Here is a 110,476-nt window from a genome sequence, read left to right as displayed (position 1 = left end):
AATATTAGTTATGCCGTGCAGTTGATTGGTAATGAGGAAGATCGCAGCAGAACAGCACATGAGGTATATGCATGATCCGCCTGTTATGTTCAATAGTTATGATCGTACTGACGTTTTCTGCCAGTGCGGATATTAGCGGTAGGGTTGTGCGCGTGCTGGACGGGGATACCGTTGAAATTCTTGAAACAGGGAACAGACTGACCCGCGTTCGTCTGGCCGGCATCGATGCGCCCGAAAAGAGCCAGCCTTTTGGCCAGCGCTCCCGTCAGGCACTTTCATCGATGGTGGCGCAGCGCACCGTAACCGTCACGGGAGGAGATACGGACCGTTATGGACGGCTGTTGGGTACGGTGTGGTTTGACGCTAAGGACGTGAATGCCGAACAGATCCGTAAGGGACTGGCCTGGGCGTACCGGTATCACGGAAAACCCATCAAACCTGACTACGCTGCCCTCGAAGACGAAGCCAGACGCCAGGCAACTGGACTCTGGTCAGCCCCCGAACAGACAGAACCCTGGCGTTGGCGGAAGCAGCATCAGAGATAAAGTTATCTCAATGATGCCCCTGATTCCGCACGTTGCCGACAGCAGGGGAAACCGATTACTTATGCCAGTGTCACTGCGCATCCTTCTCCTTTCTTTTCCTGTTATACATAGCAACACTCAGATATATATTGACGGCAATAAAAAGTATTTAAGTTAAACATACTAAAACTAATGGACATATCAGAAAACAACCTATAAATTTATATATGCGTAGCAGAAACAAGTCTAATTAAATATATATCATTAAAAATCTCCTCAGGAGTTCTAAAATGAATAAAAAGAGTGACAGAATCTTTCCTAAACCAATTTTTTTGACAGTCCTGTATATAATAACGTTTTCCTTTTCTTACGCATGCTTATCTGAAATTCAACTAATTGGGTCAAATAATATTTCGCAAATTGATGCGGTGTGGCCATTAAACTGGATTACAGATCCGAACCAACGCATCTATGGTGCAGCTTTTTTAGGAGTGCTAATCTGCTGGGTTATCAATATAGTTTTCAACAAAGTAATTTTTACAAAGTATAACAATTCGAATAAAAAATCCATCTGAAGCCCATAACTATTCAGCAATGGCGGACGCTTGTTCGCCTCCTGAGCTATGCCACAAGTCGTATTACCTCAAAACCCTATCCCAGACGTTCCCTCGTTCGACGCATAGCGCTGTCAGCACATTGCTAAGGCATTTGGTCGGAAATCACCAAGCAAAAGACGGACCATAACGCGAATTAAACCCAGCAAAACTCGATCCTGCAGCAGATGACAAAGTTTTTTTCGCCGCTGTCGCTGTTATAGTGCTTACTGTTCCCTTTCAACAACGTCATTCTTCTCCCGATATTTATTTAGCCAGCTGTTTGATTCATACTCGATACAGTTAATAATACCCACTGCATCGGCATCGGCATCGGCATCGGCATCGGCATCGAATATTACTGTAGTTGTCTCGTAAAAATACCTACCCATAAATATCACATTGAATATTTCCGCTCCAAACAGCTATTTCTTTGTTGTCATGTTGACGAGGTCTTTTATACACAGGATGTGGAACGCTAAAATTTATGTTCCACGGAAATTTCGGCAGTTCCAGTAGCTACTGTTATAAAGATAGAATCTTTATGCCGCCTGGCGGCATAAAGGCGCCAGCAGATGTTAGCCATGGCACTGAAAGTGAGTGGCGCCGTCGCCCGGCGTAGCCGGTTACAGTTCTGATAGGTTCCACCAATCCATCCCTTCCCCCTGTTAAGCCATAACCCGCTAACAGACAGCACAGGAAGCTATGTGCGTCGTCGGAGTGGTCACGACAAGGCTTAGCCGCAGTCGGGGCGTATCTCCGCGTTAGCGGGCCGTAAGGACCGCTTACGGGCGTGTTACCTGGGAGTTGTCGGCAGAATGAATTAAAGCGACTCAGAATCTAGTTACAACATCCATCATTAAAAGCGATGTCTTCCGGCCCTTTGGGCCGGGTGGCGGCGCTTTTCAGTGGTGAGTTTGTGTGCGGAGTTGAAGATCTGGAAAGTCAGTTATCAGATGTTGGCAGTTTATAAAGTTCTGAACCCTGCCCGCCATCTTTGGCGGGAGCTACTTCCAGGCGCAAAGCGCCTGAACCGTACCGGCGCGGACAACGTCCGCTGCAAGGGCGGGCGTTATACACATGTCCACAGGACAGGTGCTGAATAGGTTTTATTTTTAAAAGTAAGTAATAACTGAAGTTTAAAAGAAAGGAGATCGGGGGTTTAAAAGGATCATCGTGGTTTGTAAAAAAACCATTTAGTGGTTTGAACGATATCCTACCAGTGGATTGAAGCAATACCCTCTTGTAGTTTGTGTGGATAAGTAGAAGAAGAACGAAAAGCGGCGAAACATTGCGCGATCGGTCACAGAAATGCGTGACCAACAACGGGCGGATTTTGTTTAAGTTTATTAACCTCGAGGTCTACAGAACGAGTTTGTCATTCAGAGACCTGAAACATGGACTGGAACAGGTGAAAACGGCAATACAAGCGGTAAAGCAGGCAGGAGTAAACCGGCGCCAGGGCACCAGGTCATATCGATTGTGTATTAGCAGGCGTTAAGTTGTGACGAGCAAGGCATCACCGAGTCGAGCATAATGGCCACGCGAGAGCTTCATTCGCTCCGTGACACGACGTTCTATCTCCGCGCGCACCGAATCAAGACTACCGAAGAAGCGGCCCTTCCTGATTTCTTTCTGGATCTGCAGACGAACCAGTTGCTCAATCTCTTTACGCGTTCGGGGAGCATCTTTACGCGCCCTGTGCCGTTTCATGCCGTGTTCATAACGTGACTTATGATACTGTCGGAAGCGTTCACGCACGTATGACCAGGCTGCACTGATAAGTTCATCAGCACCGGCGCGAGGTAGCCCTTTCTTCTCACGCTGCTTGTTCTCCCACTCGATACGGCTGCGACGGGCTGCAGCAACTGCTTCCTCAGACACCCCCAGAACCTGCCACATCAGCGGCGTGAAAGTTATGTCTGTGGGGATATTGCAGCCGATTTCTTTGTCGTATTCGGTGTTATAGGTAATGAGATTGAGCTGAGCGAGAAACTTCAGTGCCCCCGTCAGGCGGGTGATCGACAGACGTTTTTTTTCCGTGGCCAGCCCGCAGCGAATGCTCATGGTAGTAAGCGATGAACCAACGCGATTAGCCAGGGGATTAAAATAATGGCACATTGCCTGAACAGCTGCTTCCAGAGCCCGTATGCGTAACACTGGCGGGCGCTTTTTGCGCTCACCACGGGCGATCAGCATAGCAACCAGAGCCTGAAACTCTGCACGCTGAGTGAAGCCAACAGCTTTCTCGCGAATTTTTTCGCAGAATGGTAGGGTTTTCTTTCCCTTTTCAGGAATGAACTCTGGATTCGGATTTTTTACCTGACGGTAAAGTGTAGTGGCTTCAGAAATCTGCTTACTCACTACTTCCTGCGCTTATGTTGCACAGAAGGAGTAAGCACGGAATCTCTTGTCTTTTTTCGCGCACGGGTTATACTCCCATACAGAAGCAACAACTTCTGCATGATTTGTTAAGGACCCCGTTAATCTCGCGATGCCGCCAAGTATCTAAGATTATCGGGGTTTTTGCTTTTCTGGGCTTAGCTAACTAACCTGCCAGAACCTGTCACCTTCTTAGGCGTGACAACCTAATAAATTCATTTATAACAATAAGTTCACCGACTTTATCACCACAACAATGCAGGATCAATTTTTAGGATCTCTCCAGCTCCTAGATTAAGCTTCACTTCTTGAACGATGCGCTTCTGCGTCTCGTTTTAAGCTCTCGAAAAGCTCTAGTGGTACAAGATAAAACGCCGGCGCGCTACGATTCAGAATAGCAATAGCATCACCCTCTGCTGACTCGACAGTCCCTAACGGATCCCTTTTGAACTCCGTGATACCAGCGACTTTCGTGCAATGTATCGGATGTGCCATAACTCCTCCTGGTTTACAGATAGCACCTACGAATTATTGTATCGTAGCATACAATCAGACACTTAAAAGCATCATTAACTAATATTATGATCGCTGATCAAACTCAGTTAAGTGTAGTTTTACATGATATAGTACATCCGCACACAGAATATACCTCTAAAATTCAAATAGATACGGCCATTAGCGGATGATGTCTAAAATCATTTCTTCAAAAAAAAATTCCAACTTGCTCCTCAGGTTTTAAACCTGATTTCCAACAGCAGAGAACCTATGACGATCAAGAATGGTAGTCTGCAGTATGTAGCAGTTAACCAAGCCTTTCTTAGGTTATTAAAACTCCCTAATGATTATCCTATTGTAGGTAAAACATTAGACCAACTTCCTACATCCTTAGCTTACCTTTCACAGCGAATACACAATCAGGAAGAACTCGTTATGGAGCATGAAGACCAATTCTCTTCTATCGTTACGCATCCAATAGGTGAGAGCAACTCTATACATGCTTTGTGCTTCGAGTCCCGGCCCTATTATGACGATGAAGGAATCTGTTCAGGTACTATGCTTCAGGTAAGACCTGTTGATATTTTTGGACCAGATAGCTTGCTATCGGGAGACGTCCCCAAATCGTTGGTTTATAGGGTACCGTCCGAGATATTTACTAATGCTGAATGGGAGATCATTTTTTTAATATCTCTTAAATACAGCAGGAAAATTATGTCTCGGATATTAGGGACTTCTTTAAAAGCGGTAGAGCATAGAATCAGCAGATGCCTGCAGAAAACCGGGACCGCATCAGGGAGCGAGCTATTAGAAGTTTGCAAGAAGAATAACTGGGATGCCTACATACCCCCTCGATTTTTAAAGCCGAGATTTAGATTATTCAGAGCTGATCCTGATGCGTATCTAGTTGACTCATCACTAAGCAAACAGTAGTCTTCAAAAGTCATAGTAAATCCTGTGACCGGGCGTGAGAACCCGTATCTACACGTGCACATTGACACGCATCGCGTGTTTTTTTGTGTACTGAACCAGCACATCTGTGTAATGGCGGTTCAGGTAGGGCAACCGTAAGGTTGGCCGGTACCGTGTAGGCCGGTTTCTCACCCCTGCCTGGGCTGCCACCAGAGCGTGAGAACTCCGTGGCAGCCGATATCATATCTACACGGGAGCTTCATCTACAATGCGCAAGAACTTATCAAAGAATCCTCAATCCCCCCTAGCAAATATACTTGGCTTTCAATGGCTTGTAGCTGGTGTATTCTCTAAACAGAATGTCCTAACCCATACCACATATCACAACACGTTCAATGGGGTTTCTCCCCATTAAGGGAGATGCATTTTACGCGTAAATTTATTACGTACTGATTTGCCAGGGGACTTCACAATGATTAATGAGAACACTATTAACGCCCTGCATAGCGTTTTTCCGGAACTTTCCAGAAAGCAGTTAGAAATTGTGACTCTGTATGCCCACGGAAATACATATGAATCCATTGCTGACATTTGCAATATCTCTGTTGAGACGGTCCGATCACATCTTAAGCGAAGCACTAAAGCTCTGAACTTAAAAAGCAATGATGCAATGCGTGCTGTAATATTGTCACGCTCATACTTTTTTATGATTTCATTAATGATCACAAATTAATCAAAAAATGCACCCCTCAAGGGTGCATTTTTAAGACTTGGACTATTTACACTTTACTTTGATTTACCGAGATAGAATCATAAGCGCAGACCATTAAGTATTGCCGCCAATTTTACTTGAGGGTCTACCCTACAAGAGCACCCTGAACTATGAGACCCCCAATAACAGCTGACAAACTTAAGTGCTTGTTAGTAAGACTGTTAAGTCATCATGGTTGAGTATGTTCGACCCCGTTGAACATTGAATTATCCCGTCATGGATCAATTCTGCGCGAAGCGTTCAAAAATGAATATTGAGACTGTATGTAACCAACAATGGTATCTTGCTCTCTATATTACGGGGGGCAAAAATCGCGAGAAATTATTCGACTGGCTACACGACAGGAGAATTACCCCCTGGACGCCATTATCCTTAACGAAAATACGGCGTGCTGATGCACCGCATGTTTTCAGAAAAAGGGTATCTGCAGTTTTTCCTGGATATTTTTTCCTAAAAGCCAATTTTGATGTTCAAAAGATAGATACTATTAGGGCGCACTCAGCGTTCTGCGATTTTGTGAAGTTCGGTAGCCAAATCACCCCGGTGAACACAAGGGTGGTTGAAGCATTAATGAAAAAATACCCCGATCCTACCCATCACCCTGCTGCAAGGGATGAACTGGAAGTTGCATCAAATATCTGGCTTACAAAAAGTCAGTACAAACGACTGACACAGCTAGAACAAATGGAGCACCCCATATCCAGGACAGCGATGTTGTTCGATATGATCACCCATGCTGATGCATGGGGGTTTTGAAATGTACTTTACCGTAGCCTCTTAAACTGGCCTTAACCAGTTATCACTCCATCCCTTTTAATTCCCCCGTCTACGGGGGCTTTTTTTGCACCGTTTTCCGGCAATGACGTCTGGGCTGGTCCTGCCCGATGAACACCCTCTGTTCCTTTAACCAGCCTGCACTCAGGCTTCCTTCACTCTGGCGGAATGAAGGTACAGACGTCATTGCCAGAAACCGGAACCTAAGAGAGACAAACCATGCAATCCACCCAGGAACAGGTCAGCCATCTCTTGTGGTGCATTCTCGTTGCCTTACGTACGGCAGTCGAAAACCATCACATAACCTCAGAGCGTGGCAAACGTAGATTCATCACTGAATGGTTAAGCGGAGCAAGAAGAATACCGACATTCAAAGGAATGGGAAGCGAGTTTATGACTATCCGGCAGTTACTCGAAACCGAAAAAAACCGCTCCATTGATGCCGTTCTGACTACGCTCTGGACCAACTCTGTATCAACCGGAAACTGCGATCTTTTTCGGTTCCGGGCAGTACTTAATTCACTTCTAGGACTTGGCTGGAAACACTGCCTCTGCCCCTGGCCTGAACAAGTTGTCACCGAAATAATGGAGCGCCAGCGCACTCGGAAGAATCACATCCTGCAACTCACTCGTATGGAAGAAGCATTTACCGCAACAGGCTCAATGATTTCACCTATTACATTTCAACTCCTGCTGAAACAAAACGAGGACGAAGAAGTTGAAAAGTCTTTCTATCTCGATCGTTTCTCTGTTGTTCGAGGCCGGGACACCTCGTTGTCTAAAGCTACTTTACGCACTCTCTATATCGGACATAGTACCCTGCCGGAATCCGCCTGGGGCGCATGGGGAGATCGCGAAAATGTCGGCAGCGGTAATCTCTGGCGGCCAGACCTTCACTGACCGATAACAAAAGGAACAAACCATGAAGTTTCGACCATTCACCCGGGACGTCAGCGTGCATAAAATTGCCCTGCCCCTGTTAATACCGTCACTGTTAAGCAGCTGCACGGGATTTCAAAACCGTAACGTCGCACCAGACACCCCTGCACTCGTGTTTGTAGACGGTCAGATCAGCGACAGCGCTGATATAATCAAACAAACACAACGGCGGATAGCGCCCCCGGTCGCTACACCTGTTCCCGTACGACAGCCGGCAACTGCAGCGCAGGTATCGAAGACCTCGCCTTTGCCTCAACCAACAATGCTGTCTTCCTCCACAAGTAAATCCAGCGCACCTGGTTCAGTCACGAATCCATCACTGCCAGCACTTACATTTATTGGCACACCAGGTCCCGTTGCAGTTCTGTCATTATCCCCGGCGCGCAACCTCACACTCGAACAGTGGGTCAAACGTATCATTCCCACAGGTTGGGCACTGAACTACGAGAATGCACTGCGCCCTGTCCTGAATACCCGTATCGTCTCGGTATACACCAATGACCAGTGGACCAGAGTGCTCAACCGTTTGCTGGAAGAGCAATCAATCCAGGCGCAGGTGGACTGGAATCGTCATGCCATCACACTGCAGCGAAGGGGTCAATCCGCTCAGTTGACAACCTCTGCGTCGTTCACTGAAAACCGAACAACTCCTGCCCAAGCAGCTGGCATACCGAGAAATCCATTCAGCGGCCCGGATTCAGCCCAACCAGTAGCGCAGACAACTGTTAAATCTCCGGCCCCTGTAACGACAAAACCGGCACCGGTAGCGGTGAAACCACAGCCAGTCACAGGACAACCTATCGCACCTGTGATTCAGGGCAAAACCTGGACGGCACCGGCTGGTACAACTCTGCGAGAAATGCTGATGAAATGGGCACAGGACACACGCTGTGAATCTGGCGCTTCACCACACTGGACGGTTATATGGCCTGTCGCCGTGACGGATTATCGGCTTGATGCTCCGCTGACATTCCGCGGTTCATTTGAAACCATGCTCGGCCAAATGTTCGACCTTTACCGTACCGCACAGAAACCGCTTTATGCAGAAGCTTCCCGCATGCAGTGCGTGGTATCAGTCACAGATACTCCGGCAGGTCGATGATGGGCTGGGTCATACTGGCCATCGGCATGATATTTTTCCTTATCGCCGGTGATATAGATTCCCAACGCAATCAGAACAGTCGGACAGCTATACAAACACAGAGCGGCCAGTTTTATGCTTCCCAGTTCCTGACCATCGCTAATCGTGTTAATGACTGGCGTTACAAGACAGGTCAGAAGGACGGCTCCATCCCAACCGATCAACTGGGTCTTCCCTTCACCCCCGACAGCCGAATCCAGTACCGGTTACTTCAGAGCAGATTGTGGATCTGGATGCCGGAACAACCTGGGCTCGTTGATGCGTTACGGGCACAGAGTCGCGGTTCGGCACTTATCGGCACCATGAGAAGTGGTCAGCTAATCTGGCTTTCCGGTCTTGCCACCGGACTCACGGCACCACAGGGCGTTTCTGAAGGCGCCGTGGTTTACCTCAACTAATCCGGATTTTCCCCATGAAGAAAACCCTTTTGCGGCGCCTGCTGATGGCGTCCTGCTTTGCCATGCTCGCAGGCTGTACCTTCTCTGAAATCAATAAAATGCAGACGAAGGCTCAATCTGATGCCACGGTAGCCCGCGCGCAGGCGCAGCTGCCACGAACCCAACACCAACAACCACTGACCTGGACGGACCGGCAGTGGATTAACCCCAGCCCCATTCCTGTCGCCGTACGGGAAAGAAACCGCCAGGCTCCGTCCTGCAACATAACCCAGGCAAAAAAGAACATTACGCTGCAGGAACTGGCACAACGCATCACAGCTTTGTGCGGCACACCGGTGATCTTTACTCCTGATGCCATTGATATCAGCCAAAGTAGTGTCAGCACCGGCGTCACACGCCAGATGAGTGGCTCACTCCCGCCCCCCGATGACAATGGGAGGACACCACTGGCAAGCCTGGGTGGCGTAACCTCTCCGGCAACAAGCGGAACCAGCCAGCCACTGAATCTTACCGGATTGATGTGGCAGGGCGATCTGGGCGGGCTTCTGGATCTGATGGCCAGCCGTAGCGGTCTCTACTGGCGAATGGATAATGGCACCATCGTGTTTTACCTGATGGAAACCCGGACCTATTCGTTGGCCATGCTGAATACCAAAACGTCCAGCACGTCGAGCGTCAGTTCAGGAACGACCAGCAGTATGGGGGCCACCAGTGGCACTGATAACTCCGCATCCGGGGAATCCACCACCTCCCAGAGCACAACTACCGGTCAGGAATACGATCTGTATGCTGATCTGCGCAAAGCTGTTGAGTCCATGCTGACGCCAAATAAAGGCCGCTACTGGCTGTCCTCGTCCAGCTCATCACTGATTGTGACGGATACACCTTCAGTACAGGCTGCCGTGGCCCGTTACGTGAACGAGCAGAATCTCATCATGAACCGGCAGGTAGCGCTGAATGTTGAAGTACTGAGCGTCGGTAATTCACGAAATGAAGATTTCCGGATTGACTGGAACCTGGTCTACAAGTCACTTCATTCAGCTGGCGCAACGCTTAATAACGCTACCGGGGATCTCTCTGGCGGTATATCTGCCGGCGCGTCCATTCTTGATACCGCTACCGGTAATGCCGCGAAGTTTGCTGGCTCCAGCCTGCTGCTAAAAGCATTGTCTGAACAGGGTGATGTCAGCGTCGTCACCTCTCAGTCCAGCACCGTGACAAACCTGACGCCCGTGCCTATCCAGATGGCAGATCAGACGGTTTATGTGGCACAGTCGGCTACAACAACAACCACTGATGTTGGCGCCACCACAACTCTGACACCGGGGATGATCACTACAGGGTTCAACATGACCCTGCTGCCGTTAATTCAGGAAACAGGTAATGTTCAGCTGCAGGTGAACTTCAATCTGTCTGATCCACCTACTATTCGTAACTTCACGTCAAAAGACGGCAACTCCTATATAGAGATGCCATATACCAAACTGCGCTCCCTGAGCCAGAAGGCAAACCTCCGGGCCGGGCAGTCGCTGATCCTCACCGGCTTTGATCAGAACAATACCTCCGTCAATAAGTCCGGTACCTTCACGCCAGGGAACCCGCTCCTGGGCGGAGGTCAGTCAGGTAAAAACGAGCGAACCACTTTGGTCATAGTGATCACGCCAACGTTCCCGCAGAACTCTGGAGGCTGAAATGAATGATGAGGCTTACCTGTTTACAATTCGGGATGGAAAATCCCGCAGCCGTTACTGGCTGGCGGGAATGGACTGGGCACCAAAGGAAAGGCAGAAATTCCGGCTACAGTCATTTCACCTGAGAAAAGCACAGCCAGCCAGTACTGCAGGCATCGGTGTTAATACTTCCAGTGAACGAATAAATGGACGGGACAGGCAGCAACAGGTAGTTGGGGGCGGCCGATTGCCAGCCCGTCATCGCCGGCATCAGCTTTACTCACTGGCGCTCGCTTTTTGTGCCAGCACACGAAACGGATATGGTATTTACCGACTGAATAGTACTGATTTCGTGTTTCTGGCCAGCATCAATGGATTGCCTGCCGTCACCGCCGATAAAACGGGGGGCACAGACAAAATGCAAACGCTGCTGACACTGTTCCTGAGCATGAATGAACCGCCGTCAGAAGGATGGGAATGTCTGGCCACAGTGGACACCCCGCTTGAAGCAAACAGTCTCTTTACCGGACTATCTGCGCGTAGACGACAGCAATGCCGTGTACATGTTGATGGACTGCAAAGACAACGCTGGTTTTTGGCCTGCACGATATTGCTAATAGGTACAGGTGCCATTACCTGGTGGCAGGCTGCCACGCCACCAGAGGAGCCGACACTCACCGCCGAGGAAATCCAGGCCAGGGCGCGTGCGATGTTTGCCACCCAGGTAAAACCTCAATCCCTGCCTCACCCCTGGGCACATGAAGTTACGGCTACGGATCTTCTCAATGATTGTCAGAGACAGACCGATCCGGCGAAGTATGTTCTGGAAAGCTGGAAGCTGACATCCGGAACCTGTTCACCTGATGGGATAACACTTCTGTACCAGATTATGCCGGGCGGTACAGTAGAGGGATTCCTGGCCCGCGCCCGGGAAGTTTTCGGTGTCACACCTGTATTCAATCTGAAAGAGGGGGGGCGGGAAGCCAGGGTTACACTGGCCCCCCCTGACAGCCCACTCAAAGATGAAGCCGTGCCGAACAGCTCAGCGCAGTTCATCCGTATCCTCTCCTGGTTCCAGCGACAACAGGTCATGCTCAACATCACTGATGTAGCAGCACCTCCAGCCCTGCCTGGGGCAAACGGAGAGCCGCCTCCCGTGCAGGACTGGCAGGAATACGTGTTTAGTTTCTCCGCCCCTCTCCCCTCCATCATGTTATTCGACGGTCTGGATGAAACCGGTATCCGACTAACCCGAATCTCTTTCGAGCTGAATGGCAGTGCGTTCAGCTATACCACTGAAGGTAAAATTTATGCGTCAGCACAGTAACTTTCTGCGACAAGCGACATTCTGGCTCCTGCTGCCAGTATTGAGTCCATTACCCGTTCAGGCCTCTCAGTCAACTAACCAGCAGGTATCACAACCAGCCGAAGTGACAAAAGGACAGCTTGAGCAACTGCATATCCGAAACATCATCCTCCAGGCAGAAGTTCAGGGGGCGCAACTTCAGCGCCAGCTGGAGGAAAACCAAGCCGGTGCCGGTACCATCGCCCCCTCCCTTCCCGGAGCTATCGCCGGCGATACTTCACTGCCCGGCCAACCTGCACGCACAGTTCCCTCAAATAATCGCCCTGTCGTGCTGGAAATCAACGGTCGCGACCAAAAACTCCGCGCCACACTACAACTACCATCAGGACAGTCATTGGTTGTATCGCCGGGGAGCCGTATTCCTGGTCTGGAGAGCACAGTCAGGAGTATTACGCTTGCCGGTGTCACACTCAGCGATGGCACACTGCTTGCCTTCGGAGACTAACCATGAACGGTATTACTGCAGAATCTCTCCTGCTGTTTGATGACGGAGAAAAGAAAGAAATCCTTATCGACACCAACCAGCGAGGCGACCCTGGTGTACAAGCCGCGCTGATGGATTTAATGAACAAGCATCCAGGGATCAAACATCGTTTTGTCACTCTCTCGGACTTACGTGAAGCGAAAAAAAAACAGGCTGCTCAACCTCAGGCCAGCGATAAGGCTGGTTTGACGCTGGCAGATCTGGGTGGCGACAGCAGCCACAGCGAGCAACGGATCCTGAACTATTTCTCAGTGGCCAGAAAGCTCGGATCCTCAGATATTCACTTCCTGATTTCAGACTCGCTCTTCCAGGTCAAAATGCGGGTTCACGGCTATTTACATGTGGTGGATGAACGTCAGAGAGAGGAAGGAATGTCCCTCTGTGCCACCTGTATTCTCTCTATGTCGGATGTGTCAGAAACCAGTTTCTACCCACACCGTGAGCAGGATGCACGACTCTCTCCAGCCATGATGCGGAAAATAGGCCTGTTTGGTGCCCGCTACAGCCACCGTCCAACTGGCGATGGTCTGATTGCGGTAATGCGCCTTATCCCGGATGACGGCAATAACGTACCTGACTTTCTACAACTGGGGTATTTGCCCGAACAAATCAAGCTACTGATACGCATGATTGACCGCCCTGAAGGGAAAATCATTCTCTCGGGACCTACCGGTTCAGGTAAGTCCACTACGCTGCGTACCGCCTGTCGGGTATACCTCGATACCAACCCCGGGCAACACCTTCTGACCATTGAAGATCCGCTTGAGGGACAGGTCGTGGGTGCCGTTCAGACCCCGATCATCTGCGACAAATCTGATGAAGAAGCAGTACATATCGCCTGGGGAAAAGCCATCTCGTCAGCTTTGCGACTGGACCCTGACTCAATCATGATGCAGGAAATGCGCGACCTTATCTCGATGCTGGCCACCATTTATGCCGCCCAGACCGGACACCTGGTGATGACTACACTGCACACAAACTCTGCACTCGGTATCCCGGAACGCATGGTTACGCTCGGCATTAACGAAAATCTGCTGTGTGATGCCCAGTTATTGATTGGACTTATCAGCCAGCGCCTGGTACCCACGCTATGTCCTGAATGTCGTATATCCTGGCAGGATAAGGTCGCCAGCCTGACTGTCGAGGAAAAGGACTGGCTGGAGAAATACTGCAACATTGAAGGTATCTGTTCGACCGATAAGCTCTATTTCCACAACCCAGAGGGATGTGAAGCATGTACACAAGTGGTGGAGATAAACGGTCAGGTTCGCGGTAAAGTCGGTCAGGGGATCAGGGGGCGTACCGTCATTGCCGAGGTTATCGAGACCAATAACCGTCTTTTTAAGCTGCTGAAAACAGACGGAAAAGTCGCGGCGCGCCAATACTGGATAAATCACATGCAGGGGATCAGCCGTGTCCGGCACGTCCTGCATAAAATCAACGAAGGACTGGTCGACCCGCTGATGGCCAACCGTATCATTCCGCTCGATGAAGATGAACGTCTGGAGGTGGATGATGCGTGAAATGCACGTCCTGAAACGACTCCGATATACCCTGGTTCGCAAGACGTTCAGCGGTCGATACCGTGTTCAGTTCTATGATGCCCTGCGATTTCTGATTGAAAACCAGCAACAACTTAAGCCTTCACTGGAGAAAATGCGCAATGCATGGACAAACTTCGGCCAGAACTGGCATCCCTACGTTGAGCTGACGGATGACTGTGTTGATGCCTTAAGGGAAAACAGCGGGGAAAAAACGCTGGAGCGTACGCTCTCCCGATGGCTACCGGCCGCAGAAGCGTCCGTCATAAGCGCAGGCATACGCAGCGAGTCACTACCACGCGCGCTAAGATACGCCTGTGCTCTGACCAGCGCCGGTAAGCGTATTCGTGCTGCAGTATGGCAGATGGCCATCTATCCGATCGGCTTTGCCATCATGATGGCCAGCACCATTTATGTGCTGAATACTGAGTTACTTCCCACGTTGACAGAAATCAGCCCGCCAGAGAACTGGACCGGTGCACTCGGTTTTCTTTATGGTATCTCGCTGTATTTCAGTGAATATGGCGTAATAACTGCCATCGCTACTATCGCATCAACTATCTGGACTATCTGGTCACTCCCCCGCTGGCACCGCCCCGACAAACTTCGCCGTGCATTCGACGGTCTGATGCCATGGTCGGTTTATAAGGATATTCAGGGTGCAACTTTCCTGTTGAACATCGGTGCACTACTGCAGTCCGGCGTCAAAACTAAAGACGCGCTGGAGATTCTGCAGGAAACGGCATCCCCCTGGCTTGCTGTGCGTATCGAAGCAATTACCGAACACGTTCGTGAAGGTAAACATTTCGGACTGGCCCTGAAAGATTGCGGTTATGACTTTCCGTCGCAGGAAGCTGCCAACTTTCTCTCCCTTCTACAGGGGGACGGCGATGATGAAATCATAATTAACTACGGCCAGCGCTGGCTTGAACAAACTCTGGAGCGAGTAGCAAAACGTGCAGTCGTTATCCGCGGTCTCATGTTCCTGGCAATGATCCTGATGCTTTTGCTTCTGGTCCTTGTCGTTATGGATATCAATGCCCTTAACAGCTCGTCGGGCGCTTTTTAAACGAGGAAAAATCATGCAATTTAATTCTGAATCAACTTCTCAGACATACAAACCGGTTAAGACAGTGTTGCACCATCGAGGCTGGGGGTTTCTGGAACAGGGGAGTATTGCCCTGATCGTCCTGGTCGTCATCGGCCTTGTGCTGGCGGGATACTTCGCCCTCAAAAATAACGTCAACGTGGGTAAGGAATCATCGAATATTCAATCTCTCATCACCAGTACACAAAACCTGCTGAAAGGGGGAGATGGTTACACATTCACTTCCGGAGCCAAAATGATGGGCGCGCTTATCCAGATGAAAGTCCAGCCTAAAAGTATGACTGTACGGGGTACAGCCTCTTCCGGGACTGCCACACTTTACAATGGATGGGGTGGTGCAGTGACACTGTCACCTGTAACTGTATCTGGATTCTCAAACGGATTCTCATTGACCTACGAAATGGTTCCTCAGGATGCCTGCGTCTCGCTTGCCACACAGCTCAGCCGGGCCAAAATTGCTGATGCCATTACCGTCAACTCCACGGCACACAGTGATGGAATCGTGACAACCGAAGAAGCCAGCGCACAATGCACAGCTGACAATGGGAGTACCGGTACTAACAAGCTGATCTTCACGCTCAACAGCTAAGGAGACGATATGCGGAGGGAACGCATTCTCTCCTGCAACCTGGCAATGACTCTGCTCATTTTATCCTTTTCCCCAGGTCCATTGATGGCCAGTTCGAACTCCCCTCCTGATACGTATGATGCCTGCTTTAATAGTGCCGGTGCCCGATACCAGATAGAGCCACTGCTGCTTAAGGCAATGGCCAAAGGGGAGTCCTGGCTCCGTCCATGGGTCACAAACACTAACAGGGATAAAAAGGGTAATCCGGTCAGCACGGACTATGGGTTGATGCAGATAAATTCAACCCATGTGCCAAAGCTCATCCGAATGGGCATCATCCAGAGTGCAGAAGACCTGCTGAAACGACCCTGTCTGAATATTCAGATCGGAGCGTGGATACTGGCCCGCCACTTTCAGGTATGTGGTGTGACATGGAATTGCCTCGGGTCTTACAACGCCGGATTTCGTAAAGACAGGCACGAAACTCGCGAACAGTATGCCAACCGTATCTGGGGGTTCTATCTGGAACTGAAAGGACTTCGAGTCTGCCGGCAGGAGAAAGGAAAGCGAATATGCGAACCATCATAGTCACCAGCCTGGCAACAGCATGGAGCCTGCCGCTACTGCTGGGTTTTGCGCTCATTGGCAGAGGCCTGATGTGGAGAGTACTCGACTTTCTGGAAGATACCACTGCTCATGGTAAGGAGAGGAACTCGCTTTTAACTGGTGGGATTTGGCTTTTCGCCACGTTCAGTATGATCGCCGCCCTGTCACCGGCTCCAATTGCCGATCGGGCTGCAGCCATCATGATGATGGGCTTCCTGCTTCAGTCCGGTATCACCGACGCAGTCAGTGGATATTTGCCACGTACTTTCACAGCACGTCTGTTACTTGGAGGACTTATTTGGGGAGTAACAAAAGACGTTTCGATTGCAGGTGTATATACGCAATTGGTGGAAATCGCTGTGGTGGGTGGCCTGATGACGTTGCTGAGTGTCCTGATAAACCGGGGCGATCAGCGTCTTGGTCGGGGAGATTTATGGCTGATAACAGGTCTGACGGCCTGGATGGGGGGGAAAGATGCAGCACTGGCCACTCTGCTTGGTACTGCAGCCTTTATGCTCTGGCTGCTAACCTGGCATTTGTCCGGAAAAAAAGAGGGGCCGCTTGGCCCCTGGCTGTGTCTTAGCGGGAGTCTCTTCCAGCTATCCAATCTGTATCAACCCGTATGGATATCAATCTTATGAAAAAGCACGATCGTGGCTGGGCGAATCTTGATGTTGCTCTGGCGCTCATAGTTGTGATGGCAATGACCGTCTTTGGACTCACTAAATATAAAGACTGGCAGCAGGAGAAAAACTGGCAGGTTGAAGCATCCCATATCAGTACATACGCAGCTGCTGCACGGGGATACGTCGGTCGTAACTACGCCACTCTGTTAAGCGCAACCAGTACCACCGCGCCGACAGTGATAACTACGGCCATGCTTAAAAACACGGGTTTCCTGCCGTCCGGTTTCACCGAAACAAACAGTCAGGGCCAGCGTTTGAACACTTATCTGGTCAGGAATGGGCAAAACACGGAGTTACTACAGGGCATGGTAGTATCCAGCGGTGGCAGTGTATACCCGGACAAGGCATTGAGGCTGATATCAAGGGATATTAAAACCGGTTTCGGGGGCTACATTGATGATGGTAAAACCGCCACAGGTGCCCTGCGTACCTGGAAAATCCTGCTGAGCAGTTACGGTGCCACCTCTGGTAATGGACATATTGCAGTACTCCTCTCAACAGATGAGCTGTCTGGCGCGCAGGAGGACAATGACAGGCTGTACCGTTTTCAGGTAAATGGCCGCCCCGATCTGAATAAAATGCACACTGCTATCGACATGGGTGGTAACAACCTGAACAGTGTCGGCACTATTAATGGTCAGACTGGGACATTTAGCGGAAACGTCAGTGGGTCAAACGGTATTTTTACCAGTAATGTCAGCGGTGCAAACGGTAGTTTCACCCAAAACATTACAGCCGGAGCACAGGTAAAAGGAGCAACGGTCCGTGCCGACAGCGACATTAGTGCCGGACGCAATATTACGGCAACTAACGAGGTTTCTGGGGCCACAGTCAAGGCAACAGGCAACTTGTCAGCAGGTGGGGTTTTGCAGTTGGATCGGATCAACGTTGCAGGCATCGCTTGTTACCCGAATGGGCAGATAAGCCGCGATGCCAATGGCGGCGTACTTTCCTGTCAATCCGGCGTGTGGGCAAAACCCTCTTACAGAATCCCATGCAGGGATACACGAACAGGCCAGCCGATTAGAAATGCCAATATTAAGGCCACTGGTTCTGGGCGTGGCGACCCACTTGCTGATGATATCTATGTGTCATGTGATAGTGAGGGATTTATGTCCGTGATAATGGGTATAGGGTATTGATTTTATAGCGCATATAACTACTTTTTGGCTGTTTACATTACTGGAAACGAAACACGCTGAACGTGCCGTAATCGCAACCGTAGCTCATCATTCCATTCGATGCGATTGTGAACGTAGAGCCATTCGGAACGTCAAAAACAATGCTACCACTTTTACCCCACTGTGAGTTTCCGTCTACCGAATTTGCGACGGTGTAGCCGCCAACTGTGGCTGTCAGTGAAAACGTATTTGCACAGTTATCTGAGTTACCAAAGTTGATTTTTTGGGGGGGAGGATTGCCTCCCCAAGCATAGATTTTAAACTGCTTTCCTGTTGTGTTGCTGCTACTAAAAACACCTTTAAACGCTCCGAGAGAGGTGTAAATGCCATCAGATGGAGAGGGGGAACGCCACACACCGGATTGACAGTTAGCTGAAAGGACAGCAATACGCATCAACGTGTTCTTCATCAACACCATCACCAATGCCATACATCCGGGTTCCGGCCATGACATAATTGGCTGGGCATTGAACAGGTTTATAGTAAATCCAGCCGCCGCTGCGTCCACCAATAAAGTGATCATTTGCAACTGGAGACTGATACCAGTTGCACCCGGTATTTGATATTTTACCTGCTCCACTCCACACACCGGATTGACAGTTTGACATTCACTGTGAAGTCAGTACAGTTCACGGTTTCTTTACATTTATGAGAATTTTCTTGTGGCTAAAAAACGGACAATTAAACTGGCTGATGCACTAGATAGATATGTCGATACTGTGTCAACAGAAAAAAAAGGATGGCAACAAGAAAGTTATCGCAGAAATGTTATAAAGAAATATTTCATTTCAGATAAATTTATGCATGAAATTACTGCGATAGATATTGCTGAATATCGTGACATGCGACTGTCAATGATTAATGAACGAACAGGGTTAAATATTAGTGGTAATACAGTGAGGTTGGAATTAGCGCTATTATCCGCATTGTTTAATTTAGCTATCGCGGAATGGGGAACCTGTTCTTTTAATCCAGTGAAATTGGTAAGAAAACCAAAATGTAACCCAGGGAGAGATAGACGAATACATGCTCATGAGGAGCGAAAAATTAGAAAGTATCTGAAAGAAAGAAATAATGAGCTTTATGTAATTTTCTTATTCGCAATAGAAACAGCAATGAGACAGGGAGAGATATTGTCATTAAGCTGGGAGAACATAAATCTACAAGCAGGGGTGGCGCATTTGCCTAAAACAAAAAATGGTACTTCACGCGATGTTCCTTTAAGTTTGAAAGCTAGGCAGCTACTTACACAAATGTCTATCAAACCATCAGGTAGGGTTTTTACATATACGTCCTCTGGTTTAAAGAGTGCTTGGAGGCATTGTTTAGAATCTTTAAAAATAGAGAACTTGCATTTCCATGATTTACGACATGAAGCAATAAGCAGATTCTTTGAGTTAGGTACGTTAAATGTTATGGAAGTTGCTTCTATATCAGGCCACAAATCTCTGACAATGCTGAAAAGATACACCCATTTACGTGCGTATCAGCTAGTCAAGAAACTTGATGCAAAGAAAAAGACAATCAGCAAGATAGCATCTTACTTTGTGCCTTATCCTGCCATTCATCACGAAAGCAATGATGGACAGCATTATGTTGAATTAATTGATTTTTCAGAAATAAAAGTTGAGAGAAATAGCTTAGATGAAGCAATTTCTGACGCTAGCGTTTTACTACTAAAACAGCTAGCGCTTGCTGCTCAAAATGGAAAAAGAATACCAGTTCCAGGTGAATTTAGTGCAATAACAAAAGACATGGTAATAATAAATCCGCTACAGTAAATTATGCTGTACCGCGAATGTTAACAAGAACGAAATGTGTATGAATGGCACTAGAGGAATGTTTATAACTTTTGATACAAATGAAAAAAAAGTAGTCAAAATAATTATAAGTGCTGATAACGTCAAGGATGTTAACGGGGTTAGCCATAACGACAAGGTGGCTATTATATAAAGATCACCTGCGGCAATAGCGGTTGTATTATTTTTTTTAAATGATATTAAATTAATGATGAAGAGAGGCGATAAAGCAATAATGCAGGAGATAATGATAACAGAATGTTCGTTGCTGGTTCCCATAAATGAAAGCGCAACGGTAACGAATATTAATAAATCAGGAATCCAGTTCCGTATAATATCGATTATAGATGCAATTGATATTATAATCATAGTTAGCAAGAAAATATACTCGTTGTTTATTAGATAAGCTATATATGTAGTAGTTACCATATAAATAATTATTAGCCATAGTGGTAAAACTCTTCTAGTAACACCATTCTCAATGGATTTTGCTGTTTCTAAAACATCAACCTCAACGGCATTAATAACTTTTGCAGATGTGAAATTTAAAATGATTGCCATGAAGCAAGAAATCATGAGCCATATAATGATCATAAAATAAACACCACTGAATTGTCGGGTATAAAGTTAGGTTTTGCTTTCGTCCCATAAGTGGTGAAAATACTACCCGATTTGGCTAAGCCAAAGGAGATAGAGTCACCAGTAGAATCTTTGAGCAATTCCATAAAGCCAGGTTTGTTAGCCATAAAAACATAAGTCGCTCCAGCTTGCGCATAGACAGTTATGTTTGTGTTCTTTGGTAGCCAATTTGGGAGCGTAATCATCTGTGTGATGTTGCCACTTGCACCCGGATTACTGTTTAGATAAGTTTGCGTTGAATCTACATAATTTAAATAGGAGGTAACTTGCTGCTGAATCAGTGATTCATCGTATGATTTTTTTTCCTTATCTGATACTGCGCCAAAAATAAAATAAGAGACAATGAGCATTATCACGAAACCTAAATAGCTTGCATTCATTTTCGTACCTTCAATATTGCAATTATGATTAATGGATAATATTATATAAATGATTTTAAATCAAAGGTACATGTTATGTTTTATTTTCGAGTGAGTGCATTGTTACCTATTTTCTATTTATCTGTTTTTTTGTTTTCAACTCAAGTTCATGCTTTTTGTTTCAAAGAGGCTGGAGAACGATATGGCGTAGATCCGCTACTGTTGATTGCCATAGCTCAAACAGAGAGCGGTCTAGTTCCTACCGCTACTAATATCAATAAAAAAGGAACACCAAAAGAAAGTATCGACATAGGACTTATGCAGATCAATAGCATCTGGTTTGGTCAGCTTTCAAACGAATGGGGTATTACTCGGAAAGATCTGCTTAATAACCCCTGTCAAAATGTTTATGTTGGAGCATATATATTGGCTCTTAATATAAAGAAAAATGGAGTTAACTGGAAATCAATTGGTGCATATAATGCGGGCTTTTCGGACAAGACAGAAGCAGCAAGAATTAAATATGCCAAAAAGGTGTATAATTTCTACATTCAACTATTATCTAAAAATAGAGATATTGTAATTGCAAATGCCTCAAGGGGAGTGTTAGTCAAATGAAATGCAAAATTGTAATGTGCGTAACCTTTTTTATGCTTATCGGGTGTAATTCAGAAGATGTTAAATCCGTAAGCTACTACAAAGAGCATAAAAATGAACGTATTGATAAGCTGAAATCATGTAATAAAGAAACACGTCCGACAGAAGAATGTAAGAATGCAGCGGAAGCTCAGCATCAGGTTTATTTCCAAAAATAGATTTTTTTGCATGCAAAAAAGGACATAAAATGAAAGCATATCTCAGTACATTGATAGCAGCGTCCTCCCTGTTCATTGGGGCAAACAGCTATGCTACGGTTGTGGACGGTGTTGATGTTGGGGACGTTCTAACGGGAGACACAAAGCTAGCGTGTGAAGCGACACTATGCTTAGCTGGATCAACTCGACCAGGTGAATGTGTGCCATCGCTTACCAAATATTTCAATATAACTAAGAAAAAATGGAAAGATACGTTAAAGGCAAGACGAAACTTTTTAAAGTTATGCCCTGCGTCAGATGAACAGGGAATGCCTGAACTTACAGATGCCATTGTCGGGGGGGCGGGGCGCTGTGAAGCCGATACGTTGAACAGGGAGCTATTGGAACAAAAAACATTTATGGTTTGTAGATCTGGACGAAATGATCTTGATGGTTGCCAGGCTATAACAAAATATCGCATATCTCCAAACATGCCTTCATACTGCAAAGTATATTTTGGCAATGAATACACTGACTTTAATATTAAGTATTCGGGTGTTTCGGAATGGCAAACAAAAAATGAATTTAGCAAGAATCCTAAAGGTCAGTGGGTGACTCAATGATGACTATATCAATGCTTTTAAATTTGAATGAACTAAAAAAGATTGCCAAAATGCATGGTTGTATTGATGTTCTTCTCTCAATAAAAGAAAAGCTAGAATTGATAATTGAACAAAAGAGAGAGGAGGAGTCAGTTAGTATAAAGAAGATGGCTGAGAAACAGAAAAGAATTAAAATGTACAGAGAATTACTACAGCAAGATGGTATTTCTCCTAGTGAGCTTTTACCAAATAAGCCGATATTAAAGACCACTCAAATTATGAAGCCAAAGAAAGGAACTTATATTTATTATGATGGTGATAAGCAAAAGTTTTGGAGTGGAAGAGGTCGTATGCCCGGTAAAATTAAGCGAGCAATCGAATGTGGGAAGTCGTTGGATAGTTTCATTTATTTAGGGGGTGAAATTGATAGGTAAATTTTTGCATGCGAAATTATTTCTTGTAATTTATTTTTCTCTATCCCTCGATGTTTATGCAAAAACCATTCATGTAAGTTATGTTATTGATGGTGACACAATCGTTTATAAAGAGAAACAAGATTATAAAAAAGTTAGATTATCTTGCATTGATGCTCCTGAAATAAAACAGCCCTATGGACTAGAGTCAAAGTTAGCATTAAAAGAATTAATTGGTGGTAAAAATGTTGAAATAGCAGTATCTAATATAGATAAATATGGTAGAGAGATAGCTAATATTACGTACCAGAATCAAGATATAAATCTTAGGATGGTATCAAGCGGTAACGCATGGGTATATGAAGCATTTTGTCGAGATCAACCGTTCTATGCGGCTCAGATGTATTCTAAATTACATAAGATTGGATTGTGGGCAACTATTAATCAGGTTGCTCCGTGGGTATTCAGAAGGGAACAGCATGGTATTAATAAATAGTAGACACCAATTTTATAGGACTAAGTTAGGTTTTTCTCTAAATGTTGATGATATGAGTTGTGGGGTGGTGTTTGTAATTAACTCAGATCAGGATCTAATATGTTCGCTGGATGGGGGGGATTCAATCACATTGCATTTTGAAGATGTTGAGTCATGGCCTATAATTTACAGGAATTATACCCCGAAATTTTTTAAGCTCATTGGTTTAAATTCAAATAAATTATGGAATCCTGAAATTATCAATCGCATATGGGATATGCTTTCTTTAGGCCGTAATGTTTTGTTGATCTTACAGGAGAGTAACTGTCAAGCCGTATTACGGCGTATGAATATTCTTTTTGAAATGTCAAAGCTAAGAAACTCATACTTCAACAGAGCAGGCTCTTTGCCGCCTGCACCGCAGAATCATTAAGACTAAAAAATAAATTTTTTACACTTAATGATTGAATTAAAAATGAGGTATTTGGGATTGCAGTTTCAGTGTTTAGCATTTATTCTCATATGGCTGTAGGGATTGTAGGAATGGTTAACGGGGTGGCCGTTCCTGCATGCTCTACAGTTTTTTTTTGTCAAAATTTAGCCATGCTAATCATGCCTATTTATCCGGGGAAATTACTAAATTAGTTGTTGCGAAATAGGCGAAAATCGCCTATTCTGTTTTTGCGGGGGCGACAGAAAGCCACTCGTTCTGAGAAGGCTAAGCCCTCAAAGGAACGTAATGAATATTTCTGATGTTGCAACCATAAAGACTAACTTCCCGGATGCAGATTTCTGGATTGTTCGTCGAGGCTCTTTAAATTCCGTGGGTGAACCGTCCTACTCTTTCAACAAAGAGAGTATAGGTGTGAAGGTAACTAGGAGCGATCTGGTGCTTCCTAGATACCTTTATTATTGCTTCCTTCATCTTCATATGTCTGGAGTCTGGAAGCCGTTAGCGACGGGTACATTGAGCCTGGTTAACATCACAACTCATGACGTTAAAAACATCGTCCTGAATCCGCAATAACAATGAGCAGGGGGGAAACCCCCGTTCATTCTACAGGGGCATAGAATGTCAAATAAAAATGAAATATCAATAAATTTACCATCACTGAATCAGCAGCGATTTTTTATTTTAAAGTCTGAAACAGAGCAAGCTATTTCGATGCTTAAAAAGAATTTGGATGGTAAGCCATTTCCAAAAGTTGAGAACATCAATTACTCGACTATTGATCCACGCATTTTTTGTACAATTGAACAAGGTTGGGTTGCTCCACCATCAGAGCTTATTGATGCTTGGTTCACGCAAGTAAAAAACAATTTTATAGAATATGGCACGGACGGGAAGCTAGGAAGCTTACTTGGTTTACAGGGGCGTAGCGCTGATCGTCGGATTAGGGCGTATCGTAATGGTGCTGAAATTATCCCATATGGTGTATGGCGTGCTTTCCTTGAACTTACAGGTCGTGTCGTCGTTGATGTTAAACCTGTTCTTGGTGTCTTTGACTGCGAATAGTCTTTTTGACTGAAAGGTACTATTTATGTCTGATATTCTCAATGTTCTTAGTATTGCGGAAAAGTGGCGTGAAGATCATCCAGAACATGCAACAAAGGGCATTGTTATGATTTGGAATGGGCAAGTTTATGGATGGAAGGATTCTTTAAGAGATGCTCATAGCGAGCGTCCTGGTGTTATTGCTGTTGACGTGAGAGAACACATCTTTGTTGCCGAAGGTGGCAATGATTATGATGGCGCTAAATGTTGGGTTGTTAAAAACTAAATGGGCGTTAAAATGAAAACTATGAAGAAAAAAACTGTAATTATCACTAATATATATACAATATTCATGTTGCTATTGGGAGTGGTAGGTGGTGGTTGTTTCGTAGTGTTTTCGTTCTTGGATGGGTATAATCCCCTTGCAATAGTTTCTTCTGCGGCTGGTAATGCAATTTTTAAAGAAGAGATATTTTCCGATAGCATATCTGGCTTTATTCGTATCTGGAATGGGAAGGAACTATTCTCAAGTGACTTATTTCTAATTCTGTCTGGGATTTCATTTATAATTGTAGTTTCTTTATTGACATTTTTCCTATGCCTCGAATTGGCTGTAAGAATGAATAATTGGTTATGCTATTTTTATATAAAAAGTCAATATGGGGATAAGTTTAGTAAACGTTGGATTTGTATTCATAAGAAAAATATTGCAAATTTCAGAGATAAATTATTAAATACTAGTTTAAATGATATAAATAGAAAGTCTGAACTCGAAAGCGCTAGCTATGAACATTACATAAAATGGAAGCAGCACTATGAAAGTTCTATGTCATATGACGACTGGAAGAGGAAAGTGTTGAAAGGAACTTAACTTTTGCATGCAAAAAAAATTAAATACATTTAAAGAGGCCGCAATAAGCGGCCTTTATTTATAGGTTAAATAATGGCAATGTCCTGATGGTTACAAGAATGGTTTGTTGTGCTTTGCTTGATAATGTTAAATAACTTTTAAAATGCGCAACAGATTCAGGATCGGCTGCTTTACTCAAGATCGCTTTTTGTAATAGAGAGGTAAGTTCTTCATGATTTGATGTATACAGTTTTTCATAAATATTGTTTCCATTATATTCTCTGGCATACAAAGCCGCTCTAACTAGTTTAGTGGCTTGCTCAATCCAAATATCATTTTTATATGAAGCTACTAAAGTGTTTATATATTTATCAATAGCGATGCTATTGTTGGTTTCTAACATAAATTAATCCTCATTTACTATGTTGGTTGTCATTCTGTCCAGTATATTTTATTTAATTGCGTATGGAAATATAAATAATCTATACAGGGAGCGTTGCTTGATTTAATCTGATAATAATCCTTACTCCGTACAAAACTTGATTTTGTGTGGAGTAAGGATTTGCCCTCCCCGGCGAGGGGGGAATCTAAAGATAGGTTTTCTGGCAAGGGATAATCTCTTTGATAAAGCGAATTATTTCTGCTAATTACTTTTCAATATTCTTTATAAAATTAGAATAATTCTGTTGTGTTCAAATGCCTATATATTCCATAATATAAAAACCTTGTGGTTGAAGTTTGTGGTTTATATAATTTAAATTATAAGTTTTCGCATGCAAAAATAATATAGTGAAAATATCGGAGAATTAACAATGAGACTATTTATTGCAGAAAAACCTGCGGTGGCTAATGATATTGTAAAAGCTTTGGGGGGGGACTTTACAAGAAAGGATGGATATTTTGAAAGTGGTACAGATATTGTCACCAACTGCTTTGGTCATATCATTGAATCTCAACCACCTGAAAATATAATCCAGCTTATAAACTATGGTCGCTGCAAACGTTGCCTCTGAAACTTTTTCCTGTGAAGTATCAACCAAAAGAAAGTTCAGCACATCAGGTTAAAACTATTCTAGAACTACTAAAACGTGGTGATGTGACTGAAATAGTTCATGCTGGCGATCCAGATGATGAAGGTCAACTTTTAGTTGATGAAGTACTAGAATACGCTCGTAATACAAAGCCAGTAAAACGTGTATTAATTAACGATAACACATTACCGGCGGTGAAAAAGGCGCTGGCTAATCTCAAAGATAATCGTGATTTTAAAGGAATGTCTTTAAAAGCACTGGCACGTTCTGTAGCTGATGCTGTGTATGGTTTTAGCATGACTCGTGCCTATACCATTCCTGCTAAGGCCAGAGGCTACCAAGGTGTCTTATCTGTTGGCCGTGTACAAACTCCCGTTCTTGGCTTGATCGTTAAACGCACACGCGCCCATCAATCACATGACGCAAGTGTTTATTACACTATGACAGGCCATTTTGTACGTGGTAACGATGTTTTTACCGCAAGCTGGAAGCCTGGTGAGTTTGCACCGCTAATCGATAAGCGGCTGATTGATAGAGCTTGGGCTTACGGAACGGCTTCAACTTTGGAAGGGAAGCGCGCTACTGTAGAAGCTGCCGCAGTAGATGATAAAGAAACAGCCGCGCCATTACCGTTTAACCTACTTAGGTTACAGCGATGGGTAATTAAAAAATATAAACTTACCGCTCAAAAAGTCCAGGACATTACTCAGACTCTCAAAGATACTCATAAGGCGATAACTTACAATAGATCCGATTGCTCTTATCTGTCAGACGAACAATTTAATAGCGCTCCGGCAACGTAGGCAGCATTAAAAGGAATACTCAATCCAAATTTTGATATTGACGCAACTCGTAAAAGTAAGGCTTTCGATAATTCAAAAGTTACCGCGCATACGGCAATAATCCCTACGAATAATGTTCCTGATCTTAATCGTCTGAGCAACGATGAACGAAATGTTTATATGGAGATTGTTAACCTATACGCTGCTCAATTTATGCCTAGAAAGACATAAAAAGAAGCATCTATAGCAATTAAAAGCGGTGATGAATCTTTTGTAGTTCGTGCTAAGAAAACTACTAATATTGGCTTTGAGGTGCTTATTGGTTCAGATGGTGAAGATGATTTCGATGAAGATAGCGCGAATGACGGTGATAACTCGGTATTTGAGCTTTTGAGTAAGATCCGAACTGGTGAACAGTTAACTACTAATAAAGTTATTGTTAACGAGAAAAAAACAACACCACCGCCACTATTCACCGAATCTAGTTTGCTGGGGGCATTGGTTCGCGTTGCTGATTATGTAACCAATCCTGAAATTAAAAAATTACTTAAAGAGAAAGACAAAGATAAAAAAGATGAACATGGAGGTATTGGTACGCCAGCAACACGTGCGGCTATACTGGAAACTCTCAAGAAAAGGAATTACATAACCGTTGAAAAGGGTAAGCTAATTCCAACTGAGACAGGTTATGCATTATTTGATTCATTGCCTGATAATGCAGTAAATCCCGATATGACTGCGCTTTGGTCAGAGAAACAAACTGCGATTGAGAACGGTGAATTGTCAGTCGAACAGTTTATTAATGAGCTATACATCGAGCTTGAGGGGCTTGTCGCAGAAGCTAACGTTGATAATCTAAAAGTGGAACCAAGGGCTGTTGCAGGTCAAGCGCAACGTCTTGAGTCTCCTTGCCCGAACTGCGGAAAGGATGTAGTGATCCGTCCTAAAGTGTGTGCCTGTACTGGATGTGAATTTAAAATTTACAAAACATTATCTAGTAAAGTATTAACCGATAAACAAATTGATACTTTGATTACTAAAGGTATTACATCTGAATTAAAAGGGTTCGTGAGCAACAAAAACAATAAAGAATTTTCAGCCAAAGTTAAATTGGTTGATAAGGTTACGGGCAAGCTGGGTTTTGAGTTTGTAGCTAAAAAAGCATAATTTATACTTTGATAAAGGCCGGGTAAACGGCCTTTTTAATGTGAACTATAGTGCATAAGTACATTGTTTCAACATGAATGATAGGTTAAAATTCACACACGGTCACTGGAGGATATTTCTGATGATAAATAAATACTTGCAACAACCTGATACCCTTGCGACCGATAAGCTATCCAAAGAGCTAGATACGACTCTAATAAGCGACAAGCCCTCCCTGTTGGTACTGAATGCAGATTCAGTACCTGTAGAGCATAACGAACTGGCGCAGCGTTTGGAGGGCTTCCTATCGACGAAGGGTGAACCCACTGTGCTAAGAGTGGTAGATGAATTTCCTCCATTCGATCAGGATGCTCTTAGACAAATTGCTCTGATTCGCGACGGGCGATAAAAGGCCGCGTTAGTGGCCTTTTATCCGGCGTACTCTCACAAATCTTCCCGCAATTTCACGTAGCGCACCGCCGTTACTCCGTTACTGAATCCATCAAAAATACTCACCGATATTTTTCGCACCGCAAACAACCTAAGTGACTGTAAAACAACAATTCACGTTCGCGCCGGTTACGCATCGATGACGTTGGCCAACTTCCTGAACGACTTCGACCGCTATAGTAATTTTGAACAAGATTCCCGGCGCTCCGGGCGACGTGTCCGGGCAGATCGCCGCGCACTGGTCGCCAGTGCCGCTGGCCTTTTCCCAGCTCCGGGTTAATTCCTCCGTCAGTTAGACATACAGCGTTTTCTGCCCAAACAAAAAAAGTCCCATTATGGGATAAAAATCTTGCGGAAGTCCTAAAATGGGACTACTATATATGCATTAAGATAATTGCTATCAAGACACTTAGGGATTTCTGGACGGCGAATCCCGATGCAGAACAGCCGTTAAAAGCCTGGGTAGATGAAGCCAGTAAAGCAGAATGGAAAAACCCGGCTGAAATTAAAGAGCAATACCGCAGTGCTAGTATCCTTAAAAACAGGCGAGTGGTATTTAACATCAAAGGAAATGACTATCGGTTAATTGTTGCCATTGCATACCAGCGTGGATGGATGTTTATCAAATTCATTGGTACGCATAAAGAATATGACAAAATAGATGCTGAAACCGTCAATCTGGAGTGAAACATATGCAGATTAAACCAATTAAAACAGAACAGGACTATGTAGCAGCATTACGCGCTGTAGAGCCTATGTTTGATAATGAACCTGCCGCCGATACACCGGAAGGGGATTTTTTTGAAATTATGTGCGTACTGATTAGCGAGTATGAAAACAAACATTATCCAATTGAAGCACCTGATCCAGTTGAAGCTATTAAGTTCAGAATGGAGCAGCAGGGTTTAACAGTAAAAGACCTTGAGCCAGCTATTGGTAAATCTAACCGTGTCTATGAAGTTCTTAATCGTAAACGTAATCTGACTCTACCGATGATTAGAAAATTACATACGATGTTCGGCATTCCGTTAAAAAGCCTTGTTGGAGGGTGACAGAATCGCTATGAATAAATTAAAGAAAAAATCTTATAAACGATTATCGAAAGGTGAGTGTAATGTCTAATTTAATTGATAGTGTATTGAACGAACGAAGTGAAAATAGTGAATGTTTCGAGGGTTTTATTCAGGCCATCTTTAATGATTATGACGCACGAGCCATTGACCGTAATCAAGCGGCTTTAGCTATAAAGTATGCTTTTGCACTTATTGAGAATGGCAATTCCATCGCCGCAGTTGATTGGATTAAAACAGGCCGTAAACAAATTAGATCTCTGATGGTGAATAATCATGGACAATCTGTTAAGTGAAGGGCAGGGCAAGCTTCTGGTTACTATCATGATTCTTGGCGGTGTAGCTGTCTTTCTTTCAGTCTGCCTGGGTTTACTTATGTTATTCAAAGGGTACTAATATGGCGGGTTGGTGGATGCCAAAAGGTCAATTGAAAATTCTTCGGGAAATGAGCGCCGGGGCAACTCTTTGGCGCGACAGCAAAGGGCGTTTTTTTATCGGTACAGATAAAGTAAATTGTACTGTTTCAGCAAAAGCGTTATTCAATAAATCATTGATCATGCCTGATCACCGGGTTGTGAATGGCATGGACACTATGAGAATTACCCCGACAGGTCAAAATGAGATGGGGTATAATCGTCACCAGATACTTTAAAAGAGGGTGTGCAAAATGAATTATGATGAAATAACAAAAATCACCGCTGAACGTATCGGAGACTATATGAACGAAGCCATAAAGACCGATTCTAGAGGCGTTGCGGAAATGTTTCATAATGCGGCGTGGGGCGCGCGTTCATTGTGGTTTGAACTCGTATCAAAAATAGATATAGATATGCACAAAAAAAACAGGTATACGAGTTTTGATTTGAGTAGAAAGATTGAAAAACAGATAAATGAATTTAGAATAATTACAGATCGTGAGCGCATTCCATTATTGAGAGAAGGACAAAAAAATGAAATCATTTAATATCGAAACACCGTCTGAAGCTAAAATTGACGTAACGCCACATTCATTTACACCAGAAATGGTTAAGTCAGTTTTTCGTGATAATGCTTCCGTCATGTACATTGGTGAAATCTATAAAGGAAATCCGGCATTCAAGGACTGGAGCCAGCGGCTTACATTAGGAGAGAAATTACCTCGTGGTAAATATTTTCGGAAAGAGGAAAGAATACGCGCTTTGCTCAATACGCGGCTAGATACGGTTAAAATAACCACTTTCCATGTTCAGTGACAGGTGAACTATGAGTGACTCTAATATCGCTAAATATGTTATTTTTCTTGGGCTTTTTATTGCTGCTGGTTGTTTGTTATTTATGGCCTTTTTCTAATGAAAAAACTTAAAGGTGATGTTCAAAAATGCCCTCATTGTGGATATGATGAATTTTATGTGAGGGCAACGGTTAGTGGTACTACGTCTATATTCTATCGTTTTGATGGTGAAGATGCAGATAATACTCATATGTGGGATTATGTCACTACGACAGAAAAGAAAACCGCATTCTGCGGAAATTGCCAGAAACGTTTAGGAACTGTCCAGGAGGATTTATCATGAGCACCGTAGAAAAAATACTAGATAGCATCGGGCTTAAAGCCCATGAACTTAACTCGCTTGACCAGACGGATAGCCTTATAGTTTGTCGAATCTTTGAGGCTGTGCAGCAGTACGCGATGTATCGTGATAAGAACCCTGCGCTGGAAAGTGAGTGTGAAGAAATACAGACAATTATAAGAAAACATCTTAATCAGAGCGTGATCAGATAATAACAGGCCGTGTAGCGGCCTTGTTTTGCCTGTTCTCCCGTAAATTCTCCCCGTTAAACCCTCCCGCCAAATCGCAGATTTCACGTAGCGCACCGCCGATGCTGACTACATCAAAAATACTCACCAATATTTTTTGCACTGCAAACATTCTAAGTAACTGTAAAATAACAATTCAATGAAACGACAGCGATCGCTCGATGGCGTTGGCCAACTTCCTGAACAACTGCGACCGTTACAGTAATTTTGAACAAGATTCCGGTGCGTTCCGGCACTGGTTGCGGTACGATTACCCCGCGCCAGTTCGCTGACGCTCCGGGGGCTGCGTCCCGGTTTGTTCCAGCCCCCGGACTCCCCTCATTAATTCCCCCGCGCCGTTAGACATATAGGTAATTCTGTCCAGTTCTGCTGGCAGCGCGAGATCTGGCCTGATAGTATTGTGTAATAACGACAGGAGGTAGGCATGACATCTTTTCTTCTTATTGCGTTTGCTCTGATAGTTGTCGGTAGGCTTCTGCTGCGAAAGAGCCTGAATAGACTCCACAATGAGTATTACCGCCACGCTGACGAGCGGGGATGCGCGGAACGTTATGAATCTATCGTTCGCCTTTACAACTCAAGAGATCCCCGTGATTTAGAATCTGCATATCGGGAAGCCATTTCCTGCACTAAGGCCGCTTGAGCGGCCTTTTTTACGCCCTTCGTTTATCCAGTTCAGTTCAATGTGATGGCTTACTCTTGATATATAACACAATCGTTATATACTCTTAATGTTCTTTACGAGAGGTCATTATGCGTATTTCTATTGTCCAGATGGTAAATGATTACTATGAGGGTAATCGTGAAAAAGCAGCACAAGCAGCCGGGATTAATTCAGTGCAACAACTTAATAATCTGGTTTCAAAAGGTTATGAGGTCGCGAGGTTAGATAATGGTGACTGGATCATGCTGACGAGCAAAACGAAAATATTCAAGAAGCCATGAATAACACTTGTGTTATATAACGCAAGTGTTATAATTATCTCAGATTAAACATACAGCGGGATAATGATATGAGCATCAAGAAAAAAGCATTTGATATTCCTTGTTTTCATGATTCAGTAAAGAAAGACTTTGAAGCTGGTTTGATTACTCTTAAACAAGCTGCCACTGAATTTTACAAAGGTAACTGGACGCCTTTTATAGATATTGAATATACAAAAAAACAACTTGGTATTTAAACATTCAATAGCCCCGTACAACGGGGCATGTAGATCTTATCAAGATAATAAAGGCGGCAATCATGGCAACAATCATCTCTGTAATTTGCATAGAGCCAGACGAAGCGGTTAATTTCTTTACGGCGGGTAAATCCTATCCGGTCACGGCTAGCCGGGAACATCTGGCATTGCCGGGTGTGGACGTTATCGACGATGAGGGTGATTCTGTTTTTATTCGACTGGCATCATCCAGTCATGGTGTATTTGAGGTGGTTTATGGTTAATAACGAGCCTGAAAAGCTGATTGCTGATGAAAATGCACTGGAGCCAGAGTCAGTGGCGCATGGGATTGTTAATCTGAACAGTAAATTTACCCCTGATGCTGAGGATAAGAAACGTTATCAATGTGCTGACATTGTTCAAAGTATTATTGAATTTGAATCGTCAATTCAATGGTCAGTTAATTCTATTCTTAATGGTGTAAATAAGGCTGAAAGCAGCGGTTATTCATCAACCGAACTATCTGAGTTAAAAGAACTGACAGTACACTACATTAATGCGTTAAAAGAAATTCAGGAACGTGCAACCCGTCAATGTTTAGAACTGGCACGTATGACGCTACATGCTCATGGCATTAAGTTAGATACAGAGAGTCATTTTGATGTTGATGGTTATCAGTTTAAAGCAACACCTGTTACTGATGAAATTAATTATATAGTATCTGATTTATTTTCTTATAGTGACATTGCTAATATTAATATGAGCCTTAGTAATGTGGTTGTTACAGGAGAAAAAAAGATAAGGAAAACACAATTACCAGCGCGTTTAATAATGAATCTCTGGCTTAATGATTAGTGTAAATGTATACTTATATTTAACAAACATAAATCTTAAATGTAACTCTTAGTAAAAAAGGAATATGAGAGTGAAAGCGATACTATGGCTGAATATTTTAACGACCTCGTTACGCGCCTTGTTGGTGGTGAATCAATAGATGCAGATACACTACTGAGGCTGGCGAAAGAATATGGTGTTGACGTACTACGAGTACCGGAAATAGCCCGGTTTCTTAGTGAGTGGGGGCGTGATGGTGAATGATATGAATATTGCAAAAGGTCGCGCCAGCGGCCTTTTTTACGCTCCTCGTTTAATTCCCCGTTAGATGCGCAGAGCGCATGGGAGGCGTTCTACGCCGGAAGCCCCGCAGCGCCAGCGAGGACTCAGAAAGCATTACGGCTTTAGCCGTAAAATCCCCCACACTGCAAAGCCGGGTTTACGATCAGTATCTCCAGCGGCCACAAAAAAAAAGCCGCTTTCGCGGCTGTTCGATCAGTTCCCTTATTTATCCAGCCACGCTGCCCCTATCCAGACACTGTGGGCGATAGAATGCGTATGTTCCGCTATATCCGTTTCACCATACGGATCATTACTCACCTGACTGTCTGCGCCGCCGATGGTGCTGTCCAGTGTTACCACAACGTCATAGGCAGGATATGCAGCCTTTATCGCCTCGTGTATGGCGTTTTTATACCGCTGTTGTTCCTGTTGAGTCAGCATATCTGATACTGATTTCACGCCCACGGTATACGTAATGAGGGGCAGTTGTGGCGCAATGCTGGCTGACGGGAACAGGGCTTCATGTGCGCGGTAATCGTCCTCGGTCATATTTTCAATTTCGTGCTGGCGCTGACAGCGTGTACACCGAACGTTCCCGCCAGGCATATCCTCGCCGCAGTCCGGGCAGTTCTCAAGGTTATCTTCTGTGTTAATCTTCATACCTTGCCTCCTGATTTGATGTTTTTCAGTCGCGTAATTCTGGATTTAATGATTTTTACCAGCTTTAGCTCTCCATTATATTCTTCTTCATGCTCTGCGCTCCATAACCCCGCTGCTTTCTCTTCTTCATACCACTTAATACTCATATAGGTGGATTCCAGCGCGTAACGTAGAGCCATATTTTGTGTGGTATAAAAGCCATTGGGTAATGGTTCGTTTTCATAAAATTTCTGGCGATAATGAACCGGAAAGTTTGTAAGCCATTTCCCTTTTTGCCAGGTAATATCATCCAGCTTTTGTACCAGGCTGATTACAACCTTTTTAGTGCCAAAATATTTTGATACCGTCCGGTTTTGTATTGAGCGTACATGCCATTCATCAACATCAATATGACACTTTCCTTCATCATCTACCCAGCCAAAAGCTTTATACAGCACCGCGCCGACTTTGATGATACTGGAGGGATAGCGTTGTGGTTTCATCTTCCTGAGTCCTCCCGATGATGCTTTTTTTAAATCGTGGTTAATACAATCATATAAGCATCTGACCTGACTCTGATAATGTTGAGGATCGCGCCTTTTTCCGGCAGCCCTAATTTATTATGCGTGGCGATTTCCTTGCCGTTATTGTTGGCGTTAATAAATTGAGTGAGTACAATCCTGCCATCATCAAATTTACCCAGCGCGGTATTGACTACAGACAGGCTGACGTTATCAATCTGAGTGTAAAGGCGTTCCGGCATAATACCTTCCAGCCCTGACTTACTCTCAATGCTGACGTTTTTTTGTAATGCTTCTGACAGCACTGACGGCGAAAGTGACTGTCCTTCTTTATTTGCCCGGAATACCATAATTGTGCTGTTCTGGTTTTCCTCCAGACCGCTCAGGCTTGCGGTTGCTGTTGAAAATCCTTTCTGTTCAATCTCCGCAAGTGTCTTTTTAATGGCGGCGATGCTCTTTGCGCTAAAGCTGTATACAGTGACATTTTGATGTACGTTAAGTGTATTTGTACCTCTGGGAAAGTGGAAGTTACTTTCGATTTTAAAGCTATCAATCAGCGTTGATGTGACCTGCTCCGTTGCTGCATAACCGGAGAAAGATAACGCCAGCAATACGCCTAGGGTAATTTTATTCATTTACTGTCCTTACTGGTTCTGTTTATTTTGAGTTAATATGGAAAGGATCATATGTGTTGCCGTGAATATGGTAATAAAATCAGCAGCGACGAGTATCATTAAAATCCCGAAATCTGAGTTGCCTGTGCCACGCGATGCGAAGCCAATAAGTAAAGCTGTCATAATAACACTGAGTGCTACGTTGAAAGCGGCGATATATTTATTATTCAGAATATTCATTCTTCTGCCTCTTTGTTTACCAGTTCAAACATGCTGCGCTCAAACGTCGAAATTGCAATATTAAATTTGTTCTTTTCTGATGGAAGTAATCTGACAAGATCATAGCCGTAGCCAAAATCCGTAAAATCGACAATGACGGTTAACAGTTTATTTAAATTGTTCATCGCGAGTGTCAGTTCACGCCGTTCCTGTGGCTGTACCATCTTTTCTTTGGCACTGGTAAACAGAAAATCAAGGCGGTTGTAATACTCCAGCATGGTTTTACCCGGCATCTGCCCTTCGTCTTTAAGCCCGGCTTCCATGTTGAGCGCCACCGCCAGCGCGGTAGCTAATAGCTCTGTCGCTTCACTGGTGAGATCGTCCGGCGTTTTCACGCTGGTCGTCACCACAAAGGGCAGTCGCTTGTTCTCAGCGATGTACTGATACAGCAGGGTAACGGCCTGTGTCGGTGAGACTCCGGCGATCTGCATCGCTTCATCGGCGCTTTGCTTGAGTTCTGCGTCAATACGCACGTTCACGTTTACGGTAGCCATTATTTACCCCCTTTCATCTTTGCTTGGCTATTCATTTACTCAATTTCTCCGAGTGAGTCGAGTGCATCTTCAATCTGCGATACTGCGCTATCTAATGAGCTAATAGCCATTTGTGCAGTATCGCCGCGCTGACCTGACTGAAAACCTTCCGGCATACTGTTGAAATATTCCTCTTCCTCTTCGAGTACATCTGAGAGTTCTTTTTTGACCGATTCTAATTTGGTCTGGATTTCCTGAATCCATTTACGGCGCTCTTTATTCATGGTGTTTCGCTCCATTACCGGAATAAATCAATCTGGTTTTCACGGACGTTATATATCCGGGCGGTTTCCTCGCGCAATATTCTGTGCTGTTCGGCGTAGAAATCACAACGGCGCTGATAGTCACCGTTATGTTTCTCTATGACATAAATCAGATAGGTTGGATCAGCCGGATATACGCCGTCCTGCCATGCCTTTTTAATAATTGCGCGGGTATTTGTGTCGCATGAAAAATAAAGTTTCCGGGCTTGCCGCCACTGATTAGCGCGAAAATTCCGCATATTCATTTCTGATTTATTGCTCATTTCTTCCCGGCGCTGTTTTTCCGCTTCCAGCGAACTCTGCGGCGTTGTAAGCTGGTCGGCTATAAGAGGATACCGGGAAACCAGTTTATTCTGTACGCGCTGCGGCTTGCGTAAATAAGCGGCTTCCTTAGCTGGCGTCCAGTGATAAGAATAGCGTTCCTGTCGTCTGAATTTCATATCCGGCTCCCGGTAATCGTAAAGCGAAGTTGCGTTACAGATTATAATAGCGCCAGTTGCCGAAAGTGTAAAGCAATCATGCGTTACGTTTTAGGGTTTTTTGTGGTGCTGCTCCGTAAATTTTCCCCGGTAAGCCCTCCCGCAAAATCGCAGATTTCACGTAGCGCACCGCTGTTACTGACTCCATCAAAAATACTCACCAATATTTTTCGCACCGCAAACAACCTAAGTGACTGTAAAACAACGATTCATGTTCGCGCCGGTTGCGCATCGATGGCGTTGGCCATCTTCCTGAACGACTGCGACCGCTACAGTAAATTTGAACAAGATTCCCGGTGCTCCGGGCGACGTGTCCGGGCAGATCCCCGCGCACTGGTCGCCAGCGGCGCTGGCCTGTTCCTGGCTCCGGGTTAATTCCTCCGGCAGTTAGACATACAGCGTCTTTTGTCCAGTACCCTTCCCTCATTACTTTAGTTACAACATACATTATAATGATCGCCATATCTGGTGCTGATCTGCGGCCTCCGCGCCCATATCCTGGGCTAATCAGTACAACGGGGCGCACCCGCCGCCCGGACATGTCCGGTTCCCGGCACAAACCGCCCAGGCAAAACGGCACTATCGGAAAAAATGTCCAATTTTTATTTTGGTGATCGGATTTATTGTCCTCGGACTGCGCCGCCCGGTACGCCATAATACTGACACCGCGCCGCCTGGCTGATTTACTCCCAGCCCTGCGATCTGAGTACCGGTTCTTACCAGTGGGAAGCGAAGCCATGCGCAAACCTGTTTGTGCCTGGCTGAACGCCCGGACAACGGAGGGCTTTAGCCCGTAGGCGGCAGCGGGTTTTTATCAGGATGCGGAGATTTAAAAATTGAGTAACTTACCTGCCGGAAATTTTCAGATTTCACGTAGCGTCACCGTTCCGGGCAACGTCGCCGGGTCGTGGTCGCTCGATGCCGCCAGGACAATGCGGGACTACGCCGCGCACCTCGGCGCGGGTCTGCCGAAATACCTGCTCGCGCCGGAAGTGGGTCTGTTGCTTTCTTATATAGATGATCTCACCGCCCGGATGTATTTTGAAACGCTGTGGAATACCGGGGCGCGGCTCAATGAAGCGCTGGCGCTGACACCTGCCTGTTTTACGCTGGAGCCGTCACGCCGCCACCCGCAAGCGGTGGTGATGCTGAAAACCCTGAAACAACGCAACCGCGAAGCCGTCCGGGGGCGTGGTCGTCCGGCTGTTGATGCTGACACCCTGCACCCCGATCCGCGCTACCGCAAACCGCCCGAACCCGGCATAAGAATCGTGCCGCTGCTCGATGCCGCCTACGTGCAACGGATGCGGGAATACCTCGCCACCTGGCGAAAGCGGGTTAAGCATGTTCCGGTGTGGGAAGTGAAGTCACGGCAAACGCCGCTGAACTGGCTGAACGCTGCGGTAGCCCGCGCAAAAAGTGACGGGGTAACGTTTCCGATAACGGTCACGCCGCATACCTTCCGGCACTCGTTTGCCATGCACCTGCTCATGAGCGGTGTACCGGAGAAAACCATACAGGGGCTGCTGGGGCATCGTTATGCCCGGAGTACCGAAGTCTATACGCGCGTGTTCTCGCTCGATGTGCTGACCGGGAACGGCCTGTCATTCAGCTATGACGCGCAGACGGCGCGGGATCTGCTGACCAGATCATAGACGTAAAAAAACCGACTGGTGAGGTCGGCTTTTTTATCGTTCCGGTGCGGAGTTGGTGCTCTGACCGGAGGGGAACGCTCTGCATCTAACGCTCTAATTATATCCCGTAACAGCCGATTTGCAACCCTCGGCGGTTAAGTGTGGATGTATGGCGCTAACCCGGTATAATCAGCGGGTTAGCTCTGCGGCGATCTTCCCTGCCCTTAAACCCGGCCTGAACGGGTATGAACGATTTAAAGTCCTGACCGTACAAACAGGTGGTGCTGTGTCCGGTGCTCTGGCAGGAGGGGAACGCTCTGCATCTAACAGTAAAGAGAGCCACGGTGACAGGCAGTGTAAGAGTAAGCCGTGGTGTTCTCGCTCCAGTGAACTGGAGAAACGCATGATTGATAAAATCATCATGGTTCTGAAAGCGATTATCGTCCTTTTAGAATTGATCCGCATGTTCTTCTGAGCGTGACGGAAACGTAGCTAAGGCCGGGGAAAACCACTCCCCGGCCTTTAACATTTTATCACCTGACGTTTCGCCAGGCTGATGCTGGTACTTTATCCCACAACTTGCCATGCATTAACTCAGCACGTCGATGGTCTGATGCGCTAAGCACGGCATCAAGTTCTTCACCAGTAAGTTTTTCTACCAACCTTTCATACACTTTTTCCAGCGTGTCGATGCTGGAACAACGCCTGAACTGCATCAGATATTTTTGCTTTTTACTTTCCATTAAGTTCTCTTTTTTGTTCTGGTACATGCAAAAAATTTTGCATGCAAAAATTTTTGCATCAGGCTTTCTCTTTGCTTTTTTGTTGGGTTTTCTCCATAACCTTATGATTTAATTCCATTGCTGCTTGCTTAGTGCTGGCTCTGGCAACGGAAGATGGCAATTTTTTGATATTGTCGGTATATACTTTAACCACATGCTTTGCGCGGGAGATTGCTACATAGTACCAATCTTTGCTGACCGTCCTTGATTTAGCTTCGATGTTGGCAATCACTCGATTAGACGTTAACCCCTGAGCAGAATGCACGGTTGACACATAGGCATAGTCAAGGTGTAGTTTTTCCTTTGTATTTAGTACTATCTCTCTGTCGTCAATTTTTAGATGAAGCTGATCGTTTTTTATTGCTGCAACTGTCACCCTATCGCCATTGGCAACATCAAGGCCAGCATCATTTCGTGTGATGACCAATTTATCACCGACACCATATTGCTGTTTGGTCAGTTTATAAACTGAGATATGCTTGTGGTGTGCCGGGTTAATAGAAAAACGATCGCCCCCTTTGTTCTCAATAATCAGGGTATTATTTTCGCCCTGTCCTCTGACTATATAGACTTCTCCCCTTACTAACCCAGCATGAGGGTAGTCTCGTTCTGGACGGATAGCTGTGCTATCTGCGTTATAGTTCCGACTATAACGGCGCTCAGCTTGAGTAGAATCAAAACGCGATAACGCAGTGATTTCAATATCATTTCGAATGTTCAATCCGTTACGAATTAACTCATTAATCTGTTCCCTGCTTTCGTTTGTACCTGTCAGTACCAGTGTCTTATCACGTTCATCTTTATCCAGGCTCACGTATTCATCAGCAATTTGTTTATAGCGGATAACTGATTCTTTTGTTTCTGCAACCTGAGTTATTAATGCAAGAGACTCAAGGCTTCTTCCAACGGCTGCCAGTTCAACAGCTTTAAGCAATGTTGGATTTTCTTTCTGGCGCTGAATTTCATTCATCACCGCTGTTTCCATGCCATTCCGTTGCAGAAGAGAGAACGGAATACCAGCTTCGACTGCCTTGGTTTGTTCTGTGTCGCCCATTAAAACAAGGCGAGCACCTGAACTTGCTGAAATATCAGCAAGCTTCGCCATTAAGCGGTTTGGCAGTACCCCGGCTTCATCTACATAGATAAAAGTTTTACTATCAAGCGTATGCTCGCGGCTCAACGTGTGAAGGAAAGATGCGACGGTACGCGCCTCAGTCATACCGTCTTTTTGTAATGACTTTACCTGTGATCCATAAGGTGCAAGGATGTGTACCGTATAGCCAGCTTCTTTAAGTCTTTCCGTCACGGACGTAGACATAAAACTCTTTCCTACACCTGCCTGACCTTGAACCCCAAGTACTCTACTGTCTGAGCATAAAATTAGCTCAGCGGCTTCTCTCTGGTCTTTTCGTAACGTGGTGGTGTCCATAAATGCGTGAGCATCTTCATTGGACAATACGGGTTTACTCGCGCCACGCCCGGTAAGTTCACTGGTAAGTATTTTCCTCTCTTGCTCTAGCGCTTTTTGGGTAGTGAAACGTTCGGCTTGCTTGACTAAACGACCATGAGCAATGGCTAAATCGACTTGTCGCCGGGCATCCTGTTTTGAGCGGCCTAATTCAATCATTTCCTTAATCCACTCTTCACGGGTGAGGGAATTTACTGAGGAAGTATTAATTGCCGTGTAAAGTGGCTTTTCAGTGATCAATTTTCCACTGGCCTTGAGTCGCTCAATCTCAAGATCTACAGATTCGGCGGTGGATTTCCCCATACCATGATTCAGCGCCGTAGTAGCCAGTTCTTCATATGTGATTATGGTATGGCGTTCCGTGTGATGATTGATAGCAAACTGAACAGCACGTTTCGTCATTTCCTGAGAAGAAACCCCCTCAATATTTTTTGAGACTTCCGAAACTTTATCGGAATACCCGATCCCATCAAGGTTGAGTTTTCTGCTGTCAAATTGAATGCCCAGCTCTTTAGCATTCTTGTCCCACTGTTTGAATAAATCCTCGCGCTCTATTGAGGTATCCTTTTTCTTCCGTGTTGTTCTTGCAGCTAACGTTCTTTGTGCGGCTGTAGAATTTTCCCGGCTTAATCCCATTTCTCTGAGTTTTTCGTCAACCTGCTGTAGTCGAGTTGACATTCCTTCAATTTGGTCTCGGGAGATATGAGCAAGTTCAAAGCCGTGCTTTTCCAAGCGTAGGTTATACCCGAGATCTTCAAGTTCTTTCGCAAAAGCCGACTTGTAAACCATATCGTAGTAAATTGGATTCTTTACCAATTCATCATTAACTAAAGCTCGCCACTCTCCATCTGCTCGTTGTGTAGCATTCAATGCAACGGCATGGGTATGAAGATGAGGTTCCTTTTCACGATTTGTCTCATGCCTGAACTTTGCCACGATCAGATTACCGGTACTTTGAACATAACTCTTACCGTTCATTTTCTGACGGGTCTTAGCTCTCTTTTCAAGCTCCTTCACTGCCGCAGCAACCGCGCGATCATGGGCAGCAATAATTTGTGAATCACCCCCGATAAGTGCCTGTATAGAGACTGATTTAGGAGCCTGAAATGTGAAGTCTATTGCAATACGGTTTTTACTGTCGTTCCGTTGGGTTCTCGCCATTTGCTGGCCGTCAGGCAGCTTTCCTTTTAACAGGTCGCGAAATGTTTTTTCGTCAACATCACTCCCAAGCCCTAAACGTTCCGCACCATCACCTTGCCACGTTTTTGAATCACCTTCCTTCTGATAATAATCGTCAATTCCGTCCATAAAGTAACGAGTAACATCATCAACACTTTTCTCTGCGGTTAAGATCGTGACGTTAAGCATTTAGCCTCCCAATGCAGAGCGGGGGATATAGGCAGCATTACGAGCCTTAAATCTAACAATAGGTACTTTTACCCTGGCAATTGGATAACCACGAGTAAATGCAACATATCCCTCCCTGTCAGGCAGGTTAGAAATTTCGCTGGCCGTGACCACAAAATCTTTGTCTTTGCCCTCGGCATTGCTGCTGCTACTTCCTCCACCGGAGTTCCGGCTGTTTGTTTCTTTCTTACGGACAACATCAAAATCACCCAGCGCTCTAGATAGAACTTCTGGTGTTCTATCATCAGAACGAGCACCACCCAGCGCTATCAAATTACGATAGCAACTACGTAAGGTAATGGAACCTTTTTCCCCCCAGATTTCTTCTAACTGTGAAATAGCCTGTACACAAGAAACTATTCTAAGTTTTTTCTTTCGTCCTTTAGTCAAAGCTGGTTCTAATGCTTTTATTTTTTCAAGTGATGCTAATTCGTCGGTATGCAACCAAATGTTTTTTGCCTCTGACTCAGGTAATGAAAGAATTGCATTACAAATAACATCAACCCATGTAGATATTAATGGTTTTAAAGTGGCAATTTGATCTTCACGCCATGTTATAAATATATTCCCGCCATTTTTATCAGCCAAATAATCACGAATAGAGAAAGAACCGCCAGGCATAATCATATGCGCAGATAGCTTGTTCGTTAATACGAAACGCGCAGAACCCAAAGTACGGTCTGTACCAACAAAGAGAGATTGAGCAAGCGTTCCTTTGCAAAATTCCTCTAAATCCTCCTCGGGAGCATTAACGCACCAATAATAAAGCTGTGTGAAATCATTTATTCCTTGTGAATGGAGTTTCTTAAAAACTTCTGTTACTAATAATCGCCCATACCCATTCCATTCTTCTTCTGTAGAGCTTTTGCCGAGAGGAACAAGAGAGAATGAATATGTTTCATAGTCGTAGGTTTCTTTCATTTCATTAAAGATAACCCAGCCAGGAGTTCGTTCATCATGTGGATTTAAAATTACATCACCCGGCTTATAGAAAAGCGAAGTAAAATATCCATCAGGATCAACAATAACTTGTCGGTCTCCACGTAATAAAATTGAGTACATGGCCTGAGTTAAAATCAATGTTTTCGCAGAACCTGTTGCACCAACTATTAATGTTTGAAGATTTTCTATGTCCGTTGGCATTTTTATAGTGCCGAATACAACCTGCTTTTCTTTTCTTTTCGTCGTAAGCCTATTAAGAGCCTCTGCACTAACAATATCACTACCCCTTAACCGATAATCAAATTTATACCCCATAAAATCAGGACTATTAATTTTAACCATCAAAATCCACAAAATTATAGCTGCAATAAATGCACCACCAGACGAAATGTAGAGAATTGGATGTTCAAATGTATGAGAAAAAAGATTTATAAACCCTGTGATTTTTGGTTGAGTAACTTGTGCCAACCCATTTTTTTTCGCTGCTGCTAGCCAACCAATTGCAGGAGCAAATGCAGTCATAAAAAAGCCAAGTTTATGTAAATCAGAATTTCTTCCCATATTTATAACTCCGTTTGAGAAATGCCTAGACGGGACATTTCAGCTTTAACTTTATTAAGAACCTCCGGTTTTGCTAGGAATCTTAACAATAAAAGAATTTCGGTGAGAGTAGCATTGGAATCATTTTTACCAGCACTAGACATTGAATCAATTTTCTCACCAATATCTAGTATGCTATTAATTACTGTATCTTTAAATTGTTCATCATCACTATTTTTCTCTAATAAATAACGCAAGTAGTCAGAGAAAGATTCAAACCCTTTTGAGCGTTCTCGTAGGGTGCTTTCCAACTCGCCAGAAACCAACAAACTGAGCCGCGAGTTGAAGTTTTTACCCGCCATACCTACCTCCTGATAGCATGCCTTTTAATATGATGTTAGATAGTATTACTAACATGATGTTTTACATGTATATTTCTATGATTTAAGCTTTAAAATATGATGTTACATATGATGCTTCACTATGTTTATAAATTATACGTATCTTTTTAAATCAGCGCAATACAGCACCCTTTAGGGTGCGTATTGTGTATGGCTTTTTAGGGTTAAGGGTTAAGGGAAAACTGGGGATTTTTTGAGCGCATTAGGGTTAAGGGGAGCAGTGTCAGGGCGTATTTGACATTGAAACCCGGCAAATAGTAGTGAAAGTGTATAAGTAATGGATTGAAATGGTATTGGTAAGATAGTAGTTAAGTATTAAAACTGGAGTAATAAGGTAGTAAAAGTGTAGAAAAACCAGTTGACAAGGTGGTGGGCAGTGATCAGAATAGGCGGTAGACAAAGGGGGAGGCATGGCTAAGCAAAAGCTGTCAGTGTTAATAAAGAATGCAATGCCGGAAATAATGAGAAAGAGAAGTGAGGGGTATACAATCAAGAGTATCGCTGAGGATATGAAGATTAATCCCCTGACATTTAAACATTACTTCCATAAGTATAAAGAAGATTTTGAAGATATTGAGTGTAATGCTGAATCAACTGTTAAGCCTGAATATGTTTTGCATGCAAAAGATATTCAGAGAGGTGAAGTTAAAGACACTAACTCAGATACAGTACCTGATGTAAGTTTTGAAACAATGCTTGACGCTGAAAAACGCTCAGGATTAAATACCAAATATCTCCAGCAGCATAGACCTCTCGGTAAAGGGAAGAATAAATGAAAGTAGCTATTATCAATTTTTCGGGTAACAACGGTAAAACAACGCTTGGTGATAATCTTTTTGTTCCCCGCATTCCTGATGCTCTTTATCTTACTGTCGAAAGTATCAACGCAGGTAGTGATGCAGAAAAGGTTCGTGGTAAAGACTTTGGGGTTATCCTTGAAGAAATGATGATGTCTGAAAAGGCGATTATCGACGTTGGCGCGAGTAATGTTGAGGATTTGATGAAATTAATGCGCCAGTATAAAGGTTCTCACGAAGAATTTGATTTATTTGTTGTCCCGGCAGTAAAAGAATCAAAACAGATTGATGATACCATGTCTACTATTCGCGCCCTGAGTGCTCTTGGTGTTCCAGCGAAAAAAATCAAAGTAGTGATGAACAAGGTTGAAGTAGACGATGTTGTTGAGGATGTATTCTATCCTCTTTTTGCAATGCACAAAGAAGAGAAGTTATTCACGCTTTCTCCTTCGGCCAAAGTTGAAACTTCAGAGATTTATCCACTCCTGAAAACATATGGCACTACCATCGACAAACTACTCAATGATCCTACCGATTGGCGTTTGAAGATGCGCGAAGCAAAAACAGATGAGGAGAAGCGTACCGCTGTTCGTATGATTTCAATGACACGTCTTGCTCGTTCTGCTAAAGATAATCTGGATAATGTATTTAAAACCATTACCGGAAAATAAAAATGAAATCACAAACACTGATTGAATCATTAGCCGCAACTGTTCTTGAAGATATTCATGAGTTAGTTGGTAAACTCAGTGAGATTGAATTAAAGGTTAATGATACGAGTAAACAGACTCAGGCAAGCAGTGCTAAATTTTCAATTGATGCATCTTCTATAACTAAACGATTAGAAGATGCAAGCAGGGAAATAAGTGTTGCGTTGAAAGATAAAAACGGCATTGAAATGGATGCGTTACTTTCAATTCGATTTCATTTAATTAAACAAAGCAAATTAATTAAGATTTTGCTTGTTTTGAGTTCCCTGCTCGTCGTAGCGGTCTTGTTGCTTTCCGGTGCAATGATCCATTTAATATTCTAAAGGGCGAAAGCCCTTTTTTTATTTCTGTTTTGTATTGTACAATACAATTGGATTGTACAATACAAATGGAGGTGATGATGAGTGTTAGTCTCCCTACAACTGAAACATATGCAGAACTCCAGCTTGCATATGAGCACTTCAACAAAACTTTGTTCGATAACCGTTTACCCGCTTGCCTGATTACCCTGCAACGCGAGAAACGAACCTATGGGTACTTTTCGAGTAACCGCTTTGTAGCGCGAGGAAGCAAAGTTTACACGGATGAAATTGCGCTTAACCCATCTTATTTTGGCATTCGCTCTGTAGAAGAAACACTAAGTACTCTCGTCCATGAAATGGTTCATCTTGACCAACAACACAACGGTAAACCGGGTCGAGGTCGGTATCATAATCGCCAATGGGCAGACTGGATGATAAATGTTGGTTTATACCCATCCAGTACCGGAAAAGAAGGTGGCGCGATCACCGGTGATTGTATGTCTCATTACATTGTTAAAAATGGGGCATATGAAAAAGCTTGCCGTTCCCTGCTAACTAAAGAGTTCACATTATCCTGGGTTGATCGCTTCCCTCCTGTAAGGCAGAGCACGATGGCCGGATTGCTTGGCGGCATTAGCTTGCCATTCTCACTTGATGGTGACGATGATGGTGATGGTGATGGTGATGGTGATGGTGATGGTGATAATACTGGCAGCGAGTTCATCGACACGCTTGTTTTTCGTCCAACAGATGAAAAACAAACACGGTTCAAATTCACTTGCCCGAATTGCCATGCAAATGCCTGGGGAAAAAACAGCTTAAAGATTCTTTGTGGGGATTGTAGCGACCATCCCCTTATGACAATAAACACTGACAATAACAGGTACGGTAATGACTAATAAAATAATCACCAAAATGCTCATTTCCCTGAGTGATGAAGAACATGAGCGGTTAACTACACTGATCGAGTCTGCGTCATTCAAAATAAGCAAGAGCAACGTGGTTAGAGCCGCCCTACTTGCACTGGAGGCTGCAAGCAATGAGGATAGAGAGAGATATTACCTGCAAGCTGAGGCTAAAGCAGTTAAAGCCGGGAGGCCGTGGTAATTAATGAATGTGGAAAAATAGGGCTATATTATCAATCATGGCAACACTTAACGCCATTAGCAATACCCCCCTAAAGCTTTACATTTAAGATGCTTAGAATTGATTACAGAGCGCATAGCTTGGGTCTAGACATCAGGCCATAGCCGAATGGCCGGAAACCCGTTTCGGGGTTCCGCGAAGCTTGCCATATGCAATATGGCTAGCTGAGTTGGACTCGACGACACAACATGAAATGTTGTGGAGCCGAAGGTGTCACCATAAAGAATTTTTTGCATGCAAAAAATCATGGCTGATTGAGAGTGCGTAAAAATTTCTTTCCTTGCCTTGATCGCATGCATTCCAATTTTTCCAGCCCTTCCTTATCCTCTGAGCGCCATGCCCCACTACTCATAAGCTTAAAGGGTTGATCACCAAACCTACGATAATTGAATGCTGTAACTAAATAACCTTGATCATCCCTTTCAACAGAGAACACAAATTTTTTATTATCTTTTATTACTTCATCAAAAAATAAAACTGCCAAATCAAGCTCCCTCATGTTCTTTTATCAGTGCTGCGATTTTCACCAAAAGCTCACCATCAATATGTTTGATTTTCAGGTCAAACCGATCACCGCTTGATACGTAACGAGTCACATCAAGATCAGGTTTGTCATTCCCGCGACTATAAAACAAATGCGAAGAATTTAATCCATTTTGATGCATCTTAAAAAGACGCTTTAGCGCAGAAACTATAAGGTCGCCTTTCTCGCGTTCGCACTGATACTTCTTTAAATTTATTTTACTTTCACAAATAGCAGCATCATAGCCAGGCAAAAGCCTTCGTTTGATTTCATTGGCGACATGCTCAGGGTTGCGTTTCATGGAGGCATGCATGCTACAAAAATCCTCCGGCTTCCCCCATACAGAATGAACAAGCAGAGTAGAAATGGCGTACTTTCCTTTACTGGCAAAAATGGAGATCATGTAATCCCTATTTTTTTGATTAGAAAAATACACTGTACTACGCCCGGCGCTAAGCACCTTATTCAAGATCCATCCATCAGAAAGAGAAGCGGCAAGCCTTTCTAGGAAATTGACATCAAAACCGTGTGGAAATCCGATCATATACCCTACCTATACAAACGGCGCAATGCGAAGCGTTGCGCCGTTTGATTTGTTAGTTGATTGCACTGGCCTTAATAGCATTGAGCATATAGCCAAGCTGCCAACCATGTAACCGAGGCATTCTTGTTGGTACGCCAGCATTCATATTCTTAATTAGACGCTGGCAAAATTCGCCAAGGGAATCCGCGGATAAAAATTCGGAGGGCTGAGAAATAGAGCAAGAATTTAAGATAATCTGAGAAGCCATGATTGTTTCCTCTCCCGAGTTCGGCGGGGTTCCGATGTAGCCGTTGCTACCCTTTAATTATATATATAATTAAAGGGGGTTGCAAATAAAAAGCATGGATTTAGCCATGCTTTCATCATTCTGAGAACAAATCGCCCCAAAAGGGGCGATCATATTTATCCAGACTTAGGCGCTTGAGATCATGCACCTGTTGAATAACTATAGCCCTTCAAGGGATCGATTTTACGCATTCTTGCATGATCATCCTTCACTGTTGGCTTAGTGCATCCTTTTACCAGGCGGCGAGTTAGAATGTCATTGTTTTTGAAATAGTCAGGTTTTGCGTATTTTTCCCCTGAATATGCGTCTTTGTGATCGGGAACCTCTCTGGATTCAACTTCACGAAGTTTAACAGTGGATTTACCTGCAACGCCTACTACCTGATAAAAGTGAACATTTGTCTGTTCGTAGCCCCAAATAGAAACAAAAATATCACCTAAAGAGATCTGATTACCTTCAAATTCAATCGTATTACACATGGATAGCTCCCGAGATAGCGGGGTTCTAGTCAGCGCCGCCAACAGCGGCGCGCAAAATATTACCAACGTTCTACTACTTCACCTGTCCAGATATTGATTACTTTCGCTTTTTTGTAATACCCAACACCAATTTTCAACGCCTCAGCTAAAGCTGAATCTACCCAGCCAGAAACTTTATCAAATAATTCTGGCGTAGCTTCTTTCCTGAACTTGGGAAGATAACGAACATCCCAGCGGCCATGCTTATTTTCTTTATGCAAAATAACTAAGCGGCCATTGCGACGTTCAAGCTTAATGAACGCGTGGCCTAAAGAGCATACCAGGTGAATTACAGCGCAACGAACTTCGTACTTTTTCATTGTGATTCTCCTCCCGAGTCGGCGGGGTTCCGTATATGGCGTGTTCCATAAATATAATTATATATATAGTTATATTTAATTCAAGTCCTATGAGAAAAAATAAAGGGCTTTCGCCCTTTTATTTAAAACTTACTACAAATATAAACATCCCATGAATCAAAACCACCAAATCTAAACTTATCGATATTGCTTTCGATGATTTTAATAATCTCTAACGGTGATAATATAATCGATTCCCCAAGTTCATTTATGAAATTAACGTGTTCAATTAATACCGTTTCATTCAATGCAATGCGAGTATTAAAAGAACCATCGACAAATGAATCACACTCCCAATACAGAACAAGACGGGCTTGCTTATCTTCGTCTACATTATTATCCAAATTACATTTTAATGTAATAAATCCATCCATATAACGATCAATCGTTTTTTCATCTTCATAAAAAAAACCAGGGCTTAGAAAATCAGAATCGACATTAATATCACTGATAAACCAGGTTGAGTCCAGAAGCTGGCTTTTAAGTAACTTAATCATTGTGGTGTTCCCTCCCGAGTCGGCGGGGTTCCGTTTGGCTTATGCCAGCTAGCAAGGCGGGTAGGGAAGGGCTTCCCCTTCCCTGATAGGTCAATCACAAGCGCGTTTAATCTGTCCGTATTCTTCGCTGCTCAGCGTGTTCACGTACTGCCAAAGCAGATTATATTTATGCACTAAATATTCTGTCAGGTTATGGAATCCTTTATCATCTGCCACGCCGCTAAGATTTGAAAGTGCGTAGATCATTGCGATAATACCAGCAACTTTACCAGATACTGATTCCTGAAAATAATTAGGAAGAGACAAACGATAGGTTTCATTTTCTGGCGCTGAAAAAAACGCGCCATTAGTGCAAGAAAAATATTTCCAGCGGCCACCATCATAATTATCAGAGTGATTTCTCATGAAATTGAGAATCATAGTTTCACCGAGGATAAAAGCGCCGGAAAATGCAGCAGGATAAAAACAGGTACGCTTGCTATGTGAAACTTCACGAACGGAAATAGTTTTAATATCTAACATTATATAACTCCTGCCCCGTTGGGCTAAATTAGAAAGGCGTTGTGCCTTTCTATGTTATAAATTATAACTCATAATTTGATGGGTTGTCTATGTTATCTTACTATATTGTCGAAAAATGTTTAATTGCGTTTAATAATCCGGCGGCATCTTTCACATGACAATAAGTATCATCATCACATGCATTATTCATTACCTCGTTAAATATAATTGTTAAAGTAGCGCCTTCTGCATATAAAACATCTTTTGTGATTTTACCAGTCTGAAATTTAAGCAACAATTTGCTGGCCGCATTTTTAACATCTAGGATGTTTTTAATTTCTTTAGACATGTGAACTTCCTATTGGTCAGAGTTAAAACAAGTTATTTAATACAATAATTATAACTCATAATTTAATGAGTAGCCATTTAATAAAATTAAATATTTTGGGATAAATATATATCAAAAAGCCTGTGAGCCGTGCGAACTGGCTTAGGGAATGTCCGAAGGACATAAAGGCGGCGAGATAAAGCATCATATTATGGAATGGGCAGGCCGCCGAGACCCGGCGAAGCCGGTGCATGATTGATAAAGACCACCAATCACACCCCCTCCCTGCTTAGCCTAAACGAACATTCAGCAAATGATTAACTCACACAACCCCCCCGGTGGGGCGCAGTTAGCGCCGGACGCTTGCGGCCGGGAACGGCTGGCCGCTAAGCGGCCAGCGGCGCGGTACTGCGAGTGCGCGACCTGCTGATAAGCAGGTAAGCTACGGGGGTGGGGTTATGAACTTAAACCATCACGTTTTTGAAGAACATATTCAGGATGTTCGCCAGCTAATAACAGCAAAAACTCGTATTTAATCGCTGGCAAATTTCGCTGGCTATTCACGGAAATCAAATTATCCCAGGCCGCGACTGTCATACCCAGCCTTGCGGCCAATTCTGCCTTGTTTAACCCCGTTTTGATCTGCAATTCTTTTAGTTCCTGCGGGGTTGCGGTATTTATCATTTTTTTGCCTCAGCACATAATTCATCAAGAATAACATCAATACCTTGCAATGCCCTATTGCTGTTAATTTCAGGCCACAACAATGAATGCAGTTCAGAAACGTTGCTGATCTCAACATCCTTTTCAAACATAATATAACGCATGCGCTCGCCTCCGTTCGGAGGGTTAGTGCGGCCTAGTATTTTTAGTTTTGCGATTAATTTATCGCTTTCCTTTGGCATTGTAATAGTCAGAGATATACTTTTACTGCCTTTAGATTTTTTCTTTTCGATTATATTCATTGCGCCTCACCTAACAGCAAAACTGAATAAGCATATATTGCAAAGCAGTATAGGCGGGTTAAATACCCGCTTATACTGCTACCGCTCAAGAGTAGATATGAACCCTATGAGTTTTATTAATTGGTCTTTATTCAGGTCGTCCAATTCCAACCTGTATATTACCCCCTTGGTATCATCTACCTTTCCAGTTATTCCATGATTAGTTTTTATTTGACAAAGGCCACCGTAATAACCCTCATATCTTTTAGCATCAACAAGCCGAGAAAGCAGGTTAATGGTATATTCTCGTTCTTCCCGCAAAAGACGTTCTCCTTTCGTGTCTGCTTCATAAAATGAAATTTGTTCGCGGGCATTACACAATATCTTTCTTTTTATATCCCTAGCGATTCCAATAGCATCACGCAAAGGAGAAACAGAACAAGAGGAAAATTGATTTCCTCTTCTGGTTAGATGGACACACCCCAGCAACTTGATTTTATTATTTTCTAACCTTGCCGAAATAGAGTAATTCCGGTAATCAGGGTGAATAAGATGAATTCTGTAATCATCCTGGATTCTACGATCAATCTTCCATCCTTCACCCAAAAAAACGCATACACGATTGAATATAGATTCATACTTCGAGAAAAAATTACGTTCCATTATCCCCCCTTAGAATTTTAATCAGGGGGCTTGCACCCCCTTCAAATCTTATGCGCGGTTTTCTACCGTTTTGCGGCCATATGATTTACGCTGGCCGTTCGTTCCGTACATCTCTCTAATTTCATCGAGAGTATGTTCTTTACGGTTACGGCGGGATTTATGTTCCTCGGGGCGATAAAACCATTGTTTTTTCTGTGATGCCCATTTGCAACCCATCACTTTTAGGACATCTTTATGTGTCTTGGTGTCTCCTGAAATCCATACCCAGTTCCCGATAACTTCAAAAACAATTCCGGCTAATGCTGTTAACTCACTCAGTACACGTTCAAGTTCTTCACCGTAGTTATAATGAGATTTTTCATCAGATGCCTGGTAATCATTAATTTTATCGAAATTAGCGCTCAGGAAATCGAAAGCCGCATTGATAGCTTTCATAATTTCCGCTGCGATGGGATTATCTTTGTTGCGATCCGGGTGATGTTTTAAAGAAGCTTTTCTGTAAGCTTTTTTAATATCTTCTTTGGTTAACTGACCGGATAAACCAAAAATGTTTAATGCTTCTTGAATAGTCATTTAAAACTCCTGCCCCTGTGGGCTAAATTCGAAAAGCGGATTGCTGTTCGATGAAATAATTATAACTCATAATTTGATGAGTTGTCTACATTGTCAGACTAATTTAATGATTTTTATGACAGAGGCTGAGACTGCCTGAGAAGCCCTGTAAGCCATTGGAGTAACGTTAGGTGTGGGGTAGGGTAGGTATGTCGCTTGCATGTTGCTAGGCGCGTTTACAGCGCACCTAGCGGTTACTTAGGATATGCTTTAGTGAGCGGGGGTAAGATCTTGTTAACTCCATCAACAAATTTTACTTTTTTCGCATGCAAAAACTCTATCTGCCAAATGATGCTGTTACCTCATTAGTGACGCTGACTGCCAAGGGGTAAGGCTGACCGCGATACTCTGAGACTTCACCGGAGATCAGAGAGTATTTTACTAGAATACCTGCGGCTTCCATGTCTGTAATAACGGCGCTTGTATTTTTGGAGAACGCTTTCATCTTACTTTCGTCTTTACAAAGAAACCCATCAATTTCATTTTTGAAAATTACACGCTGCCCTTCTGACTGCTTTTCTAAACAGAAGAACAGTACCTGTATGCAGAGCAGCGGCCTTTTGCTGTTCTGTTCTATAGCTGAGAGCAAGTTTGTAAGTGTCATTATTTACCTTTTCTTTCGGGTGGTGCTGGGACTTTTCCTGTTGCCTCTAGTGCAGCAACAATCCAACCCAACGCACACATTCTATCTAAACCAGGGTGAATCAATTCAGAAAATACCTGTAATCTGTATTCACCCTTTTTTTTACGAATTAAAAAATAGGCATATACAGCCCACTCCGTAGCAGTTTCAGGCCGCCAACCATTTGCAAGACAAAGTTCAAGCGCTGCCTGACATGCCCACAAAGGTGCAGTATTTTTAGCCACCCAATCCTGTAGCGTTGTGCCTTTAGGTGGAGATAGATTATCCCGTAATTTATGTTCATTGGCATAATCGTTCAAGATTTGAGCCGCCACTGCTGGCGGCTTCTTAGAAAAAAAAAGCCATTGATTAATGGCTTTTGATTTACTATCCCGAGTTAGCCACTTAAACCCCTGTGCGCCATGCGCACTAGGGTTAGTAACTGATTCGCACAAATGTTAACTCCTCAAGCGGCAACTCATTTAGAAGCCCATCAATTAGAACAATTGCAGAGTTTTTATCAGAAGGTTTCTTATCTGGTGAAACAATTAATTCACCTTCAATTGCTTGGCCTTCTTCCTGGAAGCTTACCCAAATTCGGGCGACGTTCTTTGTGGTAGCTTGTGTTCCCGTCGTGCGCTGGGAATTTGCTTCTGAATCATCGCCAGTCTTAGAGTCATTAGAGTCAGAACTATCGTCCGGTGAGTGATTATCACCGTTAGTCTGATCATCATCATCTTCAGTTTTGTTTTTACCTTTTTTACCTTTAGTTTTTGTACCTTCGTCACTGTTGCCGTCATTAGCACCAGAGTTATCACTGGAATTATCGGCATTGCCATTTGCATTTTTCAGGTTATCAGACGCAGAACGGACAGTTACACGGTTTAGTTCGCCGTCCTTTTCACCCTGAGCAATAAGTTGTTCAACATCAGCCGGAGAACGTTTGTAGATCTGCGAAAGATAGTAAAACGTGTCAATATCATTGCTTAACGGTGCTACACGATCAAGCAGGTCAGTCGGCATGCTACCAATACTGGTATACTTGCTGACTTGAGAACTGCTTAATTGTAATTTCTCGCAAATATCTTTAGCCTTTAGACCGTCTTTTTCTTTCAGGTCATTAATGCCCAGGGCAATATCTACAATATTTAAGTTTTCACGATGCAGGTTCTCAACAAATTGAGTAACCAAAATGTTTTCTGGTTTTTCACGCTGAACAGCTTTGATGGTTTCTGAACCACGCTGTTCTTGAGCAAAATAACGTGTAAAACCAAAATACAAAGGGCAGTTCCCATCATCATCAGGGAAACCAATGATTACTGGTTGTTGCTGGCCGTGTGCTTCAATTGATTTTGCAATTTCATTGATTTTTTCCGGGTTCTTATTACGGCGTACCTGCGGATTAATAATGATATTGCTCATTGGAAAGTCCATGATGTATTCATTTTCATCAAATACACTTTCCAGAGTTACTTTGTTGCTTACTGATTTGCTCATTTTACAGTTTTCCTTCGATAATTTCAGAAATGACCGACTTAACTAATTTAGCGGCAACACGTTGGTTGCCGTTTTTTGCGTTCTGCCAAACCATGCGGCCTTGTGACATGGCAGTTTTGATAGGTTGTAAATCTTTTATTGGAGTTGGATGTACCTCATTTGGAAACATAGCTATTAATTGATCACGAATGTCTTTCTGATCATCAACATCTTTGTACTTGTTAACAATTATAGAATTAATTCGTGCTTTTGGATTAAAACGGACTAGTTTTCTAACGGTATCTCTCAGTTCTATGAGGCCGTCGATAGACGTGATCTCAGCTTCAACCGGGCATACGATTTTATCCGCCGCGAGAATGGCAGCAGTAATGCGCGTCCCTAAACCGGGAGGCGTATCAACAACGACAAATTCGTAATTACTTTTGATGCGATTAACTTCATCTGCAAAAGCTTTCGCTTCTGCAAAATCAGCACGGTCAAGGTTATGAATGGTGCGGTCAGAACAGAGAGAATCAAGATGTTCATCGACCTTTTGAATATCATAAGGTTCGTTATAGAACATTCCATTTACTACTAATCCGTCTTTGAGGTTTAAGACACGCTTTGAAGCTTTCCCTTGGTTATCGAGAGGGATATAGAGTGTCTTTTTCTTCAAGACCTGAGAAATGTAGATTGCAATAGTCAAAGAAGTAAACGTTTTACCGATACCACCTTTTTGACCAGCTACTGTAATTACACGCGCCATTTAACACCTCTTAGCATGGGCGATTGCCCGATTCCATGTGCGTATCATAACTCAGATTCTGTAAGGTATCAATATTGAAACCTTAAATTTTTTATACTTTTTTTTTATCGGCAATAAATCTCAAAACTTTAAGATAAATTTAAGAGATTTCTTATTGCGTCAAAACCCCTGTATTAACCGCTATTAACATTACCAGGTCAACTATAAATATGAGAGATAGGTCACTGTTTGCATGATAAGTGTGATGAATATATTAATTATAACTAATTGCTAACAGTATATAAATAACGTCTTGAAATAGTTCCAAACGCAATGGTGTTATATGATAACGCGAGAGGAGTAGAAAACTTGTTTTCTGCTCTTCTCGGGTTGACCGAGCCGCTTGCGGCGCTGGTAAGCGTTTTTGAATGAGTTATTCAATTTATCCACTCAACTACTTATTAAAAGATCTTTGTATATAGATCCTTGTTAAAGATCCTTGTTAAAAGCCTTGTAGCCCTCCAAAAACGTGCATAAGCAAATGATTTATAATCACTTTATTGAACTGTCGGGAACAGATCGCCGTTTAGGAGGGAACAAAATGCCGTCTATGAGGGAACATATCGCCGTTTAACATTAAATAATGCTCCCCCCTTAATAGCCTCTATTATCAGCACTATAAAACTATAACATATTGAAATATATACAGGAACAAAGCGCCGTGTAAGTAGGAACAAATCGCCGTTTAGATTATTGTATTGTACAATACAATATATGTGGTGTGGATAAGTTTTTATTCATATAAAACATGTAGTTACTGTGATTTTTTTTATGCTGATTATTCACCAATTAAATTATCTACATTTAGTCCAGTGAGTAATTAACAGCTATCTCCAATTCAACCTGGTAAGAGATCGCAATGCGGAGGCGCAGGAGAACGGCGGTTTGTTCCGGCACGGCTCGGAGGCAGGAGAACGGCGGTTTGTTCCGGCACGGCTCGGAGGCAGGAGAACGGCTGTTTGTTCCAGCACGGCTCGGAGGCAGGAGAACTGCTGTTTGTTCCAGCACGGCGCGGGGCAGGAGAACGGCGATTTGTTCCTCCTGTGGGGCTGGCCGTGAGGACGGCGGTTTGTTCCCCCTGTGGGGCTGGCCGTGAGGACGGCGATTTGTTCCCCCTGTGGTGCTGGCCGTGACAACGGCGATTTGTTCCCCCTGTGGGGCTGGCCGTGAGGACGGCGATTTGTTCCCCCTGTGGGGCTGGCCGTGAGAACGGCGATTTGTTCCCCCTGCGGTGCTGGCCGTGAGGACGGCGGTTTGTTCCCCCTGTGGGACTGGCCGTGAGGACGGCGGTTTGTTCCCCCTGTGGGGCTGGCCGTGAGGACGGCGGTTTGTTCCCCCTGTGGTGCTGGCAGGAGAACGGCGATTTGTTCCCCCTGTGGTGCTGGCTGTGAGGACGGCAATTTGTTCCCCCTGCGGTGCTGGCCGTGGGGACGGCGATTTGTTCCCCCTGCGGTGCTGGCCGTGAGAACGGCGATTTGTTCCGGTGCGGGGCAGGGCAGGAGAACGGCGATTTGTTCCCCCTGCGGTGCTGGCCGTGGGGACGGCGATTTGTTCCCCCTGTGGGGCTGGCCGTGGGGACGGCGATTTGTTCCCCCTGCGGTGCTGGCCGTGGGGACGGCGATTTGTTCCCCCTGTGGGGCTGGCCGTGGGGACGGCGATTTGTTCCCCCTGTGGGGCTGGCCGTGAGGACGGCGATTTGTTCCTCCTGCGGTGCTGGCCGTGAGAACGGTGATTTGTTCCCCCTGTGGGGCTGGCCGTGAGGACGGCGATTTGTTCCCCTTCTTGGTTGTTGATGGGGAAACCGATATGAGGGGTGCTTCTCAATATCTATATAAAGGATAGATTATTCATCAATATTTGAATTTTGATTTGACTGGGGGGAACAATTGAAATACATTTTAACGGTGATGTGTTCCCCCCCTTGTGGAAGTTAGAAACCAATAATCTAAGTGTGGCTGAAATGACGACTAGAAGAAAAGGAAGCGGGTCAGTTGTTGTTAAGACTGACAACCGGGTGTTGATGCAAGCGAATGCGCTTACACAAGCTAAGAATGACCTTTCGCGTGATCAGCAACGAGTACTCGTTATGTGCTTAGATAACATCGCCCGTAGCGGGTGGCCGAAAGATGGAGTGTTTCGTATTGATCACGAAGAATATATGCATGTTTTTAATATTGGTGAGCAAGAAGCTAGGGAAGATATTCTGCGTGCTATGAAAAACTTCCGGGGTAAAGAACTTACTCTTTATGAAACTTGGGATCAGGTAGATGAACCGGTTGTTAGAGATATGGTCTGGGTCACTTCGCGATGGACTAGCGAGAAAAGAGGTATTTATCAAATTAAGCTAAATAGTGATTTGAGAGAGTTCATGGAGCCATTAGCTCATGATCATCAGTTCACTGCATACAGATTAGGTCAAATTTCTAAAACGCCATCAAAATACTCAATGCGATTATTGCAAGCTTTATCACAATTTAGAGATACGGGTATGTTTGCGATAAGAATTGATGTATTAAAAGAAAGATGGTCGCTACCAGACTCATATGAGAAGTTCTCATTATTAAAATCGCGTGTATTGGAACCTTCAATGAGGGATGTAAGAAAAATACCAGAGTTTTCTACTTTAACGATGGAAACCAGGAAAGAAAAAACAACAGGTAAAATAACTAGTGTTCTTTTCCAGTTCACACCATTCACCCATGATAAGAGAAATGATTGAACCTTATGTTTTTGCATGCAAAAAAACCGCTAATGAAAGCGGTTTTTTTTTGGATGCTGTAAGTGCTTTTAGCGGTGGTAGCGTCCGTACATCAGTGCTTTGATTACAACTGACACTACCAAAGCGCCTAGCGTGATGAAGAAAGCTTTGTCGTTACCTGAATGATGAAAAAGATAAGCACCTGCGGCACTACCTAAAATCATCACACCAAGTAACTTATCAATGATAGGGCGGCTTATCGACCACAACATACCTATGATGCTCATAAGTAGATACACAACAGCCTTACCAGCCATAGATAGGATGGTTCTCTTTTGTGGCTGCGCCTTTTGATTGTTGCTTACATCATTACCGTCAGTCATAACGATCTTTGGCTGCTTTTGTAGTGCGATAGATTGTGCCATAAAGAAACCCTCATTTCCAACATGTATTCATTAAATCAAAATTGCAATCTTGATGCAAGTAGTATAGTATAAATTTCACACCTTGCTAATTCGGCATTGAAATGAAAATTCACTTGGCTATATTGGCTTTGCCCTTGTGTTATACATTTTCTGTAAGTGCATCAATGATTGATTCAGATAATCTACATGCGCTTATAAAAGAATGTGCACCAAAAATAAAAGCGGAATCAAAAGTAGCTTATGGTATAGTTAAAACTGAATCCGCAGGTAATCCATTTGCGATTGGAATCAATACAAAAAACATTAGATTAAAACGTCAACCTAGAGATATTGTTGAGGCTATTGAAGTATCAACCTGGCTTGCGAAGAATAGATATAATTTCGATGCCGGAATAGCTCAGATAAATAGTGTCAATATTAATAAGTTTGTTGAGGGGGATATAAATTTTCGCATGCAAAAAGTTTTTAACCCATGCGATAACTTAAAGCTAGCTGAAAAAATATACAATTCTTGCTTCGAAATGACCGGGTCAATGGTCGGTGCGTTAAGTTGCTACAACACTGGAACAGCAACTAAAGGCATTAAAAACGGGTATGTTGCGAAAGTTTTAGCTAATATTCCTGATCTGCTTGAGGTGAAGGGTGGCGGTGGCCAACCTTACATAGCTAAGAGCAGGGAGAAGAGGCTAGAGGCTTCTAAGTCGGACTCTGATACAGGTTCTGTAGGTGATGGTGGTGTTGCCCCTGTGACTACAAAAAAACCTAAAGATGATGGCGTAGAGGATGTGTTCGCAGCAAGTGGGACTGGAGATGTTTTTAGTAGCGAATGTGAAGAGGGTGAAAATCAAAAATGCGAGAATGATTAACCCCTACCGCTCTAATTATATTCCATTGCTGGCCTCGTTTAATTTTAAACTGCCTGGATGGAGATTTAATTATGGGGCGTAAAGGTATTCAATTAAAGCATGCAGAAGTGGTCATTACAAATGAGTCTATCTCGTCAGTAAGTGCTGAGCAGCAGCAGAATGGCGAATGGACATGCTTTATTACCTTTTATAATTCTGATTCGATGCAAATCGAGGAAGTGTATATCGAAAAGCAGCGGGACGGAATGAGAACCTGGGCAGATCCGAGGAAGATGTTTGATTTCATGTATACGAAATTTGGCATAACAGACGGACAATTTAAAATTTGCGAACATAGAGAGAAAAGTTAATGAAAGCTAAAAGTAAACAAGTTGCTGTGAATGTTTTAGTACTTGCGGTTGCTATTGCACTACCGGAGTTAGCTATGGCGGCAGGAGTCAATAAATCAGATTCAGGCCTAAATTCACTTAACACATGGTTGAGTTCGATTTTCCCAATCATTGCTGGTCTCGGCGGTGTTATTACATTTATTTTGTATATGTTCGGTCAGATAGGGAAGCAGATCTTCCAGCAGTTATTAACTGGTCTGATCGGCGCGGGTAGTATTTCATGGATTATTAGCCTCTTCTTATAAAAACGGAGGGGGGAATGAATAAACCTTATAGTTTCTACAAAGGAGCGGCTCGTGCCGCTCTCGTCTACGGTATACCTCGAAATGTTTTCTTGGTCACTTTCGGTCTATTAATTTGCCTCGGTTTAGCTATTTGGAAAGGATTGTGGTTTCTAGCCCCTGTAATTTATGTTTTCCTTTTCAAAGTATACAGAAAAGATCCTGATGGATTGCAGTTACTAATGCTAAGCCTACAAACGACATTCATACACGCATTAAAAGATGGTAAAGAACAGGGTTATGAAACTGAGGACTTTACCGAACATAAAGAACATTTGAAGTAGGTGAATTATGATAGAGAATTTGATGGCGTTTCGGAAGAAAACGCCGGGTTCATCACATCTGCCTTTTGCTTATCATTTAACTGATAAGATAGTAACCTTGAAACAATGTGAATTTATGACTCTTATCAAAATTCAAGGTCGCTCTCATAAGACTACAGATGCTGAAGATATCTTTAGCTGGTTAGAAAACCTTAATACGGTATCAAGGTCTTTTGTTTCTCCACACGTCGATATGCTTTCTTATGTTATTCGACGTAGCGAAGCAGAATATCCAGAGAGTAAATTTGATAATTACTTCACCACTGAATTTGATAGAAAATATAAAACAAAATTCACCGATACTAAAAACAACACATTGATGGTGAATGATTTATATTTAGCGCTTGTATATAAGCCATATGGTAGTGATTTTCTCTCTGGTATAAGGAAGCAGGGGGCTAAAGGCAGGGAAGCAATTGCCGTATTGCATGAGGAATCGGCTAAAGAACTTGAGGCTATAACTGAAAAAATGGTTTCGGCATTAAGTTCGTATAATTGCCGGGTGTGTGGAGTTTATCAGGAAGATGGAGTTGGCGGTGCGGAAGCAATTTCGAAGCCAGTTTTATATTCTGAACCTCTAGAAGTTATGGGCTATATTTTCAATGGTCGTAAGGTTCGCGTTCCGCTCACTAAAGAGCGGTTAAGTAATACCATCGTACAGTCTCAGGTTAAGTTTAGCTTGAACGCTGATCTTGGTATTCGCCGCAGTACAGAAGGTCATGAATATATCGGTATCTGTGGTATATCTGACTATGATCCTGATACATGGCCGGGGCAGTTTGATCTCCTTTTGGAAAGTGAGTTTCCTTATGTAATGGTAAACAGTTTTGTGCCCGTTACTGACCGTAGCGCTAAATCATTTCTGAGTAATCACAAAAAGTTTTTGCGCGAATCTAATGATGTAGGTGAAACCCAAATTAAAGAGATTGATGAAGCTCTTGACCAGATCACCAGTGGCAGGTTCGGAATGGGGCATCATCATTTATCTATCATGGTGGCCGACAGCGATGTTAAAGAAGTTAAAAAGCGCATGGAGTCGGTTGCAAAAGACCTCTCCAGTCATGGGATCATCGTAAAACCACATACACAAGCCCTTGAAGCAGCATTTTGGGCGCAGTTTCCATCTAACCGGAAGTATCGTCCTAAGCCTAAGCCTGCAACAACGCTTAATTTTTGGTGCTTCTCGTCGTTCCATAACTTTATGCGCGGTAAGTTAAATGGAAATCCTTGGGGTGATGCGGTTGCTGTATTTAAAACGGAATCAAAAACCCCTATTAATTTCAACTTCCATGAATCACCACTTAATCAAGACTCGTTTGGTGATCGGCCTGTCGGCCATACAGGAATATTTGGTAAAACAGGTGCAGGTAAAACAACACTTTTCTGTTTCTTGTTGGCAATGGCGACTAAGTATAGACCGAACGGTGTGATTTTTGACAAAGACAGGGGTATGGAAGTCCTGATTCGTTCTATCAATGGTGTATATAACTCGGTTACATGGGGTGTACCTACTGGATGGAACCCCTTCCAAATGGAGCCTACAGAGAAAAACATCTATTTCTTAAAGGAGCTAACTAAGGATTTAGCCGTCAAAGCTTCTGGCGCAGTGCTGACAAAAAAAGATAATGATGAAGTAGATTTGGCTGTAGATACAATAATGCGAGAAGAAAAGCACCTCCGTTCTTTGCGGCATCTGAAACAAATGCTTCCAGATGGTGATGAAGATAGGGTGTCTGTGGGGGGTATGCTGGAAAAATGGATTACAGGCGATTTGAAATGGGTCTTTAATAATGCAACTGATAACCTCTCATTGAGTCGTGGTATTTATGGTTTTGACACAACCAGTTTCCTCGATAATGACATTGTACGAGAACCTATTCTTAAATATCTAATGCATAGAGGTAATGCATTGATTGATGGAGTTACACCATTCATTTTAGGATTTGAAGAGTGCTGGAAGCTTACTAAAGATAAGTTCTTTATTGATTTAATTCAGGACAAACTTAAAACAATCCGTAAGGAAAATGGCATCGTTATCTTTAGTACTCAAGAGCCAAATGATGTTCTTAGTTCTGAAATTGGTGCAACGTTTGCTGCTTCATTATCTACGATACTCTGTTTGCGTAACGATAAGGCAAATGAAGAACATTATAAATTATTGAAGCTGTCTGATGTGGAAATCTCGATCCTTAAAAGATGGGCTGAGGATGATTATAAGTTTATAATTAAGCAAGGGGCTATATCTTCCATAGCTGAATTTGATTTCTCAGAATATAAGAATGAAGAAATGCAGGTTCTATCATCCGATAAAGCTAAGGCCGATGTTGCGTTAGAAGCAATAGCAGAAACGTCAAGTGATCCTAAAGACTGGCTTTCTGTTTACTATCAGAAAATTAAAAAAATTCGCGAGGGTAAAAGATATGAAACTGTCTAAATGCTCAATATTTCTTTGTGTAGCTCTTACATGTGGTAGTGCAAATGCCGGAGGTATTCCGGTGTTTGATGCTGCCGGACTCGCTCAAGCGTTGCAAACGGTTGTTCAATTAAAACAACAGATAGATGAAATAAAAGGGCTTCGTTCTCAGTTAGAGGGCATTCGTAATATGGGGGATTTATTAAACCAACCTGAATTACGTAATTATCTTCCTACTGATTGGAAAGGCGTTTATGACCAGGTTAAAAATGGAGGTTATAAAGGGCTTGATGGTTCATTTAATGCAATAGAGGATGCAGAAAGCGTTGCTGGTAAGTCCTCTGAAATGGCAGCATTGAAAAAAAGACAATGGGAAAATTCTGTTGCTAACAAGTCAATGGGGGAAGCTGCTTATAGTGCTGCGTTAAAACGCCTTGATAATATTGAATCATTAGGTCGGCAGATTAACGCTACTCAGGATGCTAAAGCGTCTATGGATCTCCAGGCAAGAATCCAACAGGAACAAGCGCTGATTCAAAATGAAACTTCAAGATTGCAACTTATAAGTATGCTACAGCAAGCTGAGCATAATATTACGATTGAGAAGGAGAGGCAGATACAGAAGAATATCTGGTCGAGCGATAAACCCATGCCAAGGTTTTAATCTTTTTTGCATGCAAAAAATGGAGCGTTAAATGGCTCAATTTACTTTTTTTACTGACCTTGAAAAAAACATTGATGATATGGTGGTGACAATCGTCAATTCTATATCTGATAACGCTCTGACATATTTTTTGCCAGTTGTTCAAACTGGATTGTCAATATCACTTCTGTGGTTTTCCTTAATGATATTTTTAGGGAACTATGATAATCCAGTTAATGATTGGATCAAAAAATTGACCGTAATCGCCATAGTTGTTTTTGTTGCCGGAGCGGGGGGGTTATATCAACGGGAGTTGGTAAGTACTATCTTAGGCTTACCATCAGAGTTAGCATCTGCACTGATTGATTCTAATAGTCCTGGAATGAACGTACTGGACATTGCAGCAGAGCAATCAGTGAATAAGGCTGGAGAAATATTTAGCTTAATTGGGTACTCTCCTGAGTCGTGGCTGAATGCGTTAGTTGGTGTAGCGCTTATCATAAGCTCTATGTTCCTGATTGCTACAACAGCTATTTTCTTTTTTATCTCAAAGGTTGTTGTTGCTGTTCTTGCGGGGCTTGGTTTTATTTTCATATTTACGCTTCTGTGGGAACCGTTGAGAAATTTTTTCAACAATTGGGCAAACCAAATTATCCACTATTCATTAATGCTGGTTTTAAGTGCTCTGTTTTTCAGTTTCTTAATGGGTATGTACACAAGGTTGGTAAATCAATTTACAGTTGGTGAAGCTAATATGCTTTATACAACATTTGCTATCGTTTGTTTTAGTTATATTGGCTATCGACTCTTAAATGAAATACCTAAGCTGTGTCAGGCGCTATCAAATGGGATAGCAATTGCTTCGTTAGCTAAAGCCGGGAGTAGTAATGCACCCTCTAGTAATACCCCCTCAAATACACCGAGTAAGAATAGTGGCGGAGGCGGTGGTGGAAGTCCTGGGGAATTAAAAAATCCAGTATCTTCTGCATCAGCACCATTCAGAGGTAAATAATAATTAGCCCGGCTTTCCGGGCTAAATTTATTAAATCAAAATTGCAATTATGATTTAATTGAATATAATGTTTATATTCAATGGGGGATAGTTTATGCGTAAAACTGAAAGTACAAAAGAAGCTGTAAAAGAATTTGTGAAAGAAGCCAATGATGCTGAAATTGATGTTGTATTACTTTTGCAAAAATCAAATAAACGGCATCGTATGGCTAGTGTTGGTTTCTTTGTTTTAGCCGCATTAAGTCTTGTTGCTTTAGCTTCATTAGTTCCTCTCAAGGATAAAGAACCATATCTTTTAGAGCTTGATAAAAGTACCGGAAGCGTTAATTCTCTGAGCGTTTTAACACCTGACCAAATAACTGGCAATGAAGCTGTTATGGATTACTTTATCCGTAAGTACGTTACTGGCCGTGAGGGTTATAATTATTCGCTTATTCAAATAGCTTATGATCAAACTATGGCAATGTCAGATGATAGTGTTGGCGGGGAGTATGATAATCAATTCGGCAAAAAAGATTCTATTGATAAACGCTATCAAGGGAATCTCGAAATTGTAGTTGATAATTTAACAACAAGCGTTGACCTTCAAAACCAAAAGGCGGTTATTCGCTTTTCTAAGACATTTAAAGAAAATAATCGTGAGCCAATTACTCAATATTGGTCGGCAGAGCTTTCTTATCATATTAGTACTGATGTTATGAAAGGAAGTAAACGAGGGATTAACCCTATGGGAATAATTGTAGATGGTTATCGTTCATCTCAGGAATTTAGCCGATGAAATTCAAAAAGTTATACCTTGTTTGTCTCTTATTTATCTCGCCATTATCTTCCTATGCGTTGGACGTTCCGGTTGGTTCTGCTTATGATTCGAGAATCAAGACGGTGATGTATAATTCTGATGATGTAACAAAGGTTGATAGTGTGATTGGCGTTGCAACCCATATTATTCTTGATGCTAATGAAACTTATCTTACGCATGCTTTCGGTGATAGTGATGCCTGGCAGTTTAGTTATAAGAAAAATCATTATTTTATCAAGCCTAAAGCAGAAAATGGCGATACAAATCTTACGATTGTCACTGACAAGCGTGTTTACAACTTTGATATAAGATACCACTTCGAGGAGTACTTGAAGGGTTCTAAAGGGAAAAGAACGTTTGATAATAAAATGACTTTCCAGATCCAGTTTAAATATCCAGAGGTAGAGGCCAAAAAGAAAAAAGATGCTGATGATGAAGTTCAGCGTAAAAATGAATTTAATAAGCTTCTTGCAAAAGGGGTAAATCTTAAATACACGATTAATGGGGAGAAGAAACTTGCCCCGATGAATGTATGGGACACTCAAGGGTTTACATATTTTAAGTTCGCTCCAGGTCAAGATATTCCGACAATAAGCGCTGTTGATTCTTTAGGTAATGAGTCCAAAGTAACTAAGCACCAAGAGGGGTTGAATAGTGAGATTGTTGTTGTTCATAGGATAAGTCGTGAGTTCCGTTTGAGATTGGGGACTTCTGTTGCTGGCGTCTATAACGAAAATGATGGCCGTCAACCAGTTTACGAAAACTATACAGGAACAGTATCTGACAAATACAAGAGGGTGATTATCAATGAGCAATAAAGAAATTGATCCATTAGCTGAACTTGAAAAAGAAAACTCTAATATTGATGGTTCAGTTGCACGGCGAAAAATTAAAGGTGGAGGTAACAAACTATTTAGTGCTTTAGCATTAATTCTTGCTGTGATCTGTGCTGGTTCATACTTTCTTTTCGCGAACTTTAAGAAGGCCGAGCCGGAACTAAAAAGTACAGATGTTGTTCCACAAAGAGAGAAGCTTAGGCGTAAGTTTGAGGTCGAAAAGCCTGTTCCTGAAACCCCTGCTCCCGTTGAGGTGAAGGTAGATCAACCTGCTGCGGGGGATTCCGGGAAAGATGAAAGTAAGCCGGATGTTGTTTTGGACAAAGACGGGCTAACCCCTGAACAAGCTGCACAAAAGCGGCGTTTGGGATCTGCTTTTGGAGGTGGTGAAGAAGCGGATAATAGCCAGTCGGAGAGTAAGTCAGATAGTAAAGACTTGGGTGATAGTGACAACGCGCTTTCTAAGTCTCTTAGTGCTATCAAAACGGTATCTGTTAAAGCAACGGCACGTAAGAGCCTTGATTTAATCCTGACGCGAGGAAACACAATTCCTTGTGCTTTGGATAGGAACATTGATTCTAATGTGCCAGGCCAGCTTACATGTCACACAATACAGGACGTATATTCATCGTCTGGAAAGGTGCTACTGATGGAGCGTAACACTCAATTTACAGGCAGTTTTCAGGGTGGTGTAGCGCAAGGGCAGACTCGTATTTTCGCAACATGGGATCGGATAGAAACACCGAAGGGTGTCTTTATGGAAATCAGCGCCCCAGCGGTAGGTGCTATGGGTGAAGCTGGTATTGATGGTGTGCTAGATACTCAGTTTGGGACGCGTTTTTATAACACTATCTTACTAAGTACTATCCAGGACGTTATCGGTAATGCGTCAACGCATCTGGCGAAATCCAATACCAATAGTAATAGTGTAAATGTAGATAATACCACTCAAGCAACCAATGATATTGCTGTGGAAACACTCAAGAATAATATCAATATACCAAATATTATCAGGAAAAATTCAGGGGAAATTGTTGGTATTGATGTAATGCAGGATATGGATTTTAGCTCTGTATATAAGCTTGAGAAAAACTGAGGATTGTTTATGTCTGATAACGACAGTATATATGATCAGGATGAGGCCGAGTTGCTCTTGTCTCTTATTAAACCTTTCGAGAGCGCAATGTCTGATCCTGATGTAACTGAAATTATGTTTAATGTACCTGGTGAGTATTGGACTAAAGGTAAAGACGGAACTGTTAAAGTTGAATGCCCTGATATAACAACTAAGAAAATGATTTCGATCAATCGTTCAATTGCTGTTTATAACAAATCAAAAGAGCAAGCATTGAGTTACTTTCAGATGCCGGGAGGTGAGCGGTGTACAATTATACAACCACCCGCTTGCTTAAATGGTTACATGGGACTAATCATCCGTAAGTTCATTGAAAAATCATTTACATTACAACAGATAGTTGAACAAGGTGCATTTGAATCCGTTCAAAACACTTCGTTTAATTTGCTTACGGATGATGAAATTTTAGAGAGAAAAGACCGTAGAGATTTCAATAGAATTGAAGCAGTGGACGCCCAACTGCTTATGTACCTCAATCATGGTCAATATAAAGATTTTTTTGAGTACGCAATTAAGCATAAGAAGAATATCGTTATTTCTGGGGCGACGGGTTCAGGTAAAACTACGTTCATGCGTGCGTTAATAGAGTCTGTTGACCGCAGTGAACGAATCATAACGATGGAGGATGTTAACGAGCTTAAACTTGAATCTTTTCCAAATAAGCTACCGCTTATTTTTGGACGTGGAGAGGGGCGAATTAATCCTCAGCAGTTGCTTGAAGCATGTATGAGGGCGACACCTGATAGAATATTCTTGGCAGAATTACGCGGATATGAAACGTGGCACTATCTAATGTCTTTGAATACTGGACATCCTGGGTCAATTACGTCAGTTCATTCTGGTACTGCATACCGTGCATTTCAACGAATTGCGACACTAGCTATGCAATCAGAAGATGCGCGGTCGCTCGGTTTTGAAGTAATTAGAAACGAAGTGTATACAACGATTGATATTGTTGTTCAAATGCATAATAGAAAAGTTACAGAGATATTTTTCGATCCTATTTATGTTGCTAATCTTAAAAATCAAAATTGAAATATTGATTTAATTGATATAGAATGTTTATATTCTCGTTAGGATGCATACTATGACTTATAAAAAGCTAGTGTTGTTAACTGCATCTGCCATTACCTTAATGGGTTGCAGCAGTAAACCACCTGAACTTCCTAAGCCAGAGGGTGAGCGTATTGCGTTAAATCAGATGGGTATTCCTGCGGAACTGGCTATTGAAATTAATAGACAGTCCTATAAGGCGGCAGAATCAAATAAAACAGCCGTTAAGCCAGTGGTATCTACATTAACGCCTGTAGCCACAAATGCTAATGGTTTTTTGCATGCAAAAAATACGCAGGATGTAGCAAAAACTACGTCAAAGCCCGTTGTTAATACAGGTTCTACTAAAGTAGCTGGTACTGTAATTACAACCGCAAATAGTAATGGTGGTAAAAATCCATTTACCGGGGCTTCTAAAGCTGTTGAACAAAAAACTAATAGCATCGTATCACCGAAAATGTCAGCACCTATTGTTGTAACGGCAAACACACCTGCTTTTACTGCTGTTAATACCAATAAGAGTGTTAGTGTTGCTAGTGCAGCGCCTAAGCCAGCTAATATCATTAATCCTGTTCCCATTAAGTTACAACCAATAGGTAAACAATGGGGTGCTAAATCAGGGGAAACATTGAAGGGGGTGGTTAATCGCTGGACAGAAGGTGAGTTTTGTTCAGGGGCTAATAAATGGCAAGTTGTTTGGCCTGTTTTGATTGACTATCGAATAGATTCCCCATTGAGTTTTAATGGTAGTTATTTTGAGGTTCTGAATAAATTATTTGATTTATACAGAAAAGCAGATACTCCATTGTTTGTCGATGTATATAAATCTCAGTGCATAATTTCCGTATCTGATAAGCCTAATCAGACAAAATAGGGTTTTAAAATGAAATATAATCTTTTAGCTAAATGTATAGCTTTATCCTTTGTTTTGTCTGGATGCAGCATCAGCAGAATTAATGACACTATGGATAAAGCTGAATCAAATAATCAAATTGCCACAAAAGCAATGACTGATTTTACCGTAAATCGCCCTTCGGTAGTTTACAAAGATGAACAGTGGATTAATCCACAACCTTTAAAATTCAATCCAGAGGATGTACCACCGCCTGAGCTAACTTGTAAGGTTGCGTATAAACCAGTACGCCCTGTTGATATTTATCAGTTCGCGCAGGATGTTACCACGCTGTGTCATGTTCCTGTTCGTATCACTCCAGATGTTGCCATGTTGCTTTCTGGTCAAGGTGGTGGCAATGGCAGCACTCAGCAATTGTCTGCTGTTCCTCCCCCGGTTCTTGACAGTAACAACATGGTTTCTTTGCAATCACTCAATTCCCCTTCATCCACTGCTACATCTGGCCGTAGCATGGGAACGCGCTTCATCACCGACTTTGTTTATGAAGGTAATGGGAAAGGCTTGATGGATGCTGGGGCTTCTCGCTTCGGTGTCTCATGGAAATATGAGAATAATGCAATCACCATTTTCTATCTCGAAACGAAACGTTTTCAGATTGATGCAACTGATGCGAAAACTAAGCTCTATTCATTAGTTAAAAGCGGGATTTCAACGCAGTCAGGTACGTCAAATTCTTCTTCTGGAAGTTCGGGGTCTGGCGGTGTGAGTGGCGATTCTGGCTCAAACTCAAATACGGAAGTTCAGTTAGAGAACGATCTTTATGGTGATATTAAAACCACTGCACAAAGCATGCTAACACCCGGTGTTGGTCGATTAAGCATGAATAATACTTCTGGTGCAATTGTTGTTACTGACGTACCAGATGTTGTGCGTAATATCGGGAACTATCTTAATAGCGAAAACTCTTCGCTTAGTAAACAAGTAAAATTGAGTGTTAAAATCTACACCATTAATCTCAATAGAAATGATGAATTGGGGGTTAATTGGAATCTTGTCTGGAATAGCTTATCAGGTAAGTACGGCATTTCACTGGCTAACTCTTTCCCTTCAAGCACTGATGCGATCAGTGGAGGTTTTCAGGTATTAGATACTGCTACTGGTTCGGCAAAGCAGTTTGCGGGATCTGATGTGCTGTTTAAAGCACTTTCTGAGCAGGTTAAAGTATCTGATGTTAAAACCAACAATATCATGACAACTAACCTTGCTGCCGTGCCAGTTCAGGTGGCTAGCCAAGTTACATATTTACAAAGTGTAACGTCAGAGCAAACAAGTAACGTGGGTACTTCTGGTTCATTAAATCCGGGGTCGGTAACTACGGGTACTAATATTACAATTTTACCTAAAATAGCCCCGGACAGTAGCAAGATCATGCTGACTATGTTTATGGATATATCCAACCTTAAACAGATTCGACAGATTAATAATGCTGATAAAACTAATCTTATTGAAGCACCGGATGTAGACTCTAACTCTATTAACCAAAGGGTTTGGCTGAAACCTAACCAGACCATTGTTATGAGTGGTTTTGAACAGGAAGTTAGTGATGCAACTAAACAAGGGGTAGGAGATCCGAATAATATTATTTTCGGTGGCGGTATGAACGGTAAAAACAGCAAACGTATGTTTGTCATTTCTATAACCCCGGTTATCTCGTAAGGCTGCGCTATGAATGATGAATCGCAAATCCAGCATAAAAAAATCAAAGTCATTACAGTAAATGGAAACAACTTTGCTGTAGGACTTGATTGGAAAGCGCTTAACAATGCCCGTAAGCATATGAAGGAGGCAAAAGAATACGGGAAAAAAAATGGGCTTGATGTTGTAGCTATAAAAAAAGGTGATTTTATTCAAGCTGGGTTTGCGCCGAAACAAGCTAAAAGCATTAAAGGGATGTATTCTCTAGCACTGAGCCTCGTTTCTATAATTCCTGGTGCGTGGATAGGGGTATTTCCTATCCACGGTAATGATGAAGATTCTGACCAGTATATTCTTGTCGCGTCTGGAGATAACGGCGCTGTCATTCCTTGGACTGATGTTGTAGTAGATAAAGCTGATATTAAGAAGCTTGTTGATGGGTTGAAGAATGACCTTCATGATCCAGAACGCAATGAGCAGGTAAGCGTTATCGGTGATATTTCTTTCCCCTGGGTGACTCAAGAAGCAAACCTTAGTGATGTTTTAACTTCTGATGTTTTGAAGAAAGATTATAAGTTAAAACCTCTCACATTTGGGCTGACGCGCAAACAAATTGTTTATATATTTATCTTGTTAGCTGTAGCAATTGCAGCACTTCTTGCAATCAATTATTATTTAGAACAGCAAGCTATTGAGGCTGAGAGACTTAGACAAGCTGAAATAGCTAGGCAAGAAGAAATAAATAAGCAAGCAAAATATAAGATGATGATGGAAAGTTTAAAACATCCTTGGATTGAAAAACCAAGTGTTTATGATTTCATTGTCGCATGCGATATTGCAATAAAATCTATTCCATTATCAATAGAAGGGTGGAGACCTGTTTTGGTTGACTGTGAAAATAACCAAAATCCATCTTCAAAAGATAACGCTGTAATGCAGCTTGTTCCTGTTTATAATCGTGGGGGCGAAAGTACTGCCAACTCTGATAGTTTTGCAAAAAAAGTGCGGGAACTATTTAATACAGAGCCAGTCTTTAATATAAAGGATAGTACAGTAGCTTCTTTCATCTTACCTGTACAATCTAAAAAGAACGGTGATGATCCGCTTGAACCTATGTCAGAGCGGATAATTATGTTATCAACTGTTCTTCAAAAACATGGTATTGGGTATAATTATGTAGAAAATGTCCAAAAAGTAGAAACTACTGATGAAACTATTCCTCCTCCTGATTGGAGCGAGATTAAGTTTAGCTATGACTCGTCTATTACACCGCGTCTTATTTTTAAAACTTTAGCCTTGGACGGGATTAGGCTGAACAGAATTACTTATAAGATTAATAATGCGGAAGGTGAAACCAATTACAGTGTGGAAGGTACAGTATATGGCAAAAAATAACAGTTTTGCATGCAAAAAAATCATCGGTTTTATTTTATCTTTTCTTTTTTCATTACCGTCCTTTGCTCAGGATGTAAAGACTTTAGGCGACCTTGATGTTATTAATGCCGACACAACTATTTACAAGGCTATTGCGGCGCGTAAAAAGGCTCAATTAGAAGCTGAGAATCCCGAGATTCAAGCATCGCAAGTATCTCAATCGCCTTCAATGGGGATGCCGGGATATTCTCAGCCGCCAGCGACAACTGTTGTTAGAACTGATTCATTGCCAACAGTACTTCGTATTATGAATAAGCTAGTTCAATTAAAATATCCAGATGGTACAACTGATTGGAAAAGAGCAGGTGAAATGCTTCCGGGTGGTTATCAATTATCGACTGTCTCTGTTACAGGGGTTTGGGTTAACTCGATAAAAGATAATAAAAAATCTCTATTAAAAGATGAGGCTAATTAAATGGAAGAATATTTCTCTATTTCCAGTCAGTATGGGTTGTCTGATATTAACCCTAGTCCTTTTTTGGTCGAGAATATGCTTATTGCTACAAATGGAGAAAATCGAACTCTTTATGTAGTTAAAGACCATAAGCTTCATCCAGAAGTTATGGACTATCGCCAGCTTTTCTTTAAGCAATGGCCTCAGACTATATGGGAACCTATAGCGAAATCTAAGCTTATAGAGTTACAGCAGCGTAATGATGTGTTTACTTCTAAAGAAGAGCACTCAGATTTACAAGCTGATATTGTTCATACTTTCGAAGTTGCAGCAAAGCGTCGTGCTTCTGATATTCACATTCGCGTAGGAAATAAATACACTAAAATTTTCTTCCGAATTGATCAGAAACTTGTTTTTTATACTGACCTTGTAGACGATAAAGGCGTTCGCTTCGTGCAAGCCCTTTATCAGACTATGTGTGAAGGGCGCACCGCGCCTACATTTACTTTTTCTGAACCAGTTGATGCAAAGGTCAAAGAGTCACACGTCGAAAGCTTAGGCTTGAATGGTGGGCGTCTGGCAACCCGCCCGACAGATGAAAAAGGACTCATTGTAATTCGTCTGTTACGTAAAAATAATAAATCTCTAACTCTTCGTGAGTTAGGTGTTACTGACGAACAGGAGCGAATCTTACAGCGCGTAATTAGTAAACCCTCTGGTGTTGTTTTCATGAGTGGCCCGACTAACTCAGGTAAAAGTACTCTTGCAAAATGTATGGCTGAAATCGTTACTTCACGCGATCCTGGGATTCATCTACTGACCGTTGAAGATCCTATAGAGTCTACAATTGCCGGTGCTGTTCAGACACCTTTGATTTGCATTGATAGGGGCACTCCGGGCGCATTATCCAAAGCGTGGGGTGATGCAATTGCGAATCTCATGCGTTTAGATCCAGACCAAATTTATATTGGTGAGGTGAGGGATTTCACTTCTGCCACTGGCGCTATCTCTGCTGCCCAAACGGGGCAGAAAGTGTATACCACTATTCACACGCACAATCCAATCGACATTATCCCTCGACTGAAAAGCTTTAATGTTGATATGGATTTAATTACGGATTCTTCATTGCTCACATGTTTGATAGGTCAACGTCTGGCTCCTTTATTATGTGAACATTGTAAACAGGCTTATGTAAAACATTCGCATAAAGTTGATCCAGTTTATCGTGAGTTAATTGAAACGCATTGTATTCCGAGTGGTGTGTATATAGCCAATGAAGAAGGGTGTGAACACTGTAATCATACAGGCTATAAAGGTATGACAGGCATTTATGAAATTATCGAAACTAACGCTAATTTCATGCAAATTTTCCAGACTAAAGGTAAGCTCGCGGCGTATGAATATTGGTATCAGCAAGGAGGCCAAACATTAGCAGCTAATGCTATTAGTCTTATTAATCAGGGCAAGATTGATCCTGTTTACTCTCATAGTAATGTGAGTAGCCTCGATCGTGATATTCAAATGTTTACTGATGAAATTCGCAACTCTGTAACCTCAAAACTTAAAGTGGCTTGATATGAACGGATTTAATAGGTTTATAACTAGAGCTACATTCAATGCAAGTGATCGCATTGAATTATACGACAACTTTAGACAATACCTTCTTGATGGTGTTGAAGTTGATGTTGTCTACTCACGTTTAATTGAAAGTTATACTAGGCGAGGTAAAAAACCTAATCACCCCATTGCGGAGATCCTGCGTGAATGTTCTTCTCATTTAGCTACAGGCAGCACCCTGGCTGAATCTTTAGCAGAGTGGATTCCAGAATCTGAGCGAAGTGTCATAGAGGCTAGTGATGCTGTTAATGCTACAGCCGATGGGTTCTATCGCGCTGAAAAAATGGCTAAAGATTTAAAGAGAATGAAATCATCTATGTTTGGTGCTGTTGCGATGCTTTTATTTATGTTTCTATGTTTCTTTACTTTGTTGGCAATGATATGTTCAATGCTAATTCCTTATATATTACAAACCACCCCTTTATATATGTGGGGGAGCGCTCAAAAAGTTATTTATTATTTCTATGTTTTTATTTCTGAATTTTGGTATATTGCAATAGCAGCAGTGCTGGCAACGATTTATTTAGTTGTTTATTCTCTTCCACGATGGACGGGAAATGGTCGTTACCATGCAGATAAGTTTTTACCATATTCAATTTATAGAACTCTAAATGGAGCTATATTTGTATCAAACGTTGATGCTATGCTTTCATCCGGTATTCCATTGCGTGATGCGCTATTGAAAATTAAAGGTAGCTCTCGTAGTAAATGGTTGATTGAACGTATTGATGGTGCTTTGATTGGATTATCTCATGGTGAGGGTAATCTAGGGGCTGCACTCGATTCAAGTGGATATGACTTCCCTAGTGAAGATGCAATAATTAAATTATGCAGTGTTTTCGACACATCTAATAAGAGCGGATCGTTAACCAGTTTTAGTGACCGTTGGCAAGAGTCAACTATTTCGGCCTTAGAAAAGGCTAGTAAATCAATTCAGGTTATGGGGATGTTGGGGTGTGCATTCGGTATTATAGGTGTTTGCTTTATTCTCTCTCCATTAATTACAGCGATGTTTAATGTTTAGTATCTAAAGGGGTAGTTTATGAAAAGTATGAAGAAAGGTGTTTGGCAAATTGGTGATGGTGTCGGCGGTTGGGCAATGGGTATCGCAGGGCTTGTAGCTGTAGCCTCTATCATCGGTTGGGCAATGCTCAAGCCTAATACAGCATCTGAAATTCAGGGTATTACCACGATCATGCAGGAGATGCGTCAGCTACGAAACTCCACTGGTTATGGCACATCTGACTATGTACCAGCTCTTGCAGGATCACTTGGTAAATCCGTTACTGTTACTTCTGGTAAGCTTTATAATAAATCCGGTGGCGATATTACAGTTGTCGGTGCGGGAGTCGGGTTTACGGTTACTACAACAAAATTAAGTCAATCTGACTGCATCAAACTTGCTACAACGCTTAGCGGGGCTGATGTTACCACAACAAAAATCAATAATGGTTCTTCTTTCACTGGTGAAGTTCCTACTGTAAGTGCTCAAACAGCATGTACAGCGGGTAATACTAACAGCCTTGCTTTCACTACTAGCTCATAAAACAATATGAAAAGAAAGCTTAACGAAACTTTGTTCACCGATATTTATATTGGTGAACATTATATGGAGGTCAAGGGGTTGTTTGGTGCGGGCGTTCTGCTCGCACCTGCGCCTGATGATATTCTTGAAGATATTAATGAACTCAAGGATGTTTGTTATTCAAAACATAATGAAAGTGGGAGAACAGAGTTTTCTGTTCGACATGATGGTGTCATTTATCGTGTAACTCTATCAAAAAATACTATTGGTGAAATTAATTATGTAATTCGCCAAACTCAAAATAAAATCATTCCGGCTTCGGAAGTAGGCATACCTCCTTTTGTCTTAGATTTAATTGTTAATCCTTCGACTGTTGGACTTGTTTTAGTGTCAGGTAAAATGGGGGTAGGTAAAACAACAACGGCAGCCTCTGTTCTTAGTTTCAGAACTTCCCAAGCTGGAAGTCTTTCAGTTGCTATTGAAGATCCTATTGAAACTTTGCTCGATGGCCGTCATGGTGATGGTCGGTGCATACAGCTTGAAATCGGTGAGCACGAAGGGTATTCCTCTGCTTTAAAGAAAGCTATGCGAATGGGGGTTAGTAATCTATTAATCGGTGAAATTCGTGATGCTGATACTGCGCATGAAGCACTGAAAGCATCTATTAATGGGATGTTCGTAATTGCTACTATTCATGCAAATAGTATTATTGATGCTATAGAGCGATTTGATATTCTATGTTCAGAAAAGAATACTAACTCTAAATCTATTATTTCACGTTCTCTTTGTGCTGTTATGCACCAGACGATGGATTACGTGGAACGTAACGGTGCGGTAGTGGATAGAAATGTTAACATCACTGCATTTCATGCGCAGAATGAAAATGAGAGGCAAAAAATAAGAACTAAAATTTCATCTGGTGATTTTTTAGGGTTAAATGAAATTATTAAAAACCTCAATCAACAAAGAACAAACAATACGCGAGGGAATTATTAATGAAAAATATGAAAAAAGGCGTTTGGCAAATTGGTGATGGGGTAGGGGGATGGGCATTAGGTATTGCAGGTTTAGCTATGTTAGTTATCCCTACACTTTTTTATTTTTCAAACGACCAGTCATATTCTAATGCGGCGCAGCATGCAACAAGAGTTTCAAATGCTGCTGAGAAATTTATTTCTGATAATGCGGCTACTATATCTGCGGGGGCTACGCCTACAGCACCTTATGTTTTTAATACGCAAACTTTGATTGATAATGGTTATTTACCAACCGGGTTTGCTCCTAAAAACACCTTTAGTCAAGATTATCAAATAAGAGTTTTAGAGCCTACTGCTAACAAGTTTCAAACATTAGTTGTGACTATTAATGGTCAAGCCCTTAGTGATTCAGCAGCGCGTAAAATTGCTACACGAATTGGAGCCGATGGGGGCTTTGTTGATAAAGGTATCGCTAAAGGTTCTTTAGGCGCTTGGACTCAAGATTTGGCTGCGTTCGGTGTATCTCCTGGTAATGGACATATTGCTATCGCTCAGTTTTATAAAAACACCGTTAGTTCAAATGATTACCTGTATCGAAAGTCTGTGCCTGGTCATCCTGAACTAAACACTATGAGTACAGCCTTGAACATGGGGGGGAATGATGTTTCGCATGCAAAAAATATAGATGCATCAGGAAACGTCATTTCAAGCGCTACGGTACAGGGCGCGGCAGTTAACTCTACCGGAAACATGACTGCAACAGGTACTGTAACCGCGCAAACGACGAATACGGCTGGAGAAACGTATACGGGGGGATGGTTCCGTACTCGCGGTGATACTGGTTGGTATAGTGAGAAATGGGGTGGCGGTTTTCATATGACGGATTCTTCATGGATTCGCGCTTATCAAAACAAGGGTATTTATACAGGTGGTCAAGTTCAAGCTGGTACTGTTCAGTCCAATGGCCGTATGACTGCAAATGAGTTTTTGCAGATCAATGGAGTTGCCACTGCGGGGTGGGGATGTTCCCCAAATGGGCTTGTAGGTCGCGATGCAGCGGGTGGCATACTTTCCTGTCAATCCGGTGCGTGGGTAGGCACTAAACTTTTGGATAAAAACATCGTCACCGGAAACACTACATGCTCGTCTACTGCAATGTCTGTAGCGACTTGTCCTTCAGGTAAAACTATTGCTTCAGGCGGCTGGAGGCTAACTTGGTATGGCAGCGGTAACAACGCGCCTGATAGCTCGTACCCAAGAAATACAACCCAATGGGTGACTAATTCAAATGGCGATAATAACTGCTTCCAGTCTGTAGCAATGTGCGAATAACACACCTGTCAATCCGGTGCGTGGACTAAAACGCTCAAACTAACCAAAAGTACAATGTCGGCTAGCGCATTTGGTTATACGTCCGGGTGGACAACACAACAACATGATTTTTGCGCATTGTCATACTTCTACTTAGAAGATAATAGAAATCAACATTGCGAACTAAAAGAAGATCCGATCAACTCAGGAACTTGGCGGCTTCGTGCTGATGATGCGAGTTGCCGCGCTGTTTGCGTAGATTTTTAATCGTGGAATGTTTCTGTCAATCCGGTACGTGGAAATATTCAGGGGGAAGCACTGTACACACTGGCCTAATCGGTAATGGACAACAAATACCACTACCAAATGGCTTTATCCAAAACCAGTGTAGCTGGAGTGTTAGTAACAGTGAAAACCCCCACGGTTGGAAGCCTAATTACTTTGCTGGGCAGGTAGCGACTGCTGATGCAAACCGGATAGTAAAGTGTGGTTATTATGATGAATACAATTTTCACCCAGGAACAAACAGACCTGACCTGTCGGGTAAATGTAGTTTCATAATAAGCTGTTCGTAACTGTCAATCCGGTGTGTGGAAAAGCTCTAGCCTAGGATCATTTCAGCGCACTTATGGAAACAGCGCTTGTGGTGAGCATGGAGTCTCTAAAGCCGTGTGTCCTAGTGGTCAGCGTGTTATTTCAGGCGGCTGGACTTTATCTGGTTGGTCAGGAAACGACGGTAGAAACGCCCCCGATTCAAGCCAGCCTATAAGTGAAAATACATGGCAGATAGTTACCGGAGGAGGAAATAGTGGCGGACAGTGCTTACGTGCCGTTGCTTACTGCGCTGATAACTAACCTGTCAATCCGGTGTGTGGTCTGGAGCCGGTAATAGTCAGATCGTAAGTGCTACTGCTACCGCATGGCGTTTCCCATCTACAACCGCTTGGTGTCCAGCGGGAAAAAAAGTAGTTGGGGGTGGAGCCACCTGTAGTACGCCCGGAGGGTCGATATGGCTTGTGCATTCATTACCTATAGGAGACAACGGCTGGAGTGGTACTTGTGATACTACGCAAAAGCAAAATGCCTCAATTGTTGTTTATGCAACATGCCTTTGACCGTGGTCTAGACAGAGGCTTTTTATTAGGTTTGAGCTAACTGTCAATCCGGTGTGTGGCGTAGCGGTGATTCAAATTCAGGAAAATATACTTATCTTGGTGGTTTTTGGGGAGTTTATTCCGCTTCAAACCCCGGCACATCTACGCTTTGGGTTTTTGCTCAAGGCGGGAACAGCGCCGGGAGTGGTTCTTGCCGCAATGTATCCAGGCTTGAAGGTTATGTAGATAGTGCGTTGATAAGCGTGAATGCCGACAATAGTCCATCATTTGGTAAATCAGCTTTTATTAGCTTTGCAGTTCCTCCGGGATCTTCATTTCGTATCACTTCATACCCAACGGAAAACGTATCATGCGGTTCCGGTGTTTTCAGTGTGTATGGGTATCAATAATCCTGTCAATCCGGTACGTGGAAATCAAGCCAAGTTAAGTTCACCACACAGGTCTATAACATCGGGCAAAATGTTGTGGATCAATATATCGGTATACATGCGTACTGCTCATGGACATATCTGTTCAGCGCCCCTTTGGGTGGAACTCAAAAGGTATATAGTGACGGGAACAACGGCTGGAGAGTCACCAATACTCCTTATAACGGCTTCCAAACTGGCTCTACAGTTTCGGTGACTTGTCTTAATCTTCCCGGCGCTGGGATTTAACTGTCAATCCGGTGTGTGGGCTGGAGCAGGTAATAAGGCTATTGAACGTTTAACTTGGTCTATTAGCTCTGGTAACAACTACGGCGACGCATGCCAGGCTTCCCTCAATTCTAAAGGCTTAACGGCGCAAGGCTGGGTTGCCACTGGTTCTGATGCATGTACAGAAGATAACCAAATATGCACTGTCGATAATGTAAGATGTTTTGCGGTAAGGCTGAATTAACTAGCCTGTCAATCCGGTGTGTGGTCTGGCGGCGCTAAAATTAACTCCAGTGCCTGTCAATGGGTGTCGTCACCTGATGCCTGGGTGAATCCGGGTAAAAGGCAATTCTATAAAACTGCAACATGCCCCGCTGGTTCAGTTCAGTCTGGTAGTAGATTCATGATCTGGCCTGGCGCATTAGATGATGAACACGTTGATGTTCTTTGCTGCCCTTTCAGCTAACTGTCAATCCGGTGCGTGGGCATCCAGCACAAACTACAACGGAAGTTACTCTTCACTCGGAGCATTTATTTCAACTTACACATCGGTTAACGGCACTGGACGTCCAATGACAGTTTATGCTTCTGGTGGCGTTTCTACTGTAGATAGAAAAATTAAAGACGGCGACAATTGCCGTAATACTTGGGATCTTACAGGAATAGTTGATGGTCGTATCATTACATCCGCTGGTACAGCTAACTCAGACTGGAGCAAATCTGGCTCTATAAATTTTATAATTCCGGCTGGCGCGACGTTCAGTATAACGTCAAGCCCATTACCCTCATATGGATGCTCCCCCGGTAGCTTTAGTCTCGTTACTTACTACTGATCGGCGGTTAATTTACCGCCCCGTTCAGCACCTTACATCCCTGTCAATCCGGTACGTGGAAAAACAACGGAATAGGCAGTCGTAATGTGGTAAATGGCAATCAGGCATGCGGTAGTGGCCAATATTCGAAAGCATACTGTCCGTCAGGATCGCAAATGATTAGTGGCGGGTACTCTCTCACTCGCTGGAGCGGTGGAAGCGGCTGGAACTCTCCAGATGATAGCAGACCATCACTAAATGAAAATGCGTGGCTCATCTATACTGGTGGTGGTGTAACTGGAGGCACATGTATGACAGCTATTGCGTTGTGTACTTCAAACTAAAATTTATCTGTCAATCCGGTGTGTGGCAATCATTCCAAAACAAATTCTCTATACAGGCTTTTAATGTGGGGAAGAACATCACTGATAAGGATATTGGAACCCATGCTTATTGCTCATGGACGCACTTGAACGGTTCACCTTTTGGCGGCTTTCAAAAGGTATATGCAGATAGTTCAAATCGCTGGTTTGTTACCAATACAAGATGGGGAGATTACGAATCAGGAGGAACAATCACTGTCACTTGCTTAAATCTACCAGGTGCTGGGATTTAACTGTCAATCCGGTGTGTGGGCAAAACCCTCTTACAGAATCCCATGCAGGGATACACGAACAGGCCAGCCGATTAGAAATGCCAATATTAAGGCCACTGGTTCTGGGCGTGGCGACCCACTTGCTGATGATATATATGTGTCATGTGATAGGGAGGGATTTATGTCCGTGATAATGGGTATAGGGTATTGATTTTACAGCGCATGTCACTACTTTTTGGCTGTTTGCATTACTGGAAACGAAACACGCTGAACGTGCCGTAATCGCAACCGTAGCTCATCATTCCATTCGATGCGATTGTGAACGTAGAGCCATTCGGAACGTCAAAAACAATGCTACCACTTTTACCCCACTGTGAGTTTCCGTCTACCGAATTTGCGACGGTGTAGCCGCCAACTGAGGCTGTCAGTGAAAACGTATTTGCACAGTTATCTGAGTTACCAAAGTTGATTTTTTGGGGGGGAGGATTGCCTCCCCAGGCATAGATTTTAAACTGTTTTCCAGTTGTGTTGCTGCTACTAAAAACGCCTTTAAACGCTCCGAGAGAGGTGTAAATGCCATCAGATGGAGAGGGGGAACGCCAGGCACCGGATTGACAGGTAAATTCAGCACGTAGGTGTGTAACCGATTACTCTCCAGTAGTAACCTTCAACTGGATAATCGTCGTTAGTCACTAGCATGCCGGAACTCGATAAATTGTAAGCACCCATATCACCTCCGCGTACACCGTTTTTCGGCATATTAATTGCGGTAACAGTTGCACTAAATGCGGCGGTCATATAGTGCGGAAATGATTCATAACGCGAGCCATCATTACCAAGAGCGCCGCCCTGTCCCCATTGTTCGATAAGACCAGTTCGGGGATTACATGACCAGCCGTTCTTGCCTAATTGCACAATCATATCTCCGCTTTTCCACACGCCGGATTGACAGGTTAGCTAAATGGGCAGCAATACACATCAACATGCTCATCATCTAAGGCTTTAGGCCATAACATGAATCGACTTCCTGTTTGAACAAATCCCACAGGACATAAAGCAGTTTTATAAAACTGTCGCTGTCCTGGATTTACCCACGCATCAGGTGAAACTATCCACTGACAAGCGGAATTGTTTATCTTTCCAGCACCGCGCCACACGCCGGATTGACAGTTACCTTGCGCACATTGCATAAGCTGCAAAACAGTTGTTATTTGAACCAGCCCCTGTGACTACCCATCTGTTATTAGCTACATCGGGATAACTGCCGTCAGGGGCGTTGTAGGCATTACTGGCATTGCCTGAGAAATAGGTCAGGTTATATCCGCCAGATAACAACCGATTACCAGCCGGACATGCAGCATATGAGTAGGTTTTATTGCAGCCACTGGCACCAATAACAACGAAACTCTCTATATCTGAACGGGCTGATTTCCACACGCCGGATTGACAGTTAGCTAAATGGACAGCAATACGCATCGACATGCTCATCGTCAACGCTCTTAGATACGCCGAACATTCGCGTGCCGGTCATTACATAGCCAGCAGGACAAATCACAGGTTTGTACGTTACATCACCGCCAGCACCACCTGCAAAATAGTTGTACGCCACTGGCGACTCGAACCAGGCACAACCTTGAATACTAACTTTGCCGCCACCGCTCCACACGCCGGATTGACAGATTAATTAATTCAGTCTGACTGCAAAACATCTAACGTTGTCTATAGTGCAAGTCTGGTTATCTTCTGTACAAGCATCAGATCCAGTGGCGATCCAACCTTGTGCCGTTAACCCGCTCGAATTCAAGGAAGTCTGGCAAATATCGCCGTAGTTATTCCCTGAATTTACTGACCATGTGTAACGCTGTATTTTTTTTTCCCCAGAATTAGCCCACACACCGGATTGACAGGATTATTGCATTTTTCTCTGAAGGCTTTATTTTCTTCACCTTTTTAGGAGTAATGATGTCTTCCGTTGCGCGTATTAGAAAAATGCCCCTCAGTCGTGGCCTCGATAAATATTACGAATCAGTATCCGTTCATAAAAAGGGTCACCTTCAGGAGTTTTACCGAACCAACGTCATTAAGCGCCACCCACTGGCCAGCAGGAATATGGACGAAATCACCACGGTTGATATTGCCGCCTACCGTGATGAAAGACTGACCCAGCGCAACCCCAGGACGGGGAACCCTATCACCGGTAATACAGTAAGACTTGAGCTGGCGCTATTGTCATCGCTTTTCGGTATTGCACGTGTGGAATGGGGAACCTGCCGTAGCAATCCGGTCGAATTAGTGCGTAAACCAAAAGTATCAAAAGGTCGTGATCGCCGCCTGACATCCACTGAAGAGCGCAGACTGTCCCGGTATTTCCGCGAGCGAAACTTAATGCTGTATATAATCTTTCATCTCGCGCTGGAAACGGCCATGCGTCAGGGTGAAATCCTTAACCTGAAATGGGAATATATTGACCTGCAGCATGGCGTAGCACACCTGCCAGACACCAAGAATGGGTCATCGCGTGACGTCCCCCTCTCACGTAAGGCACGCAATCTACTTCAGATGATGCCGGCCCTGCTCAAAGGTAAAGTATTTTCATATACGTCATCCGGTTTCAAAAGCGCCTGGCGGCTCGCCCTCAAGGCCCTCACGATCGAAAATCTGCATTTTCATGATCTTCGACACGAGGCCATCAGTCGCTTTTTCGAGCTCGGTACACTGAACGTTATGGAAGTCGCTGCCATTTCGGGTCATCGGTCGATGAATATGCTTAAACGCTACACCCATCTGAGAGCCTACCAACTGGTCAGCAAGCTGGACGCGCGACGGCGCCAGACTCAAAAGATTGCCCCCTACTTCGTACCCTATCCCGCACTGGTAGAACAGGATTGCGGAAGTACTGGTGACATAAGAGTGATGCTATGCGACTTTGAAAACTTAATGGTGTCGGCGCCGACCCGCGAACTTGCTCTGACCCGCGCCAGCGAACTGCTACTGCGCACTCTGGCACTTGCAGCCCAGCGCGGCGAACGAGTCCCTGCACCAGGGGAACTCCCCATCAAGACAAACGACCACATCATGATTTGTCCGCTTAACCCCGCCCAGGCTCTCTCGGCCCGGGCGTAACCTTTATCCTGGAGGGACTGTGTATCTGATTATCCTTTCAGCAGTACCACTGACATTACTGCTGTATTGCCCGGTAATGACAATCGTTAGTGCCGTGACGCCCTGGAAAGGGTTTCGTGCGGCCTCGGTTCGTCACCGAAAGAAGCATTACACTACCCTGCACCTTTCGACATTTGACCGGGTTGGTCATCTTAATCTTCGTCGTGCAGCGCGCTTTCACCGTAGTTTTCTTGCCACGTTGCAACTGACGTTACAAAGGAACAGCGCCCCCGTGTACTTCACATCCCATTTGATGCGCCCGGCACACATGAAAAGCATGACCGTACTGATGGGAAAAATGGACGATACACACCGCTGGCGCTGCGCCACAGTCTCAATTCCTGCTGTCGTCAGAAATGGGATACGCCTGCAAACATTGATACAGGAGTGGCGCTGGATAACCGTACCTGAAACCGGCGTGCTTGTGCTTATTCGACCGCGCCGGAATGTGCGTTAAAACCAAGCGCACTAACGCAATCAGAATGCACACGCAAACGCAGTCGATCTACACGATCGAATTAACTCGTTATACATGCGCGACACGATTAATTATTCTTTAACTCACTGAACCGCAAGATGTAATTTTACTTAAGGGGGCCACGTGGCAAACAGTCTTACCGCGATTTTCACCTCGCTTCTGGCGCTCCCCGACCTTGATCGGAATAGGATTGCAGAACTGCTTCAGCGCAATGAAAAGAAGCCTATGCAGACCACATCACTCCGAATGAGGCCCGGCACCCGCCAGTTGATTGATGAGTTGTCAGGCAAGATTGGGATATCTCAATCGGAGCTACTGAATCTGGTTATAGAAGGTTCTCTGCGCGATATTTTCCTGCCGTTCAGCAATACCGCGCTTAGTATCATCGATCGCTTTGAAGTGCTGATGCAGGCACATGAGCTTAACCCGACTGATATCGCAGAGTTGCTTTCATCATGGAATGTTCGGGTGAGCGTACTGCAGGACAGGGAACGAACGATGGACTATCTGTCCACTCCGCTCCTGCAGGCGCTCGCTCAGTGGTTTTTCGTTTCACCGGACTGGTTGTTAGGCAGGAATGTTCCAACGGTCGACACCACCCTGGTTCAACATCAATGGCCACAAACGGAAGATGCCTTACGGAAGATGATAATTCCTTCAGATGAGAATAATAATGACAGCGTTATTTTCTGGACGACCGAAAATACAGGTGAGGATGAATATCAGGAACGAACCGGCATATTAATTAAGAAGAAAATTGCTTCATCGCAGCTGACATATTTCCCGGTGTTATCCATTATTCCGCTCGTTCTGGACAAAGAGCAAAAATACTGGAAAGAACGCCTCCTCAGGGAACATGCCGCAACAGGCACTCTGCGCACCGTCACGGTCAGCAAGGGACTATCCACAGCGCTTGAACAAGGAATAACGCTACCCGCACTTATATTCAGACAGCTTTAAACCACGCAGAAATATTGAATTAAAAAAGAAAAAGAAATTTTTGATGCTGCCGCATCAGGACTTTCTTTTGCCCAAAATCCAGACCTGACTACAGGAAATTTAATGATGAAAAAGACTTACATTGCAAAAACACTGATTTCTTCCGCCGTCATGATGACTTTTCATGCAGGTGCAGCAACCTCCTACATGGAAGCCCGCAGCGATGCCATGGGGGGCACCGGCGTGGCCTCTGCACACTACGGCACTGCCGCCTTATCCAATCCGGCACTCCTGACGAAGTTTGGCGCGAATGATGACTTCAGTCTGGTGCTGCCGTCTGTGGGTGTCCAGGTGGCAGACCCCGATAAGGCCATTGATACTGCCGATGACGTGAAAGATCTGTGGAACAATTTTGACAATGCTGTCGACAGCCAAAGCGGTGTTAGCGAAAGCGCTGCCGCGTTACGCAATAAGCTGGAAGATTTGAAAGATGTGAAGGCAAATGGGCAGGTCGGGGCATCTGTTATTGCCACCACCCCGAATAAAGTACTCCCATTTGCTGTTGTCGTGAAATCATGGGGCACCGTTTCCGTAAACGGCACGGTCAGCGACCACGATCTGCAGTATCTCGACAAAATCGCCAGCGGGGCCATACCAGCAGATGCGGTAGACAAAGATGCACTAACGTCCCGTGCCTATGGTCGGGCGGCCGTTATCACCGACGTAGGTGTAGCTATGGCGCATGAATTTGAAACGGCAGGACACAGTTGGTCCCTGGGCATTACGCCCAAGTATCAGCGAATCGATCTTTTCAATTACAGCGCAACGGTAAACGACTTCGACAAAAATGACGTGAACTCAGACGATTACCGCAACACCAAAACCGGATTTAACGCCGACATAGGTCTGGCCACAAACCTCGGAGATAACTGGATGCTGGGTCTGGCGGTACAGAACATCATTGCCTGCAGTGTTGACACTAAAGAAGTGAACGGCGAGAAAGAAACGTTCAAAGTGAAACCTCAGGCCACTGCTGGCGTCGCCTGGAGCAACAACATCCTGACCACCGCACTCGATGTGGATCTGACCGAAGCCAGCCGTTTTGAGCGAGATGACAAACGCCAGTTCGCCAGTGTAGGGGCTGAGCTGAACGCCTGGAGCTGGATGCAGGTCCGTGCTGGCTATCGCCAGAACATGGTCTCCAGCGAGGGTAACGCCTTCACCGCTGGTCTGGGCTTCTCTCCGTTTGATGTTGTACATCTGGACCTTACCGGTATAGCCGGAACTGATCGTACCTACGGCGCTGTTGCGCAGTTGCAGTTCACGTTCTGATAATCACTGGGAAGCCCGCAATGGGCTTCCTCTGCCGTTTACTTCCGATCAATATTTCTACCGTCTGCAAAACTCCGTCGCCCTGAATCTTCTGGCCTTAACCTCAGTCGCCCTCCCGGCAAGGTAACTACTATGAACTACTTAATTCTTCCCGGCGTGCTGGCTATCTCCCTTCTTGCCGGCTGCCAGCCTTGGAGTCCACCATCGACACCTCCAGCTTCAGTATCTCCCGACCGCTACGGTGCAGCATCATCTGTCGCCGTTGCCCGTCACACGCAATATCAGATGTGGAATAACGGTCTTTGGTCCGGTTCGAAAAATGCGCCATCTCCCATGGAAATAATACGTACTAACAGTGCTGAGGTTTCCTTCGACTGGGAAGGTGATGCTGTGGAGTTACTGGCTGAACTGGCGCGTGCACGAGGCCTGCAATTCAACTACAGCGGCGTGCGTCTGCCCCTACCCGTAACGCTACACGTTCGGGGTATGACGTTCAGCAACGTGCTGCGCGTGATTGAAGCGCAGACAGCATGGCGAGCTACCCTGAATCAGTATCCGGGACTGCTCCAGCTCAACTTCATGCAACCGGAGACCAGTAAGAAATGAAAGGCTTTCTCTTATTACTTTTCCCTGTACTGCTCCTGACCGGTTGTGCCACCGATCGTCCTGCGTCACCAACAGATGCGAGTGTGTCTCCACCAGATATGCAGGCCTGGCTCAATCCGGAGCGACAGAGACCTGACAGTATTTCCGAAACTCGCTGGCAGATGCTTACTGATGCTGGCAGAACACTGGGATTTCGAGGGGGTAAATCTCAGCGGGCGTGGGAGTTGACCCAGGCGCTAAATGCCCGAGAGTCAACCCTCAACGCCCTTTACGATTTCCGGCCGCTTATCAGCCCTGAGGGCTGGCTGCCGCCGGTTATCGATGAAGCGCAGGACGTTGCACGCATCACTCCTGATCAAATCCGCACCGCCTCAAAGGTCTGGACCATTATCCGACCGGAGAGATTTGTCAGTAACCCGCCCAGTTGGCGCAGTTGGTTACTTCGCGGGCTGGCCACCACGGCAACCCCGGGCACAGAAGGGCTGGTCGTACCGGAAGACAGCTCTCAGAGAAAGGTATGGGAAGACGCGCTGAAAAAAGGCTGGCAGGAAGGTCGCGAAAATGCCGATCTGACCCTTGAAGCCAGTATGAATCAGCTCACCCGTGATTATCGGGGCATGATGCTTTACTCCCTGCTCTGGCGTCGGGGAATGATTTCCCGACCGGAAGTTACCGAACAACAGCAGACTGTGACCGGCAGTGGGCAGAAACTCATTACTGGCGATCGCGTACGCCGACTCAAATCACATGCGTCGTTTGAGCTCCAGAAGTCCCGCTGGCGCCCGTCTGTTACCATTCAGTGAGGAGTTTTCTCGTGAACACATCTGTTATCCCGGATAAGTTCGGGATTTTTCCATTTAGTGGTGCCTTCACAGCCGACGAGTTCAGGGCATTTTTTGCCTGGTGCTCAGCACAAGCTGTAAGTGACGTGGACCTGGTCGGTGGATCTCCCGTTTCCGTTAGCCGTTACGGTCGGCGTGAGAGAGTCTCCGACACCGTACTGCCGAATACCATGCTGGGAAATATGCTTGATGACCTGCTGGGACCAGAAGTGCGCCCTAGAGTGCAGGGTGGTAAACCGTCGGACAGAGCCATCCAGATCGACGGCGACATGCACGGGCGTTATGGCCTGAAACGGGGTGAACGCGTGCGACTGCGCGCGCACATTATTCAGGGAACCTCTGCCCGGGAAGAAAAGGCATTATCCGTCACTCTGCGCGTGATCCCACACATCATTCCCGACTTTCTGAAGATGGGTATAGAGCCTGATCTGGCAGCCTCCATGTTGCCAAAAACCGGGCTGGGTCTCATCTGCGGCGAAACAGGTTCCGGAAAATCAACACTTCAGGCGGCGTTGTATCGACACTGTCAGAACACTCAACCTGACCGCAAGATTGTGACCTACGAAGATCCGGTTGAGTACATTCTTGGCCGTCCCGATGACCTTTTGCCACCGCATCAGGCTCAGGTAGGCCGTGACGTGGCAAGTTTTGCAGATGGGCTTCGCTCCGCCATGCGCCGTAACCCGGAGATCATCGGTATCGGGGAGATCCGTGATACTGAAACAGCAGAAGCCTCTGTTCAGGCCGGGGAAAGCGGACACATGACTATCGGGACTCTGCACTCAAAGTCACCGGGTGAAACCCTGAACCGATTACTTGGTTTGTTCCCGCCTCAGATTCGAGACGCGCGCGCGTGGGAGCTTCTTGGTATGTTGCGTTTCATCGCAGTCCAGGTACTTGTCAAAACAACTGATGGCAAACGTCGTGCCCTTCGGGAATACATCGTATTCGACGATGACTTACGCGACGCGCTTCAGAATATCCCGTCAGAAAAGTGGCCGGCGCACATCGACACCATTCTGAGGATGGAAAAGCGGCGTATTGTCGATCAGGTGCGGGAAGGTTTCGTAACAGGTGACATAGACAGAGATGAAGCGGCGCTCTATCTGTCAGGTAAGGAACTAACGCAATGAAACGAGAAGGGTTCTGGCGTTATGCCACTCCGCCGGTCAGCTTTTTTGGTATTCCGCTGCCGTTCCTGCTGCTGTATCTGGTTTGGTTTCGCTGGCCATCCATGAACACGCTGTATATCTGTTCCGCCATTCTGGGATTCTTTGTTGCACTGAATTTCTTTGGCTGGAGTATACGAGCCATCTGCCTGCGCGTGGTTAGTACCTTCAGAGGAAAGATTGCCTCCGGTCGTCCCTGGTGGTACCGACATTTCATTGAAAAGCCGAGAGACTGGACCGGGTTGTGAAGTTGTTAGGAATATAAAAACGAATATAGTGAGGAAAATTATGATAATTAACCTGTGTAAAAAAACAATGTCGCTCATCGACAAAAAAAGATATGAGCTATTTAATCGCACTCAATACCCCGCAAACCGAGAAGAAATGGTTAAACTGGTAATTCAGAAAGGTTTAGAAAGCCTTACCCTGGAAAGTTTAGATGGAATGATAAACATATCAGGTTTACACCACCCCGGAGTTTTCTTCTATAATAAGCTTGACGTTGAATTGCGTGGAATACTCTGGAGACCTGATCCGAATGAATGTGCATCCATACTGAAAGAGATGGCTCCTTGTTTTGTTGCAGTTTTTGGGAAACCGGGTTCCGGCGTCACAACTTTGATTAACGAGATAGCAACTCTTTCAGACCAAGGATTGATGGTCTGTGATGGAAAACCAAATAATATAAACATATCTATAGGCGTAAATGCTTTTCTCAATAAAAGAAGTGTACTGACAGCTGTGACAGCCATTGGAATTAATGATGTTATTGCTGAATTATCTCATCATTCACTTTTTATTATGCCGGACGGCAAAAAGATCATATAAACATCTCATTAAGTAACCCTGTAAAACACAAAATCAAAGATATTTATTTTCACCAGACTTCTATTGGATGATGTGATTATGTCTTTAATTCATCTTTATGGGTTTGTATCCCTGGGATTTATATCTCTTTTAATTCTGTCATTTATGCAGTCAAAAAATCTTTTAAATATGAAGTTGAACCATCATAAGTCAATATCAGAAATATCAGCAGCAACTGCATCTGAGACGAATGCTTGCGTTTTCTGTCACTGCTTCTGCCCACCGGATATGCCTTTCCGGATTATCTCTGCGACTGAATGAACCCCTTACCGTAACGCATCTTCCCGCGTTATCCCATTCGCCTCCGCCCTGGAGCAAGGTCATGAAAAAGAATCACCGCGTATGGCTTGCCGTGCCTCATGAAGAGAAGGATGAAGCCATCAATGCCCACCCACGTTTCAGCAATGGTCAGAAAGCCCTTGAATGGGACAATGAACACCGGCTCTGGTATGCCCAACCAGGTGCCGAGCTGAGCAGGTTCGAACGATGGATGCCCCGGCCACACGAACTGTCGATGAATGCAGATGATCCGGTAACAGAGTTTGCACAAAAACTCGAAGAAGCAGGGCTGATTGTTAAAGGGGTGCCCGTGATGGATGGCAGCCTTCAGCGTGTACCGACAAAACAGGACAAAAAGGGTTCCAAAAGCGGAGCTTACAAAGCATACCTGGATGGGCGCCCTGCCGGATGGTACCGCGATTATCGCAGCGCCGACGCAAAACCAACGCAGTGGGTGTTTTCAGGTGGTGGCGAGATGGACCCGCTTGCGCGCCTTCATCTCCGGGCTCACGCCCAGCAAACCCGTGAAGACAATGCGCGTGCTCTTGAGCAGCAGTATAAACGTCAGGCGGAATATGCCGCCCGATACGTTGACCGGTACCCACAGGCTACATCAAACGCCTACCTGACCCGCAAGGGAGTAGAGGCCGCTCCGGGTATAAGAATCAACGATAAGCAAGAGCTTGTTATCCCCTTCAGCAACGCGCATGGCGACATTCGCTCTTACCAGCGTATTCCTCTTACCGGTGGGAAAGACGCCCGGATTCTTAAAGACAGTGAAAAAACAGGTAACTGGTTTGCTCTGGGGACCCCGCAGAATGGCCAGCCGCTGCTGTTTGCTGAAGGATATGCAACAGCAGCCTCCATACATGAGGCATCAGGTCTGCCGGTACTGATGACTATTGATGCAGGAAACATGATTGCCGTTGGTCAGAACGCCCGTGCCGTCTGGCCTGACAGTCAGTTTATCTTCTGCGCAGACAACGACCATCAGTTAAAAAACCCGTTGACTGGTGAGCCTGAGAATAAAGGCATCCTAAGTGCCACCAGGGCCGCCGAACTGACGAACGGTGAAGTAATAGCCCCAGCATTTACACCGGCAGAGCTTGAACAAAACCTTACTGACTTCAACGATTTGATCCTCAGTAGAGGAAAAGACCTCGCCAGGCATCTCATCAATGTTCAGCTTCACGCTATGGGGATAGAAACCCCATTCAACACAAACTCACAAACCCGTAACGCCTTTGTAGAAGGCGGTCTTGTCTTCACCCCTGTTCAGGAAACTGCTATGGATAATCATGAATCTCCGGATATCGCACATATATCCGATAATGACATCGTCCGTGAACATACCGTTAGTAAGTTGGCCGAGGCCACTGCAGCAGAAAAACCAGCGACGGAGGCACCAGCGCAGCCTCCAGAAAACCAGACATCACAGAAAGTCGGGCGTGAAACGATAACATTGTTTCATGGTTCACCTGCCACCTTCAGTGCCATTGATTCTGAAAAAATAGGATTAGGTCAAAATCTGGTGGGGAAAGGTTTTTATACTGACACGTCTATTTTAGGCGTGCAGTATGTGATGGAGGAAATAAATCATAAGGACTTTCACATATATGAATTAGAGATCCCTTCTAAATCTGTTGTTTTAGATCGTTGGGATAATTCCACATTAACAGATGAACTACGGGAACGAATCAGAGAAGCTGGAAAATCGGGGCATCAGCAACTCAATGAAAGCGAAAATGTTTCTCGCTCAGAGATCGGAAATAAACTCGCTGACAGCAAGGCGATAGATGACACCTTTCTTAACTTCGCCAGCAGCCCTCAGGGGATGAGCATTCTGAAAGAGGCAGGCGTTGATGCATTAAAAGACAATAGTTATGTCGCTATTATCAATACGGATTTAATTGATAATATTCGTTTGCGCTCTGCAGGTGGAAATATAAAAGCAGAAATGACGCAATATATAGACAAGGCATTAAGTAACGTTGCTCAGGATGCTTCGAGATTGTCAGAGATATTGCAAAAGGAACAGAATATTTCAATACATTATGAAGCCATCCGTTCTGAACTAATAAATCTGACAGTGGCTCAAAACCGGCCCGATGAAGCTGAAAGGTTGACGGCTCTACTTACACATACATTCGTTGAAACTATTGATAGTCCCCCTGATAGAAAAACAAATATTACCCCCTTAAACCGACTATATGCGGAGGCAATAAGAAGCCTTGACCTGAATCATGATAATAGCGCTGCGCCACTGGGCCGCATTATTGATAGTGCTGTCGTAAACATAAACCCTGACCAGAAATTCGTTGCAGAACCCAATAAACCAGAGCCGGCAACTCCTGCCAACGAACAGAATCCCGCGCCGACTGAGCCGGAACAACCTCAACCTGCAGATGTACACGATGAGCCATCCCCCATGCCCCCAATAGAAGCTGACGTTTTAATTCCTGATACGCAGAACAACCCTGATGGGACGCTCGGGACATCTCCCGATGATTCCAGTCAGAGTAGCCAGAGCGTCGTCGAAGCAGGGTCGCATACACCGTTACCTGACCTGGATGATTATGCAGACATACGCGCGCAAATGGACGACCCACAGTTTGGTGAATGGATGCACAGTCAGTCTGATGACTTACCCCCTATGCCTGCTCAGGAACAACTTACAGCCCATGAACGGCAGGAAACGGATAAACAGGCTGTAAAACCTGAGGCGGCGTTACATGATAAAAACGCGGAGCCCCCGGCACCGATCTCGTCTGAATTGCCAATCCCTCCACAGTCCCCTGGAGTACCATCAACCGGGAAAAAACAGGAACAAACTCAGACAGCCGATGCAGAGGCAGACATTCCAGAGCCGAAACCGAACTGGGCGAAAACGGCAGAGAATGAGGTGAATGAAGCGGATGGACTTGTCTATGGGCCTCGTAGACCGGAACCGCTGCAACGTGAAGATCTGGATAAAATCATCAAAGCCCTGTCAACGGAAGAGCAGCGCGACAACACGGTGCTCTACCGCCTCGACGGGGAAGATGCCTTTCGCGATCTCGGCAACCGCCTCGAAATGTGTAACGGTGCAAGTCAGGACAAACGAAGGGTACTCGCCGCGCTGGCGGTTGCATCACGTTTTTACGGCGGCGTGGTGGAGCTAACCGGCAGTACGGAGTTTAAAGAGCAGGCTATGCGTCTTATTATCGAAAATGACCTCGATATCCGCATGAAGTTGCCTGCGCAGCGCGCGCAACTTGAGGCACTTCGGCAACAGATGGGGACGACCAGTGATTCAATCACAACGCATATACCTACGCCGGATCTGAATCGGCAGACACCATCACCTGATGCCGCACCGCCACTGTCATCGGCAACAGCCGCACCTGAAGCTGTTTCCTCTAACGCGCCTGGCACACCAACACCCCCTGCATCACCAAACCCGGTATCACAGGCACAAGAACCCGGCACGCCTCAGCCTGCGTTTTCAACCTCTACTGAGGCTGTCGCGTCAAAGGCTGCCGACAGTATCCGGGTCCCGGAAATGCCCGCTGAGCCAGCGCCCTCCACACTGAAACCAGGGCAGAGCATCACGGCGGTATTGAAAAACTTTGGCGAGGCGACCTACGAAAATAAAGAGCAAAAGGGTGGGAGCTTCTTTATCGAGCTACAGAACCGTGGAGGGAGTCATACCTACTGGGGGCAGGATTTAAGAGAACTTATAGAAAACCACAAAACCGGTGATGTGGTTACACTGACGCTTAACTCCCGTGACAGCTGGCATGTACCAGGAGAGGAAAATGGACGCGTAAAAAATAACTGGTCATTGACGTCCGCTTCGACTGGCCTTGCCGTGGCGCACGATCGGCCAGAGCAGGGGCAACCCCTGCAAGTTTTTCCGGTCGATACGTTTGGCCGTCTCACTCAGCAAATCCGTCAGGCCTGGCCCGAGTACACCACAGACCTGAAGCTGCCACCTCGCCTGGAAGAACGTCAGTTTTATCTGGGTGAAGACAGACACCCGGTGAAGTCACCGGTAGCTGCAGCAAGCATTTTGCCACCATCCACAGACGCCCCGGACAGGTTGATACCCGTTATGGCCTCTATGGACACACAGTCAAACCAGTTAGACCTGCTGCTTGTACAGTCAGCGGGGGAACATCTGCAGGGTATGGTGCGACTGGATGGCACACTGTATCCGGCACTGGCCACACCAACCACCGACAATAGTCAGTTGGTTATCAATGCAATCACCGACGACGGTCCCCGCTTTGCGGGTTACGGACAGGCGGTGAATTTCGAACCCGACGGCACTACCCGTGCCGCTCCTCAGTTGATGACGTTCCACCTGAAAGGTCGGGAAGAGGACACACCGCTTCCCGCCCGACTCTACACACCGGAAAAACAGGCAGACACCCTGTTCCAGCGTCTTGGTTTTGAACAGACCTGGAAACAATGGGATGACGCACGAAAGCCGGAGGGCAGACAGGAAAAAACGCTTCATCAGGAACACTCCCACAGCCCCGGCCGCTAAGCCGATAAGGAGAGAGAATGCGATATCAAATGCTTAAAGCCGGACTCTTGTCCGGCTTCATGCTTTTATCTACCGCCGCTACGGCGGCGACCTGCCGAGCAGGAAGTGCCGCTGAAGCGGGTAGTCAGGCTGGTTATGAGCGGGCCAGGGCGGCCGCAACAGCCTGGGAACAGCGCGAAAGCAATGTCTCATCCTCCCTGCAGTCCTGTCTGTCCCGTATCAAGAGCGTCAAAGTGAGCCTGCCGCAATTCCCCGGGCTCGATGAAATCATTTCTCAACTGGAAAATAAGGTCTGCGAAGCTGCCCTTGATAAGGTCAACGAACAGATTCCAGACAATATCGATCCCTGGAAAAACTTCAACTCCCGAAACCTATGACAAAACTGACTCAACCGGCCCCCCCTGCAAAGGGGCGGGCCTCCTCCGCTACGGAGGATCCGCTGAACGACGCCGTAAAAATGATGATCACGGCAGAAAAGCGCCAAAAAATGGCACCAGAGCTGATGAAGAGTAATCTCCGACTGGGGACTGGCCTACTTATCAGCATAATACTCAACGCCGGTTTAACCTGGGCTCTGATACAACAGCCACGGGATTACTTTGCCACCGACAGCGGACGCCTGGTTCGCCTGGCTCCCACATCCGAACCGGCATGGAGCCAGGACGATGCAATCGCCTTTGGCAGCAAGGCTCTGATGCGAGCCTTTAACCTGGACTTCGTTCACTATCGTGAGCAGGTATCTTCCACGGCCTCGCTGTTCTCTGAAGAAGGGCACGCCAGTTACATCCAGGCGCTTACTAACTCCAATATCTATGATGCCCTGAAGCGTGAACGTATGAACCTTACCGGCTCCGTTGGGGCTGGTGTCGTCATCCGGCGTGGACGCCTGTCTGACGGAACCTGGTTCTGGACTATGCAATATCCGGTACGTCTGCGTCTGGTTGGTCAGACAACCAGCAAGCCCGAACAGCCGTTTGTTTTCGAAATCACCATCCAGCGCGTAGATCCACGACAGAAACCTGTCGGGATGGAAATCCGCCAGATGATCTCACGCAACGCCCCCCGCAACCTCTGAGGCTCCCGCCATGAAACTTCGTTATCTCATGACCACCCTACTGCTGTGTGGTCCGGCTCTCGCAGCCGCTGCTGACAATACTGGCTGGCAGAACGCCAGGACACCTGGCGCAACAAGTGCAGCTCCAGCCCAGCAAGGTGCTGAACCACATACAACGGACGTACCCGCAACCCGGATTAGTGGGGAGTTACCGGCACCAGGACAAAGCTCACCGCTGGTAGACGAAGCGGCAAGCATGGACTCGCCTCTGTCAGCGGATGAGATACGCGAACTGCGTCTGCGACTGACAGACAACGAGCGGTCGGTAAATGCCCCAATGATAAGCGTGGTTCCGCGCATCAGTTCGTTAACCCTTAATCTTTCACCAGGAGCCAGTATCCCGTTGGTACGTACGGCCATGAACAACCAGAGCGTCGTTACCCTGACAGACATCAGTGGTGCGCCGTGGCCACAGTCGGATCCGCCGATTAATGCCAGTCCGAAGAGTTTTGACGTGAAATTCAATGCTGGCACCAACATGCTGGCGATAACCCCGCTGCGTCCGTGGGCGGCAGGGAACATTTCCGTGTATCTGAAGGGACTCGATGTTCCGATCATGATTAACGTGACAAGTGGTGAGACTGACACCCGCACAGCCAGCCAGGAGATCGACAGCCGGCTGGATTTACGTGTCCCACGCCTGGGGCCTGGCACCGCACTCCCCGGCGTGACCGTCGATAAAATCGCACTCCACAGTGCCACTTTGCAGGCCTTTCTGGATGGCACGCCACCGAAAGATGCCCGTCGCCTGAAATTCCAGGGCAACGTTCCAGACACCATCATCTGGCAAAGCGGTGATGATCTGATGGTTCGTTCCCGGGCAATGCTTCGCGATGAGTTTGAACAGACACTTTCTTCAGCGGACGGCACACATCTCTGGAAACTCCCCCTCACCCCGTTACTGACCTTCTCAGTGAACGGGAAATCCGTTAACGTCACGCCGGAGCTTCAGTAATGAGCGCAGAACAGGATGCCGGAAATAACGGCAAAAAACTTATTTCAATAATCGGATTTGGAGCCCTAGCTTTACTGACTGCCGGTTACTGGTTAGTGTCATGGCTGACACATGACCCTTCAGGAAAGGATTCTGCCGTTAACCTTAACGGCACGGCCTCAAGTGCCGTAACCACCACAACGGAAAGCCCGCGATACCGTGAGCTGCTGAAAGCCTCAAACGACTTAGGTGCGCAAGAAGCCGCACGGACTGATTCATCTTTTATCGCCAGCCTCCCGGTAGGCCTTGAAGTCACGGAACCCCCGCCTGATAAGCCGCCGGTAACAAAGCCAGCATCACAAGATCCACCATCGCCACAGTCGGTAAAATCGTCACGACGCACGGAAAACACGGCCGGAGAAGAGCAGGCGAACGAGAAACGCCAGGCTCAACTCCAGAAACTGCTTACGCGAATCAGTGCCGCGCAGGCGGGCGGTGATGCACCGGTTCTTGCCACTGCACTGGCAAGCGTTACGCGGACTTCACCAGCGTCTGGTGCTGGCCGCCAGGCAGAATCCACAGCTAAAACAGAAAGCGCACAGGTCTTCATCCCTGCACTCACTCGTGCGTCCGGTTATATGGAGACTGCCGTGGATTCGGATAACCCCAACTCAGAGGTGGTTGCGGTCATACCTGCCGGGCCGCTGGCTGGTGCCAGACTTCATAGCCCTTCAGTAAAACTTGCCGGAAATGGACTCGATATCAAATTCACCAGTATGAACTGGAACGGTATGGAACTGAACGTAAAAGCAAGCGCACAGAGCGAGAAAAACCTGATGTCTTCGGTGGCCTCCGATGTCAACCATCGATGGGGGACACACATCGTTCTGCCAGCTGTATTAGGTGGTCTTGGCGACCTGGGGGGACTGTACAAAGATGCTAACACGCAGGTCATGCAGTCCAGCGTCGGAACCGTCACCGGACGCGTGGGGAAACCTGACGGCAGCACAGTAGCTGGCGTAATGGTCGGTGGCACAGCCCAGACAGGTGCGGAAGTCATCAAACAGGAGATGGCCCGCGAGCCGTTCCGCCAGGTCACAGTGAAGCAGAAAGAGGTTATCTCCATTCTCTTCGTTGAATCAGTAACTTCAGACGACGTTATCAGTAATAAGAAAGTCGCACTCCCCGCTACCAGTACATCAGTACTAACACCCGTTGCAGCAGAGCAGCAAACAGAATCCCGCCTGCAGGAAGCCATCGTGCGCCGCCAGGCTGAAATCCGTCGTCAATATGGCGATACCGTACCCGTGAGGAACAATGATGAATCAGCAAATTGACATATCTGAAGAAGACACGCTGGAAAACGAGGATGATTTTGGTGCGCCAGATCCCCGTCAGAAACTGCCTTTCTGGAAGCGGGAGCTGCTGTTTGGCTATTCTCTGCCGTGGCTTCTCGGGATAACGCTTCTGGCAGTGGTCAGTCTCTGGTATCTGTTCGGTCCGTCACTGTCATTTACAAGTAACACACCGTCTGAAAGCAGCTTCAGTGAGGTTGAAAGTACGCTCGACGGTGCACCGCACAGTTCGGTTGAGACTATTCAGCCCACGAGGCCCCCGATCCCCGTAGCGCAGCCAGCGACACAAACTGCACCTCCGATGCTCCAGGGCGATACGACGAGCATGATGACGGATATTCGTGACGAGCTGAACGACCGCGATCGAAAGATAAATGACTCTCTGACGTCACTGAAAGACAGCGTCACCCGTCTGTCTGATGCTATCAAGAGGGATGAGGCATACGCGGTAGAAACGCGTGCCCAGCTTACTGACCTGATACAAAAGCTGGCAGTGCTGGAAGCCCGGGCAAGCGCCTCTGATACCTCAAAACCCGCTTCCAGGCTCCAAAAACGGCAGGTAGCCAGTGCTATTTCAGGCATGAAAATCATGTCACTGGAGTCGGGAATGGCCTGGATCAAATGGCAGGGCAGTACCTGGTCCGTCCGGGAGGGGGATACGCTGGGTAAAGTCACTATTCGTCAGATTGATCCCGCCACACGCTCAGTGGTGACAACAGGAGGAACCCTGCGCTAATGGCACTGGATGCCATTACGCTAATAGAGAACCTGGCTTCGGGCATCTTCACCGCTGGACTGGATTTACTGTTCAGTTGGTCTGAGATGATTGGTTTTTTTGGCCTCATCGCCCTACTGGTCCGGCAACGTTCCAGTCGTGGTCCCTTATCTCCGGGCAGGTTCGCTATTGGCCTTTTTTCCTGCGCCGCACTGGTATCCCTTCCCTCCATAATTAATGCCAGTGGTGCGCAGCTTGGTTTTGGCGCCACATCTTTTGATGCGATCGCTTATGTGCAGCCCGCCACCTACGGCGTTGCTGCAGGGGCCGCTAACGCCGTGCTTTCCCTGGTTCGGCTCGCAGGAGTGGGATTTGTCTATGCGGCACTCGATATGTTTCGACGTTCAGAACTTGAGGGGCATACCGCGCTCAGTTCAAGCGAAAGTATTCGTGCCGCGACCGTAAAGCTGATGGCCGGAACCGCGATGGTCTTTTCACCTCAGCTCATCGATGCCGCACTCTCCACCTTCGGACTCGCTTTTTAACACCATTCGTTTTTTATAACCCAAGGAGACACCATGTCACTTTTCCGTGCTATTTCCGCGCGTATTTATGCCGTTGTTATTTTCTGTCAGCTGACCATGATGCAGTGCCGTGAGCGAATGATTCAGGGGCTATGTGCCCTGGTTACGTTCCTGTTACCCGGCATGGCCTTCGCTGAAGGCGATATTGCCGACATGATGCGCAGCGCCGCTGACGGTGCTAAAAGCGGTAAAACTTCCGGGCTGGAAATTGCCCAGGCGATCGGCGTTTTCATCTTCATCGGTTCCCTACTGGCCTTCAAAAAAATTGGTACCAACCCGCAGGTAACACTCGGCCGCTGCTGTGCAGGTCTGGCTATTGGCGGTCTGCTGGCCGTTGTCCCTGAAATCATGAGTCGTACCCAGAAACAGCTCGGTACCAGCTCCGTCACCATCAGCTAATCACAGGAAAGGGTCGGTAAACACCGACCCTTTCAGGAGAAAACGATGAGTAATAAGAAAAAGACACCTGACCTTCGGTGGCTACATCCGCTTCCAGTGCCTGATGTTGTCCATACCACAGCCCCCCAACTTCCTGCCCCCGTGAGCGTTTCAGGGGGACGCTGTTATTGCTGCGGTGCTGATATGAAACATCTGTTTATGTTACCGGAATCCCTGCCCTTAACCCGGCTGGCGGAAGACGCGCAGGATGCAGAGGCCCGGCTACTCAGAGCGAAAGATACGCTGGCTCAGCTGGCGTCCCGCCCCACGCCGCAGGTACCGGCTGAATACGAAAAACATACTCGGGCACTGAAAGCCGCACAAACCGGGATGCAGCACGCATCACTTGCCGCCCGCCGCCTTGCCCTGCGCCACATTCCGACCGCGCTTCTGACCGATACCGGTTTACTGTCTGATACTGAATATGCTGAGTTCGAACGGCTCACGCTGCCGTTTAATCTCTGTTTTATCTGCCACGCCTGGCATGCCCTCAACGGATTTGCTGCTGCTCAGGGTGTAATGGTCTGGTTACCGGACCTGCATCCACGTAATGTCGTCGCCCTGAACCGAAAAGCTCTGCAGGCCGTTTTCAGCAACATTCCTTACAAAATTCGGGAGGGTCGCCGGGTGCTGTCGGAATTGATCCGGCATCGATTGCCTCTGGAAGAACGTTTCGGAGGGTGGCGGCCTGCTGATTATGCAGATGCGCTTAAACGCTTCCCGCCAGTCATTCGCGATGAAATGCGACAGAAAATGAACGGCGTGGCGTTGATCCTTACACCGGATTCAGTCACGGACAGTGACGTGCTGTCAGAAATCCCGCAGAAAAAAATAGTATCGGCGCAGCCCCCAGGCACCACTGTCACACAAAACTGAAGCGCACCTCGTCACACAGATGCGCCATCGCGCCCATCAATACACGCCATCCTGGTGGAGTCTTCACTGCTATGAATATCAACCGCCTTGTCTTCGCCATTGAAGACGTTATGAACACCTTTTCCCGTTTCACCATCTCTGCTGACTTTGTCGACTATTGCGACATTCGTACAGTGATCGGACTGGACAAACACGACCTGGAGCTCAGACCCTGGCTGGAAGCACCTTATATTGGTGTCACCCATCATGGCTATTACCTTTCTGTATTCGAAATTTCCGGGGCATTGCGTGAACTGTCAGAAACAGCTTCAGCCGACCATCCGGATGCGTTTGAAGGAATGATCGCTCACCTCACTTCCACACTCAGTACGACCTGGAAAAATACCGGCCATAAGTTGGCCTTCATTTTTGAACGTGATCCGGAAAAGGGGCGTGACGAAGTCAGCGCCATGATCGCCCCACAAAAGCGTTCCATTCAGCACATCGGCATCCAGTTGGATGACCTGCTCAATGAAAAGGTAAACGTAATCTCACCGTGGCTTGTCCGTGAGCGATGCTGGCTTGCCGTCTGGAGCTCACCGACACTGGTGAGCCATCAGGAAAGAACAGATTTCAACGCCACCGTTCGGGCTATCCAGGATAAAGCGCCGGTCGCGCGTTTTGGCCAGGAACCCTGGCGCTGGCAAATGTCTGGTCTGAAGATCAGGCATGACAGCTTTATCTCTACTCTTGAAAAAGCACTCGTACGCGGCGGAGACGGCCTGCTTGTCCGCCTGCTCGACGTGCCTGAGTTCTGTAACGAAATCAGACGTGAAACAGCACGTAACAGCACATCGGCAGCATGGCGCCCTGCACTACCGGGGAAGGCCGCCCCCTCAGGTACGCTTCATGATGATGACGCCACGGCTCTGCTTGCTCCCTTCCTGAATCTTCAGGTCTTTGGTTGTACACCAAAAACTGAAGGTAATCTGGTGTATGCAGAGGGGCTGTGGCACGGCATGGTAGCCATAACTCTGCCTCCTCAGCACCCCAGCCCCTTCAATGAACTGGTTAAACTGGTTCCACGTGCCGTTCCCTGGCGTATTCGGATCGACATCATGCCGGGTGGGATGAAGGCGCTGGGCTGGAAAAAGAATATTTCATCATTTGGACAATTTATTCCCTCCATTCGTCCGCTTTACGACGCTTTTACGCAGTTGGCTGAAACGGATGAACGAGACCCAGTTTGCGTGATGACCATTGTAGCTTCCACCTGGGGGCGTACCCGTGAAGTATGCACCCGTAATCAGATGCTGCTTGAATCAGCTATGCAGGGGTGGGGGGTTTGTAACACAACCACAACCTTCGGTGATCCACGCCGGGGATGGGTCAACAGCATGTTGGCAGCGTCAGCAGGCTCAGGCCCCGTCCCGCTTTATCCGCCACTCTCCCATGCGCTTTCTATGCTGCCTTTCAACCGACCAGGTTCCGTCTGGCGCGGGGAAGGTAATTTGATGCTGCACACTGAAGACGGCTGCGCCTGGGAAGTTGGGCTGGGTTCTTCACGACAGAACAAGCACACCGAACTTGCCCCGGGTGACTCAGGCCTTGGTAAGTCGGTACTGATTAATACCCTGACGGAAATACAGGTATCTTCCGCCCAGGTTTCACTTCCCTATGTGGCGCATATCGATAAAGGATTCAGCGCTATGGGGTTCATCCAACTGATTCGTGACAGTTTGCCGGAGGAGCGAAAGGACGAAGCCGTTGGTATTATTCTTAGCAACGACCCGTCTAAGTCGCGCAATGTTTTCGACATCCTGTACGGTGCCCATAAGCCAGTAACGCCGGAGAAGCAATTTATCGCGTCCATGCTGATGGCCTTCTGTATTGAACCAGATAAAGGAACACCTCCGAACCCGACCGATACCCGGCAGATAGTGAACCGCCTGATTGATCTGGCGTACGACATGCGCAGCGGTATTGAGCCAAACATGTTCCGGTCAAACGTAGAGCCAGAAGTGGACGAGGCGCTGGAGTCATGCGGGTTGAGAGATGAGCACGATCAGGAATGGTGGACTGCGACTCCATGGTATGAAGTACGTGATCTCCTCCATGAGCGTGGGCAGTTGTCCGCGGCTCAACGGGCGCACTATCAGGCTGTACCAGAACTCGCTGATATGCCAGCGTTGCTACGCAGTGAGGCAATTCAGGAGAGTTTTGGCAGAGTACAGCGTGACGGTTCACAGGAGCCACTACTGGAGTACATTGAGCGTTGTATGATTCAGGCACGACAGGACTATCCGATGATGGCCAGTCGGACTCGCTTCGCGCTGAACCCGAACACACGCATTATTGCCGTAGACTTAAACAACGTCGCTGGCGATAAGACCCCGGCAGGCAGACTGAAAACCGGCATCATGTTCCTCTTTGCTGGCCACATAACAGCTGGTGATTTTACGCTTCCTCAGTATCAGGAAGAGATATTGAAAACGGTGCCGGAAGCCTATCTCCCGGGCATTATACGGCGCATCAACCAGCTCGACAGCGAAATGAAAACAAAAATCTACGACGAGCTGCACAACGTCAAGGGCATTGATTTCATCTTCGAGGCGCTGGACACGCAGGACAGGGAACAGCGTAAGTTTGGCATCCGCACAGTGTTAAGTACCCAGTTCCTTACCGATTACCCGAAAAGCCTGCTCGACTCTGCCAACACCCTCTGGCTGCTGCGCTTCCGCCAGGAAGACATTCCTCTTTTACGAGACAGTTTTAAGATCCCCGAACACAATCTCCATGCTTTCCTGCGTATGCCAGCCGGTCCTGCTGCAGACGGTAGTGGAGTACCGATGCTGTGTATGATGCGCACGACCCAGGGCACGCTGGCGCGGATTGTCCGGTTTACGCTCGGACCGCTGGAGCTGTGGTCGCTTAACTCAGACAAAAAAGACGGTGCGCTACGCAAAAATCTCTCCGCGACGATCGGCACTGCCCGTGCCCGTCAGTTGCTGGCAGATAAGTTCCCACGAGGGTCTGCAAAAAAACTCATTGAGTACAGAGAGCGTAACAGTGGCGTCCGTGGCGATAAGGGTGTCATCGAATTGATGGCGGACGAAATGATTAACGAACTGGGGTATGACCTGTGATGTGTTCCATCCACCTGACGCCACGCTGCCGTCGCCCGGCAAAGGGACAGGTCAGACTTTCACGCCTGATGATCGATGTTGACGGCGTGGAGTTTGTTCTACCATCTCGTCACTTTCGTACAGACAGTGCAGTGAACTCTCGGGCTGTATACGCTACTGATCGTCGGGCTCCACAAGAAGCCTGTGGCGTTCTTCTTACGATCAAAGATCGTCCTCGCCAATTGGTAACTACGGCCATATGGCAGGTACAAGAGCCAGGCGAACAGGTGCGAGAATCGCGTCATGTGGTCCAGTGGCTGTTACCTGAGGATATAAGGACGGTGTTAAGTGATGATACCTGGTTATGGCCGGAGGGGGCAGAGACCCCACAACTCAGCCCAGGAGACTGGCCTGTACTGGATATTACCCCTTCAACTCACTCACGGATCGCTCGTCGTGGGTTGACTATCATAGACACCCGCAGCCGGGAAGGACGTATCAGCAGACGCTTTCAGACCTTCCCTCTGGTAGCCCTCGCCCCCGACCCACAGTCAACTCGCCTTCCCAACGTATTTACCCCGCTCAACTAAATGGAGAATTTCATGATACAACGCCATCTCCCCGCGCTGGCACTTGCCATCGCGTCCAGCCTTCCCACTGTTGCCAGTGCTTTCACAGTCAACGTGAACTCCAGTGTTCCGATAACTACTCAGGTTCTGCCTGAGATGGCCACCATCCAGGCAACGTTGGTCGAAATACTACAGATGCAGCAGGCCACCGGTACAGCAATCACACAGAATGCTGACAAGCTCGGCGCGCTGATTAATCAGGATGGACAGGCCACCCGTCAGCAAATGATTTTCAATAATGAAACCCAACGGCTGGAAGAAGCTAGACAGAGTTTTTCGGTACCGGATTCGGTCTGCAGTGATTCAGCCTCCGGCGTTGCTGCACAAAGTAAAAGTGCGTCAGGTAGTACCGCATCAAAACTCTCTTCCGGCAAAGGCGTTTCCAGCTCAGCGGTGCGTAAGAGGATTTCCACTGCATCAGAAGAGCAGGCCCGCGACGCTTATGACGGTGCGAACGTGCATGCAGCGTACTGCACAGCAGCAGAATATGAGCGTTTTGGTGGGACGGGGATCTGCCCAGCAGTCAGTAAAATGCCCGGTGGTGACAGCCAAGTACGCTCGATCTATGGTGGAGCAGGACCGGAAGGGACGGCACCAGCACTGTCCTGGACACAGGAACAGACCGACGCCGCAATGGCCTACATGAAAAACACATCTCGCCCTTCGGCCGGTCGCACGCCCGGTAAAGGTGAAGTCAACACCGTAACCGGACGGACGTATGTAGGATTGCTCAACGAGTACAACGGTATCACCGATGCCGCCTCTGAACCTCAGCTCTCGCTGATTGCCGACAGTAAGCCCAGTGAAACCACCCGTGATGCTCTGAAAGAAGCACTGCAGTCCCCTTCCGCAGCGCAGTATTTTGATGATGTGGCTTCACCCGAGGCGAAAGCGAAGGGCTACATGAGCCAGCGAGAATTTGAATCCTTTGAGGCCGGACGTCGATATGCAAATACAGCCTATCTCTCTGACCTGCAGCAAATGAACGGAGATAACCTTATGCGCGAACTCATCCGAACCACGGCGCAGATGAACTGGCAACTTAATGACATTAAAGAGTTGATGCGCAAAGGGAACGTTATCGACGGCCAGTTGCTCGCTGCCTTTGCCCGTCAGTCCTATGCCCCACGACTAAAACAACTCGAATCAGCCATGAACCAGGGAGCGGCCAAATGACATCTGAAAAAATAGTCTCACGAAAAAAAAGCCTCACCGGGCGTATCACCATCGGATTGCTTAGCATCTTTCTACCAGTGCAGGAAACGAAGTGGTTTCTGCGGTCAGCGAGACACATGACGTCACGTAATCTGGAGCGAATGCGTGATGCCTTTCCTGAGCTCAATACCGACGACAAACCGCCTGCAGCGCCTGACTGGGAAAAAGCCATTGAAGAATCCGGCTTTACTCCCGAACAACTGGATAAGGGGTATGTTAGCCAGCGCCGGCGCTGGCGATTTCTGTTCTGGCTTATGGTTATACCCGTTCCGCTTGCGCCACTGACAACATTCATTATCGGTGGGAGTATCACAGCGCACCAGATCAGCACCTGTGTGGTGCTGTTTTCCGGCGCTGGCGTGGCGTGGTCAAAAGCGCTAATCGTAACCTATCGACTGTGGCAGTTACGCAACCGGCGTGTAAGTCTTGCCGAAGGAGGCACCTTTCAGCACTTCATGACGGAAACACATGCCGTACGAGATGCCATTCTCAGAAAATAACGACCCTCCTCTGCTCCATATCGCCATCCCGGCATTCATGTTTTATCCGGAGTTACCGTGAAAAATCTCATTCGTGCGCTTTGCGCAGGGCTGCTTATACCTGTTACGCCGGCACGCGCCGGTGTAACTTACGATGACATAGTCTCTGCTGCGACTAATGCACAGGACCTCTCCCGGCAGGCACTGGTCACTATCTTCGGCGACGTGGTACTGGACCCTCTCGCCGCCGGTAATACCACGATGATCGGGAATCTGTTTGCGCTGTTTAACGGAATTATTGCCGTCCTTGCCGTCGTCTGGTTTGTGATTATTGGCCTGAAGCACATCAACAAAACGGGGCATCAGGGAAAGGTATTCAGTGGTGATCGCGATATCACCAGTACACTGAGCACCGTCTCAGGATTTTTGATGATTATCCCGACAGCCAATGGCTGGAGCATGTCTCAGCTCATCATCCTCTGGGGCGCATCGATTATGGGCGTGGGCTCTGCCAACCTGATGGTGTCCAAAGCTGCAAATGATATTGCCAGCGGCTACTCCCTGACGGTACAGCCCACTCAGGCCTCGACCCGCACATCTGCACGCGGTATTTTTGAGATGCAGCTGTGCAAATACGCCATCAACACGGCACTGGACGATTACAGCAGCACTGCCAATTCCACCACAGCAAAAATGACGGAGATATTCGGTTCGTCTGGAGGAAATTATACCTACCGGGTCACTAACGGCAGTGGAGTGTGTGGCACAGCGACAATCCCGGAACAACAGAAATCGGGCTCCTCGTCTGGCTCCGGGAGCTTCTTTAACCCCTTCAGTAATAGCGACACACGAGAAGTCGTGGACGCACAAAACAAAGCAATGGAAGCCATGATCCAGGATATGGACAGTGCGGCCAGCGAGTTTGTGACAGGGTTTATGAATAAGCGAACGACCGGCAGCGGCACACTCCCGGATATCGAAACCCGCATTCAGCGGGCTGCCAGCAACTATGAACAAACGGTCCAGCGCGCGCTGCCGGCACAGAATGAGCAGAATGGCATTCAGGATGCAGTCAGGAATTACCTCGACACATACGGCTGGGCGGCTCTCGGTGCCTGGTACCAGACTTTCGCCACGGCCAACCAGCGCCTGACTGAAGTTGCCAGTCGCGCACCAGCGACCAGTGGGATGTCCTCTTTAGGGGAAATTGGTAGCGGTGATCTTTTCAGCGCGTTAATGAGTACCTATCGAACTCAGTTGCAGAACTCCAGCTATGCTCCCCCTGCAGGTACAACAACATCGAAAAATGAGTTAAGCGCATCAGAGGGTAATGACCCCAATAGCATACTCATGAACTCCATTACCCCATTTTTCGTAAGCTTAACAAGCAATATTGCAACAAATTATAGTGGGACTGGTACTACAACAGGACAAGTAAACCCTTTAGTTAAGATGAAAAACGTTGGGGATTATACTCTTGTTGCAGCTGAGGGGACTTTGACAGCTTACACCATCCTACGTGCTGCGGTTGCAGGGGGGGAATCATCGCTTCTTGGAAAAGTTGTCGATATGACAGGGGTAATTAGTGCTGTAGATAAAGGGCTTGATGCCATTTCCCCAGCTGTTTACTTCTTGTTATTACTTATGTTTAGCGCTGGATTTACACTTTCAATTTACTTGCCATTTATTCCGTTTATCTACTGGATGACTGGTATTGGTAACTGGATAGTAAGTGTTTTGGTAGGTTGTGCAGCTGGACCTCTGTGGGGGGCCACACATCTGGGTACGTCTCAGGATAGAGGTAGTCGTGCAGCATATGGTTACATCTACTTTATCGATACCATGATTCGTCCCTCACTCATGGTTTTTGGATTTTTCTTTGCTTCCGTTGCTATTGTTGCGACCGGAACTATCCTTCATGCACTCTTTGGCGCCGCGCTGGTCAATGTTCAAGCCAACTCGTTGACAGGGTTATTCAGCATGGCCGGTTTTTTAATGATTTATGCTCGAATTTGCACGACACTTGTATCTAGTATATTTGCATTGCAGGCCTATTTACCTGACTACGTCATTTCCTTCCTTGGTGGTCGGGATGCTGCCAATACCCTTGGAAGTATGGCAGGTTCAGTGAAAGATATGTTTGTAGCCGGTGGGCGAAATATACGCCATACACCTGGAGTTAATACTAAGGGAATGAATGGTCCTGGTGAAAATAATAATGATGGAATAAAAAGCTAATGAGTGGACATCTATACAGTATCGCTATAATATAGATAACAAAACATAAGGAGGGTTGACTATGAAAGATAGATTCCCTAAGTGGTGGGTTTTATACTCTGTAGCAAAATCATTATTTTTGAAGTTTGGCATTATCTCATTCGTGCTGATCTTCTTGCTTTGCTCACTTTCTATATCAATGGATGAGTTTGTTCGTGCAGAGGCGTATCTATACGCATTAACGAGTTGCTTTCTGTTAGTCACTCCGTTTGCTATCAATTATGCTATAGCCAATAAACGTAAGAAAAAGATCCTTGCTGTTATTGAGAAAATCAAGGAAACAGGGCACTTTAACCCAGCAAGCAGTTCAGAAGTCTGGCTCTTCTGGCAGAGTACCTACCTGGGTTTCGACTTCCAGCAGGGAACGTTTTTGTTCATCCGAATCTATCCAGGTAACGTCATGGATGTCATTGGTTTCGATGCTTACAGCCTTACCAGTACACAGGTTGAAGATTCAAAGT

130 protein-coding genes and 3 pseudogenes (1 of these 133 cut by a window edge) are annotated in these 110,476 nt (G+C 45.3%); 97 read left to right on the top strand and 36 right to left on the bottom strand.

Going from position 1 to position 110,476, the window contains the following annotated elements; translation table 11 throughout:
- The first annotated feature begins 71 nt into the window (after window positions 1-71).
- Complete coding sequence (locus tag GFB57_RS25490) at window positions 72-545, top strand: thermonuclease family protein (protein WP_153754013.1); 474 nt, start codon at window positions 72-74, stop codon at window positions 543-545.
- 799 nt (window positions 546-1,344) lie between these two features.
- Here GFB57_RS25490 and GFB57_RS25485 read toward each other — a convergent pair.
- Window positions 1,345-1,509 carry a hypothetical protein gene (locus tag GFB57_RS25485; RefSeq protein ID WP_290367006.1) on the bottom strand — a complete coding sequence of 55 codons (165 nt, stop codon included), beginning with the start codon at window positions 1,507-1,509 and terminating at the stop codon, window positions 1,345-1,347.
- 1,105 nt (window positions 1,510-2,614) lie between these two features.
- The gene (gene repA / locus GFB57_RS25480; protein WP_137378394.1) at window positions 2,615-3,481 is read right to left on the bottom strand and encodes a plasmid replication initiator RepA; all 867 of its coding nucleotides are present in this window, start codon (window positions 3,479-3,481) and stop codon (window positions 2,615-2,617) included.
- A gap of 759 nt (window positions 3,482-4,240) precedes the next feature.
- On the opposite strand from repA, the gene GFB57_RS25880 reads away from it, so the two are divergent.
- From GFB57_RS25880 to pilV (GFB57_RS25410), 15 genes are all read left to right on the top strand, one after another.
- Window positions 4,241-4,927 carry a PAS domain-containing protein gene (locus GFB57_RS25880; RefSeq protein WP_356829360.1) on the top strand — a complete coding sequence of 229 codons (687 nt, stop codon included), beginning with the start codon at window positions 4,241-4,243 and terminating at the stop codon, window positions 4,925-4,927.
- A gap of 451 nt (window positions 4,928-5,378) precedes the next feature.
- A complete protein-coding gene (locus GFB57_RS25475) occupies window positions 5,379-5,639 on the top strand; it encodes a sigma-70 family RNA polymerase sigma factor (RefSeq protein WP_153754050.1) in 261 nt (86 codons plus the stop codon).
- Between the two features lie 285 nt (window positions 5,640-5,924).
- Window positions 5,925-6,434, top strand: coding sequence for a transcription termination/antitermination NusG family protein (locus GFB57_RS25470; protein ID WP_153754049.1), 510 nt, complete (start codon window positions 5,925-5,927; stop codon window positions 6,432-6,434).
- Window positions 6,435-6,671: 237 nt separating this feature from the next.
- Window positions 6,672-7,352 (top strand): hypothetical protein, encoded by a 681-nt coding sequence (locus GFB57_RS25465; protein ID WP_153754048.1) that lies wholly within the window; start codon window positions 6,672-6,674, stop codon window positions 7,350-7,352.
- A gap of 22 nt (window positions 7,353-7,374) precedes the next feature.
- Entirely contained in the window at window positions 7,375-8,493 is a 1,119-nt protein-coding gene (locus GFB57_RS25460) for a toxin co-regulated pilus biosynthesis Q family protein (RefSeq protein ID WP_228553293.1), read from the top strand.
- Complete coding sequence (gene pilM / locus GFB57_RS25455) at window positions 8,490-8,930, top strand: type IV pilus biogenesis protein PilM (protein WP_233609726.1); 441 nt, start codon at window positions 8,490-8,492, stop codon at window positions 8,928-8,930. Before GFB57_RS25460 ends, pilM (GFB57_RS25455) begins: the two co-directional genes overlap by 4 nt.
- A gap of 14 nt (window positions 8,931-8,944) precedes the next feature.
- The gene (locus tag GFB57_RS25450; RefSeq protein WP_040231333.1) at window positions 8,945-10,621 is read left to right on the top strand and encodes a PilN family type IVB pilus formation outer membrane protein; all 1,677 of its coding nucleotides are present in this window, start codon (window positions 8,945-8,947) and stop codon (window positions 10,619-10,621) included.
- Window position 10,622: 1 nt separating this feature from the next.
- On the top strand, window positions 10,623-11,927 hold the full coding sequence (gene pilO2, locus GFB57_RS25445) for a type 4b pilus protein PilO2 (RefSeq protein WP_153754047.1): 1,305 nt from the start codon (window positions 10,623-10,625) through the stop codon (window positions 11,925-11,927).
- Entirely contained in the window at window positions 11,911-12,411 is a 501-nt protein-coding gene (gene pilP, locus GFB57_RS25440) for a type IV pilus biogenesis protein PilP (RefSeq protein WP_153754046.1), read from the top strand. The genes pilO2 (GFB57_RS25445) and pilP (GFB57_RS25440) overlap by 17 nt, the downstream gene beginning before the upstream one ends.
- 2 nt (window positions 12,412-12,413) lie before the next feature.
- Window positions 12,414-13,973 carry an ATPase, T2SS/T4P/T4SS family gene (locus tag GFB57_RS25435; protein WP_153754045.1) on the top strand — a complete coding sequence of 520 codons (1,560 nt, stop codon included), beginning with the start codon at window positions 12,414-12,416 and terminating at the stop codon, window positions 13,971-13,973.
- Entirely contained in the window at window positions 13,966-15,060 is a 1,095-nt protein-coding gene (locus GFB57_RS25430) for a type II secretion system F family protein (protein ID WP_040231337.1), read from the top strand. Before GFB57_RS25435 ends, GFB57_RS25430 begins: the two co-directional genes overlap by 8 nt.
- Window positions 15,061-15,073: 13 nt before the next feature.
- Window positions 15,074-15,688: a type 4 pilus major pilin gene (locus GFB57_RS25425; RefSeq protein ID WP_052463753.1), complete on the top strand. Its 615-nt coding sequence runs from the start codon at window positions 15,074-15,076 to the stop codon at window positions 15,686-15,688.
- Between the two features lie 84 nt (window positions 15,689-15,772).
- Window positions 15,773-16,255 (top strand): lytic transglycosylase domain-containing protein, encoded by a 483-nt coding sequence (locus GFB57_RS25420; protein WP_123924696.1) that lies wholly within the window; start codon window positions 15,773-15,775, stop codon window positions 16,253-16,255.
- Window positions 16,240-16,914 (top strand): prepilin peptidase, encoded by a 675-nt coding sequence (locus GFB57_RS25415; RefSeq protein ID WP_040231341.1) that lies wholly within the window; start codon window positions 16,240-16,242, stop codon window positions 16,912-16,914. Before GFB57_RS25420 ends, GFB57_RS25415 begins: the two co-directional genes overlap by 16 nt.
- Window positions 16,911-18,101: a shufflon system plasmid conjugative transfer pilus tip adhesin PilV gene (gene pilV / locus GFB57_RS25410; RefSeq protein ID WP_284241604.1), complete on the top strand. Its 1,191-nt coding sequence runs from the start codon at window positions 16,911-16,913 to the stop codon at window positions 18,099-18,101. Before GFB57_RS25415 ends, pilV (GFB57_RS25410) begins: the two co-directional genes overlap by 4 nt.
- Window positions 18,102-18,138: 37 nt before the next feature.
- On the opposite strand, the gene GFB57_RS25405 is transcribed toward pilV (GFB57_RS25410), so the two are convergent.
- Window positions 18,139-18,720, bottom strand: coding sequence for a hypothetical protein (locus GFB57_RS25405; RefSeq protein ID WP_290367005.1), 582 nt, complete (start codon window positions 18,718-18,720; stop codon window positions 18,139-18,141).
- A gap of 82 nt (window positions 18,721-18,802) precedes the next feature.
- Here GFB57_RS25405 and GFB57_RS25400 point away from each other — a divergent pair, with 82 nt between their 5' ends.
- On the top strand, window positions 18,803-19,921 hold the full coding sequence (locus GFB57_RS25400; protein ID WP_109862491.1) for a site-specific integrase: 1,119 nt from the start codon (window positions 18,803-18,805) through the stop codon (window positions 19,919-19,921).
- Here GFB57_RS25400 and GFB57_RS25395 read toward each other — a convergent pair.
- Together GFB57_RS25395 and pilM (GFB57_RS25390) are read right to left on the bottom strand one after the other, a co-directional pair.
- Entirely contained in the window at window positions 19,913-20,500 is a 588-nt protein-coding gene (locus GFB57_RS25395) for a hypothetical protein (RefSeq protein WP_290367004.1), read from the bottom strand. The genes GFB57_RS25400 and GFB57_RS25395 overlap by 9 nt on opposite strands.
- A 29-nt stretch (window positions 20,501-20,529) precedes the next feature.
- Window positions 20,530-20,958, bottom strand: coding sequence for a type IV pilus biogenesis protein PilM (pilM, locus tag GFB57_RS25390; protein WP_109862493.1), 429 nt, complete (start codon window positions 20,956-20,958; stop codon window positions 20,530-20,532).
- Between the two features lie 75 nt (window positions 20,959-21,033).
- Here pilM (GFB57_RS25390) and GFB57_RS25385 point away from each other — a divergent pair, with 75 nt between their 5' ends.
- The 10 genes from GFB57_RS25385 (at window position 21,034) to GFB57_RS25340 (ending at window position 25,587) form a co-directional block, all read left to right on the top strand.
- Complete coding sequence (locus tag GFB57_RS25385) at window positions 21,034-21,555, top strand: lytic transglycosylase domain-containing protein (RefSeq protein WP_213707343.1); 522 nt, start codon at window positions 21,034-21,036, stop codon at window positions 21,553-21,555.
- On the top strand, window positions 21,552-21,752 hold the full coding sequence (locus GFB57_RS25380; RefSeq protein WP_290367003.1) for an EexN family lipoprotein: 201 nt from the start codon (window positions 21,552-21,554) through the stop codon (window positions 21,750-21,752). The genes GFB57_RS25385 and GFB57_RS25380 overlap by 4 nt, the downstream gene beginning before the upstream one ends.
- 29 nt (window positions 21,753-21,781) lie before the next feature.
- Window positions 21,782-22,354: a TrbM/KikA/MpfK family conjugal transfer protein gene (locus GFB57_RS25375; RefSeq protein WP_259689239.1), complete on the top strand. Its 573-nt coding sequence runs from the start codon at window positions 21,782-21,784 to the stop codon at window positions 22,352-22,354.
- Window positions 22,351-22,767: an H-NS family nucleoid-associated regulatory protein gene (locus tag GFB57_RS25370; RefSeq protein WP_290367002.1), complete on the top strand. Its 417-nt coding sequence runs from the start codon at window positions 22,351-22,353 to the stop codon at window positions 22,765-22,767. Before GFB57_RS25375 ends, GFB57_RS25370 begins: the two co-directional genes overlap by 4 nt.
- Entirely contained in the window at window positions 22,757-23,242 is a 486-nt protein-coding gene (locus tag GFB57_RS25365; RefSeq protein WP_290367001.1) for a thermonuclease family protein, read from the top strand. Before GFB57_RS25370 ends, GFB57_RS25365 begins: the two co-directional genes overlap by 11 nt.
- Window positions 23,226-23,654: a hypothetical protein gene (locus tag GFB57_RS25360; RefSeq protein WP_290367000.1), complete on the top strand. Its 429-nt coding sequence runs from the start codon at window positions 23,226-23,228 to the stop codon at window positions 23,652-23,654. The genes GFB57_RS25365 and GFB57_RS25360 overlap by 17 nt, the downstream gene beginning before the upstream one ends.
- 306 nt (window positions 23,655-23,960) lie before the next feature.
- On the top strand, window positions 23,961-24,248 hold the full coding sequence (locus tag GFB57_RS25355) for a hypothetical protein (RefSeq protein ID WP_119918925.1): 288 nt from the start codon (window positions 23,961-23,963) through the stop codon (window positions 24,246-24,248).
- Window positions 24,249-24,293: 45 nt separating this feature from the next.
- Entirely contained in the window at window positions 24,294-24,737 is a 444-nt protein-coding gene (locus GFB57_RS25350) for a hypothetical protein (RefSeq protein WP_290366999.1), read from the top strand.
- Window positions 24,738-24,762: 25 nt separating this feature from the next.
- Window positions 24,763-25,002 carry an antirestriction protein ArdR gene (locus GFB57_RS25345; RefSeq protein WP_290366998.1) on the top strand — a complete coding sequence of 80 codons (240 nt, stop codon included), beginning with the start codon at window positions 24,763-24,765 and terminating at the stop codon, window positions 25,000-25,002.
- Window positions 25,003-25,014: 12 nt separating this feature from the next.
- Complete coding sequence (locus GFB57_RS25340) at window positions 25,015-25,587, top strand: hypothetical protein (RefSeq protein WP_142972604.1); 573 nt, start codon at window positions 25,015-25,017, stop codon at window positions 25,585-25,587.
- A 58-nt stretch (window positions 25,588-25,645) separates the two neighbouring features.
- Here the strand turns inward: GFB57_RS25340 and GFB57_RS25335 are convergent, their stop codons facing one another.
- Window positions 25,646-25,969, bottom strand: coding sequence for a hypothetical protein (locus tag GFB57_RS25335; RefSeq protein ID WP_290366997.1), 324 nt, complete (start codon window positions 25,967-25,969; stop codon window positions 25,646-25,648).
- A gap of 409 nt (window positions 25,970-26,378) precedes the next feature.
- On the opposite strand from GFB57_RS25335, the pseudogene GFB57_RS25330 reads away from it, so the two are divergent.
- The 15 genes and pseudogenes from GFB57_RS25330 to GFB57_RS25875 form a co-directional block, all read left to right on the top strand.
- Window positions 26,379-28,546: pseudogene (locus tag GFB57_RS25330) on the top strand (DNA topoisomerase).
- Window positions 28,547-28,667: 121 nt separating this feature from the next.
- On the top strand, window positions 28,668-28,934 hold the full coding sequence (locus GFB57_RS25325; protein WP_290366996.1) for a hypothetical protein: 267 nt from the start codon (window positions 28,668-28,670) through the stop codon (window positions 28,932-28,934).
- Between the two features lie 425 nt (window positions 28,935-29,359).
- Window positions 29,360-29,662, top strand: a complete 303-nt coding sequence (locus GFB57_RS25320; RefSeq protein WP_213707355.1) for a type II toxin-antitoxin system HigB family toxin — start codon at window positions 29,360-29,362, stop codon at window positions 29,660-29,662.
- Between the two features lie 5 nt (window positions 29,663-29,667).
- Window positions 29,668-30,027, top strand: coding sequence for a transcriptional regulator (locus tag GFB57_RS25315; protein ID WP_222214653.1), 360 nt, complete (start codon window positions 29,668-29,670; stop codon window positions 30,025-30,027).
- 62 nt (window positions 30,028-30,089) lie between these two features.
- Window positions 30,090-30,341: a hypothetical protein gene (locus GFB57_RS25310; protein ID WP_213707359.1), complete on the top strand. Its 252-nt coding sequence runs from the start codon at window positions 30,090-30,092 to the stop codon at window positions 30,339-30,341.
- 101 nt (window positions 30,342-30,442) lie between these two features.
- Window positions 30,443-30,697, top strand: a complete 255-nt coding sequence (locus GFB57_RS25305; protein WP_259689245.1) for a hypothetical protein — start codon at window positions 30,443-30,445, stop codon at window positions 30,695-30,697.
- A gap of 15 nt (window positions 30,698-30,712) precedes the next feature.
- Entirely contained in the window at window positions 30,713-31,009 is a 297-nt protein-coding gene (locus GFB57_RS25300) for a hypothetical protein (protein ID WP_213707361.1), read from the top strand.
- Window positions 30,996-31,277: a hypothetical protein gene (locus GFB57_RS25295; RefSeq protein WP_290366995.1), complete on the top strand. Its 282-nt coding sequence runs from the start codon at window positions 30,996-30,998 to the stop codon at window positions 31,275-31,277. The genes GFB57_RS25300 and GFB57_RS25295 overlap by 14 nt, the downstream gene beginning before the upstream one ends.
- Before the next feature lie 96 nt (window positions 31,278-31,373).
- Window positions 31,374-31,598: a hypothetical protein gene (locus GFB57_RS25290; RefSeq protein WP_213707364.1), complete on the top strand. Its 225-nt coding sequence runs from the start codon at window positions 31,374-31,376 to the stop codon at window positions 31,596-31,598.
- Window positions 31,595-31,807, top strand: coding sequence for a hypothetical protein (locus tag GFB57_RS25285; protein WP_290366994.1), 213 nt, complete (start codon window positions 31,595-31,597; stop codon window positions 31,805-31,807). The genes GFB57_RS25290 and GFB57_RS25285 overlap by 4 nt, the downstream gene beginning before the upstream one ends.
- 789 nt (window positions 31,808-32,596) lie before the next feature.
- Window positions 32,597-32,788 carry a hypothetical protein gene (locus tag GFB57_RS25280; protein WP_109862507.1) on the top strand — a complete coding sequence of 64 codons (192 nt, stop codon included), beginning with the start codon at window positions 32,597-32,599 and terminating at the stop codon, window positions 32,786-32,788.
- Window positions 32,789-32,856: 68 nt separating this feature from the next.
- Window positions 32,857-33,024: a hypothetical protein gene (locus GFB57_RS25275; protein WP_181654469.1), complete on the top strand. Its 168-nt coding sequence runs from the start codon at window positions 32,857-32,859 to the stop codon at window positions 33,022-33,024.
- A 62-nt stretch (window positions 33,025-33,086) separates the two neighbouring features.
- Window positions 33,087-33,287, top strand: a complete 201-nt coding sequence (locus tag GFB57_RS25270) for a hypothetical protein (RefSeq protein ID WP_109862508.1) — start codon at window positions 33,087-33,089, stop codon at window positions 33,285-33,287.
- Window positions 33,280-33,858, top strand: a complete 579-nt coding sequence (locus GFB57_RS25265; RefSeq protein ID WP_213707370.1) for a hypothetical protein — start codon at window positions 33,280-33,282, stop codon at window positions 33,856-33,858. Before GFB57_RS25270 ends, GFB57_RS25265 begins: the two co-directional genes overlap by 8 nt.
- A 78-nt stretch (window positions 33,859-33,936) precedes the next feature.
- Window positions 33,937-34,101, top strand: a pseudogene (locus tag GFB57_RS25875) (DUF2543 family protein); the annotation flags it as partial.
- 240 nt (window positions 34,102-34,341) lie between these two features.
- Here GFB57_RS25875 and GFB57_RS25260 read toward each other — a convergent pair.
- The 7 genes from GFB57_RS25260 to GFB57_RS25230 are packed head-to-tail and all read right to left on the bottom strand — an operon-like array spanning window position 34,342 to window position 37,408.
- On the bottom strand, window positions 34,342-34,779 hold the full coding sequence (locus GFB57_RS25260) for a hypothetical protein (protein ID WP_213707373.1): 438 nt from the start codon (window positions 34,777-34,779) through the stop codon (window positions 34,342-34,344).
- Complete coding sequence (locus tag GFB57_RS25255; protein WP_290366993.1) at window positions 34,776-35,261, bottom strand: hypothetical protein; 486 nt, start codon at window positions 35,259-35,261, stop codon at window positions 34,776-34,778. Before GFB57_RS25255 ends, GFB57_RS25260 begins: the two co-directional genes overlap by 4 nt.
- 29 nt (window positions 35,262-35,290) lie before the next feature.
- Window positions 35,291-35,914 carry a hypothetical protein gene (locus GFB57_RS25250; protein ID WP_259689255.1) on the bottom strand — a complete coding sequence of 208 codons (624 nt, stop codon included), beginning with the start codon at window positions 35,912-35,914 and terminating at the stop codon, window positions 35,291-35,293.
- A 9-nt stretch (window positions 35,915-35,923) separates the two neighbouring features.
- Complete coding sequence (locus tag GFB57_RS25245; protein ID WP_290366992.1) at window positions 35,924-36,133, bottom strand: hypothetical protein; 210 nt, start codon at window positions 36,131-36,133, stop codon at window positions 35,924-35,926.
- On the bottom strand, window positions 36,130-36,666 hold the full coding sequence (locus GFB57_RS25240; RefSeq protein ID WP_290366991.1) for a type II toxin-antitoxin system RelB/DinJ family antitoxin: 537 nt from the start codon (window positions 36,664-36,666) through the stop codon (window positions 36,130-36,132). Before GFB57_RS25240 ends, GFB57_RS25245 begins: the two co-directional genes overlap by 4 nt.
- A 35-nt stretch (window positions 36,667-36,701) precedes the next feature.
- The gene (locus tag GFB57_RS25235) at window positions 36,702-36,929 is read right to left on the bottom strand and encodes a hypothetical protein (protein ID WP_290366990.1); all 228 of its coding nucleotides are present in this window, start codon (window positions 36,927-36,929) and stop codon (window positions 36,702-36,704) included.
- Between the two features lie 14 nt (window positions 36,930-36,943).
- Window positions 36,944-37,408 carry a hypothetical protein gene (locus GFB57_RS25230; protein WP_290366989.1) on the bottom strand — a complete coding sequence of 155 codons (465 nt, stop codon included), beginning with the start codon at window positions 37,406-37,408 and terminating at the stop codon, window positions 36,944-36,946.
- Between the two features lie 78 nt (window positions 37,409-37,486).
- Here GFB57_RS25230 and GFB57_RS25225 point away from each other — a divergent pair, with 78 nt between their 5' ends.
- From GFB57_RS25225 to dinQ, 3 genes are all read left to right on the top strand, one after another.
- Complete coding sequence (locus GFB57_RS25225) at window positions 37,487-37,822, top strand: hypothetical protein (protein WP_290366988.1); 336 nt, start codon at window positions 37,487-37,489, stop codon at window positions 37,820-37,822.
- A gap of 461 nt (window positions 37,823-38,283) precedes the next feature.
- Window positions 38,284-39,102, top strand: a complete 819-nt coding sequence (locus tag GFB57_RS25220) for a tyrosine-type recombinase/integrase (RefSeq protein ID WP_213707386.1) — start codon at window positions 38,284-38,286, stop codon at window positions 39,100-39,102.
- Window positions 39,103-39,250: 148 nt separating this feature from the next.
- Window positions 39,251-39,556, top strand: coding sequence for a damage-inducible type I toxin DinQ (dinQ, locus tag GFB57_RS25215; RefSeq protein WP_224774472.1), 306 nt, complete (start codon window positions 39,251-39,253; stop codon window positions 39,554-39,556).
- Between the two features lie 58 nt (window positions 39,557-39,614).
- Here dinQ and GFB57_RS25210 read toward each other — a convergent pair whose 3' ends face one another.
- Genes GFB57_RS25210 through GFB57_RS25195 form a run of 4 tightly spaced genes read right to left on the bottom strand, consistent with a single transcriptional unit; the run spans window position 39,615 to window position 44,582 of the window.
- Window positions 39,615-39,824 (bottom strand): Hha/YmoA family nucleoid-associated regulatory protein, encoded by a 210-nt coding sequence (locus GFB57_RS25210; RefSeq protein ID WP_109862542.1) that lies wholly within the window; start codon window positions 39,822-39,824, stop codon window positions 39,615-39,617.
- A gap of 58 nt (window positions 39,825-39,882) precedes the next feature.
- The gene (gene mobF / locus GFB57_RS25205; protein WP_238814524.1) at window positions 39,883-42,699 is read right to left on the bottom strand and encodes a MobF family relaxase; all 2,817 of its coding nucleotides are present in this window, start codon (window positions 42,697-42,699) and stop codon (window positions 39,883-39,885) included.
- Entirely contained in the window at window positions 42,700-44,241 is a 1,542-nt protein-coding gene (locus GFB57_RS25200; RefSeq protein WP_109862515.1) for a type IV secretion system DNA-binding domain-containing protein, read from the bottom strand.
- 2 nt (window positions 44,242-44,243) lie between these two features.
- Entirely contained in the window at window positions 44,244-44,582 is a 339-nt protein-coding gene (locus GFB57_RS25195; RefSeq protein WP_119918950.1) for a hypothetical protein, read from the bottom strand.
- Window positions 44,583-45,031: 449 nt separating this feature from the next.
- On the opposite strand from GFB57_RS25195, the gene GFB57_RS25190 reads away from it, so the two are divergent.
- From GFB57_RS25190 to GFB57_RS25170, 5 genes are all read left to right on the top strand, one after another.
- Entirely contained in the window at window positions 45,032-45,397 is a 366-nt protein-coding gene (locus GFB57_RS25190) for a hypothetical protein (RefSeq protein ID WP_213707388.1), read from the top strand.
- A complete protein-coding gene (gene stbB / locus GFB57_RS25185) occupies window positions 45,394-46,089 on the top strand; it encodes a StbB family protein (RefSeq protein WP_109862518.1) in 696 nt (231 codons plus the stop codon). The genes GFB57_RS25190 and stbB overlap by 4 nt, the downstream gene beginning before the upstream one ends.
- A gap of 2 nt (window positions 46,090-46,091) precedes the next feature.
- Window positions 46,092-46,451, top strand: a complete 360-nt coding sequence (locus GFB57_RS25180; protein ID WP_109862519.1) for a hypothetical protein — start codon at window positions 46,092-46,094, stop codon at window positions 46,449-46,451.
- A 77-nt stretch (window positions 46,452-46,528) separates the two neighbouring features.
- Window positions 46,529-47,329: a SprT-like domain-containing protein gene (locus tag GFB57_RS25175; RefSeq protein WP_261335882.1), complete on the top strand. Its 801-nt coding sequence runs from the start codon at window positions 46,529-46,531 to the stop codon at window positions 47,327-47,329.
- On the top strand, window positions 47,322-47,537 hold the full coding sequence (locus GFB57_RS25170; protein ID WP_109862521.1) for a hypothetical protein: 216 nt from the start codon (window positions 47,322-47,324) through the stop codon (window positions 47,535-47,537). The genes GFB57_RS25175 and GFB57_RS25170 overlap by 8 nt, the downstream gene beginning before the upstream one ends.
- Before the next feature lie 283 nt (window positions 47,538-47,820).
- Here GFB57_RS25170 and GFB57_RS25165 read toward each other — a convergent pair whose 3' ends face one another.
- The 16 genes from GFB57_RS25165 to GFB57_RS25090 all read right to left on the bottom strand — a co-directional run bounded on the left by GFB57_RS25165 (window position 47,821) and on the right by GFB57_RS25090 (window position 56,215).
- Window positions 47,821-48,060: a hypothetical protein gene (locus tag GFB57_RS25165; protein WP_142972605.1), complete on the bottom strand. Its 240-nt coding sequence runs from the start codon at window positions 48,058-48,060 to the stop codon at window positions 47,821-47,823.
- 1 nt (window position 48,061) lies between these two features.
- A complete protein-coding gene (locus tag GFB57_RS25160) occupies window positions 48,062-48,643 on the bottom strand; it encodes a hypothetical protein (RefSeq protein WP_109862523.1) in 582 nt (193 codons plus the stop codon).
- Window positions 48,644-48,695: 52 nt separating this feature from the next.
- Window positions 48,696-48,890 carry a hypothetical protein gene (locus GFB57_RS25155; RefSeq protein WP_109862524.1) on the bottom strand — a complete coding sequence of 65 codons (195 nt, stop codon included), beginning with the start codon at window positions 48,888-48,890 and terminating at the stop codon, window positions 48,696-48,698.
- A 179-nt stretch (window positions 48,891-49,069) separates the two neighbouring features.
- On the bottom strand, window positions 49,070-49,408 hold the full coding sequence (locus GFB57_RS25150) for a hypothetical protein (protein WP_109862525.1): 339 nt from the start codon (window positions 49,406-49,408) through the stop codon (window positions 49,070-49,072).
- 59 nt (window positions 49,409-49,467) lie between these two features.
- Window positions 49,468-49,767 carry a hypothetical protein gene (locus GFB57_RS25145; RefSeq protein WP_109862526.1) on the bottom strand — a complete coding sequence of 100 codons (300 nt, stop codon included), beginning with the start codon at window positions 49,765-49,767 and terminating at the stop codon, window positions 49,468-49,470.
- A gap of 122 nt (window positions 49,768-49,889) precedes the next feature.
- The gene (locus GFB57_RS25140) at window positions 49,890-50,303 is read right to left on the bottom strand and encodes a hypothetical protein (protein ID WP_119918955.1); all 414 of its coding nucleotides are present in this window, start codon (window positions 50,301-50,303) and stop codon (window positions 49,890-49,892) included.
- A 90-nt stretch (window positions 50,304-50,393) separates the two neighbouring features.
- Window positions 50,394-50,825: an antirestriction protein gene (locus GFB57_RS25135; protein ID WP_191605067.1), complete on the bottom strand. Its 432-nt coding sequence runs from the start codon at window positions 50,823-50,825 to the stop codon at window positions 50,394-50,396.
- 100 nt (window positions 50,826-50,925) lie between these two features.
- Window positions 50,926-51,153: a hypothetical protein gene (locus GFB57_RS25130; protein ID WP_191605068.1), complete on the bottom strand. Its 228-nt coding sequence runs from the start codon at window positions 51,151-51,153 to the stop codon at window positions 50,926-50,928.
- Between the two features lie 435 nt (window positions 51,154-51,588).
- Window positions 51,589-51,816: a hypothetical protein gene (locus tag GFB57_RS25125; RefSeq protein ID WP_191605069.1), complete on the bottom strand. Its 228-nt coding sequence runs from the start codon at window positions 51,814-51,816 to the stop codon at window positions 51,589-51,591.
- The gene (locus tag GFB57_RS25120; protein ID WP_213707393.1) at window positions 51,813-52,097 is read right to left on the bottom strand and encodes a hypothetical protein; all 285 of its coding nucleotides are present in this window, start codon (window positions 52,095-52,097) and stop codon (window positions 51,813-51,815) included. Before GFB57_RS25120 ends, GFB57_RS25125 begins: the two co-directional genes overlap by 4 nt.
- Window positions 52,098-52,175: 78 nt before the next feature.
- Window positions 52,176-52,739: a hypothetical protein gene (locus GFB57_RS25115; protein ID WP_109862532.1), complete on the bottom strand. Its 564-nt coding sequence runs from the start codon at window positions 52,737-52,739 to the stop codon at window positions 52,176-52,178.
- 48 nt (window positions 52,740-52,787) lie between these two features.
- A complete protein-coding gene (locus GFB57_RS25110) occupies window positions 52,788-53,312 on the bottom strand; it encodes a J domain-containing protein (RefSeq protein ID WP_119918960.1) in 525 nt (174 codons plus the stop codon).
- A 316-nt stretch (window positions 53,313-53,628) separates the two neighbouring features.
- Complete coding sequence (locus tag GFB57_RS25105) at window positions 53,629-53,955, bottom strand: hypothetical protein (RefSeq protein WP_109862534.1); 327 nt, start codon at window positions 53,953-53,955, stop codon at window positions 53,629-53,631.
- The gene (locus GFB57_RS25100; RefSeq protein WP_109862535.1) at window positions 53,955-54,428 is read right to left on the bottom strand and encodes a hypothetical protein; all 474 of its coding nucleotides are present in this window, start codon (window positions 54,426-54,428) and stop codon (window positions 53,955-53,957) included. Before GFB57_RS25100 ends, GFB57_RS25105 begins: the two co-directional genes overlap by 1 nt.
- On the bottom strand, window positions 54,409-55,470 hold the full coding sequence (locus GFB57_RS25095; RefSeq protein ID WP_290366987.1) for a ParB/RepB/Spo0J family partition protein: 1,062 nt from the start codon (window positions 55,468-55,470) through the stop codon (window positions 54,409-54,411). The genes GFB57_RS25100 and GFB57_RS25095 overlap by 20 nt, the downstream gene beginning before the upstream one ends.
- A gap of 1 nt (window position 55,471) precedes the next feature.
- Window positions 55,472-56,215 carry a ParA family protein gene (locus tag GFB57_RS25090; protein ID WP_109862537.1) on the bottom strand — a complete coding sequence of 248 codons (744 nt, stop codon included), beginning with the start codon at window positions 56,213-56,215 and terminating at the stop codon, window positions 55,472-55,474.
- A gap of 1,999 nt (window positions 56,216-58,214) precedes the next feature.
- On the opposite strand from GFB57_RS25090, the gene GFB57_RS25085 reads away from it, so the two are divergent.
- Window positions 58,215-58,973 (top strand): RepB family plasmid replication initiator protein, encoded by a 759-nt coding sequence (locus GFB57_RS25085; RefSeq protein ID WP_109862469.1) that lies wholly within the window; start codon window positions 58,215-58,217, stop codon window positions 58,971-58,973.
- Window positions 58,974-59,041: 68 nt separating this feature from the next.
- Here the strand turns inward: GFB57_RS25085 and GFB57_RS25080 are convergent, their stop codons facing one another.
- Window positions 59,042-59,377: a hypothetical protein gene (locus GFB57_RS25080; RefSeq protein ID WP_109862470.1), complete on the bottom strand. Its 336-nt coding sequence runs from the start codon at window positions 59,375-59,377 to the stop codon at window positions 59,042-59,044.
- Window positions 59,378-59,478: 101 nt separating this feature from the next.
- On the opposite strand from GFB57_RS25080, the gene GFB57_RS25075 reads away from it, so the two are divergent.
- From GFB57_RS25075 to GFB57_RS24970, 22 genes are all read left to right on the top strand, one after another.
- The gene (locus tag GFB57_RS25075; RefSeq protein ID WP_109862471.1) at window positions 59,479-60,243 is read left to right on the top strand and encodes a lytic transglycosylase domain-containing protein; all 765 of its coding nucleotides are present in this window, start codon (window positions 59,479-59,481) and stop codon (window positions 60,241-60,243) included.
- A 71-nt stretch (window positions 60,244-60,314) separates the two neighbouring features.
- Window positions 60,315-60,593 carry a hypothetical protein gene (locus GFB57_RS25070; RefSeq protein WP_109862472.1) on the top strand — a complete coding sequence of 93 codons (279 nt, stop codon included), beginning with the start codon at window positions 60,315-60,317 and terminating at the stop codon, window positions 60,591-60,593.
- Complete coding sequence (locus GFB57_RS25065; protein WP_109862473.1) at window positions 60,593-60,877, top strand: TrbC/VirB2 family protein; 285 nt, start codon at window positions 60,593-60,595, stop codon at window positions 60,875-60,877. Before GFB57_RS25070 ends, GFB57_RS25065 begins: the two co-directional genes overlap by 1 nt.
- A gap of 14 nt (window positions 60,878-60,891) precedes the next feature.
- Window positions 60,892-61,197: a VirB3 family type IV secretion system protein gene (locus GFB57_RS25060; protein ID WP_109862474.1), complete on the top strand. Its 306-nt coding sequence runs from the start codon at window positions 60,892-60,894 to the stop codon at window positions 61,195-61,197.
- Between the two features lie 7 nt (window positions 61,198-61,204).
- Window positions 61,205-63,670, top strand: coding sequence for a VirB4 family type IV secretion/conjugal transfer ATPase (locus GFB57_RS25055; protein WP_109862475.1), 2,466 nt, complete (start codon window positions 61,205-61,207; stop codon window positions 63,668-63,670).
- Window positions 63,657-64,313, top strand: a complete 657-nt coding sequence (virB5, locus tag GFB57_RS25050; RefSeq protein ID WP_109862476.1) for a P-type DNA transfer protein VirB5 — start codon at window positions 63,657-63,659, stop codon at window positions 64,311-64,313. Before GFB57_RS25055 ends, virB5 begins: the two co-directional genes overlap by 14 nt.
- A 31-nt stretch (window positions 64,314-64,344) precedes the next feature.
- Window positions 64,345-65,304, top strand: a complete 960-nt coding sequence (locus tag GFB57_RS25045; RefSeq protein WP_284880730.1) for a type IV secretion system protein — start codon at window positions 64,345-64,347, stop codon at window positions 65,302-65,304.
- Between the two features lie 94 nt (window positions 65,305-65,398).
- Window positions 65,399-66,082, top strand: coding sequence for a type IV secretion system protein (locus GFB57_RS25040; RefSeq protein WP_109862478.1), 684 nt, complete (start codon window positions 65,399-65,401; stop codon window positions 66,080-66,082).
- Window positions 66,079-66,921, top strand: coding sequence for a P-type conjugative transfer protein VirB9 (gene virB9, locus GFB57_RS25035; RefSeq protein ID WP_109862479.1), 843 nt, complete (start codon window positions 66,079-66,081; stop codon window positions 66,919-66,921). The genes GFB57_RS25040 and virB9 overlap by 4 nt, the downstream gene beginning before the upstream one ends.
- Complete coding sequence (locus tag GFB57_RS25030; protein WP_213707401.1) at window positions 66,911-68,035, top strand: TrbI/VirB10 family protein; 1,125 nt, start codon at window positions 66,911-66,913, stop codon at window positions 68,033-68,035. Before virB9 ends, GFB57_RS25030 begins: the two co-directional genes overlap by 11 nt.
- A gap of 9 nt (window positions 68,036-68,044) precedes the next feature.
- Window positions 68,045-69,109 (top strand): P-type DNA transfer ATPase VirB11, encoded by a 1,065-nt coding sequence (virB11, locus tag GFB57_RS25025; RefSeq protein WP_109862481.1) that lies wholly within the window; start codon window positions 68,045-68,047, stop codon window positions 69,107-69,109.
- A gap of 52 nt (window positions 69,110-69,161) precedes the next feature.
- Window positions 69,162-70,001, top strand: a complete 840-nt coding sequence (locus tag GFB57_RS25020; RefSeq protein WP_290366986.1) for a toxin co-regulated pilus biosynthesis Q family protein — start codon at window positions 69,162-69,164, stop codon at window positions 69,999-70,001.
- A 9-nt stretch (window positions 70,002-70,010) separates the two neighbouring features.
- The gene (locus tag GFB57_RS25015) at window positions 70,011-71,696 is read left to right on the top strand and encodes a PilN family type IVB pilus formation outer membrane protein (RefSeq protein WP_119918913.1); all 1,686 of its coding nucleotides are present in this window, start codon (window positions 70,011-70,013) and stop codon (window positions 71,694-71,696) included.
- Window positions 71,697-71,705: 9 nt separating this feature from the next.
- Window positions 71,706-73,070 carry a type 4b pilus protein PilO2 gene (gene pilO2, locus GFB57_RS25010; protein ID WP_290366985.1) on the top strand — a complete coding sequence of 455 codons (1,365 nt, stop codon included), beginning with the start codon at window positions 71,706-71,708 and terminating at the stop codon, window positions 73,068-73,070.
- A complete protein-coding gene (pilP, locus tag GFB57_RS25005) occupies window positions 73,057-73,524 on the top strand; it encodes a type IV pilus biogenesis protein PilP (RefSeq protein ID WP_181654465.1) in 468 nt (155 codons plus the stop codon). Before pilO2 (GFB57_RS25010) ends, pilP (GFB57_RS25005) begins: the two co-directional genes overlap by 14 nt.
- Window positions 73,525-75,078: an ATPase, T2SS/T4P/T4SS family gene (locus GFB57_RS25000; protein WP_222214641.1), complete on the top strand. Its 1,554-nt coding sequence runs from the start codon at window positions 73,525-73,527 to the stop codon at window positions 75,076-75,078.
- A 1-nt stretch (window position 75,079) separates the two neighbouring features.
- A complete protein-coding gene (locus GFB57_RS24995) occupies window positions 75,080-76,144 on the top strand; it encodes a type II secretion system F family protein (protein ID WP_109862487.1) in 1,065 nt (354 codons plus the stop codon).
- Between the two features lie 18 nt (window positions 76,145-76,162).
- Window positions 76,163-76,666 carry a type 4 pilus major pilin gene (locus tag GFB57_RS24990; RefSeq protein WP_109862488.1) on the top strand — a complete coding sequence of 168 codons (504 nt, stop codon included), beginning with the start codon at window positions 76,163-76,165 and terminating at the stop codon, window positions 76,664-76,666.
- Between the two features lie 6 nt (window positions 76,667-76,672).
- Window positions 76,673-77,641: an ATPase, T2SS/T4P/T4SS family gene (locus tag GFB57_RS24985; RefSeq protein ID WP_119918917.1), complete on the top strand. Its 969-nt coding sequence runs from the start codon at window positions 76,673-76,675 to the stop codon at window positions 77,639-77,641.
- Window positions 77,641-78,954 carry a shufflon system plasmid conjugative transfer pilus tip adhesin PilV gene (gene pilV / locus GFB57_RS24980; RefSeq protein WP_290366984.1) on the top strand — a complete coding sequence of 438 codons (1,314 nt, stop codon included), beginning with the start codon at window positions 77,641-77,643 and terminating at the stop codon, window positions 78,952-78,954. The genes GFB57_RS24985 and pilV (GFB57_RS24980) overlap by 1 nt, the downstream gene beginning before the upstream one ends.
- Before the next feature lie 2,154 nt (window positions 78,955-81,108).
- Window positions 81,109-81,516, top strand: a complete 408-nt coding sequence (locus tag GFB57_RS24975) for a prepilin, shufflon protein A (protein WP_290366983.1) — start codon at window positions 81,109-81,111, stop codon at window positions 81,514-81,516.
- Between the two features lie 286 nt (window positions 81,517-81,802).
- Window positions 81,803-82,111 carry a shufflon protein C gene (locus GFB57_RS24970; protein WP_285279446.1) on the top strand — a complete coding sequence of 103 codons (309 nt, stop codon included), beginning with the start codon at window positions 81,803-81,805 and terminating at the stop codon, window positions 82,109-82,111.
- A 603-nt stretch (window positions 82,112-82,714) separates the two neighbouring features.
- Here the strand turns inward: GFB57_RS24970 and GFB57_RS24965 are convergent.
- Both GFB57_RS24965 and GFB57_RS24960 read right to left on the bottom strand, forming a co-directional pair.
- Window positions 82,715-83,011 carry a hypothetical protein gene (locus tag GFB57_RS24965; RefSeq protein WP_153754043.1) on the bottom strand — a complete coding sequence of 99 codons (297 nt, stop codon included), beginning with the start codon at window positions 83,009-83,011 and terminating at the stop codon, window positions 82,715-82,717.
- 249 nt (window positions 83,012-83,260) lie between these two features.
- Window positions 83,261-83,566: a hypothetical protein gene (locus tag GFB57_RS24960; protein WP_249457699.1), complete on the bottom strand. Its 306-nt coding sequence runs from the start codon at window positions 83,564-83,566 to the stop codon at window positions 83,261-83,263.
- 486 nt (window positions 83,567-84,052) lie between these two features.
- Here GFB57_RS24960 and GFB57_RS24955 point away from each other — a divergent pair, with 486 nt between their 5' ends.
- From GFB57_RS24955 to excA, 24 genes and pseudogenes are all read left to right on the top strand, one after another.
- On the top strand, window positions 84,053-85,213 hold the full coding sequence (locus GFB57_RS24955) for a site-specific integrase (RefSeq protein WP_228553303.1): 1,161 nt from the start codon (window positions 84,053-84,055) through the stop codon (window positions 85,211-85,213).
- A gap of 19 nt (window positions 85,214-85,232) precedes the next feature.
- Window positions 85,233-85,709 (top strand): hypothetical protein, encoded by a 477-nt coding sequence (locus tag GFB57_RS24950; protein ID WP_123924625.1) that lies wholly within the window; start codon window positions 85,233-85,235, stop codon window positions 85,707-85,709.
- A 144-nt stretch (window positions 85,710-85,853) separates the two neighbouring features.
- Entirely contained in the window at window positions 85,854-86,690 is an 837-nt protein-coding gene (locus GFB57_RS24945) for a hypothetical protein (protein ID WP_040231179.1), read from the top strand.
- A gap of 102 nt (window positions 86,691-86,792) precedes the next feature.
- A complete protein-coding gene (locus GFB57_RS24940; RefSeq protein ID WP_153754042.1) occupies window positions 86,793-88,001 on the top strand; it encodes a conjugal transfer protein TraF in 1,209 nt (402 codons plus the stop codon).
- 132 nt (window positions 88,002-88,133) lie between these two features.
- Window positions 88,134-88,607: a DotD/TraH family lipoprotein gene (locus tag GFB57_RS24935; protein WP_040231184.1), complete on the top strand. Its 474-nt coding sequence runs from the start codon at window positions 88,134-88,136 to the stop codon at window positions 88,605-88,607.
- Window positions 88,604-89,410, top strand: a complete 807-nt coding sequence (locus GFB57_RS24930) for a type IV secretory system conjugative DNA transfer family protein (RefSeq protein WP_153754041.1) — start codon at window positions 88,604-88,606, stop codon at window positions 89,408-89,410. Before GFB57_RS24935 ends, GFB57_RS24930 begins: the two co-directional genes overlap by 4 nt.
- A gap of 11 nt (window positions 89,411-89,421) precedes the next feature.
- Window positions 89,422-90,582 (top strand): plasmid transfer ATPase TraJ, encoded by a 1,161-nt coding sequence (gene traJ, locus GFB57_RS24925; protein WP_153754040.1) that lies wholly within the window; start codon window positions 89,422-89,424, stop codon window positions 90,580-90,582.
- Complete coding sequence (locus GFB57_RS24920) at window positions 90,579-90,866, top strand: hypothetical protein (RefSeq protein WP_040231189.1); 288 nt, start codon at window positions 90,579-90,581, stop codon at window positions 90,864-90,866. The genes traJ and GFB57_RS24920 overlap by 4 nt, the downstream gene beginning before the upstream one ends.
- A gap of 40 nt (window positions 90,867-90,906) precedes the next feature.
- Complete coding sequence (locus GFB57_RS24915; protein WP_153754039.1) at window positions 90,907-91,446, top strand: hypothetical protein; 540 nt, start codon at window positions 90,907-90,909, stop codon at window positions 91,444-91,446.
- 361 nt (window positions 91,447-91,807) lie between these two features.
- Window positions 91,808-95,023: pseudogene (locus tag GFB57_RS25870) on the top strand (LPD7 domain-containing protein); the annotation flags it as partial.
- A gap of 1,289 nt (window positions 95,024-96,312) precedes the next feature.
- Window positions 96,313-96,672: a conjugal transfer protein gene (locus GFB57_RS24900; RefSeq protein ID WP_228553289.1), complete on the top strand. Its 360-nt coding sequence runs from the start codon at window positions 96,313-96,315 to the stop codon at window positions 96,670-96,672.
- On the top strand, window positions 96,669-97,370 hold the full coding sequence (locus GFB57_RS24895) for a DotI/IcmL/TraM family protein (protein WP_040231195.1): 702 nt from the start codon (window positions 96,669-96,671) through the stop codon (window positions 97,368-97,370). Before GFB57_RS24900 ends, GFB57_RS24895 begins: the two co-directional genes overlap by 4 nt.
- Before the next feature lie 10 nt (window positions 97,371-97,380).
- Window positions 97,381-98,364: a DotH/IcmK family type IV secretion protein gene (locus GFB57_RS24890; RefSeq protein ID WP_123924694.1), complete on the top strand. Its 984-nt coding sequence runs from the start codon at window positions 97,381-97,383 to the stop codon at window positions 98,362-98,364.
- The gene (gene traO, locus GFB57_RS24885) at window positions 98,364-99,680 is read left to right on the top strand and encodes a conjugal transfer protein TraO (protein ID WP_153754037.1); all 1,317 of its coding nucleotides are present in this window, start codon (window positions 98,364-98,366) and stop codon (window positions 99,678-99,680) included. The genes GFB57_RS24890 and traO overlap by 1 nt, the downstream gene beginning before the upstream one ends.
- Complete coding sequence (traP, locus tag GFB57_RS24880) at window positions 99,664-100,434, top strand: conjugal transfer protein TraP (RefSeq protein ID WP_052463736.1); 771 nt, start codon at window positions 99,664-99,666, stop codon at window positions 100,432-100,434. The genes traO and traP overlap by 17 nt, the downstream gene beginning before the upstream one ends.
- Window positions 100,434-100,958, top strand: a complete 525-nt coding sequence (traQ, locus tag GFB57_RS24875; RefSeq protein WP_040231200.1) for a conjugal transfer protein TraQ — start codon at window positions 100,434-100,436, stop codon at window positions 100,956-100,958. The genes traP and traQ overlap by 1 nt, the downstream gene beginning before the upstream one ends.
- 33 nt (window positions 100,959-100,991) lie before the next feature.
- Window positions 100,992-101,396: a DUF6750 family protein gene (locus tag GFB57_RS24870; RefSeq protein ID WP_040231201.1), complete on the top strand. Its 405-nt coding sequence runs from the start codon at window positions 100,992-100,994 to the stop codon at window positions 101,394-101,396.
- 183 nt (window positions 101,397-101,579) lie between these two features.
- Window positions 101,580-102,311: a conjugal transfer protein TraT gene (locus GFB57_RS24865; protein ID WP_228553287.1), complete on the top strand. Its 732-nt coding sequence runs from the start codon at window positions 101,580-101,582 to the stop codon at window positions 102,309-102,311.
- A gap of 71 nt (window positions 102,312-102,382) precedes the next feature.
- A complete protein-coding gene (locus GFB57_RS24860) occupies window positions 102,383-105,436 on the top strand; it encodes an ATP-binding protein (protein WP_153754035.1) in 3,054 nt (1,017 codons plus the stop codon).
- Complete coding sequence (locus tag GFB57_RS24855; protein ID WP_153754034.1) at window positions 105,433-106,005, top strand: conjugal transfer protein TraV; 573 nt, start codon at window positions 105,433-105,435, stop codon at window positions 106,003-106,005. Before GFB57_RS24860 ends, GFB57_RS24855 begins: the two co-directional genes overlap by 4 nt.
- Window positions 106,006-106,017: 12 nt before the next feature.
- Window positions 106,018-107,220 carry a conjugal transfer protein TraW gene (gene traW, locus GFB57_RS24850; RefSeq protein WP_153754033.1) on the top strand — a complete coding sequence of 401 codons (1,203 nt, stop codon included), beginning with the start codon at window positions 106,018-106,020 and terminating at the stop codon, window positions 107,218-107,220.
- Window positions 107,217-107,759, top strand: a complete 543-nt coding sequence (gene traX, locus GFB57_RS24845; protein ID WP_153754032.1) for a conjugal transfer protein TraX — start codon at window positions 107,217-107,219, stop codon at window positions 107,757-107,759. Before traW ends, traX begins: the two co-directional genes overlap by 4 nt.
- Before the next feature lie 57 nt (window positions 107,760-107,816).
- Window positions 107,817-109,976 carry a DotA/TraY family protein gene (locus tag GFB57_RS24840; RefSeq protein WP_153754031.1) on the top strand — a complete coding sequence of 720 codons (2,160 nt, stop codon included), beginning with the start codon at window positions 107,817-107,819 and terminating at the stop codon, window positions 109,974-109,976.
- Between the two features lie 61 nt (window positions 109,977-110,037).
- Window positions 110,038-110,476, top strand: partial view of a plasmid IncI1-type surface exclusion protein ExcA gene (excA, locus tag GFB57_RS24835; RefSeq protein ID WP_153754030.1) — the 5' portion only. It continues 194 nt past the right edge of the window; only the first 439 of its 633 coding nucleotides appear in the window; its start codon is at window positions 110,038-110,040; its stop codon lies beyond the right edge, outside the window.

This window comes from Citrobacter sp. S39, assembly GCF_009495675.1.
GTDB classification, from domain to species: Bacteria; Pseudomonadota; Gammaproteobacteria; order Enterobacterales; family Enterobacteriaceae; genus Citrobacter; species Citrobacter freundii.
The sequence above is the reverse complement of the archived record's forward strand: the minus strand, read 5'-3'. Positions and strand labels throughout refer to the sequence as shown.

Excerpts from the sequence above, each read along its gene's own strand:
- GFB57_RS25075 (WP_109862471.1), top strand. The coding sequence starts at position 59,479 with ATGAAAATTCACTTGGCTATATTGGCTTTGCCCTTGTGTTATACATTT.
- GFB57_RS25450 (WP_040231333.1), top strand. The coding sequence starts at position 8,945 with ATGAAGAAAACCCTTTTGCGGCGCCTGCTGATGGCGTCCTGCTTTGCC.
- GFB57_RS25155 (WP_109862524.1), bottom strand. The coding sequence starts at position 48,890 with ATGGCTTCTCAGATTATCTTAAATTCTTGCTCTATTTCTCAGCCCTCC.
- GFB57_RS25210 (WP_109862542.1), bottom strand. The coding sequence starts at position 39,824 with ATGGAAAGTAAAAAGCAAAAATATCTGATGCAGTTCAGGCGTTGTTCC.
- GFB57_RS25420 (WP_123924696.1), top strand. The coding sequence starts at position 15,773 with ATGGCCAGTTCGAACTCCCCTCCTGATACGTATGATGCCTGCTTTAAT.
- pilP (WP_181654465.1), top strand. The coding sequence starts at position 73,057 with ATGGCAAAAAATAACAGTTTTGCATGCAAAAAAATCATCGGTTTTATT.
- GFB57_RS25340 (WP_142972604.1), top strand. The coding sequence starts at position 25,015 with ATGAAAACTATGAAGAAAAAAACTGTAATTATCACTAATATATATACA.
- GFB57_RS25065 (WP_109862473.1), top strand. The coding sequence starts at position 60,593 with ATGAAAGCTAAAAGTAAACAAGTTGCTGTGAATGTTTTAGTACTTGCG.
- GFB57_RS25125 (WP_191605069.1), bottom strand. The coding sequence starts at position 51,816 with ATGATAAATACCGCAACCCCGCAGGAACTAAAAGAATTGCAGATCAAA.
- pilM (WP_233609726.1), top strand. The coding sequence starts at position 8,490 with ATGATGGGCTGGGTCATACTGGCCATCGGCATGATATTTTTCCTTATC.
- GFB57_RS25280 (WP_109862507.1), top strand. The coding sequence starts at position 32,597 with ATGCGTATTTCTATTGTCCAGATGGTAAATGATTACTATGAGGGTAAT.
- GFB57_RS25200 (WP_109862515.1), bottom strand. The coding sequence starts at position 44,241 with ATGGGAAGAAATTCTGATTTACATAAACTTGGCTTTTTTATGACTGCA.
- GFB57_RS25105 (WP_109862534.1), bottom strand. The coding sequence starts at position 53,955 with ATGACACTTACAAACTTGCTCTCAGCTATAGAACAGAACAGCAAAAGG.
- GFB57_RS25030 (WP_213707401.1), top strand. The coding sequence starts at position 66,911 with ATGAGCAATAAAGAAATTGATCCATTAGCTGAACTTGAAAAAGAAAAC.
- GFB57_RS24860 (WP_153754035.1), top strand. The coding sequence starts at position 102,383 with ATGAATATCAACCGCCTTGTCTTCGCCATTGAAGACGTTATGAACACC.
- GFB57_RS25190 (WP_213707388.1), top strand. The coding sequence starts at position 45,032 with ATGGCTAAGCAAAAGCTGTCAGTGTTAATAAAGAATGCAATGCCGGAA.
- GFB57_RS25345 (WP_290366998.1), top strand. The coding sequence starts at position 24,763 with ATGTCTGATATTCTCAATGTTCTTAGTATTGCGGAAAAGTGGCGTGAA.
- virB9 (WP_109862479.1), top strand. The coding sequence starts at position 66,079 with ATGAAATTCAAAAAGTTATACCTTGTTTGTCTCTTATTTATCTCGCCA.
- GFB57_RS25160 (WP_109862523.1), bottom strand. The coding sequence starts at position 48,643 with ATGATCGGATTTCCACACGGTTTTGATGTCAATTTCCTAGAAAGGCTT.
- GFB57_RS25265 (WP_213707370.1), top strand. The coding sequence starts at position 33,280 with ATGGTTAATAACGAGCCTGAAAAGCTGATTGCTGATGAAAATGCACTG.
- GFB57_RS25040 (WP_109862478.1), top strand. The coding sequence starts at position 65,399 with ATGCGTAAAACTGAAAGTACAAAAGAAGCTGTAAAAGAATTTGTGAAA.
- GFB57_RS25395 (WP_290367004.1), bottom strand. The coding sequence starts at position 20,500 with ATGGCAATCATTTTAAATTTCACATCTGCAAAAGTTATTAATGCCGTT.
- traX (WP_153754032.1), top strand. The coding sequence starts at position 107,217 with ATGACATCTGAAAAAATAGTCTCACGAAAAAAAAGCCTCACCGGGCGT.
- GFB57_RS24940 (WP_153754042.1), top strand. The coding sequence starts at position 86,793 with ATGATGAAAAAGACTTACATTGCAAAAACACTGATTTCTTCCGCCGTC.
- pilV (WP_290366984.1), top strand. The coding sequence starts at position 77,641 with ATGAAAAATATGAAAAAAGGCGTTTGGCAAATTGGTGATGGGGTAGGG.
- GFB57_RS24985 (WP_119918917.1), top strand. The coding sequence starts at position 76,673 with ATGAAAAGAAAGCTTAACGAAACTTTGTTCACCGATATTTATATTGGT.
- stbB (WP_109862518.1), top strand. The coding sequence starts at position 45,394 with ATGAAAGTAGCTATTATCAATTTTTCGGGTAACAACGGTAAAACAACG.
- GFB57_RS24870 (WP_040231201.1), top strand. The coding sequence starts at position 100,992 with ATGTCACTTTTCCGTGCTATTTCCGCGCGTATTTATGCCGTTGTTATT.
- GFB57_RS25150 (WP_109862525.1), bottom strand. The coding sequence starts at position 49,408 with ATGTGTAATACGATTGAATTTGAAGGTAATCAGATCTCTTTAGGTGAT.
- GFB57_RS24920 (WP_040231189.1), top strand. The coding sequence starts at position 90,579 with ATGAAACGAGAAGGGTTCTGGCGTTATGCCACTCCGCCGGTCAGCTTT.
- GFB57_RS25120 (WP_213707393.1), bottom strand. The coding sequence starts at position 52,097 with ATGAATATAATCGAAAAGAAAAAATCTAAAGGCAGTAAAAGTATATCT.
- GFB57_RS25115 (WP_109862532.1), bottom strand. The coding sequence starts at position 52,739 with ATGGAACGTAATTTTTTCTCGAAGTATGAATCTATATTCAATCGTGTA.
- GFB57_RS25475 (WP_153754050.1), top strand. The coding sequence starts at position 5,379 with ATGATTAATGAGAACACTATTAACGCCCTGCATAGCGTTTTTCCGGAA.
- GFB57_RS24960 (WP_249457699.1), bottom strand. The coding sequence starts at position 83,566 with ATGCGTATTGCTGTCCATTTAGCTAACTGTCAATCCGGCGTGTGGAAA.
- GFB57_RS25000 (WP_222214641.1), top strand. The coding sequence starts at position 73,525 with ATGGAAGAATATTTCTCTATTTCCAGTCAGTATGGGTTGTCTGATATT.
- GFB57_RS24965 (WP_153754043.1), bottom strand. The coding sequence starts at position 83,011 with ATGATTGTGCAATTAGGCAAGAACGGCTGGTCATGTAATCCCCGAACT.
- GFB57_RS25135 (WP_191605067.1), bottom strand. The coding sequence starts at position 50,825 with ATGTTAGATATTAAAACTATTTCCGTTCGTGAAGTTTCACATAGCAAG.
- pilO2 (WP_153754047.1), top strand. The coding sequence starts at position 10,623 with ATGAATGATGAGGCTTACCTGTTTACAATTCGGGATGGAAAATCCCGC.
- GFB57_RS25060 (WP_109862474.1), top strand. The coding sequence starts at position 60,892 with ATGAATAAACCTTATAGTTTCTACAAAGGAGCGGCTCGTGCCGCTCTC.
- GFB57_RS24955 (WP_228553303.1), top strand. The coding sequence starts at position 84,053 with ATGTCTTCCGTTGCGCGTATTAGAAAAATGCCCCTCAGTCGTGGCCTC.
- GFB57_RS25070 (WP_109862472.1), top strand. The coding sequence starts at position 60,315 with ATGGGGCGTAAAGGTATTCAATTAAAGCATGCAGAAGTGGTCATTACA.
- GFB57_RS25175 (WP_261335882.1), top strand. The coding sequence starts at position 46,529 with ATGAGTGTTAGTCTCCCTACAACTGAAACATATGCAGAACTCCAGCTT.
- GFB57_RS24915 (WP_153754039.1), top strand. The coding sequence starts at position 90,907 with ATGATAATTAACCTGTGTAAAAAAACAATGTCGCTCATCGACAAAAAA.
- GFB57_RS25370 (WP_290367002.1), top strand. The coding sequence starts at position 22,351 with ATGATGACTATATCAATGCTTTTAAATTTGAATGAACTAAAAAAGATT.
- virB5 (WP_109862476.1), top strand. The coding sequence starts at position 63,657 with ATGAAACTGTCTAAATGCTCAATATTTCTTTGTGTAGCTCTTACATGT.
- GFB57_RS25415 (WP_040231341.1), top strand. The coding sequence starts at position 16,240 with ATGCGAACCATCATAGTCACCAGCCTGGCAACAGCATGGAGCCTGCCG.
- GFB57_RS25055 (WP_109862475.1), top strand. The coding sequence starts at position 61,205 with ATGATAGAGAATTTGATGGCGTTTCGGAAGAAAACGCCGGGTTCATCA.
- GFB57_RS25240 (WP_290366991.1), bottom strand. The coding sequence starts at position 36,666 with ATGGCTACCGTAAACGTGAACGTGCGTATTGACGCAGAACTCAAGCAA.
- traO (WP_153754037.1), top strand. The coding sequence starts at position 98,364 with ATGAGCGCAGAACAGGATGCCGGAAATAACGGCAAAAAACTTATTTCA.
- GFB57_RS25470 (WP_153754049.1), top strand. The coding sequence starts at position 5,925 with ATGAATATTGAGACTGTATGTAACCAACAATGGTATCTTGCTCTCTAT.
- GFB57_RS25250 (WP_259689255.1), bottom strand. The coding sequence starts at position 35,914 with ATGAATAAAATTACCCTAGGCGTATTGCTGGCGTTATCTTTCTCCGGT.
- GFB57_RS25095 (WP_290366987.1), bottom strand. The coding sequence starts at position 55,470 with ATGAGCAAATCAGTAAGCAACAAAGTAACTCTGGAAAGTGTATTTGAT.
- GFB57_RS25225 (WP_290366988.1), top strand. The coding sequence starts at position 37,487 with ATGCGTTACGTTTTAGGGTTTTTTGTGGTGCTGCTCCGTAAATTTTCC.
- traW (WP_153754033.1), top strand. The coding sequence starts at position 106,018 with ATGATACAACGCCATCTCCCCGCGCTGGCACTTGCCATCGCGTCCAGC.
- GFB57_RS25085 (WP_109862469.1), top strand. The coding sequence starts at position 58,215 with ATGACGACTAGAAGAAAAGGAAGCGGGTCAGTTGTTGTTAAGACTGAC.
- GFB57_RS25110 (WP_119918960.1), bottom strand. The coding sequence starts at position 53,312 with ATGACTATTCAAGAAGCATTAAACATTTTTGGTTTATCCGGTCAGTTA.
- GFB57_RS25255 (WP_290366993.1), bottom strand. The coding sequence starts at position 35,261 with ATGAAACCACAACGCTATCCCTCCAGTATCATCAAAGTCGGCGCGGTG.
- GFB57_RS24995 (WP_109862487.1), top strand. The coding sequence starts at position 75,080 with ATGAACGGATTTAATAGGTTTATAACTAGAGCTACATTCAATGCAAGT.
- GFB57_RS25485 (WP_290367006.1), bottom strand. The coding sequence starts at position 1,509 with ATGGGTAGGTATTTTTACGAGACAACTACAGTAATATTCGATGCCGAT.
- GFB57_RS24975 (WP_290366983.1), top strand. The coding sequence starts at position 81,109 with ATGATGAACACGTTGATGTTCTTTGCTGCCCTTTCAGCTAACTGTCAA.
- GFB57_RS25015 (WP_119918913.1), top strand. The coding sequence starts at position 70,011 with ATGAAATATAATCTTTTAGCTAAATGTATAGCTTTATCCTTTGTTTTG.
- GFB57_RS25315 (WP_222214653.1), top strand. The coding sequence starts at position 29,668 with ATGCAGATTAAACCAATTAAAACAGAACAGGACTATGTAGCAGCATTA.
- GFB57_RS25335 (WP_290366997.1), bottom strand. The coding sequence starts at position 25,969 with ATGTTAGAAACCAACAATAGCATCGCTATTGATAAATATATAAACACT.
- GFB57_RS25325 (WP_290366996.1), top strand. The coding sequence starts at position 28,668 with ATGATAAATAAATACTTGCAACAACCTGATACCCTTGCGACCGATAAG.
- GFB57_RS25180 (WP_109862519.1), top strand. The coding sequence starts at position 46,092 with ATGAAATCACAAACACTGATTGAATCATTAGCCGCAACTGTTCTTGAA.
- GFB57_RS25380 (WP_290367003.1), top strand. The coding sequence starts at position 21,552 with ATGAAATGCAAAATTGTAATGTGCGTAACCTTTTTTATGCTTATCGGG.
- GFB57_RS24990 (WP_109862488.1), top strand. The coding sequence starts at position 76,163 with ATGAAAAGTATGAAGAAAGGTGTTTGGCAAATTGGTGATGGTGTCGGC.
- virB11 (WP_109862481.1), top strand. The coding sequence starts at position 68,045 with ATGTCTGATAACGACAGTATATATGATCAGGATGAGGCCGAGTTGCTC.
- GFB57_RS25140 (WP_119918955.1), bottom strand. The coding sequence starts at position 50,303 with ATGATTAAGTTACTTAAAAGCCAGCTTCTGGACTCAACCTGGTTTATC.
- GFB57_RS25360 (WP_290367000.1), top strand. The coding sequence starts at position 23,226 with ATGGTATTAATAAATAGTAGACACCAATTTTATAGGACTAAGTTAGGT.
- GFB57_RS25290 (WP_213707364.1), top strand. The coding sequence starts at position 31,374 with ATGAAAAAACTTAAAGGTGATGTTCAAAAATGCCCTCATTGTGGATAT.
- GFB57_RS25235 (WP_290366990.1), bottom strand. The coding sequence starts at position 36,929 with ATGAATAAAGAGCGCCGTAAATGGATTCAGGAAATCCAGACCAAATTA.
- GFB57_RS25145 (WP_109862526.1), bottom strand. The coding sequence starts at position 49,767 with ATGAAAAAGTACGAAGTTCGTTGCGCTGTAATTCACCTGGTATGCTCT.
- GFB57_RS25245 (WP_290366992.1), bottom strand. The coding sequence starts at position 36,133 with ATGAATATTCTGAATAATAAATATATCGCCGCTTTCAACGTAGCACTC.
- GFB57_RS24890 (WP_123924694.1), top strand. The coding sequence starts at position 97,381 with ATGAAACTTCGTTATCTCATGACCACCCTACTGCTGTGTGGTCCGGCT.
- GFB57_RS25285 (WP_290366994.1), top strand. The coding sequence starts at position 31,595 with ATGAGCACCGTAGAAAAAATACTAGATAGCATCGGGCTTAAAGCCCAT.
- GFB57_RS25465 (WP_153754048.1), top strand. The coding sequence starts at position 6,672 with ATGCAATCCACCCAGGAACAGGTCAGCCATCTCTTGTGGTGCATTCTC.
- GFB57_RS24935 (WP_040231184.1), top strand. The coding sequence starts at position 88,134 with ATGAACTACTTAATTCTTCCCGGCGTGCTGGCTATCTCCCTTCTTGCC.
- GFB57_RS25170 (WP_109862521.1), top strand. The coding sequence starts at position 47,322 with ATGACTAATAAAATAATCACCAAAATGCTCATTTCCCTGAGTGATGAA.
- GFB57_RS25490 (WP_153754013.1), top strand. The coding sequence starts at position 72 with ATGATCCGCCTGTTATGTTCAATAGTTATGATCGTACTGACGTTTTCT.
- GFB57_RS25430 (WP_040231337.1), top strand. The coding sequence starts at position 13,966 with ATGCGTGAAATGCACGTCCTGAAACGACTCCGATATACCCTGGTTCGC.
- GFB57_RS24900 (WP_228553289.1), top strand. The coding sequence starts at position 96,313 with ATGCGATATCAAATGCTTAAAGCCGGACTCTTGTCCGGCTTCATGCTT.
- pilM (WP_109862493.1), bottom strand. The coding sequence starts at position 20,958 with ATGAATGCAAGCTATTTAGGTTTCGTGATAATGCTCATTGTCTCTTAT.
- GFB57_RS25130 (WP_191605068.1), bottom strand. The coding sequence starts at position 51,153 with ATGTCTAAAGAAATTAAAAACATCCTAGATGTTAAAAATGCGGCCAGC.
- mobF (WP_238814524.1), bottom strand. The coding sequence starts at position 42,699 with ATGCTTAACGTCACGATCTTAACCGCAGAGAAAAGTGTTGATGATGTT.
- GFB57_RS25020 (WP_290366986.1), top strand. The coding sequence starts at position 69,162 with ATGACTTATAAAAAGCTAGTGTTGTTAACTGCATCTGCCATTACCTTA.
- pilV (WP_284241604.1), top strand. The coding sequence starts at position 16,911 with ATGAAAAAGCACGATCGTGGCTGGGCGAATCTTGATGTTGCTCTGGCG.
- GFB57_RS25230 (WP_290366989.1), bottom strand. The coding sequence starts at position 37,408 with ATGAAATTCAGACGACAGGAACGCTATTCTTATCACTGGACGCCAGCT.
- traP (WP_052463736.1), top strand. The coding sequence starts at position 99,664 with ATGAATCAGCAAATTGACATATCTGAAGAAGACACGCTGGAAAACGAG.
- GFB57_RS25090 (WP_109862537.1), bottom strand. The coding sequence starts at position 56,215 with ATGGCGCGTGTAATTACAGTAGCTGGTCAAAAAGGTGGTATCGGTAAA.
- GFB57_RS25460 (WP_228553293.1), top strand. The coding sequence starts at position 7,375 with ATGAAGTTTCGACCATTCACCCGGGACGTCAGCGTGCATAAAATTGCC.
- GFB57_RS24970 (WP_285279446.1), top strand. The coding sequence starts at position 81,803 with ATGTATGACAGCTATTGCGTTGTGTACTTCAAACTAAAATTTATCTGT.
- GFB57_RS24930 (WP_153754041.1), top strand. The coding sequence starts at position 88,604 with ATGAAAGGCTTTCTCTTATTACTTTTCCCTGTACTGCTCCTGACCGGT.
- GFB57_RS24895 (WP_040231195.1), top strand. The coding sequence starts at position 96,669 with ATGACAAAACTGACTCAACCGGCCCCCCCTGCAAAGGGGCGGGCCTCC.
- GFB57_RS24865 (WP_228553287.1), top strand. The coding sequence starts at position 101,580 with ATGAAACATCTGTTTATGTTACCGGAATCCCTGCCCTTAACCCGGCTG.
- GFB57_RS25300 (WP_213707361.1), top strand. The coding sequence starts at position 30,713 with ATGAATTATGATGAAATAACAAAAATCACCGCTGAACGTATCGGAGAC.
- GFB57_RS25435 (WP_153754045.1), top strand. The coding sequence starts at position 12,414 with ATGAACGGTATTACTGCAGAATCTCTCCTGCTGTTTGATGACGGAGAA.
- GFB57_RS25310 (WP_213707359.1), top strand. The coding sequence starts at position 30,090 with ATGTCTAATTTAATTGATAGTGTATTGAACGAACGAAGTGAAAATAGT.
- dinQ (WP_224774472.1), top strand. The coding sequence starts at position 39,251 with ATGGCGCTAACCCGGTATAATCAGCGGGTTAGCTCTGCGGCGATCTTC.
- traQ (WP_040231200.1), top strand. The coding sequence starts at position 100,434 with ATGGCACTGGATGCCATTACGCTAATAGAGAACCTGGCTTCGGGCATC.
- GFB57_RS25295 (WP_290366995.1), top strand. The coding sequence starts at position 30,996 with ATGAAATCATTTAATATCGAAACACCGTCTGAAGCTAAAATTGACGTA.
- GFB57_RS25195 (WP_119918950.1), bottom strand. The coding sequence starts at position 44,582 with ATGGCGGGTAAAAACTTCAACTCGCGGCTCAGTTTGTTGGTTTCTGGC.
- GFB57_RS25275 (WP_181654469.1), top strand. The coding sequence starts at position 32,857 with ATGAGCATCAAGAAAAAAGCATTTGATATTCCTTGTTTTCATGATTCA.
- GFB57_RS25305 (WP_259689245.1), top strand. The coding sequence starts at position 30,443 with ATGGCGGGTTGGTGGATGCCAAAAGGTCAATTGAAAATTCTTCGGGAA.
- pilO2 (WP_290366985.1), top strand. The coding sequence starts at position 71,706 with ATGAATGATGAATCGCAAATCCAGCATAAAAAAATCAAAGTCATTACA.
- GFB57_RS25260 (WP_213707373.1), bottom strand. The coding sequence starts at position 34,779 with ATGAAGATTAACACAGAAGATAACCTTGAGAACTGCCCGGACTGCGGC.
- GFB57_RS25355 (WP_119918925.1), top strand. The coding sequence starts at position 23,961 with ATGAATATTTCTGATGTTGCAACCATAAAGACTAACTTCCCGGATGCA.
- GFB57_RS25375 (WP_259689239.1), top strand. The coding sequence starts at position 21,782 with ATGAAAGCATATCTCAGTACATTGATAGCAGCGTCCTCCCTGTTCATT.
- GFB57_RS25080 (WP_109862470.1), bottom strand. The coding sequence starts at position 59,377 with ATGGCACAATCTATCGCACTACAAAAGCAGCCAAAGATCGTTATGACT.
- GFB57_RS25425 (WP_052463753.1), top strand. The coding sequence starts at position 15,074 with ATGCAATTTAATTCTGAATCAACTTCTCAGACATACAAACCGGTTAAG.
- GFB57_RS25045 (WP_284880730.1), top strand. The coding sequence starts at position 64,345 with ATGGCTCAATTTACTTTTTTTACTGACCTTGAAAAAAACATTGATGAT.
- GFB57_RS25270 (WP_109862508.1), top strand. The coding sequence starts at position 33,087 with ATGGCAACAATCATCTCTGTAATTTGCATAGAGCCAGACGAAGCGGTT.
- pilP (WP_153754046.1), top strand. The coding sequence starts at position 11,911 with ATGCGTCAGCACAGTAACTTTCTGCGACAAGCGACATTCTGGCTCCTG.
- GFB57_RS25350 (WP_290366999.1), top strand. The coding sequence starts at position 24,294 with ATGTCAAATAAAAATGAAATATCAATAAATTTACCATCACTGAATCAG.
- GFB57_RS25385 (WP_213707343.1), top strand. The coding sequence starts at position 21,034 with ATGTTTTATTTTCGAGTGAGTGCATTGTTACCTATTTTCTATTTATCT.